The 115,343-nt window shown below is 37.7% G+C and carries 105 protein-coding genes, 16 tRNA genes, 3 rRNA genes and 1 riboswitch (2 of these 125 only partly in view); of the genes, 33 read left to right on the forward strand and 91 right to left on the reverse strand.

The window, feature by feature from the left end:
- The 6 genes from QNH24_RS22155 to QNH24_RS22180 form a co-directional block, all read right to left on the reverse strand.
- On the reverse strand, positions 1-320 hold the start of the coding sequence (locus QNH24_RS22155; RefSeq protein WP_283869575.1) for an ABC transporter ATP-binding protein. It extends 367 nt beyond the left edge of the window; only the first 320 of its 687 coding nucleotides appear in the window; the start codon lies at positions 318-320; its stop codon lies beyond the left edge, outside the window.
- 1 nt (position 321) lies between these two features.
- Positions 322-1,356: an ABC transporter permease gene (locus tag QNH24_RS22160; protein ID WP_283869576.1), complete on the reverse strand. Its 1,035-nt coding sequence runs from the start codon at positions 1,354-1,356 to the stop codon at positions 322-324.
- A gap of 121 nt (positions 1,357-1,477) precedes the next feature.
- Positions 1,478-2,053 carry an RNA 2',3'-cyclic phosphodiesterase gene (thpR, locus tag QNH24_RS22165; RefSeq protein WP_283869577.1) on the reverse strand — a complete coding sequence of 192 codons (576 nt, stop codon included), beginning with the start codon at positions 2,051-2,053 and terminating at the stop codon, positions 1,478-1,480.
- Between the two features lie 50 nt (positions 2,054-2,103).
- The gene (locus QNH24_RS22170; RefSeq protein ID WP_283869578.1) at positions 2,104-5,286 is read right to left on the reverse strand and encodes a bifunctional cytochrome P450/NADPH--P450 reductase; all 3,183 of its coding nucleotides are present in this window, start codon (positions 5,284-5,286) and stop codon (positions 2,104-2,106) included.
- A 113-nt stretch (positions 5,287-5,399) separates the two neighbouring features.
- Complete coding sequence (locus QNH24_RS22175; protein WP_283869579.1) at positions 5,400-5,966, reverse strand: TetR/AcrR family transcriptional regulator; 567 nt, start codon at positions 5,964-5,966, stop codon at positions 5,400-5,402.
- 697 nt (positions 5,967-6,663) lie between these two features.
- On the reverse strand, positions 6,664-7,443 hold the full coding sequence (locus QNH24_RS22180; protein ID WP_283869580.1) for a CPBP family intramembrane glutamic endopeptidase: 780 nt from the start codon (positions 7,441-7,443) through the stop codon (positions 6,664-6,666).
- A gap of 433 nt (positions 7,444-7,876) precedes the next feature.
- Here QNH24_RS22180 and QNH24_RS22185 point away from each other — a divergent pair, with 433 nt between their 5' ends.
- Positions 7,877-8,965: a serine hydrolase domain-containing protein gene (locus QNH24_RS22185; protein ID WP_283869581.1), complete on the forward strand. Its 1,089-nt coding sequence runs from the start codon at positions 7,877-7,879 to the stop codon at positions 8,963-8,965.
- Positions 8,966-9,224: 259 nt separating this feature from the next.
- On the opposite strand, the gene QNH24_RS22190 is transcribed toward QNH24_RS22185, so the two are convergent.
- Positions 9,225-9,803, reverse strand: coding sequence for a TetR/AcrR family transcriptional regulator (locus tag QNH24_RS22190; RefSeq protein WP_283869582.1), 579 nt, complete (start codon positions 9,801-9,803; stop codon positions 9,225-9,227).
- A 233-nt stretch (positions 9,804-10,036) separates the two neighbouring features.
- On the opposite strand from QNH24_RS22190, the gene QNH24_RS22195 reads away from it, so the two are divergent.
- The gene (locus QNH24_RS22195; protein WP_283869583.1) at positions 10,037-11,230 is read left to right on the forward strand and encodes an MFS transporter; all 1,194 of its coding nucleotides are present in this window, start codon (positions 10,037-10,039) and stop codon (positions 11,228-11,230) included.
- A gap of 227 nt (positions 11,231-11,457) precedes the next feature.
- On the opposite strand, the gene QNH24_RS22200 is transcribed toward QNH24_RS22195, so the two are convergent.
- The 21 genes from QNH24_RS22200 to QNH24_RS22300 form a co-directional block, all read right to left on the reverse strand.
- Positions 11,458-11,682 carry a hypothetical protein gene (locus QNH24_RS22200; RefSeq protein WP_283869584.1) on the reverse strand — a complete coding sequence of 75 codons (225 nt, stop codon included), beginning with the start codon at positions 11,680-11,682 and terminating at the stop codon, positions 11,458-11,460.
- A gap of 168 nt (positions 11,683-11,850) precedes the next feature.
- Positions 11,851-11,931 (reverse strand) — tRNA-Leu (locus QNH24_RS22205).
- Between the two features lie 47 nt (positions 11,932-11,978).
- Positions 11,979-12,052: transfer RNA gene (locus tag QNH24_RS22210), tRNA-Cys, on the reverse strand.
- An 8-nt stretch (positions 12,053-12,060) separates the two neighbouring features.
- Positions 12,061-12,135, reverse strand: a tRNA-Gly gene (locus tag QNH24_RS22215).
- A 5-nt stretch (positions 12,136-12,140) separates the two neighbouring features.
- Positions 12,141-12,216 (reverse strand) — tRNA-Gln (locus QNH24_RS22220).
- A 9-nt stretch (positions 12,217-12,225) separates the two neighbouring features.
- A tRNA-His gene (locus tag QNH24_RS22225) sits at positions 12,226-12,301 on the reverse strand.
- 42 nt (positions 12,302-12,343) lie between these two features.
- Positions 12,344-12,419 (reverse strand) — tRNA-His (locus tag QNH24_RS22230).
- Positions 12,420-12,431: 12 nt separating this feature from the next.
- Positions 12,432-12,505, reverse strand: a tRNA-Trp gene (locus QNH24_RS22235).
- A 13-nt stretch (positions 12,506-12,518) separates the two neighbouring features.
- A tRNA-Tyr gene (locus QNH24_RS22240) sits at positions 12,519-12,602 on the reverse strand.
- A gap of 7 nt (positions 12,603-12,609) precedes the next feature.
- A tRNA-Thr gene (locus QNH24_RS22245) sits at positions 12,610-12,685 on the reverse strand.
- A 6-nt stretch (positions 12,686-12,691) separates the two neighbouring features.
- Positions 12,692-12,767 (reverse strand) — tRNA-Phe (locus QNH24_RS22250).
- Between the two features lie 13 nt (positions 12,768-12,780).
- Positions 12,781-12,856 (reverse strand) — tRNA-Asp (locus tag QNH24_RS22255).
- A 4-nt stretch (positions 12,857-12,860) separates the two neighbouring features.
- Positions 12,861-12,935: transfer RNA gene (locus tag QNH24_RS22260), tRNA-Met, on the reverse strand.
- A gap of 27 nt (positions 12,936-12,962) precedes the next feature.
- Positions 12,963-13,038, reverse strand: a tRNA-Val gene (locus tag QNH24_RS22265).
- Positions 13,039-13,055: 17 nt separating this feature from the next.
- A tRNA-Glu gene (locus QNH24_RS22270) sits at positions 13,056-13,130 on the reverse strand.
- A 27-nt stretch (positions 13,131-13,157) separates the two neighbouring features.
- A tRNA-Ser gene (locus tag QNH24_RS22275) sits at positions 13,158-13,249 on the reverse strand.
- Between the two features lie 5 nt (positions 13,250-13,254).
- Positions 13,255-13,331, reverse strand: a tRNA-Asn gene (locus tag QNH24_RS22280).
- A gap of 16 nt (positions 13,332-13,347) precedes the next feature.
- Positions 13,348-13,463 (reverse strand): 5S ribosomal RNA (rrf, locus tag QNH24_RS22285).
- Positions 13,464-13,578: 115 nt separating this feature from the next.
- A 23S ribosomal RNA gene (locus QNH24_RS22290) occupies positions 13,579-16,506 on the reverse strand.
- A 216-nt stretch (positions 16,507-16,722) separates the two neighbouring features.
- A 16S ribosomal RNA gene (locus QNH24_RS22295) occupies positions 16,723-18,274 on the reverse strand.
- Together the 16S, 23S and 5S rRNA genes with 16 tRNA genes alongside form the textbook arrangement of a ribosomal RNA operon.
- A 349-nt stretch (positions 18,275-18,623) precedes the next feature.
- Complete coding sequence (locus QNH24_RS22300; protein WP_283869585.1) at positions 18,624-19,508, reverse strand: nucleotidyltransferase-like protein; 885 nt, start codon at positions 19,506-19,508, stop codon at positions 18,624-18,626.
- Positions 19,509-19,655: 147 nt separating this feature from the next.
- Between QNH24_RS22300 and QNH24_RS22305 the strand changes: the two genes are divergently transcribed.
- A complete protein-coding gene (locus QNH24_RS22305; RefSeq protein WP_054772457.1) occupies positions 19,656-20,006 on the forward strand; it encodes a YgzB family protein in 351 nt (116 codons plus the stop codon).
- Positions 20,007-20,029: 23 nt separating this feature from the next.
- On the opposite strand, the gene perR is transcribed toward QNH24_RS22305, so the two are convergent.
- The 3 genes from perR to bcp all read right to left on the reverse strand — a co-directional run bounded on the left by perR (position 20,030) and on the right by bcp (position 22,136).
- Complete coding sequence (gene perR, locus QNH24_RS22310) at positions 20,030-20,473, reverse strand: peroxide-responsive transcriptional repressor PerR (protein WP_283869586.1); 444 nt, start codon at positions 20,471-20,473, stop codon at positions 20,030-20,032.
- Positions 20,474-20,718: 245 nt separating this feature from the next.
- Positions 20,719-21,663, reverse strand: a complete 945-nt coding sequence (locus QNH24_RS22315; RefSeq protein WP_283869587.1) for a D-2-hydroxyacid dehydrogenase — start codon at positions 21,661-21,663, stop codon at positions 20,719-20,721.
- Positions 21,660-22,136 (reverse strand): thioredoxin-dependent thiol peroxidase, encoded by a 477-nt coding sequence (bcp, locus tag QNH24_RS22320; protein WP_283869588.1) that lies wholly within the window; start codon positions 22,134-22,136, stop codon positions 21,660-21,662. The genes QNH24_RS22315 and bcp overlap by 4 nt, the downstream gene beginning before the upstream one ends.
- A 130-nt stretch (positions 22,137-22,266) precedes the next feature.
- On the opposite strand from bcp, the gene QNH24_RS22325 reads away from it, so the two are divergent.
- From QNH24_RS22325 to QNH24_RS22335, 3 genes are all read left to right on the forward strand, one after another.
- Positions 22,267-23,553 (forward strand): glutamate-1-semialdehyde 2,1-aminomutase, encoded by a 1,287-nt coding sequence (locus QNH24_RS22325; protein WP_283869589.1) that lies wholly within the window; start codon positions 22,267-22,269, stop codon positions 23,551-23,553.
- 142 nt (positions 23,554-23,695) lie between these two features.
- Complete coding sequence (locus QNH24_RS22330; RefSeq protein ID WP_283869590.1) at positions 23,696-24,784, forward strand: FUSC family protein; 1,089 nt, start codon at positions 23,696-23,698, stop codon at positions 24,782-24,784.
- Positions 24,785-24,919: 135 nt separating this feature from the next.
- Complete coding sequence (locus tag QNH24_RS22335) at positions 24,920-25,552, forward strand: TerD family protein (RefSeq protein WP_283869591.1); 633 nt, start codon at positions 24,920-24,922, stop codon at positions 25,550-25,552.
- 150 nt (positions 25,553-25,702) lie between these two features.
- On the opposite strand, the gene QNH24_RS22340 is transcribed toward QNH24_RS22335, so the two are convergent.
- The 19 genes from QNH24_RS22340 to mutY all read right to left on the reverse strand — a co-directional run bounded on the left by QNH24_RS22340 (position 25,703) and on the right by mutY (position 46,436).
- Positions 25,703-26,737 carry a toxic anion resistance protein gene (locus tag QNH24_RS22340; protein ID WP_283869592.1) on the reverse strand — a complete coding sequence of 345 codons (1,035 nt, stop codon included), beginning with the start codon at positions 26,735-26,737 and terminating at the stop codon, positions 25,703-25,705.
- A gap of 22 nt (positions 26,738-26,759) precedes the next feature.
- On the reverse strand, positions 26,760-28,391 hold the full coding sequence (locus tag QNH24_RS22345) for a YceG family protein (protein ID WP_283869593.1): 1,632 nt from the start codon (positions 28,389-28,391) through the stop codon (positions 26,760-26,762).
- A 96-nt stretch (positions 28,392-28,487) separates the two neighbouring features.
- Entirely contained in the window at positions 28,488-29,300 is an 813-nt protein-coding gene (locus QNH24_RS22350; protein ID WP_283869594.1) for an HAD family hydrolase, read from the reverse strand.
- Between the two features lie 11 nt (positions 29,301-29,311).
- Positions 29,312-30,412: a cysteine protease StiP family protein gene (locus QNH24_RS22355; RefSeq protein WP_283869595.1), complete on the reverse strand. Its 1,101-nt coding sequence runs from the start codon at positions 30,410-30,412 to the stop codon at positions 29,312-29,314.
- Complete coding sequence (locus tag QNH24_RS22360) at positions 30,409-31,770, reverse strand: phosphoribosyltransferase family protein (RefSeq protein ID WP_283869596.1); 1,362 nt, start codon at positions 31,768-31,770, stop codon at positions 30,409-30,411. The genes QNH24_RS22355 and QNH24_RS22360 overlap by 4 nt, the downstream gene beginning before the upstream one ends.
- Positions 31,751-32,944, reverse strand: coding sequence for an HpcH/HpaI aldolase/citrate lyase family protein (locus QNH24_RS22365; protein ID WP_283869597.1), 1,194 nt, complete (start codon positions 32,942-32,944; stop codon positions 31,751-31,753). The genes QNH24_RS22360 and QNH24_RS22365 overlap by 20 nt, the downstream gene beginning before the upstream one ends.
- A gap of 85 nt (positions 32,945-33,029) precedes the next feature.
- On the reverse strand, positions 33,030-33,776 hold the full coding sequence (locus tag QNH24_RS22370; protein WP_283869598.1) for a TerC family protein: 747 nt from the start codon (positions 33,774-33,776) through the stop codon (positions 33,030-33,032).
- A gap of 29 nt (positions 33,777-33,805) precedes the next feature.
- The gene (locus QNH24_RS22375) at positions 33,806-34,381 is read right to left on the reverse strand and encodes a TerD family protein (protein WP_283869599.1); all 576 of its coding nucleotides are present in this window, start codon (positions 34,379-34,381) and stop codon (positions 33,806-33,808) included.
- 35 nt (positions 34,382-34,416) lie between these two features.
- The gene (locus QNH24_RS22380) at positions 34,417-34,998 is read right to left on the reverse strand and encodes a TerD family protein (RefSeq protein ID WP_283869600.1); all 582 of its coding nucleotides are present in this window, start codon (positions 34,996-34,998) and stop codon (positions 34,417-34,419) included.
- A gap of 24 nt (positions 34,999-35,022) precedes the next feature.
- Positions 35,023-35,640 carry a TerD family protein gene (locus QNH24_RS22385; protein ID WP_283869601.1) on the reverse strand — a complete coding sequence of 206 codons (618 nt, stop codon included), beginning with the start codon at positions 35,638-35,640 and terminating at the stop codon, positions 35,023-35,025.
- Between the two features lie 305 nt (positions 35,641-35,945).
- On the reverse strand, positions 35,946-36,842 hold the full coding sequence (nikC, locus tag QNH24_RS22390; RefSeq protein ID WP_283869602.1) for a nickel transporter permease: 897 nt from the start codon (positions 36,840-36,842) through the stop codon (positions 35,946-35,948).
- A gap of 12 nt (positions 36,843-36,854) precedes the next feature.
- The gene (locus QNH24_RS22395) at positions 36,855-37,859 is read right to left on the reverse strand and encodes an ABC transporter permease (protein ID WP_283869603.1); all 1,005 of its coding nucleotides are present in this window, start codon (positions 37,857-37,859) and stop codon (positions 36,855-36,857) included.
- A 228-nt stretch (positions 37,860-38,087) separates the two neighbouring features.
- On the reverse strand, positions 38,088-39,704 hold the full coding sequence (locus QNH24_RS22400; protein WP_283869604.1) for an ABC transporter substrate-binding protein: 1,617 nt from the start codon (positions 39,702-39,704) through the stop codon (positions 38,088-38,090).
- A gap of 21 nt (positions 39,705-39,725) precedes the next feature.
- Entirely contained in the window at positions 39,726-40,715 is a 990-nt protein-coding gene (locus QNH24_RS22405) for an ABC transporter ATP-binding protein (RefSeq protein WP_283869605.1), read from the reverse strand.
- A complete protein-coding gene (locus QNH24_RS22410) occupies positions 40,690-41,703 on the reverse strand; it encodes an ABC transporter ATP-binding protein (protein WP_283869606.1) in 1,014 nt (337 codons plus the stop codon). Before QNH24_RS22410 ends, QNH24_RS22405 begins: the two co-directional genes overlap by 26 nt.
- Positions 41,704-41,984: 281 nt before the next feature.
- Entirely contained in the window at positions 41,985-43,730 is a 1,746-nt protein-coding gene (locus QNH24_RS22415; RefSeq protein WP_283869607.1) for an ABC transporter ATP-binding protein, read from the reverse strand.
- 240 nt (positions 43,731-43,970) lie between these two features.
- A complete protein-coding gene (ntdP, locus tag QNH24_RS22420) occupies positions 43,971-44,519 on the reverse strand; it encodes a nucleoside tri-diphosphate phosphatase (protein WP_283869608.1) in 549 nt (182 codons plus the stop codon).
- Positions 44,520-45,155: 636 nt separating this feature from the next.
- A complete protein-coding gene (locus QNH24_RS22425; RefSeq protein WP_283869609.1) occupies positions 45,156-45,332 on the reverse strand; it encodes a gamma-type small acid-soluble spore protein in 177 nt (58 codons plus the stop codon).
- Positions 45,333-45,401: 69 nt separating this feature from the next.
- A complete protein-coding gene (mutY, locus tag QNH24_RS22430) occupies positions 45,402-46,436 on the reverse strand; it encodes an A/G-specific adenine glycosylase (protein WP_283869610.1) in 1,035 nt (344 codons plus the stop codon).
- 189 nt (positions 46,437-46,625) lie between these two features.
- Between mutY and QNH24_RS22435 the strand changes: the two genes are divergently transcribed.
- A complete protein-coding gene (locus QNH24_RS22435) occupies positions 46,626-47,612 on the forward strand; it encodes a metal-dependent hydrolase (RefSeq protein WP_283869611.1) in 987 nt (328 codons plus the stop codon).
- A 35-nt stretch (positions 47,613-47,647) separates the two neighbouring features.
- On the opposite strand, the gene QNH24_RS22440 is transcribed toward QNH24_RS22435, so the two are convergent.
- The 3 genes from QNH24_RS22440 to recX are packed head-to-tail and all read right to left on the reverse strand — an operon-like array spanning position 47,648 to position 49,047.
- Complete coding sequence (locus QNH24_RS22440; RefSeq protein WP_283869612.1) at positions 47,648-47,917, reverse strand: YfhJ family protein; 270 nt, start codon at positions 47,915-47,917, stop codon at positions 47,648-47,650.
- Positions 47,918-48,247, reverse strand: coding sequence for a YfhH family protein (locus QNH24_RS22445; RefSeq protein ID WP_283869613.1), 330 nt, complete (start codon positions 48,245-48,247; stop codon positions 47,918-47,920).
- A complete protein-coding gene (gene recX / locus QNH24_RS22450) occupies positions 48,244-49,047 on the reverse strand; it encodes a recombination regulator RecX (RefSeq protein WP_283869614.1) in 804 nt (267 codons plus the stop codon). The genes QNH24_RS22445 and recX overlap by 4 nt, the downstream gene beginning before the upstream one ends.
- A 143-nt stretch (positions 49,048-49,190) precedes the next feature.
- Here recX and QNH24_RS22455 point away from each other — a divergent pair, with 143 nt between their 5' ends.
- Genes QNH24_RS22455 through rlmD form a run of 3 tightly spaced genes read left to right on the forward strand, consistent with a single transcriptional unit; the run spans position 49,191 to position 52,393 of the window.
- Positions 49,191-50,087, forward strand: coding sequence for a TIGR01777 family oxidoreductase (locus tag QNH24_RS22455; RefSeq protein WP_283869615.1), 897 nt, complete (start codon positions 49,191-49,193; stop codon positions 50,085-50,087).
- A gap of 54 nt (positions 50,088-50,141) precedes the next feature.
- The gene (locus QNH24_RS22460) at positions 50,142-50,960 is read left to right on the forward strand and encodes a delta-lactam-biosynthetic de-N-acetylase (protein ID WP_283869616.1); all 819 of its coding nucleotides are present in this window, start codon (positions 50,142-50,144) and stop codon (positions 50,958-50,960) included.
- Positions 50,961-51,004: 44 nt separating this feature from the next.
- The gene (gene rlmD / locus QNH24_RS22465) at positions 51,005-52,393 is read left to right on the forward strand and encodes a 23S rRNA (uracil(1939)-C(5))-methyltransferase RlmD (RefSeq protein ID WP_283869617.1); all 1,389 of its coding nucleotides are present in this window, start codon (positions 51,005-51,007) and stop codon (positions 52,391-52,393) included.
- A gap of 74 nt (positions 52,394-52,467) precedes the next feature.
- Here the strand turns inward: rlmD and QNH24_RS22470 are convergent, their stop codons facing one another.
- The 5 genes from QNH24_RS22470 to QNH24_RS22490 form a co-directional block, all read right to left on the reverse strand.
- Positions 52,468-52,761 carry a YfzA family protein gene (locus tag QNH24_RS22470; protein ID WP_283869618.1) on the reverse strand — a complete coding sequence of 98 codons (294 nt, stop codon included), beginning with the start codon at positions 52,759-52,761 and terminating at the stop codon, positions 52,468-52,470.
- A 214-nt stretch (positions 52,762-52,975) separates the two neighbouring features.
- Entirely contained in the window at positions 52,976-53,281 is a 306-nt protein-coding gene (locus QNH24_RS22475) for a YfzA family protein (RefSeq protein ID WP_283869619.1), read from the reverse strand.
- A 535-nt stretch (positions 53,282-53,816) separates the two neighbouring features.
- Positions 53,817-53,957, reverse strand: a complete 141-nt coding sequence (locus tag QNH24_RS22480) for a hypothetical protein (protein ID WP_283869620.1) — start codon at positions 53,955-53,957, stop codon at positions 53,817-53,819.
- A gap of 397 nt (positions 53,958-54,354) precedes the next feature.
- Positions 54,355-54,990, reverse strand: a complete 636-nt coding sequence (locus QNH24_RS22485) for a hypothetical protein (protein WP_283869621.1) — start codon at positions 54,988-54,990, stop codon at positions 54,355-54,357.
- Between the two features lie 281 nt (positions 54,991-55,271).
- Complete coding sequence (locus QNH24_RS22490; RefSeq protein ID WP_283934516.1) at positions 55,272-56,453, reverse strand: MFS transporter; 1,182 nt, start codon at positions 56,451-56,453, stop codon at positions 55,272-55,274.
- Positions 56,454-56,820: 367 nt separating this feature from the next.
- Between QNH24_RS22490 and QNH24_RS22495 the strand changes: the two genes are divergently transcribed.
- Complete coding sequence (locus QNH24_RS22495) at positions 56,821-57,006, forward strand: SE1561 family protein (RefSeq protein ID WP_054771972.1); 186 nt, start codon at positions 56,821-56,823, stop codon at positions 57,004-57,006.
- Positions 57,007-57,069: 63 nt separating this feature from the next.
- On the opposite strand, the gene QNH24_RS22500 is transcribed toward QNH24_RS22495, so the two are convergent.
- Positions 57,070-57,867, reverse strand: a complete 798-nt coding sequence (locus QNH24_RS22500; RefSeq protein ID WP_283869623.1) for a YwqG family protein — start codon at positions 57,865-57,867, stop codon at positions 57,070-57,072.
- A 639-nt stretch (positions 57,868-58,506) separates the two neighbouring features.
- Here QNH24_RS22500 and QNH24_RS22505 point away from each other — a divergent pair.
- On the forward strand, positions 58,507-60,042 hold the full coding sequence (locus QNH24_RS22505; protein WP_283869625.1) for a fumarate hydratase: 1,536 nt from the start codon (positions 58,507-58,509) through the stop codon (positions 60,040-60,042).
- 294 nt (positions 60,043-60,336) lie between these two features.
- A complete protein-coding gene (locus QNH24_RS22510; protein WP_283869626.1) occupies positions 60,337-62,241 on the forward strand; it encodes a heavy metal translocating P-type ATPase in 1,905 nt (634 codons plus the stop codon).
- 46 nt (positions 62,242-62,287) lie between these two features.
- On the opposite strand, the gene QNH24_RS22515 is transcribed toward QNH24_RS22510, so the two are convergent.
- Both QNH24_RS22515 and QNH24_RS22520 read right to left on the reverse strand, forming a co-directional pair.
- Entirely contained in the window at positions 62,288-63,229 is a 942-nt protein-coding gene (locus QNH24_RS22515) for a YihY/virulence factor BrkB family protein (protein WP_054771973.1), read from the reverse strand.
- A gap of 24 nt (positions 63,230-63,253) precedes the next feature.
- On the reverse strand, positions 63,254-63,580 hold the full coding sequence (locus QNH24_RS22520; RefSeq protein ID WP_283869627.1) for a YtxH domain-containing protein: 327 nt from the start codon (positions 63,578-63,580) through the stop codon (positions 63,254-63,256).
- A gap of 294 nt (positions 63,581-63,874) precedes the next feature.
- Here QNH24_RS22520 and QNH24_RS22525 point away from each other — a divergent pair, with 294 nt between their 5' ends.
- Positions 63,875-64,096, forward strand: a complete 222-nt coding sequence (locus QNH24_RS22525; RefSeq protein ID WP_283869628.1) for a DUF1128 domain-containing protein — start codon at positions 63,875-63,877, stop codon at positions 64,094-64,096.
- 61 nt (positions 64,097-64,157) lie between these two features.
- On the opposite strand, the gene motB is transcribed toward QNH24_RS22525, so the two are convergent.
- Positions 64,158-64,931: a flagellar motor protein MotB gene (gene motB, locus QNH24_RS22530; protein ID WP_283869629.1), complete on the reverse strand. Its 774-nt coding sequence runs from the start codon at positions 64,929-64,931 to the stop codon at positions 64,158-64,160.
- A complete protein-coding gene (gene motA, locus QNH24_RS22535; RefSeq protein WP_283869630.1) occupies positions 64,915-65,718 on the reverse strand; it encodes a flagellar motor stator protein MotA in 804 nt (267 codons plus the stop codon). The genes motB and motA overlap by 17 nt, the downstream gene beginning before the upstream one ends.
- A gap of 194 nt (positions 65,719-65,912) precedes the next feature.
- On the opposite strand from motA, the gene QNH24_RS22540 reads away from it, so the two are divergent.
- From QNH24_RS22540 to QNH24_RS22550, 3 genes are all read left to right on the forward strand, one after another.
- A complete protein-coding gene (locus tag QNH24_RS22540; protein ID WP_283869631.1) occupies positions 65,913-67,148 on the forward strand; it encodes an aminopeptidase in 1,236 nt (411 codons plus the stop codon).
- 140 nt (positions 67,149-67,288) lie between these two features.
- Entirely contained in the window at positions 67,289-67,423 is a 135-nt protein-coding gene (locus QNH24_RS22545) for a hypothetical protein (protein WP_283869632.1), read from the forward strand.
- A gap of 178 nt (positions 67,424-67,601) precedes the next feature.
- The gene (locus tag QNH24_RS22550) at positions 67,602-68,171 is read left to right on the forward strand and encodes a beta-class carbonic anhydrase (protein ID WP_054771975.1); all 570 of its coding nucleotides are present in this window, start codon (positions 67,602-67,604) and stop codon (positions 68,169-68,171) included.
- Positions 68,172-68,259: 88 nt separating this feature from the next.
- Here the strand turns inward: QNH24_RS22550 and QNH24_RS22555 are convergent, their stop codons facing one another.
- Both QNH24_RS22555 and QNH24_RS22560 read right to left on the reverse strand, forming a co-directional pair.
- On the reverse strand, positions 68,260-68,847 hold the full coding sequence (locus QNH24_RS22555) for a GNAT family N-acetyltransferase (protein ID WP_283869633.1): 588 nt from the start codon (positions 68,845-68,847) through the stop codon (positions 68,260-68,262).
- Between the two features lie 140 nt (positions 68,848-68,987).
- The gene (locus QNH24_RS22560; protein WP_283869634.1) at positions 68,988-69,812 is read right to left on the reverse strand and encodes a polyphosphate kinase 2 family protein; all 825 of its coding nucleotides are present in this window, start codon (positions 69,810-69,812) and stop codon (positions 68,988-68,990) included.
- Between the two features lie 198 nt (positions 69,813-70,010).
- On the opposite strand from QNH24_RS22560, the gene QNH24_RS22565 reads away from it, so the two are divergent.
- The gene (locus QNH24_RS22565) at positions 70,011-70,724 is read left to right on the forward strand and encodes a TspO-related membrane protein (protein WP_283869635.1); all 714 of its coding nucleotides are present in this window, start codon (positions 70,011-70,013) and stop codon (positions 70,722-70,724) included.
- 19 nt (positions 70,725-70,743) lie between these two features.
- Here QNH24_RS22565 and map read toward each other — a convergent pair whose 3' ends face one another.
- Complete coding sequence (gene map / locus QNH24_RS22570) at positions 70,744-71,499, reverse strand: type I methionyl aminopeptidase (RefSeq protein ID WP_283869636.1); 756 nt, start codon at positions 71,497-71,499, stop codon at positions 70,744-70,746.
- Positions 71,500-71,704: 205 nt separating this feature from the next.
- On the reverse strand, positions 71,705-72,265 hold the full coding sequence (gene thiT / locus QNH24_RS22575; protein ID WP_283869637.1) for an energy-coupled thiamine transporter ThiT: 561 nt from the start codon (positions 72,263-72,265) through the stop codon (positions 71,705-71,707).
- 119 nt (positions 72,266-72,384) lie between these two features.
- Positions 72,385-72,492: riboswitch (TPP riboswitch) on the reverse strand.
- Between the two features lie 125 nt (positions 72,493-72,617).
- Here thiT and QNH24_RS22580 point away from each other — a divergent pair.
- The 7 genes from QNH24_RS22580 to QNH24_RS22610 all read left to right on the forward strand — a co-directional run bounded on the left by QNH24_RS22580 (position 72,618) and on the right by QNH24_RS22610 (position 79,474).
- The gene (locus QNH24_RS22580; protein WP_283869638.1) at positions 72,618-72,950 is read left to right on the forward strand and encodes a magnetosome magnetite crystal formation protein family; all 333 of its coding nucleotides are present in this window, start codon (positions 72,618-72,620) and stop codon (positions 72,948-72,950) included.
- 55 nt (positions 72,951-73,005) lie between these two features.
- On the forward strand, positions 73,006-73,131 hold the full coding sequence (locus tag QNH24_RS22585) for a hypothetical protein (protein ID WP_283869639.1): 126 nt from the start codon (positions 73,006-73,008) through the stop codon (positions 73,129-73,131).
- A 194-nt stretch (positions 73,132-73,325) separates the two neighbouring features.
- A complete protein-coding gene (locus QNH24_RS22590; RefSeq protein WP_283869640.1) occupies positions 73,326-75,122 on the forward strand; it encodes a helix-turn-helix domain-containing protein in 1,797 nt (598 codons plus the stop codon).
- A 111-nt stretch (positions 75,123-75,233) separates the two neighbouring features.
- On the forward strand, positions 75,234-76,547 hold the full coding sequence (locus QNH24_RS22595; RefSeq protein WP_283869641.1) for a GntP family permease: 1,314 nt from the start codon (positions 75,234-75,236) through the stop codon (positions 76,545-76,547).
- A gap of 45 nt (positions 76,548-76,592) precedes the next feature.
- Entirely contained in the window at positions 76,593-77,336 is a 744-nt protein-coding gene (locus QNH24_RS22600) for a (Fe-S)-binding protein (protein WP_283869642.1), read from the forward strand.
- Positions 77,327-78,751 carry a LutB/LldF family L-lactate oxidation iron-sulfur protein gene (locus QNH24_RS22605; protein WP_283869643.1) on the forward strand — a complete coding sequence of 475 codons (1,425 nt, stop codon included), beginning with the start codon at positions 77,327-77,329 and terminating at the stop codon, positions 78,749-78,751. The genes QNH24_RS22600 and QNH24_RS22605 overlap by 10 nt, the downstream gene beginning before the upstream one ends.
- Positions 78,752-78,754: 3 nt before the next feature.
- Positions 78,755-79,474, forward strand: a complete 720-nt coding sequence (locus tag QNH24_RS22610; RefSeq protein WP_283869644.1) for a LutC/YkgG family protein — start codon at positions 78,755-78,757, stop codon at positions 79,472-79,474.
- Positions 79,475-79,605: 131 nt separating this feature from the next.
- On the opposite strand, the gene QNH24_RS22615 is transcribed toward QNH24_RS22610, so the two are convergent.
- The 9 genes from QNH24_RS22615 to QNH24_RS22655 form a co-directional block, all read right to left on the reverse strand.
- The gene (locus QNH24_RS22615) at positions 79,606-82,686 is read right to left on the reverse strand and encodes an AAA family ATPase (protein WP_283869645.1); all 3,081 of its coding nucleotides are present in this window, start codon (positions 82,684-82,686) and stop codon (positions 79,606-79,608) included.
- Positions 82,683-83,840 (reverse strand): exonuclease SbcCD subunit D, encoded by a 1,158-nt coding sequence (locus QNH24_RS22620; RefSeq protein ID WP_283869646.1) that lies wholly within the window; start codon positions 83,838-83,840, stop codon positions 82,683-82,685. Before QNH24_RS22620 ends, QNH24_RS22615 begins: the two co-directional genes overlap by 4 nt.
- Before the next feature lie 172 nt (positions 83,841-84,012).
- Positions 84,013-84,912, reverse strand: a complete 900-nt coding sequence (locus tag QNH24_RS22625; RefSeq protein WP_283869647.1) for an SGNH/GDSL hydrolase family protein — start codon at positions 84,910-84,912, stop codon at positions 84,013-84,015.
- Positions 84,913-84,945: 33 nt separating this feature from the next.
- Positions 84,946-86,175, reverse strand: coding sequence for an aminopeptidase (locus QNH24_RS22630; RefSeq protein ID WP_283869648.1), 1,230 nt, complete (start codon positions 86,173-86,175; stop codon positions 84,946-84,948).
- A gap of 5 nt (positions 86,176-86,180) precedes the next feature.
- Positions 86,181-87,326 carry a DEAD/DEAH box helicase gene (locus tag QNH24_RS22635; protein ID WP_283869649.1) on the reverse strand — a complete coding sequence of 382 codons (1,146 nt, stop codon included), beginning with the start codon at positions 87,324-87,326 and terminating at the stop codon, positions 86,181-86,183.
- Positions 87,327-87,546: 220 nt separating this feature from the next.
- Positions 87,547-88,248, reverse strand: coding sequence for a cysteate racemase (cuyB, locus tag QNH24_RS22640; RefSeq protein ID WP_054772419.1), 702 nt, complete (start codon positions 88,246-88,248; stop codon positions 87,547-87,549).
- Positions 88,245-89,477, reverse strand: a complete 1,233-nt coding sequence (locus tag QNH24_RS22645) for a carboxylate--amine ligase (protein WP_283869650.1) — start codon at positions 89,475-89,477, stop codon at positions 88,245-88,247. Before QNH24_RS22645 ends, cuyB begins: the two co-directional genes overlap by 4 nt.
- Positions 89,478-89,545: 68 nt before the next feature.
- Positions 89,546-90,532 carry a C39 family peptidase gene (locus tag QNH24_RS22650; protein WP_283869651.1) on the reverse strand — a complete coding sequence of 329 codons (987 nt, stop codon included), beginning with the start codon at positions 90,530-90,532 and terminating at the stop codon, positions 89,546-89,548.
- A 263-nt stretch (positions 90,533-90,795) separates the two neighbouring features.
- Positions 90,796-92,292, reverse strand: coding sequence for a class I adenylate-forming enzyme family protein (locus QNH24_RS22655; protein ID WP_283869652.1), 1,497 nt, complete (start codon positions 92,290-92,292; stop codon positions 90,796-90,798).
- Positions 92,293-92,537: 245 nt separating this feature from the next.
- Here QNH24_RS22655 and QNH24_RS22660 point away from each other — a divergent pair, with 245 nt between their 5' ends.
- Positions 92,538-93,155 carry a metallophosphoesterase family protein gene (locus QNH24_RS22660; protein WP_283869653.1) on the forward strand — a complete coding sequence of 206 codons (618 nt, stop codon included), beginning with the start codon at positions 92,538-92,540 and terminating at the stop codon, positions 93,153-93,155.
- 37 nt (positions 93,156-93,192) lie between these two features.
- On the opposite strand, the gene QNH24_RS22665 is transcribed toward QNH24_RS22660, so the two are convergent.
- From QNH24_RS22665 to QNH24_RS22690, 6 genes are all read right to left on the reverse strand, one after another.
- Positions 93,193-94,944: a protoglobin domain-containing protein gene (locus QNH24_RS22665; protein WP_283869654.1), complete on the reverse strand. Its 1,752-nt coding sequence runs from the start codon at positions 94,942-94,944 to the stop codon at positions 93,193-93,195.
- Between the two features lie 318 nt (positions 94,945-95,262).
- Complete coding sequence (locus tag QNH24_RS22670) at positions 95,263-95,844, reverse strand: DUF305 domain-containing protein (protein ID WP_283869655.1); 582 nt, start codon at positions 95,842-95,844, stop codon at positions 95,263-95,265.
- Positions 95,845-96,014: 170 nt separating this feature from the next.
- Positions 96,015-96,200, reverse strand: coding sequence for a cysteine-rich CWC family protein (locus QNH24_RS22675; RefSeq protein ID WP_054772416.1), 186 nt, complete (start codon positions 96,198-96,200; stop codon positions 96,015-96,017).
- A 73-nt stretch (positions 96,201-96,273) separates the two neighbouring features.
- Entirely contained in the window at positions 96,274-96,471 is a 198-nt protein-coding gene (locus tag QNH24_RS22680; RefSeq protein WP_283869656.1) for a gamma-type small acid-soluble spore protein, read from the reverse strand.
- Between the two features lie 15 nt (positions 96,472-96,486).
- A complete protein-coding gene (locus QNH24_RS22685) occupies positions 96,487-96,696 on the reverse strand; it encodes a YczO family protein (RefSeq protein WP_283869657.1) in 210 nt (69 codons plus the stop codon).
- 43 nt (positions 96,697-96,739) lie between these two features.
- Entirely contained in the window at positions 96,740-96,973 is a 234-nt protein-coding gene (locus QNH24_RS22690) for a hypothetical protein (RefSeq protein WP_054772414.1), read from the reverse strand.
- A gap of 119 nt (positions 96,974-97,092) precedes the next feature.
- Between QNH24_RS22690 and QNH24_RS22695 the strand changes: the two genes are divergently transcribed.
- On the forward strand, positions 97,093-97,587 hold the full coding sequence (locus QNH24_RS22695; RefSeq protein WP_283869658.1) for a L,D-transpeptidase family protein: 495 nt from the start codon (positions 97,093-97,095) through the stop codon (positions 97,585-97,587).
- A 53-nt stretch (positions 97,588-97,640) separates the two neighbouring features.
- Here QNH24_RS22695 and QNH24_RS22700 read toward each other — a convergent pair whose 3' ends face one another.
- The gene (locus QNH24_RS22700; protein WP_430674393.1) at positions 97,641-98,408 is read right to left on the reverse strand and encodes a DUF2935 domain-containing protein; all 768 of its coding nucleotides are present in this window, start codon (positions 98,406-98,408) and stop codon (positions 97,641-97,643) included.
- A 165-nt stretch (positions 98,409-98,573) separates the two neighbouring features.
- On the opposite strand from QNH24_RS22700, the gene QNH24_RS22705 reads away from it, so the two are divergent.
- Positions 98,574-100,247, forward strand: a complete 1,674-nt coding sequence (locus QNH24_RS22705) for a ribonuclease J (RefSeq protein WP_283869660.1) — start codon at positions 98,574-98,576, stop codon at positions 100,245-100,247.
- Between the two features lie 48 nt (positions 100,248-100,295).
- Here QNH24_RS22705 and QNH24_RS22710 read toward each other — a convergent pair whose 3' ends face one another.
- Positions 100,296-100,976: a restriction endonuclease subunit S gene (locus tag QNH24_RS22710; protein WP_283869661.1), complete on the reverse strand. Its 681-nt coding sequence runs from the start codon at positions 100,974-100,976 to the stop codon at positions 100,296-100,298.
- 177 nt (positions 100,977-101,153) lie between these two features.
- On the opposite strand from QNH24_RS22710, the gene QNH24_RS22715 reads away from it, so the two are divergent.
- A complete protein-coding gene (locus tag QNH24_RS22715) occupies positions 101,154-101,543 on the forward strand; it encodes a helix-turn-helix domain-containing protein (protein ID WP_283869662.1) in 390 nt (129 codons plus the stop codon).
- Positions 101,544-101,569: 26 nt separating this feature from the next.
- On the opposite strand, the gene QNH24_RS22720 is transcribed toward QNH24_RS22715, so the two are convergent.
- Positions 101,570-102,367, reverse strand: coding sequence for a DUF7225 domain-containing protein (locus QNH24_RS22720; protein WP_283869663.1), 798 nt, complete (start codon positions 102,365-102,367; stop codon positions 101,570-101,572).
- A 382-nt stretch (positions 102,368-102,749) separates the two neighbouring features.
- Complete coding sequence (locus QNH24_RS22725; protein WP_054772409.1) at positions 102,750-103,628, reverse strand: radical SAM/SPASM domain-containing protein; 879 nt, start codon at positions 103,626-103,628, stop codon at positions 102,750-102,752.
- 190 nt (positions 103,629-103,818) lie between these two features.
- On the opposite strand from QNH24_RS22725, the gene QNH24_RS22730 reads away from it, so the two are divergent.
- Entirely contained in the window at positions 103,819-104,184 is a 366-nt protein-coding gene (locus QNH24_RS22730; protein ID WP_283869664.1) for a hypothetical protein, read from the forward strand.
- 859 nt (positions 104,185-105,043) lie between these two features.
- Here QNH24_RS22730 and QNH24_RS22735 read toward each other — a convergent pair.
- From QNH24_RS22735 to QNH24_RS22745, 3 genes are all read right to left on the reverse strand, one after another.
- Positions 105,044-106,447, reverse strand: coding sequence for a SpoVR family protein (locus QNH24_RS22735; protein WP_283869665.1), 1,404 nt, complete (start codon positions 106,445-106,447; stop codon positions 105,044-105,046).
- A gap of 47 nt (positions 106,448-106,494) precedes the next feature.
- Positions 106,495-107,652: a sporulation protein YhbH gene (gene yhbH, locus QNH24_RS22740; protein WP_283869666.1), complete on the reverse strand. Its 1,158-nt coding sequence runs from the start codon at positions 107,650-107,652 to the stop codon at positions 106,495-106,497.
- A gap of 164 nt (positions 107,653-107,816) precedes the next feature.
- A complete protein-coding gene (locus QNH24_RS22745; protein WP_353051150.1) occupies positions 107,817-109,712 on the reverse strand; it encodes a PrkA family serine protein kinase in 1,896 nt (631 codons plus the stop codon).
- Between the two features lie 241 nt (positions 109,713-109,953).
- On the opposite strand from QNH24_RS22745, the gene QNH24_RS22750 reads away from it, so the two are divergent.
- From QNH24_RS22750 to QNH24_RS22760, 3 genes are all read left to right on the forward strand, one after another.
- Positions 109,954-110,955: a M23 family metallopeptidase gene (locus tag QNH24_RS22750; protein WP_283869668.1), complete on the forward strand. Its 1,002-nt coding sequence runs from the start codon at positions 109,954-109,956 to the stop codon at positions 110,953-110,955.
- Positions 110,956-111,224: 269 nt separating this feature from the next.
- A complete protein-coding gene (locus tag QNH24_RS22755) occupies positions 111,225-112,919 on the forward strand; it encodes a methyl-accepting chemotaxis protein (RefSeq protein ID WP_283869669.1) in 1,695 nt (564 codons plus the stop codon).
- A gap of 51 nt (positions 112,920-112,970) precedes the next feature.
- Positions 112,971-113,234: a hypothetical protein gene (locus tag QNH24_RS22760; RefSeq protein WP_283869670.1), complete on the forward strand. Its 264-nt coding sequence runs from the start codon at positions 112,971-112,973 to the stop codon at positions 113,232-113,234.
- A 220-nt stretch (positions 113,235-113,454) separates the two neighbouring features.
- Here the strand turns inward: QNH24_RS22760 and QNH24_RS22765 are convergent, their stop codons facing one another.
- Complete coding sequence (locus QNH24_RS22765) at positions 113,455-114,141, reverse strand: hypothetical protein (RefSeq protein WP_283869671.1); 687 nt, start codon at positions 114,139-114,141, stop codon at positions 113,455-113,457.
- Between the two features lie 200 nt (positions 114,142-114,341).
- On the reverse strand, positions 114,342-115,343 hold the 3' portion of the coding sequence (locus QNH24_RS22770; RefSeq protein ID WP_283869672.1) for a sodium:solute symporter family protein. 486 nt of this gene lie beyond the right edge of the window; only the last 1,002 of its 1,488 coding nucleotides appear in the window; the start codon falls outside the window, past its right edge — the gene reads right to left on this strand; its stop codon occupies positions 114,342-114,344.

Raw genomic sequence — 115,343 nt, forward strand, 5'->3', positions numbered from 1 at the left:
TGTAGCTGCTCCTCAACTGTAAGAAATGGTACAAGATATGCAAACTGAAAAACAAACCCGAATTTGCTTGCCCGTACTTTTCGAACCTCTTCAGAACTCATGATGGACATATTTTCCCCCTCAAAGATAACTTGCCCATCTGATGTAGGTTGAAGTCCAGCAGCTATTGTTAGAAGCGTACTCTTACCAGATCCAGAAGCACCAACCATTGCCGTTACTTCTCCTTCTTTTAGAGAAAGATTTATTCCCTTAAGTATTTCTTCCTCTATCTCCCCATTTGTAAATGTTTTTCTAACTCCATTGATTTTTAATAAAGTCATATTAAGCCTCTCCTTGCTGTATCGCTTGTAATGGTTCAACTTTTTTAATTTGCATTCCTGAAATTGTAGCACCAATAAATCCAATAATTAGAAACACAATCGATAATTGAATGGTTGTAGTAATCGTTAAAGTAAATGGCATTTCTTTTGGCGATATTATATTAAATGCCTGACTTAAGCCCACAGACAAAATGAGTGAAATCACTGTAATGATAGCCATCTGTATCCATATCATTTTGAATAATTTGCTTGTTTTCAAACCAATGGCCTTTAAGATTCCATACAAGCCGATTTTTTGGACATTCATCATATAGAAAAAGATTGCAAATAGCATCCCACTAATGACTATTAAAAACCATACAATCATATTTAAAGACATTTGTTCCGCGTTATAGCTTGGAATTGTTTGAAGAAATTCTCTATTCGAGAACGAATGTAATCCAGTATATTCTTTTGAAGAATCTCCATTTGGTACGAAAATCAATTGCATTTCATCAACGCGATATATTTCCTGATAATCTTCTTTATTTATATAAGCGACTGGGGCATGACTATATTTTTTTTGCTCTACAAATTCCTTGACAACAAACTTGTCATTAAATTGATTATTTGTTAATGTATCTCCTACTTTAATTCCTTTGTCTTTTAAAGAACTATCTAAAATTACTTCCCCATGCTTCACATTAGCAAATAACGGTGATGCCGTAGCAGTAGTAAAGGCAACGCTTTGCTGCTTATTGTCCTTATCATTTAAAAAGCCCATTTGTATCGAAAAAGCTACAGCATTTTTTTCATTGCTCAATATTTCATTTTGAATGCTACGATCTATCTTTGAAAGATTATAAGTTTGATCTGCATCTTCATCCATATAAAATTGCCCCTGTGGTAAATCTTTAATTAAAGCGGCATTATCCTGTGATAATCCATTGGCCAAGCCAGAAATAATAAAAGTTAAAAAACTAACAAGAAAAACAATTGAGCCTAATATTAAAAACCTCCCTTTATTTTTCTTAATTTCTTTCCAGGCAAGATTCATATTAAACGCCTCCATTCTTTTAATACCCTAAGCTTAAAATTCTTAAATGAACGGAGGGTGAACTAAATATTAAAAAAGCTCATAAACCTTAAATTAAGGTTATGAGCAATGGGTATTGAATTTATTTCAACTGTGAAGACAGGTCATCTAAACGAATTACAGCCTTTCGATGATATTTTGGAATTTCCTCAAATTTTGTTTCATATAGCACCACTTCTTCTACTAGAAACTTTGGAAGCTCCAGCTCTTCAGTCATCACTAAGTCAATAGCCATTTTACCGTGAGTTTCATTCCATTTTCTTGCTACTGTTATGTGTGGAACAAAAGGTTTATTATCTAAATCAAATCCTGCCTTTACACATTCCTTGTATACAATGTCTCTCACATTATTTAATGGCTGAGATTCAAAAATACTAGCCCATAAAATTCTTGGATATTCTTTTCTACCAAAAATATCTAATCCTCGAATTTTTAACTCGAATGATGGAAGCTTCCTTAGGCTTTCCTTTATTTCATCTAATACTATTTGTAATTGCTCTAGATCTGCATTCCCTAAAAAAGCTAGTGTAATGTGATAATCCTCCAGATGAACCCACCGTTTAAAATGCAAATTGGTTTTTAGCATTTCACATTTTTCTTTAAGAGCAGTTTTAATAGATAACGGAAGTGGAACGGCAATAAAAAAATGTCGGTTCATATTATTTACCTCTCATTAGGATCATGTTTTTTTAATTTTACTATTAGCAGCTATTGGTTACTACCTGCCCATACATCCATTGCGTAACGCCCTTGTTCTTTAAGCCCAGCTAGCCATTGCTTCGCTGCAGACTCATTGACATCATGAACTACTTGGTAAGCCATAAGTAATGTGCGTTCAACATCTGGAGCCATTTTACTACCATCTCCACATATATAGAAATGCCCATTTTGATCTAGTACTTTAATGAGCTCCTGTGCACGTTCAGTCTGCCCCATTAGATGCTGCACATATTCCTTCGACTGCCCATCTTTTCGTGAATAAGCCTTATAAACCTTTACAATCCCTTCTTGCTCGTAATGCTCTAACTCTTCGACATAAATATCGTCTGATTCATTACGACAGCCAAAGTAAAGAATAGCTTCACCAAGCTGTTCGCCTTTATTCTTCAACATATGTCGTGCTTGTAAAAATCCTCGGAAGGGTGCAATTCCAACACCTGGTCCTACCATAATAATAGGGATGGCAGGATTAGTGGGCAACTGAAAATCTGATTGTTGTGCACGAATGAACATAACAATTGAATCTCCAACTGTTGTTTCAGCCAAAAAGTTAGATGCAACTCCTCGATACTCAGCTTTGCCGCTCCTCGCTGCCCCCCTTACTACACTAACTGTAATACTAGGCTGTTTTGGTTGTATTGTAGGTGAACTTGAAATTGAATAATACCTCACTTTAAGTGGTGGCAGGAGCTCTAAAAAACGTTCAAATGTCATTTCACAAGCTTCATATTGCTCTAACAAATCAAGCATCGATATCCGCTTCTTCAATATTTTTTGATGATAGACCTGTTCCTCCAGTAAAGCTTCTAGCTCCTTCTTATGAGGTGGACAGTCTGTCGTTGCAATCAGTTCTCGTAATTGTGCCCTTGTTGCCGCCTCTTGCAATTCAACATTAGTGCTTAGTAGCTCGAATAATTTAACTGGCTGATCTAGAGGCAGGTGAGCCATACTTAGACCAGTCTTAGTTAAAATTACATAATCATTACCATTCAATTGAAAACGTTGCAGTACTCGATTCACCAATGACTGACGATTTCGCGGAAGGACTCCTAAATGATCACCCTCACGATATGTGACACCCTCTGGCAATTTTATTTCTATATGACGCGTGCTTCCTTCTATACTACGTCGCAGCTCTTGATTTTTGGCAATTCTCGCATTAAAGGCATTGTAAGCTCTAGCAAGTGGTGCTTCTATCTGATGATCTACAACTTCCATGGATAGAGCAGGAGATATTTTATTCATCTCTGCATTTATCTTTAGCCCCATTGTCCGCATTACAGCCGGCCATAGCTCATACTGCCACTCCTCGACATTTGTTTCAAAATCCCCATTCATATCTCCTTCCCCAAGTGGTACTATACGCTGTGCTCCCTTAGATACCATTAGCTCATCAATTAGCATCGGCACCTTTTGATAAGTGCTCGCCCAATTGCGATCCCCGCAGCCAAAGATGCAATATCGAACCCCCGTTAAATCAATCTGTTCCTCCTTTAACCACTGAACAAATTGACTAGCATTCGTAGGTGGTAGCCCGTTGTACGATGCTGTCACAATATAAACAATTCCTTCTGTTGGAAGTTTAGCAGTATATTCATTCAAAGATGCGACCTTGCTTTGAAAGCCTTGAACACGTCCAGCATCAGCAAGCTCTCTTGCCAAACCCTCTGCTGTCCCTAGATCTGAGCCATATAACACTAATAGCGGTGTATTATGTTGAGCTTCGATTACTTTTTCCTCAATCTTTTTTATCCTAGACTCTGTGCTCAAAATATTTCCACTTGCTTCAGTAAAATGCCTCTTTTGTTTTTTACGAGCACGCACCTTTAACTTAAAATCATTCGGTTTCACCGTCAGTGACTCTTTCACATTTAGCTTATATTGCGTATGATCAATTAGCTCAAAATTTTTAAGGATTAATCCTAGCACAAGTGTTGCTTCTTGCAGAGCAAACTGTTGTCCAATACAAGCACGCTGGCCCAGACCAAATGGTTTATAGGCATCAAATGGAATTTTGCTTGGATCTTCAAAGCGCTCTGGTCGAAACAATTCTGCATCCTCTCCCCATGCAGTCACATCTCGATGGAGCTGAGGTATAAGCACTGTTAGCCGATCCCCTTTTTTCAAATCATATTTACCAGCTAATACTGTGTCCTCCTTCACTTCTAGATTGAATGCAGGAGCGGTAGGCCACAAACGTAAAGACTCGTCTAAAATCATTCGGATATATTTAAGCTGTTTAACTTGCTCATAGGTTGGGATTGGATCTGTAAGAATACTATCTATTTCTTCATATGCTTTTTGTAGTTTATCGGGATTGTTTAGTAAATAGTAAATCGCAAAAGAAAGAAGACCACTTGTCGTCTCATGCCCAGCAACTAAAAAAGTAATAATTTGATAACGGATATTTTCCTCTTCCAACGTTTCTCCTGTTTCAGAATCTTTGCCATGAAGCATATGAGACAATAAATCCTTCTCTCCTTGTGAGCCATTAGCTCTGCGTTCGGCAATGATTTTATCCACCTGCGAAAACATAAAATCGATATCCTGCTTGAACTGCTTTCTTGTCTTAACCATTAATTTATCCTGTATACCTAGTCGCTGAGCCTGATTCAGTGCTTCATCCAATGCTCTAACCATACTTGTTACAAATGGATGAGAATCCTCTCGATAAAAGCTATTGAAGCGATAATTAAATCCACATAAAGCAATTGTATCAAGTGTGAGCCTCGTCATATCCTCAGGAATATCGATCTCTTCGTCTGGATTTAATCGCTCCCATTTTTGTATAAGCTGCATTGCTAAATCTAGCATCATATCAAAATAACCACGCATCGCTGTCATACTAAAACTTGGAAGTAAAATATTATGAGCCTTGTGCCAGTTTGGATCATTTGTTTCTGAAGTGAATAGTCCATCTCCTCCTAAAGTACGTACCTTCTCCAATACTGTTTTTTCGACCACTTTACCAAAGCGCGGAGAGTTGGCCAATTCTTTCATTAATTCATAACCAGAGACAATGAGTAAATTACCAACCGGTAGCTTTAATCTAAAAATTTCACCATGTTTTTGAGCCATACTCATCAACGATTGGAACGGTGTATTGGCATTCATTTGTGGAATATTTCCCAATGGTCCATATGTTTTAGGTTGTGGAATCATTATTGTCATTACACTATACCTCCTTATTTTCAATAGGAATGAACGTTCATTCCGTATATTGCATCGTACGGTAATTGTGACTCTATTACCGTACTATTTTATAAGAACTACCTATTTAAAAGTCAATGAATTTTAAGGGCATTCCAGCAGCATTCCTCAATACCAGCAAACAAATCAGCAGATTCTTCCAAGTCGCTATCTCGTGTCACTTTAAACAGTTTAATAATCGTGCCATAAAAAATTGGAATTAAAGCATCCGGATGCAATTGTACGATAATTCCCTGCTGCTGCCCTTCTATGATAAATTTCTGTAAAAAACCCAAACACTCATAAAACTTGTTTTGGCTTTCTTCATCTAATATCCTTGGCTCCATATGTGAATCAATAAAAGTTAACTTCTCTCTATGTTCCTGACCAAAATGGATTAACCGCTGAAACAAATGATGAAACTGTTCGCGAACTGAGGCAGATACAGGAAAATCCCCCGTCAATGCTTGATATAGCTGTTCCACACATTCCCGATACAGCGAATTGAGCAGCACCTCTTTATTTTCAAAATAACGATATATTGTGCCAGCACCAACCTGTGCCTTGTCAGCAATCATTGGAACAGTTGTTGCATCAAAACCACGCTCAGTAAACAGCATCAAGGAAGCTTTCATTATATTCTCTCTCTTATTCGTAGTCACATTAATTTTCCTCCAAATCAATTTCGCCTTGGCGTAATTGCGTCCGGATTTTGAATTGTGCCTACACAATTCATTCCTTTGAAAATCCGCGACATCCGCCGGAGGCATTATCTTCATTCAGTAGGTGTTTGGACACCCCTGAAAAAAAACCAAAACCGTATTCATCTCAACACCTATAGTGGTGGGGGTATTCTGCTGAATGAAGATAAAGAATGAACGTTCATTCCTATTGTATAATACTACCAAACCCACTTCAATGACAGAGCTGTGACAAACATGTGGTAAGCTTTTACCTTGATTGACAGCTATATTTTAGAACTTCATTAACTTCCCGATTTGATGTTCTTGGAATAGAGATTCGATTGCAGAAATGGATCAATCCATTTAAGGAAATGATCCATTTCTGTCAGTTGTCTTAGTTGATTACCTAGGTTGCATAATAATACCTTTGAGCACAACCTATAAAACAACTAATATCCCTATCCAATACCATTACTTGCATTATTCATTAATGTTGATACTGATGATCGATATTTTAGTAGTTTTATAGCCTAAAAAATCGTTAAAACCTTTATTTCAAAAATTTTCCAAACACCTAACATTTAAGGACATTTAAAATATTTTGGATAATCCAAAAATATTATGGGGATGTTCCTTTACATTTTCTTTATCATGTTTTTTAGCTAAAGAAGATATCCTACTCTTGCTTCATTTCATTTAATGTTTCTGTTGTATTTATTATCCCGATTAAAAGTATTATCCACAGAGGAGCATTTCCAATGGCATGAACTGCAAATGAAGCCCATGTAGATTGAGTATATTGTGCTATTAAAGGGGCTATCAGCATACTAGGAATCATTCCAATAACATGCCATTTTAATGCTATATGTAACACCCAGGCCCATAGCAGCCCGTTAAATACCCAGGCCATATCTCCAAACATTACTTCTTGAATCGGTAAAAGATACCCCCGCCACATCATTTCCTCACTAAACATTGCAATTAAGTGAATGGGCATAAAAATCATTAGTAGTTTCCAGTTACCTTTTAGTGTGACACCAAAAAACTCTTTCGGGGGAATATTGAATTTTTTTAAGGGATTAAACGGTTCAGGTAAATAGCTGGGTGGTGAAAATAATTTATACTTTGCTAGTACTTTTCCTACGGGCTCTAAAAGTTGGTCAAAAACTATAGTTAATATAACCGCCAGGACAATCCATAACCAATCAACTCTACTTATTGGATTTAAGCGAAATCGTTGATTAATTGCTTCGATAGTCAGAACTCCATCTTCAAGAACACTGTACAAACCTATGGATAAAGGCAATAATAGCAGAGCTGGAATCCACAACCATAACCAGAAAGAATAAATTAAAGGGATACCTTTGCTGACCAGTTTGGGAGTACCATAAAACACGCCATAATATATCGTAATCCCTGGTATAGCAAATAACAAAATTTGTACCCATATTGACATCTAGAACACTCCATTATTAATTATTTTACAGAGACATTTGCATTTGGTTAACTTTTACAATAATACTAAATATTAAGTCACTTTTTTTATTATAAGGCAACTATACTTTTCATTCCACATGATAATCCTACTTTTATAAAACATTTTTATTCTTCGATTTAGATTCGTTTTGATCTTTCCTTAAATTCTTCAAACTTTTCCTTTATGGTTTTTTTCCTCAATTGATACCAGTTTCAGAGTCGAACATCCACCCTGCTAATTTTTCAGCTTAAACAATAGAAATAAATATCAGGGTAACATCCCCTAAAATTGTCGTGAAATTTAAAATCATAAGAAATTTGGTGATATTTCCATTATTTTTGTGTATTATGTCAAATTTCGTCTTATAATAGAAATGTTTAATAGGCTAAAGAAATAGATTGAGAGGTATAATATGAAAAAATTTTTAAAAGTTGTCTCTATTACTATTGTTGTTATAGTAATCGTGTCGATAGTAGCTTTGCTTTTATTTGGACGTAACAACCATAGTGATTTATCTGGAAGCGTTTCTGAAAAAATCGATCAATATTTGACAAATGAAAAATTTCAGGGAACGGTCCTCATTGCAAAGGAGGGTGAAGTTTTATTTACAAAAGGTTACGGATTGGCAGCTACTGATTTACCAAATAGCCCAAGCACGCTCTATCAGATTGCTTCATTATCAAAAACATTTACTGCTGTAGCAGTCATGCAACTAGCAGAAAAGGAACTTCTAAACTTAGATGATCCAATTTCGCAATACTTTCCTGATTTTCCGAATGGAGAGACTATTACAATAAGCCATCTACTAAGTCATAGCTCGGGAATTCCAGACTATCTAAAGGCGAATTTCGAATTCGACTACAGCAAAGAATGGAATCCAAATGATATTGTTAATACGGTTAGCGGTACTGAATTAGAGTTTGCCCCAGGTAAAAGCTTTAGTTATAGTAACACTGGTTATGTGATGTTAGGACTAATTATTGAAAAAGTCAGCGGACAGCCATATGGAAATTATATAGAAGAGCATATTTTTGAGCCAAGCAACATGTTTAGTTCCATGTTCACGGTTTCTGCTGGTATACCAAAAGCGGAAGGACATGTGGAAGGGAAAATAGGACCCTTAATGCATAATTCTGCAGCGTATGCAGCTGGGGATATCATTTCTACAGTTGAAGATTTAGAACTGTTTTACAGCGCTTTGCGTAATAATGTATTGATAAGCAAAGAAACATCAGAACTGATGAGTACAACCCATGCTAAAAAATTTCCGTTTGAATATGGATATGGATGGTATACTCAAGATATCATGGGGAAAAAAGCAGTTGGACACCCAGGAGGATATCCAAGTGGCTTCCGTCATTATGTTACACGCCTAAATGACGAAGAATTAACAGTGATCGTTCTGAGCAACGAGATGACAGTGAATTCGAAAAGAATCAACCGGCATCTTACATCCATCGTTCTTCAGAAGCCAATTTGGATATGGGAAGAGAAACTTTAATTATAAAAGCCTTTTCACAAAATTTAATAAAAGATAATATAGTAAACTCAAGCCCTTCTCCCTAGAAAGGGCTTTAATTATTTTTTGTATTTGTAATTTCTGATATGAAGTGGGGCATTGAGGAACCTCAGTGGAAGGCAATTTCATTATCACACTACTACAAATAAGTATAAGCCTAGCTTAGAATAGCCTTCAGCAAAGTCACATCATTTTATTTGGAATACTTCTTGAAAATGCGATGATTAAACCTATTTTACAACTAGGTAGAACGAATTCCTTCAAAAGCGTTTAATATTAGTTGTTGTACATATGGTTCGTCCAATGTTTCACCAGTCACAAGTAATCGATAGAAGATAGGACCATAAATTAAATCAATACAGATATCAATGTTGATACTTTTTTTCAATTCACCGCGTTGAATTCCTTTTTCAAAAAGACTCCTTGCTTCAAGTCGGCGGGGATGGAAATATCGAGCACGATAGGCATCTGCCAATCCTGCATCAAACTGTCCTTCACCTAATAACTGTGTAATGATAGTCCCCTCTCGACTCGTCAAAAACATGGTTAAGTTTGTGGCGTGAATTAGAATATCATTGTACGCCGAACCAGTATCAGGCACGGGCAATCTTTCAGAGGCAGCATATAGGAAACCATCCATCACTACTGCAGCCTTGTTTGGCCACCATTTATAAATAGTTGCTTTACTCACTTGGGCATAATCAGCGATTTTATCAACTGTGACAGCTTGAAATCCATTTTCCAACAATAATTCATAAGATGCGGAAAGGATTGACTTTTGTGCTTCTAAATTACGTGGTCTGCCTCTTTTTCCATTCATCATAGATACCACCTTTCTTCCAAAATTAATAAACTGTATGTTCAGTATATCAATTATTTAGAAAAACAGAAAGTTGAAATTACCTATTTACAAAACTATACGTTCAGTATATCATATGGTTAATTATTTAATATACTAAACGTTCAGTATTATAAAATAATCAACTATCTTATGGAGAAAACTACACGACGTTTTAATTATTAATTGTTAAACACTACAAGGAGTTGTATAAAATGGTGGATACTAAGAAACAAACAATTGAAAAAAACATTCCTTCGTGGTTAACCATTCTTTTGGCTACCGCATGTGGTATCATTGTTGCTAATTTGTATTACGCGCAACCCTTAGTTGGGGTAATTAGCTCATCAATCGGGTTGTCAGCAAACAGTTCTGGCTTAATCGTTACGTTAACACAAATCGGTTACGTTGCCGGTTTGCTATTTATCGTGCCTTTAGGAGATATTCTTGAAAATCGGAAGCTGATTGTCTCATCTTTACTTATCACCGCAGTCGCCCTTGCTACTACAGTAATGACGAAACAGATTTTGTTGTTCTTAGTCGCTTTGTTTGTCATAGGTTTAGGTTCGGTAGCTACGCAAGTACTCGTACCTTTTGCATCATATCTTGCTTCCGATTCCTCACGTGGCCGTGTTGTCGGCAATGTCATGAGCGGTTTGTTACTTGGAATTATGCTCTCACGCCCTTTATCAAGCTTAGTTGCTGACTTTCTTGGCTGGCATGCAATATTCATTTTGTCTGCCATAACTATTTTGGTTTTAGCTATTGTACTTTCTAAGGTGTTACCTACAAGAAAGCCTTCAGCGGATACACACTATATAGCGCTGCTCGGATCTATGTGGCATTTGTTACGAACAACCCCGATATTACGCCGTCGTGCAGCATATCATGCAGGTGTATTTGCATCTTTTAGTTTGTTTTGGACAACAGTTCCACAACTGCTAACTAGCCCTGCCTTTCATTTTTCTCAGAAAGAAGTTGCGATATTCGCGCTTGTTGGGGTCGCTGGTGCAGTAGCCGCGCCTATTGCAGGACGAATTGCTGATCGTGGCTTAACTAGACCTGCAACCGGAATAGCACTTCTTACAGTCGTTATTTCCCTTTTATTGCCACTTATTATTCAAACTAGCTCACCTATTGGAATAGCTGTTCTAGTAGTTTCATCCCTATTGTTAGATGCTGGGGTATCCGCAAATCTTGTGCTTAGCCAACGTGCGCTTTTCTCGTTGAACCCCGAAGTTCGTAGTCGTCTTAATGGACTATTCATGGCAATTTTCTTTTTTGGTGGTGCAATCGGGTCAGCAATCGGGGGATGGACCTATGCGATTGGAGGATGGAGTACTGCATTATGGCCTGGAATAATTTTCCCTATATTTTCTGTTTTTTATTTTGCCACAGAGAAGAAGTAATTCTAAGATAGTTTTAAAGAACCTTTATCATTACTTAAACAAAAAAAGCGAATTGGAATTACTATCTTCCAAAAACGCTTTTTTCTTATTCAAATCAAACTAATATTTTTTTATTTCTACTCCGAAAGTTGAAGCATTCGAAACCTTTACAGAAATGTATAATGAGTAGTGATTAACATCTCATATTGCATAAGTACAACTATTTCGTCATAAGCTAACCTGAGCTTTTAGTTTATTCTTTTTTTATATTTAATATATCTTTCAAGTGTAAGGAAATAATGATTTTTTGAATTTGGAAATTCTTTTTCAATAGCTTTTTTTAGAGTGTTAGTCATTTTATCTTCTCCATTATACAACCCTCTATTGATAATACCGTTAAAACGCCCTACATAGTCCTTTGCAGAACTTTCGCTAATGTTATACTCCTGCATCAAATAATCCTTAAACTCCATCTTCATCCCCCTTTAAAAGAATTCTACTCATAAAACCCTTTTTGGATAACAGCTTGTATAAAACAAAACCAATTCTTATCGTTTTCTAAGGAAATATAAAAAGCTCATAAACCCTATCATATCAAGGTTTATGAGCTTTCTTAACTTTTTTAATAATTAATCTAAAGATACCGGTGGTCGGGGTCGAACCGACACTCCAAAGGAACACGATTTTGAGTCGTGCGCGTCTGCCAATTCCGCCACACCGGCATAATGGAGATAAAAAAAATCGGATACACCGATTAACAAAAATAATATGGAGGCGGCAACCGGATTTGAACCGGTGATAAGGGTGTTGCAGACCCGTGCCTTACCACTTGGCTATGCCGCCATCATATTTGGAGCGGAAGACGAGGTTCGAACTCGCGACCCCCACCTTGGCAAGGTGGTGTTCTACCACTGAACTACTTCCGCAAAAATGGCTGGGGTACTAGGATTCGAACCTAGGGAATGACGGAATCAAAATCCGTTGCCTTACCACTTGGCTATACCCCAAAATTTTTATGGGGCGACTGATGGGAATCGAACCCACGAATGCCGGAACCACAATCCGGTGCGTTAACCACTTCGCCACAATCGCCATAATTATATTTTATTGGATTTTTATTAATTTTATAGAAAATGGGGCGACTGATGGGAATCGAACCCACGAATGCCGGAACCACAATCCGGTGCGTTAACCACTTCGCCACAATCGCCATAAAATTAATTGGCAGGGGCAGTAGGAATCGAACCCACACCAAAGGTTTTGGAGACCTCTATTCTACCGTTGAACTATGCCCCTATTACAATAAAACTGGTGGAGGGGGACGGATTCGAACCGCCGAACCCTAAGGAGCGGATTTACAGTCCGCCGCGTTTAGCCACTTCGCTACCCCTCCGGGAAAATGGTGCCGGCTATAGGAATCGAACCCACGACCTACTGATTACAAGTCAGTTGCTCTACCTGCTGAGCTAAACCGGCAAAATATGGTGGGTCAGGACGGAATCGAACCGCCGACACTTAGAGCTTCAATCTAATGCTCTACCAACTGAGCTACTGACCCATATTTTTAAAAATGGCGGTCCCGACCGGGATCGAACCGGCGATCTCCTGCGTGACAGGCAGGCATGTTAACCGCTACACCACGGGACCATTTTGGTTGCGGGGGCCGGATTTGAACCAACGACCTTCGGGTTATGAGCCCGACGAGCTACCACTGCTCCACCCCGCGATAATAATATACTATTTATAAATTTAATGGTGGAGGATGACGGGCTCGAACCGCCGACCCTCTGCTTGTAAGGCAGATGCTCTCCCAGCTGAGCTAATCCTCCGTTTCTGGGTATTAACATGGTGACCCCTACGGGATTCGAACCCGTGTTACCGCCGTGAAAGGGCGGTGTCTTAACCACTTGACCAAGGGGCCTTCGTTTGGAATAAAATCGTAAAGTGCTGGCGGAGAGTAAGGGATTTGAACCCTTGAGACAGTGTTAACCGCCTACACGATTTCCAATCGTGCTCCTTCGGCCACTCGGACAACTCTCCAAGAATGGCTCCGAAGGCAGGACTCGAACCTGCGACAACCTGATTAACAGTCAGGTGCTACTACCAACTGAGCTACTTCGGAATAATTTTAGTATATAGCCTAGCAACGTCCTACTCTCACAGGGGGAAGCCCCCAACTACCATCGGCGCTAAAGAGCTTAACTTCCGTGTTCGGTATGGGAACGGGTGTGACCTCTTTGCCATCATTACTAGACTATTTGAAAGACAATACCTATTATAACATATTTTATCATAATGACAAGTATCTTATAAATAGTTTTTATTCTTTCAAAACTGGATAAACGGCGCATTGAATGCTTCAAACTTTTTTGGTTAAGTCCTCGATCGATTAGTATTCGTCAGCTCCATGTGTCACCACACTTCCACCTCGAACCTATCTACCTCATCGTCTTTGAGGGATCTTACTTACTTGCGTAATGGGAAATCTCATCTTGAGGGGGGCTTCATGCTTAGATGCTTTCAGCACTTATCCCGTCCACACATAGCTACCCAGCGATGCCTTTGGCAAGACAACTGGTACACCAGCGGTGTGTCCATCCCGGTCCTCTCGTACTAAGGACAGCTCCTCTCAAATTTCCTACGCCCACGACGGATAGGGACCGAACTGTCTCACGACGTTCTGAACCCAGCTCGCGTACCGCTTTAATGGGCGAACAGCCCAACCCTTGGGACCGACTACAGCCCCAGGATGCGATGAGCCGACATCGAGGTGCCAAACCTCCCCGTCGATGTGGACTCTTGGGGGAGATAAGCCTGTTATCCCCGGGGTAGCTTTTATCCGTTGAGCGATGGCCCTTCCATGCGGAACCACCGGATCACTAAGCCCGTCTTTCGACCCTGCTCGACTTGTAGGTCTCGCAGTCAAGCTCCCTTGTGCCTTTACACTCTACGAATGATTTCCAACCATTCTGAGGGAACCTTTGGGCGCCTCCGTTACCTTTTAGGAGGCGACCGCCCCAGTCAAACTGTCCGCCTGACACTGTCTCCTGCCCCGCTAAGGGGCATGGGTTAGAATTTCAATACAACCAGGGTAGTATCCCACCGACGCCTCCTTCGAAGCTGGCGCTCCGAGATCTCTGGCTCCTACCTATCCTGTACAAGTTGTACCAAAATTCAATATCAGGCTACAGTAAAGCTCCACGGGGTCTTTCCGTCCTGTCGCGGGTAACCTGCATCTTCACAGGTACTATAATTTCACCGAGTCTCTCGTTGAGACAGTGCCCAGATCGTTACGCCTTTCGTGCGGGTCGGAACTTACCCGACAAGGAATTTCGCTACCTTAGGACCGTTATAGTTACGGCCGCCGTTTACTGGGGCTTCAATTCGCAGCTTCGCTTGCGCTAACCACTCCTCTTAACCTTCCAGCACCGGGCAGGCGTCAGCCCCTATACGTCACCTTACGGTTTTGCAGAGACCTGTGTTTTTGCTAAACAGTCGCCTGGGCCTATTCACTGCGGCTCTCATGCGCTTGCACGCTCAAGAGCACCCCTTCTCCCGAAGTTACGGGGTCATTTTGCCGAGTTCCTTAACGAGAGTTCTCTCGCACACCTTAGGATTCTCTCCTCGACTACCTGTGTCGGTTTGCGGTACGGGCACCTCTCACCTCGATAGAGGCTTTTCTTGGCAGTGTGAAATCAGGAACTTCGTCCATACGGACTCGCCATCACAGCTCAACGTTACAGTGTGCGGATTTGCCTACACACACGCCTTACTGCTTGGACGCGCACAACCAACGGCGCGCTTACCCTATCCTACTGCGTCCCCCCATTTCTCAAACGGTGAGGAGGTGGTACAGGAATATCAACCTGTTGTCCATCGCCTACGCCTATCGGCCTCGGCTTAGGTCCCGACTAACCCTGAGCGGACGAGCCTTCCTCAGGAAACCTTAGTCATACGGTGGACGGGATTCTCACCCGTCTTTCGCTACTCATACCGGCATTCTCACTTCTAAGCGCTCCACCAGTCCTTCCGGTCTGACTTCAACGCACTTAGAACGCTCTCCTACCACTGACATCGTAGATGTCAATCCACAGCTTCGGTGAATCGTTTAGCCCCGATACATTTTCGGCGCAGCGTCACTCGACCAGTGAGCTATTACGCACTCTTTAAATGATGGCTGCTTCTAAGCCAACATCCTGGTTGTCTGTGCAACGCCACATCCTTTTCCACTTAACGATTACTTTGGGACCTTAGCTGGTGGTCTGGGCTGTTTCCCTTTTGACTACGGATCTTATCACTCGCAGTCTGACTCCCGTGTATAAATATCTGGCATTCGGAGTTTGTCTGAATTCGGTAAACCGGGATGGCCCCCTAGTCCAAACAGTGCTCTACCTCCAGTATTCTCATCACGAGGCTAGCCCTAAAGCTATTTCGGAGAGAACCAGCTATCTCCAAGTTCGATTGGAATTTCTCCGCTACCCACACCTCATCCCCGCACTTTTCAACGTGCGTGGGTTCGGGCCTCCAGTAAGTGTTACCTTACCTTCACCCTGGACATGGGTAGATCACCTGGTTTCGGGTCTACGACCACGTACTATTTCGCCCTATTCAGACTCGCTTTCGCTGCGGCTCCGCCTTCTAAAGCTTAACCTCGCACGTAATCGTAACTCGCCGGTTCATTCTACAAAAGGCACGCTATCACCCATTAACGGGCTCTAACTACTTGTAGGCACACGGTTTCAGGATCTCTTTCACTCCCCTCCCGGGGTGCTTTTCACCTTTCCCTCACGGTACTGGTTCACTATCGGTCACTAGGTAGTATTTAGCCTTGGGAGATGGTCCTCCCGGATTCCGACGGAATTTCACGTGTTCCGCCGTACTCAGGATCCACTCTGGAGAGAACGAACTTTCGACTACAGGGCTTTTACCTGCTCTGGCGGACCTTTCCAAGTCGCTTCATCTAACTCGCTCTTTTGTAACTCCGTATAGAGTGTCCTACAACCCCAAGAGGCAAGCCTCTTGGTTTGGGCTCTTCCCGTTTCGCTCGCCGCTACTCAGGGAATCGATTTTTCTTTCTCTTCCTCCAGGTACTTAGATGTTTCAGTTCCCTGGGTCTGCCTTCAAGACGCTATGTATTCACGTCAAGATACTACGCGATTAAACGTAGTGGGTTCCCCCATTCGGAAATCTCCGGATCAAAGCTCACTTACAGCTCCCCGAAGCATATCGGTGTTAGTGCCGTCCTTCTTCGGCTCCTAGTGCCAAGGCATTCGCCGTGCGCCCTTAATAACTTAACCTGCAGCTTCCAATAAAAACTATCGAAACCTTTTTAATGTTATTAAGCCTATAAAAAACTTAAAAAATAAATGTGTTTGTTACAATTTCAATGTCGTTTTATCCAGTTTTCAAAGAACAAGTTTTGAAAGTATTTCATTCGGAAGAATGAACCTTCAAAACTGAACGCAAAACGTAATCTTACAAACCCAAGGTTTGTATTCCGAAAATATCCTTAGAAAGGAGGTGATCCAGCCGCACCTTCCGATACGGCTACCTTGTTACGACTTCACCCCAATCATCTATCCCACCTTCGGCGGCTGGCTCCAAAAGGTTACCTCACCGACTTCGGGTGTTACAAACTCTCGTGGTGTGACGGGCGGTGTGTACAAGGCCCGGGAACGTATTCACCGCGGCATGCTGATCCGCGATTACTAGCGATTCCGGCTTCATGTAGGCGAGTTGCAGCCTACAATCCGAACTGAGAACGACTTTATCGGATTAGCTCCCTCTCGCGAGTTGGCAACCGTTTGTATCGTCCATTGTAGCACGTGTGTAGCCCAGGTCATAAGGGGCATGATGATTTGACGTCATCCCCACCTTCCTCCGGTTTATCACCGGCAGTCACCTTAGAGTGCCCAACTAAATGATGGCAACTAAGATCAAGGGTTGCGCTCGTTGCGGGACTTAACCCAACATCTCACGACACGAGCTGACGACAACCATGCACCACCTGTCACCGTTGCCCCCGAAGGGGAAACTATATCTCTACAGTGGTCAACGGGATGTCAAGACCTGGTAAGGTTCTTCGCGTTGCTTCGAATTAAACCACATGCTCCACCGCTTGTGCGGGCCCCCGTCAATTCCTTTGAGTTTCAGTCTTGCGACCGTACTCCCCAGGCGGAGTGCTTAATGCGTTAGCTGCAGCACTAAGGGGCGGAAACCCCCTAACACTTAGCACTCATCGTTTACGGCGTGGACTACCAGGGTATCTAATCCTGTTTGCTCCCCACGCTTTCGCGCCTCAGCGTCAGTTACAGACCAGAAAGTCGCCTTCGCCACTGGTGTTCCTCCAAATCTCTACGCATTTCACCGCTACACTTGGAATTCCACTTTCCTCTTCTGCACTCAAGTCCCCCAGTTTCCAATGACCCTCCACGGTTGAGCCGTGGGCTTTCACATCAGACTTAAAGGACCGCCTGCGCGCGCTTTACGCCCAATAATTCCGGACAACGCTTGCCACCTACGTATTACCGCGGCTGCTGGCACGTAGTTAGCCGTGGCTTTCTAATAAGGTACCGTCAAGGTACAGCCAGTTACTACTGTACTTGTTCTTCCCTTACAACAGAGTTTTACGATCCGAAAACCTTCTTCACTCACGCGGCGTTGCTCCATCAGGCTTTCGCCCATTGTGGAAGATTCCCTACTGCTGCCTCCCGTAGGAGTCTGGGCCGTGTCTCAGTCCCAGTGTGGCCGATCACCCTCTCAGGTCGGCTACGCATCGTCGCCTTGGTGAGCCATTACCTCACCAACTAGCTAATGCGCCGCGGGCCCATCCTATAGCGACAGCCGAAACCGTCTTTCAGTATGTCACCATGAGGTGACATAGATTATTCGGTATTAGCCCCGGTTTCCCGGAGTTATCCCAAACTATAGGGTAGGTTGCCCACGTGTTACTCACCCGTCCGCCGCTAACGTCAAAGGAGCAAGCTCCTTCTCTGTTCGCTCGACTTGCATGTATTAGGCACGCCGCCAGCGTTCGTCCTGAGCCAGGATCAAACTCTCCATAAAAGAAATTTGATTAGCTCAAATTGTTTTGCTGGCATCAATTTTGATGTCCAAAATTTTTGTTTTGTTCACTAGCGAAAGCTAGCTACTAAAAACTTTATTGATTACGTTTTGCTTGTTCAGTTTTCAAGGTTCATTATTTAGTCGTTTTTTCAGCGACTTCTTTATATTAACATCACACTCGATCTCTGTCAATCACTTTTTAAAAAAGTTTTCTTGAAGCTATCAAGTTTTGTTATGTCTTAGCGACAATTAATATAATACAATATTATTATATTAGACGTCAATACTTTTTATAAAAAAAATATCGAGGTATTAATATATACCTCGATTACTAGCATACTACAAGTCCTTACTCCATTTCCAGAGCCTCTTTATTCACCTTGTAATGTCGATGAAATATCATTTCACTTTTTGCAGCGATCGGTTCGACAAGAATGTAGCCTTTGTCCACCAGATATTCAACAAACACCTCTAAATCAACCGAGTAATTCACAAGCTCATGATGATCATGCAACTCTTGAATGGTCCAAGTCTCTTTAGATTCCATTACTTCTAATATATGCTGGGCACCGTCTCTAGTACGAGAGTGTATCAAAAATTCACTTGCTAAAAACAATAGCTCTAAGCGTTTTTCTATCGGTTCATTACTCGAAACAAGCTCTTCATATAATTTATAAATCGCTGGCTCAATTTTTCTCACTTGTGCCCAAACAGTTACTTCAGGATAAAGCCCGCTATCGATAATGGACAAACGTCCCAGATGATGTAACGAATCTACAACATGATTATAAGCATCTAAGTAGCTTCCCTTATCAAAATATTCTTTACCTTCTAAATAACGTCGAATTAACTTGGAAAATTGAATGCCTGTTTTGATCTTTCGTCCACTAAACGGGAACTCCTGTAATTCAATTTTTAATTTATGAAGAAACTCATTTCGATCAAACAATACCCTGCCAAAGAAAATCCAATCAACCACTTTTCTATTTGAGCCAATTAGTAGCCATTTTCGTATTAGCTTTTCAGTAACAGTATGTAAAGCTACTTTATTTCCTTCATATAAGTAATGTTTCGTAAAGACTGGCTTTTCCGCTTCCTTTACAATAATAAGTAAGACTGTATCAAATGTATCTGTAACATTACTTTGTTCATCACGCTTTTCTACTAAAATAACACCTAATGTATTCGACTGACTCGCGCGTTCCTGGTATATTGGACGCAAAACTTGCTCCATGTTCAGCCCCCCTATTTATTTGTAGCCTTTTATTTCGTTAAAAATTCGACATACTCTAAAAGTATTCCTTCTTTCCATGTTCTCAAAGCTAAAATACTTTGTTCTTATATGTTATAGTAGATTTTAGATTGGGAGGCAAGATATTATATGAAACCTTATAAAAATAAAATTAATAAAATTCGTTCATTTGCATTAGCTCTTATTTTTATTGGCTTTATCGTTATGTATGGAGGAATTTTCTTTAAAAACAATCCTATTCTCGTCTTAATTTTTATGACTCTCGGTGTTCTGTGCATCATCGGCAGTACAGTTGTATATGCTTGGATTGGACTTCTTTCAACTCGAGCAGTTCAAGTAGAATGTCCTAATTGCCATAAACACACAAAAGTTTTAGGTCGTGTAGATATGTGTATGTACTGTAATGAGCCATTAACATTAGATCCAACTTTAGAAGGAAAAGAATTTGACCAATCTTATAATAGGACAAAAAAATCCTAGCCCTTTTAAGAGCTAGGATTTTTTTATTGTACTTTTGCAGATACACCTTTACATGATGGACAAGTGCCGTATATCTCTAAACGATGCGTATGCACATCAAAGCCTGTTACTTGTGATGCAAAATGTTCAATTTCATCGAGACCAGGATAATGGAAGTCGACTATTTTTCCACAACATTCACAAATCATGTGATAATGATCGTTTGTAACGAAATCAAAGCGACTCGAAGCATCACCATAGGTAAGTTCTTTCACTAAACCGACCTCACGAAATACACGAAGGTTATTATAAACAGTTGCTACACTCATATTGGGAAATCTTCCTTCAAGTGCTTTATAAATTTCATCGGCAGTTGGATGTGCCATTGATTGTATTAAATATTCCAAAATAGCATGACGCTGAGGAGTAATACGTACACCAGTTGTTTTTAACGTGTCAAGGGCATCCTGTAAATGCGTTGCAGACATCGCCATGCACCTCTTCCATAAATATTCTTAATTTATAATTGTTATAATTAGTGTAGCGAATTAGGCCTAGTTCTGTCAATCATACACCTTCTAAAACAACAACATTTTTCAATGTAATTTCTCCATCCTGAATGGTAGCTGTCTCTACTTTCTAAGTTAATGCCCGTTCAGCAAGAAGCTTTCTTATATAACCTAAATCTCATTATTGTAAATGTCACCCAAGCTTTAATAAATTCTTATTTGATTTAATAGCCTCTTGATAAATCCATCACATTTTCTAAATCCTTCTCACCACGTAACCATTTCTCTAAACTTGGTTTAAAAATTTCTAAGCTACGTTCAACATATCGTGAAGAATGACTTGAAATATGTGGAGATACAATAACATTTGGTAAGGACCATAATGGATGATCTGCCGCTAAAGGCTCCTGCTCAAATACGTCTAAAACAGCATAGCCAATTTCACCTGCTTGAATGGCTTGAATTAAAGTATCTTCCTCTACTAAGTTGCCACGACCAAAATTCATAAAGATAGCATTACTTTTCATTGCTTTAAAATGCTCTAGATTTAAGAGGTGCGTTGTCTCATCCGTTTTAGGTAATACAGAAATGACAATATCAGCCTTAGGTAAAGCTTCTATTAATTGGTCAAAACACACTATGTTATCCATATAAGCAGCTTCTTTCCCTGAACGGTTACAGCCAATAGTTGTTACACCAAAGGCCTGTAATAAACGACCTACCTCTGAGCCAATAGCACCTGGCCCTAGAATAAGAGCTGTACTGTCTCGTAATTCTGATTGCTTTGCTTTTTTTGACCATTCACTTTTCTTCTGCTGCTCATATATCCATGGTAGCGCACGTTTAATAGCTAAAATATGAGCAAGCATCGATTCTGCCATTGGCGTTTTATGAATACCACGCACATTTGAAACTAAAATATTTCGTTCCATAATAGCTTGAGCTGGCATTTTTTCAACTCCAGCCGAGGCTACAAAAATCCACTTCAGATTTGTGGTGTAATTCATATTTTCCTTATTTAAATCCTCACCATATGTAACAAGTACATCTGCTCTTTGCAACTCCTCAATGGATATGCCAGTCTCAAAAATAAAATCAACCTGTGGAAACTCGGCCACTAACGGCTCACGTAAATCAGTTCTTGGTTCAAATGTAAAATAAATTCTCATTTTGTCGCCTCCCATTCTGCTAAATAGGTATATACCTCTTCAATGTGATTTTTCACGCGTACCTTGCGCCAAGCCTTCATAAGATTCCCCTCTGTATCAATTAAAAATGTTGAGCGTTCTATTCCCATATACTCACGTCCATACATCTTCTTCAACACCCATACGCCATATGCCTCCGCAACTGCATGATCCTCATCCACAAGAAGGGAGAATGGGAGCCCATGCTTATCTATAAATTTGGTATGCTTTTTTGCATCGTCAGGACTGATACCGAGCACAACTGCATTTAGTTGGCTAAAATCCTCATGCTTATCACGAAAATCACATGCCTCAGTTGTGCATCCTGGTGTCATATCTTTAGGATAAAAATAGACTATTACATTTTGTCCTCTGAAATCTGCTAACCTTACCGTCTCTCCTTTTTCATTTATAAGAGAAAAATCTGGCGCTTTTTTTCCTTCTATTAAAGTCACAATAATCTCCTCCTCTGTAGGTTCTATTTTACTCCAAGTGATAAAACAAGTCATTTTCCTTAATTTCTTTGGATTTCTGGTACTGATAGGTCTACAATAGAGTACGTATAAAGACATAGGAGGCAATCATATGAATCATACAAAATCTGAAGCAATACACGCGGAAGCGCTACAGCATATCGTTGGTGGTGTAAATAGCCCTTCTCGTTCATATAAAGCAGTGGGCGGAGGCTCGCCTGTAGCAATGGCTCGTGGGAAAGGAGCTTACTTCTGGGATGTTGACGGCAATCGTTATATTGACTATCTAGCGGCATATGGACCTATCGTAACTGGACATGGTCACCCACATATTGCGAAGGCTATTACCCATGCCGCTGAAAATGGTACGTTGTTTGGAACCCCGACAGAATACGAGGTTACTTTTGCAAAAATGTTAAAAGAAGCAATACCGTCTATGGATAAAGTGCGTTTTAATAACTCTGGTACAGAAGCTGTAATGACAACTATTCGCGTTGCACGTGCCTATACTGGTCGTACGAAAATAATGAAATTTGCAGGTTGCTATCACGGCCACTTCGATTTAGTATTAGTAGCCGCTGGTTCAGGCCCTGCTACATTAGGAACACCAGACTCAGCAGGTGTAACAAATTCTACTGCTGAGGAAGTAATTACTGTACCTTTTAATAATCCTGATGCCTTTACTGAAGCAATGGATAAATGGGGCGAACAAATTGCCGCTATCTTAATCGAACCAATCGTAGGGAACTTCGGTATTGTTGAGCCAAATCCGGGCTTCCTAGAGCTAGTGCATGCTACTGCAAAAGAAAAAGGAGCATTAACGATTTACGATGAGGTTATCACAGCATTCCGCTTCCATTATGGTGGTGCTCAAAACTTACTTGGACTAACACCTGATCTAACAGCACTTGGGAAAGTTATTGGTGGTGGTTTGCCAATCGGCGCATACGGTGGTCGTAAAGAAATTATGGATACAGTTGCTCCTCTTGGCCCAGCCTACCAAGCAGGTACTATGGCCGGAAACCCTGCATCGATGCAAGCTGGTATTGCCTGCCTAGAAGTGCTACAAACACCAGGGATTTACGATGAAATGGATAGACTAGGTGGAATTTTAGAAAACGGTATTTTAGCCGCAGCTAAAAAGCATGGAGTGACAATTACATTAAATCGTCTTAAAGGGGCACTGACTATTTACTTTACAGATGTGAAAGTAGAAAACTATGAGCAAGCAGAAAACGCTGACGGAGAAATCTTCGGTCGCTTCTTCAAATTAATGCTTAATCAAGGCATCAATCTAGCTCCATCGAAATATGAAGCATGGTTCTTAACAACTGAACATACTGAAGCAGATATTTTGGAAACAATTAAAGCGGTAGACTATGCATTTTCACAACTTTAAACATCACAATACAAAGACGACTCGCTAGTAGGAGTCGTCTTTTTCTTATGTCAGCATACAAATTTATGTATTTTATGAGCACTTCCTTCTATAATGTAAAGAAGCTTAAAAATTTTAGACAGAAAGGACATCCAGATTTTCTATGAAATTAGGTGCCCGTGTATTCAAAACTGGTGTTGCCATCGTGCTAGCACTCTTTATTGCGGAGTTGCTAAATCTCTCTTCTCCAGTTTTTGCTGGAATTGCAGCGATTTTTGCCATTCAGCCATCGATTTATCGATCCTATCAAACGATTGTTGAGCAAGTACAAGCAAATATTATAGGAGCTACCATCGCAGTCATTTTTGGCTTGCTTTTTGGTCACCATGTAGTAGCTGTTGGCATTGCAGTTATCACTGCCATCGGTATAATGTTGAAATTTAAACTTGAAAAATCGTTGTCACTAGCGCTCGTAACAGTTGTTGCCATAATGGAAATTCAAGGAGATGACTTCCTGACGTTCGGTCTTTTTCGCTTTATTACCATATTAGTTGGGGTGTTAGCGGCCTTTGTTGTTAACCTAGTCTTTTTACCTCCAAAGTATGAGGTAAAGCTTTTCCGTAAGATTTACTTTTTACAAGACGATATTATTCGATGGACACGACTTGCTGTCCGTCAGGCTTCTGAACATACATCTACAAAGGGAGCATTAAGTAAATTTAAAAACCGTATGTTAAGAGTTGATACATTGTATGATTTCTATAAGGAAGAACGCAATTACCTCAAACATAAAAAGTATGTTAAAGTGCGTAAGCTAGTGGTCTATCGTCAAATGATTTTAACATCTAAAAAAAGTTTAGAATTGCTGCAACGTTTGCATAATCATGAAAACGAATTGGCCCAGCTACCAACACAATTTCACTTAATGATTCAGGAGCGACTGGACTTTTTACTTACGTATCATGAACAGCTGCTATTAAAATATACAGGAAAGTTAAAGCCCGAGCATTCTGAGTGGAGTAAAAACATCGACTATATTCAACGTAATGAACTGATGGAAATTTTTATCAAACAAATAACCTATGCACATGAGGAAGGCGATACGGAATTTTCGAGCTATCACCTACTTTATATTTTATCCCGTATACTAGACTACGAAGAAAACTTAGAGCATCTGGATACGCTTATTGTGTCCTATCAAAGCTATCATGGGCATGAGATTAATGTGGAGCTAGAAGATGAGTTTATATAACAAATGAAATAGGTAATTTTACGACAAATTGACTAATATCAATTTGTCGTTTTTAGATATTTTATATAGATCTGTAAATATTTTTAAACTTTGATACAATATAAATAAATGTAAAAATAAGGGGCGGTTCAATACATGGTAAATTTAAGTAAAATTGAATTAACTAAAAAAGGTCAATTCGTTAACTTAACAAAATCACAAAATCAAGAGATTGGTGAAATTTTAGTCAATTTAAACTGGAATCAGAGAACTGAAAGAAATTCAGGTGGCTTTTTATCTTCTTTATTCGGCACCAATTCTAAAGGAGGGATTGATTTAGATTTAGGATGCTTATATGAAATGACAGATGGTAGTAAAAGTTGTGTTCAGGCTCTTGGTAATGCTTTTGGTAGTTTGCATTCTGCCCCTTTTATTGAGCTAGATGGTGATGATCGCACTGGTATGTCAAGCAGCGGTGAGAATTTACGCATTAATGGAAACAAGGTAAGAGACATTAAACGAGTGCTAGTTTATACATTTATCTATGAGGGTGTAGCAAATTGGGCTGAAGCCGATGGGATTGCGACAATCAACTACGGAACAGGTCCTAGCATTGAAGTTCGTTTAAGCGAACATCGTAATGGTAAAAATATGTGTGCAATAGCTATGATTGAAAATGTGAACAATGAAACATTTAAAGTTGAACGACTTGTTGAATATTTTAAGGGACATCAAGATATGGACAAAGCCTACAATTGGGGGCTATCATGGCGTTCAGGTAGAAAATAAGCAGATGCTAAGACTCAACCTATACATATTAAGCAATCTTAAAATGCATTCATAGTTGCCTGTAAATTGGAGTCTCTTAGCAAACGTTAATTGAAATGAAGATAAAAAAGCTGACATCATCTCTTTTAAATGATGTCAGCTTTTAAAGGCTCACGTCCTTAATGCCATCAGCTGTGTCTCTGATACCTTACGCTGCGCTGTTAATTCTCCATGAAGCTTACGATAATTAGTAATACCTTCTATAATCGTATCCCATATTTCCTCAAGTGTTTGTGTTGTTTCAGATTGCTGAGCTAGAGCAGTGCTCAATTGAACTGCTTCATTACTGGCTCCTCCAAATTGCTTCACACGGTTTTCAAAAGCTAATGCTGACTGACTCTGTAATTGCTGCCGCCTTTCATTCACTGCATTCATTATCCCCATTTTGAATACAGGGATGGTCTTAACAAAAGCACCATTAATTTGTTCTATCAATTCACTATTTCCATTGCGCAGCATCTCAATTTGCGGGGCTGTTAAAATGGCAACCATACGTGATTTCTCTAACTCATCTATTTTCTGTTGAAGCAACTCGGCAATTGCTTGCAAACGATTAAGCTCCATTTTTGCCACTTGATTGCCCGCCTCACTTTGTTTTTCATACATAGGTATTAGGGTTGTTTGTACTTCATGTAATTTCATATCTGCTGCGACAATATATTTTTCTAGCTCCAGATAAAACATCAAATCCTCATTATATAACCGGGCCAGGACTCGATTATCTTTTGCTAATTCCTCCTCCATAAGCACAAATTGATAATGAATTTTTTCAATATCTCTACTGAGTACATTATATTTCGCAAATAAATCATCATCATTTTTCGCTTTACGTGCAAATAGTTTCTTGAAGAAGCCCTTTGGCTCAGCAAAATCTTTTTTATCAAATGTCAACATTAAGGCTTCAAGCCGCTTAAATAATTCATTTGACTCATAGGATGCTGATTGGGTGATTAAGTCTAAAATTTGATCTGCGAATTTTGCTAATTTTGTAGCTGGCTCTCTGCCCAACTCCATTAAGTCCTGCTGATTTTTTATATTAATCTGATTAGCAATTTGCTGTACCTCTGTATTTTCCCATAATTGTTGTTTGACGGCTTCTGCTGTTTCCACTGTCAATTGTTCAATTGTCGTAGGGTTATTTGACATTCTTGCCGCCTCCTTCCTGTCATCAGAAAAAACGATTAAAGAGCTTTTTAATGATTTTATCTGGTGCAGATTTTTGCTGCTTTGGTTCTTCATAGGGCAAGTCAAATAGCATATGCTCTAAACGGTGTACATCATATGAATCCTCTAGTAAGTGCCTTTCTAAATCTAGTTTGCCTGTCGGGTTATAAAATACAATATCCATACCAAAGCGATTTAAAAACGCCAGTAATGCAATGTCCTCACGTGATAAAGCAGGCTGCTGTGGCGCTTGATATAATACAAGTTTTGGTACCTCTTGAGAGTAGTCAAAGTTTTGTAGTAATCGCAGTATATCCTGAGGAATCATCGTCATCTGTTTAAATAAAAATAACTGTAAATCATATAAAGTCTCATTTGACTGTTGTTTTAACATGGGTTGCTCACATGAAGCTTTTATCGTATAAGAAATTGCACGCTGTAGCTCCAATGGTAATTCCCCGTACTGCCACCAATCACTTTGCATAATGCGTTCCACTGATAGCTCTCCATTTACTAAGCAATGTTTATAGTGAAAATGGAAGTTGGCCTTGCTCGTTTTTGAATAAGGGAACTCCTGCACAAAAACGGTTTGCGGACTTGCCAGTAATTGATGCATATAGTGCCAGTATTCTTCACGTCGGCTCGAAACCCCACTAATTTTTGCAAATATTACTGGAATGATTATCTCATCCCCAATAACTTCAAATTTCGGTCGAACCATGGCCTTCTCTTTCGAATAAATAAAAATATCATCATAGGTCATTCTTAGTGTTAAGGAGCGTGGCATAAGATCTTTAAATTGCCAAGGCTTAAAAATTCCTGATTGCTGATCATGCATTAATTGTTCAAAATGCTGACTCGAACGATAGCCTACAGTTGCCTGACGATCACGAAGCTTGTCAGGAAATGGCTGTAAAGTTGTTTCACTTGCATACAAATAACTGATTGAAAAAGAATCTGTAGGATCGATCTCTGCAAATTCATCTATTTTAGCTGGATGAAAAATTAATACGTCACAACCTAGCTCCATTAGCAATAATAGAAAATAACGCTGACTAACAGTCGTCTCCCCATACCACACAACCTTAGGAAAATCATCTGTCGGCTTCATTGCCTTTGTCCATTGAATCCAATGGTTTTTTAACCACTTCACCATATCAATTAAAAAACGGCGAAAATCATTAGCAAGTAGACCTAATGATTGTTGTTGCTGAAAAAGCTCGACAATTTTAATGGTTGCTAGCTGTAAATGTCGGTTCATTACACTATCATCATGCTTAGGTATTAATTGATACCCATACATCATTGCAACTAATCGATTAATAGACAGCCCTTTAGGTGTTTGCTGATGTTGTTCTAAAATCGTTTGTATAGCCTGAAAGTCTTTTTGTTCAATATTTTTATTTAATTCTTCACTTAAAATATGAATACTTTTGGTTTGTGACATGGTAAATAATGAATTGAAATAATCATCCTCTTCAATTGGCACTCCTAATACACGTACTGCAATTCGGCTAAACGTTATTTGTTGTGATGTTTCCTCATAAAATGCACGATTCTTCGGTGAATCTTGAAACGCCTGTAGCCAATCATCAGGATTTCGCTCCAACACTGATTGAATTGTGATTGTTTGCATACAAACGCACCTCCTAAAAATCATCCTTTAGCATAGGCTTAAGAATTCATTTGCCATAGGATAGTCTTACCTATGACAACAAATAAATATTTAAAACTAAACTACCGTTTGTTGTGTAGCAATTTGTAAAACGGCTTCTAGCAAATCTTTTGTAAATGCTTCACCATTATGAATTGAGTAGGTTGTATTTGGTAGAACATTTGGCTGTTTATCCTTTAAATCTCCATGATTCGGTGTAAATGCTAAATCAGCTATTGATAGCATTCCGTAATCCATAATAGAATCGCCTGCTGCTATATGCACATCGTATGTACAAAATTCCTTCATATAATCTATAGCCGCTTCCTTTGTCAGTACCTTGGGCATAAAATACAATTTTTTACCTTGTAGAAGAACGTACCAGCCATGAGCGTCAAACTCTTGAATTATTGCATTTAATTCATCTTGGCGTAAAACTTCAATATCTACATGATGTACATAAAAAAGATCATCTATATAGAAAGAACGTTGAAGCCATGCATCGGATTTTATTGTTTGAAATAGTTTTAACATATCCTCTCGTGGAATGGAGGATTCTTCAATTCGTCTACATAATGTTTTCGTCCATTTGTCATATGGCTGACCTTTTTCTAATATTGTACCCCCGTTGCTTGTAATTGCAAAAGTAGGGCACAAGTCATTAATAAAATGTATTCTCTGATATTCATGCAATGCTCTTGTCGTAACAGGTACAAATAGTGTTTGCTGATGCACCTGCTGCAATAAAGCTGCTGTTGCATTTGTCATCATGCTCATGTCTTTATCAGCCTTCCGCTCAACTACCATTGTCTCTGTATTTGGCGGAAACATCTCCATCATACGTTTAGAATAAATAAGTGTTCTATCTAAATCTGATGTAAATAGTATCATCTTATTCTCCTCTACAATTCTTTTATTAAGCCGCAACATGCATAGGACATATCCGAATATTCTTCTATCAATACATTTTTTTCACGAGCTAATAATAAAATGTGTTCCAGCTCATGAATGTACTGTGGATTAACTAGGATTTTCCAGGGGATTCGTCTTAGTAAAACTCTTGTCGTTTCTCCAACACCAGGTTTGATAAAATGAATATTGTCAATACCAAAATCCTGCTGAATCCTTTGTACGGATTTCATTCCCTCCCAAGTAATTGGGGAGTTGGGCAGCTCTTGAAGTTGCCGTATAATCTCACTCTGCACATTTTCAAAGCATGTGACAATGCTTTCTATGTACAAGTTTGACACATCTATCTTCTCTAATTCTTTGTAATATTTTGCACCATGAAAGTCTTCCTCATCCATAAACTGTAGATTTAATACTGTTCTACTCACCAATCCAGACACCGTCGAATTTAAACAAGCAGATGGAATTAAAAAATCTTCACGAGTTCCATAAATGGCGGCACAATGCCCTGGATCTGCCAAAACGGCTAAATTGGCATTCAATTGTACTTGATGTTGTGTATTAAACTTTTGACAGGAATGTAGTAATTCTTTGGTAATAGCACCCTTACCCGTCCAACCATCAATAAATTGAAGACAACCTTGAGGATGTTGTGCCAACATGTAACGAATTGCTGTTTCATCAAACCCACGACCACGCAAAATAGATATTGAGTAATGTGGTACATTCACCTTATAGCGCATTTGTATATACCGTTTAATTAAAATGCCAATTGGTGTACCTGCTCTTGCTAAGCTAACAAGAATTAAATTATCTAGCCCTCTATTTTGGATGATTTGCTCTGCTACCACACCAACAGCTATTGCTATTCTTTCAGCGTAAGTATCTAAAGTTTTATAAAATAAATCCATATATGTTTTAGATGGTTGATATTCCATTGGTAGCATTTCAGAATAATGCGTGCCCGTTTGAATAAGTTGTTCACGTTTTTCATTATCCATTTCAAGAAAAACATTACTAATATCACGCAATAAAAACATAACATCCTCTGGTGCATAGCTCCCCATTTTATCTGGCTGTAAAGTCGATATCATCGTTCTACCTCCATTTCATGCATACAAATCACATATATTTTTGCGCTACTGATGGATTGTAATGCCTCTACCAAGCGGGCAATTATCTCTTTACTTGCTATACGTTCCACAATAATGAAAAGTTCCGAATATGGCCGGTTTTGTATATTATATAAATAATTTTCAACCCCATTGTTCTCTGGGCTTTCAAAGACTATTTTTTCTGTAATCGTATAGTCTAGTTCATCTGTACAATAAATTGGACTACGGGTTGACGATTGAAAATAAACATTTTCCCCTAAATAAGAGGCAATTTGCATAGGGACATACATAAATTCCCCTGTTCCGATAACAAGTGCTGGTCCACCCGTTCGTAGCTCTTTTAATTGCTCGGCGATTGCCTGTAGCATTTTCTTTTGCTCGATATGCTGTTTGGATGTTAGCATAAATCTTCCTGTCGCTAGTATATAAGGCTGATTGTTTACAAGACCATTCTCTGCAATAGAACGATAGAATTTGCAATCAAGAGATTCTTTGATTGGTATTAGTGTGATGTCCTGTGGGGCACATGTTGTTATTTTAGGTTGCTCGCTTGTTAAATTTGGTGCTCCCTCACAGCTAAATTGACCACACATAATGGCGATGAACTCAATAGAGATCCCCCATTGCTCTTCTAATTGCTGAAACACCTTTTGTTGCTGTTCTGAACGCCAATCTAAAATAGATAGTACAGCATACTGCCTAACAAGCGGAAACTTCTGTCTCAGTGTTTGAATAATGTTAATAACCGTATTACCAGTAGTAATCTCGTCATCAATTAACACAATACGTTTAGCTTGCAGTAAAACATCAGGCTCTTCTGTATAAATTCTATGGCTTGTCGCATGGGAATGCTCTTCCTCGAATGTAACAAATGGTTCAAAATCTGGAAGTACTTCACGTGTGGTATGGATATACATGGCATTTGTTTGGAATGCATTAAATACAGCATGTCCAAGTGCAGTGGCTGTCTCAGCAAATCCAATAAACAATGTTTCCTCAGACAGTGGTATGGAACCCTCCATAGAATCCTGAATTCCATCCAACTCTGTACAATCTTTTAATGCTTTTACAACAGATGACATAGCAAGCACATTTTGACCAGTAAGATGCTGATTATACATACAGGCTAGAAGCGTTCCAGTCAGTAATGGGACTTGGGGACGAACAGCTAAATGCTTGCCAAGTACAGTGCTCACAAACAAAAACTGTCTCTTCTTATTAATACGTGCTGCCATTTTAAATAAATCTGTCAATGCAAAATTGTGAGGATTATGAGTGACTTCAATATCAATTGTATAATTTGGCAAAATGCTTAGTTTATTCATTTGTTGTCGCATAAACACTACCACCTATTTCAGAATTTAATAACAGTGAGGCAAAATCTAAAGATTCATGATAAACGCCATAGACTTGTGCTTGTTTTAAGATTCGTTGCGCCCATCTCAAATGTGGTTTGATTTCATTCATTTTATTAGCATAGTGACTTTTCATAACACCTTTGCGACCATCACTATTTTCTACAATGCTTAATGCATCTAAATACTCCTCATACGAAATCGCATAAAGTGCATGCACGACACGGACATGACTAGGATGAATGACCGTTTTACCGATAATGCCGTTTTGTTTATCCATTAAAACTTCCTTCATTAATCCATCTAAACAATCGTCTAACAATGCTTTCCTTGTATCAAGCGCACCTTTTTCACTAAATGGCGTCACTCTTAATGCAGGCTTTAATACACGTTGATTACTAAAATACTCCCAGACAGGCCCAGAAATAACAAAACCATCTTCCTCACGACCTAAGACATTGACTATATCTGCTATACAATCTCTAATCACACTGATATCATAAATGGTTGAGTCCATGCGGCGGCGAATTCCGTATATTCCACAAAAATCAGTTGCACCAATACGTACATTTAATACGCGTTCTCTGTGTTGATGTAGAACTTCTTTAATGCTTAATAATGCCTCCATGCGAGATTCCTTATATAATACCTCACGACTTTCTAAAATTGGCATACCATATAAGGTTAAATGATGTTCCAAAATGGTTTGTTCAAGTAACTCAAAATATCGGGCTCCTTGTGCTGCCGTAAATTTCGGAAATACATAACCAGTTAATATTTCCTGTTTCTTCCCTAACGAAGTTGTTAAATAATTAAATTGTTCAACATGACGTACACGAATAAAAAGGAGTGGTAGATCTTGTAATAGCAATTGTTTTTGGTTATATAGCTCATATAACTCACTAATATCCTCCATCAATTTTGCTTCACAATCTAGTAACTCTGTATCTCCTACTGCATCCTCTAAGTCAATGACAAGTGATGTAAGCTCTTTATATTTTTGCGATTGAATCAAACCCACAATATTAGGCATGGAAGCTGGCATATACAAAGTCGCACCTAAGGCATATGACAGAATATCTGGCGTATCCAATTTTGTAAAGGGCTGTGGCTTCTTATAAAAAATCGTCTCTGCTTCTGTTGCAAAGTGTTGCATTTAATCCTCTCCCCAGTAATAGTCTACCTTCTGTGAAAAAAGCACTGTATTAGCCTGTTCTCTACAGACCAATACAGTGCCTTGTTTACACGGCTGTTTTCTTATTCATCTTGTGTACAACAAATGTCAATAAGAATGCAACAATTAAAATAATAAAGAATAATTCATGTGAAAGATGGAATCCAAAAATACTTGCGAACATTTTCAGTGCAATAATCGCAATCAAAATATAGGCAGTTGTTTCAAGCTCAGGTACTCGCTCTATCAATGATAGGAATACTCCTGCGATAGTACGCATCATAATAATCCCTAAAACTCCACCTAATAATAGTACCCAAACTTGATCTGATATCGCAAACGCTGCTAGTATAGAGTCTACTGAAAAGGCGACATCCATTAATTCAACTGAAATAACAGTCGCCCAGAACGTTCCAAAAACGCGAACCATCCAACCCGTCTTTTTAAACTCATGTGCTTCTCCTTCATCATCGCTCTTATTTTTAAAATGCAGTATGACTAACCACATTAAATAAGTCGCACCAATTACTTTAACAATGGAGAACTTCACGAGGTAAACACCAATACCGATGAAGAGAAATCTGAAGAAATATGCTCCAAACATCCCATACATTAACGCTTTTTTTCGTTGATGCTTTGGAAGATGTTTAACAAGAACTGCTAAAACTAACGCATTGTCTGCAGACAATAGGCCTTCCATAATAATCAATGAAAAAATTAGGCCCCATGATACTGGATCTGTTAAAACCTGTCCCCACATGTGCCAGTTAAAAAACTGTGCATATGTATTTAATATCTCGTTGAAAACGTCCAAAAAAGATCCTCCGTCTTTACCTATCCAAATTATTGTAGGCCATATGCATTAACTAATGCTGCTAAGCCACCCTGATAGCCTGAGCCTACTGCGGCAAACTTCCACTCACCATTATGGCGGTAAAGCTCACAAAATACAACGGCAGTTTCAATGCTGAAATCTTCACCTAAATCATAACGCAATACTTCTGCCCCTGACTCTTCATTCGTTAAACGAACATAGGCATTCAGAACCTGACCGAAGTTTTGATGACGGCCCTCCGCGTCATAGATTGTAACCGTCACAACAATCTTTTCAATTTGGGGAGACACTTGCTTTAAGTTTACAAGAACTTTTTCATCATCCCCATCACCTTCTCCTGTACGGTTATCACCAGTATGCACAACAGATTGATCTGAGCTCGTTAAATTATTGTAAAAGATAAAGTCTTGTTCATTACGGCATTTACCTGACGCATCTAGTAAAAATACAGATGCATCAAGGTCAAAGTCTTGTCCACCATCAAATTGCTTTACATCCCAGCCTAAGCCGATTCCAATACTGTTTAGGCCTGGATCTTGTTTTGTTAAATCAATACGTTGTCCTTTGCTTAATTGAATAGCCATTGAAAATCTCCCTTTCCATCCAAAGTTGAAATTTTTTAGTTTACATTTAAGCCATAGTCATTACATAGTGCGGCTAAGCCACCCTGGTAACCGGCACCAATCGCATTAAATTTCCATTCTCCGTTATGGCGGTATAATTCCCCTACTACGACAGCTGTTTCAATACTGAAATCCTCGCCTAAATCATAACGAATAATTTCTTCGTTGGAAGCAGCATTGACAATACGAATATAGGCATTAGAAACCATACCAAAGTTCTGACTACGTGCCTCTGCATCATGAATTGTTACTGTAAATGCTAGTCGTTGTACATGTACAGGTACTTGTGTTAATGCAACTTTTACTACTTCATCGTCACCTTCACCAACACCAGTTAAATTATCCCCGGAATGTTCAACAGAGCCGTTGCCACCTGTTGTATTATTGTAGAAAATAAAATCATTTTGATCTGCTACTTTGCCAGTATCCGCAAGTAAAAATACAGATGAGTCTAAATCGAAATCATGTCCACCGTCATATTTATTTGTATCCCAGCCTAAACCAACAATTACATTTGTTAATCCTGGATTTGTTTTTGTTAAATCTACCTTTTGACCTTTTTGTAATGAAATACCCATTATCTTTCTCCTCCTAGTTATTATTTATTGATATCTTCGAACAACGTCGCCAAGTTTCACGTCATTTGTTCCTGTTCCAACTGCAGCAAATTTCCAATCATTGTTATGGCGGTAAATTTCACCACAGACAAGCGTCGTTAAGTTCGAATAGTTATCAGTTAAATTATAGCGAATTAGCTCACTACCTGTCCTGTCATCATACACACGAATATATGCATTTTGAATCATGCCAAAGTGTTGATTACGACCTGCTGCATCATAGATGTTTACAACAAACACCAGCTTATTATATTGTGACGGTACAGACGAAAGCTCAATTGTAATAACTTCATCATCACCATCGCCATCCCCAGTTAAATTATCACCTGAGTGTCGAATTGAACCACAATTACTTGTTAATTTTCCAAAATAAACAACATCGTCTCCCGCAACAACCTTATCATTTTGTAGCATTAATACGGAAGCATCACAGTCGATGTTTCTTCCACTGCCGCTATTTCTACTTGAAAATAAGCCTCCAAATAAACCGCCGCTTTTTTCTTGACCTACAGGGTCCCAGCCTAAACCTACTTTGATTTTATTTAAACCAGCATTCCCTTTTGTTAAATCAACCCGTTGCCCTTTTTGCAAATTAATTCCCAATTTAATCACCCTCCTAAACTAAGTGTTGCCAACTACAAGATTGTATGTAAAGAAATAATGTAAAGTCGAATCTTTATATATTTCATAAAAGATTGTCGTTTTTCACCATTATATTAAGTCTAAAATAACATTACAAAAAATTCAATTAATGGCTCCAAAAAGGTTTATTCACTTATTCTTGGTTTGATGCCGATATGAGCATTATTTTCGAAAATTCTTCTTAATCATGACGTTTCACTGTAAATGAGTTTCTTATAATGCAGTTAAAAAAACCTTCTAACTTGTAGAAGGCTAATGAGCATATACTAGCTTTTCATTTTTGGATCAAGTGCATCACGCAGTCCATCACCCATTAGGTTAAAGCCGAGAACTGTTAACATAATAGCCAAACCTGGGAATATCATTGTCCATGGAGCATTTAATAAAAACTTCCGAGCATCAGCTAGCATTTTTCCCCACTCGGGTGCTGGTGCTTGAGCTCCTAGTCCAAGGAAGCCTAGTGCCGCCGCTTCAATAATGGCTGTCGCAATAGCTAGTGTTCCTTGTACAATTATTGGTGTTATGGAATTCGGTAAAATATGAGAAAATAAAATTCGTGAATCACGCATGCCAATTGCTTTAGCCGCTACAATATATTCCTCTTCCTTGACACTCAATACTTTAGAGCGAATTAAACGACCAAAATTCGGAATGTTAATTATTGCTATGGCAATTAATGCATTTTGTAAAGATGGACCTAGCACTGACACTACTGCAATCGCTAACAGCATACTAGGGAAAGCAAGCATAATATCAAAAATACGTGAAATAATCGTATCGATCCATTTTCCATAATAGCCTGCAATAATACCAAGTAAACTACCAACGATTACGGATAAAATAACCGAGAAAAAGCCTACCCATAACGAAATCCGTGCACCATGAATGATTCTAGAAAAAATATCTCGTCCAAAATCATCCGTTCCAAACCAATGTTCACTGGATGGTGCCAATAAGCGCTTCGCAAAATTTTGTTCATTGATGCCCTGTGGTGCAAGGTAGGGACCAACTATAGCAAGTAAAATAAAAAATAGAACAATTCCTGCTCCTATAAGGGAGACTTTACTCTTTTTAAAGCTCCGCCAGCCTTCGAGCCACGGACCTACCGCACGTTCTCGAGTTGGTACTGCTTCTTTTTTGATATCCATTGCTCCAGTCATCATTGCAGCTCCCTTCTATTTGTATTTAATACGCGGATCAATCACTGTATACAGCAAATCCACAATTAAGTTAATCATGATGAAAATAAATGCAACGATTAGAATACCTGATTGAATAACAGGATAATCCCTGAAGCCAATCGCATCATAAATATAACGACCAATTCCTGGCCAACTAAAAATAGTCTCTGTTAGTATGGCACCACCTAGGAGTAATCCTGTTTGTAGACCAATTACCGTTAACACAGGAATCACAGCATTCTTTAGTGCATGCTTATAAACAACAATAAACATTTTTTGGCCTTTCGCTCTTGCTGTGCGTACGTAATCCGAGCGCATTACTTCTAGCATAGAAGACCTTGTGATTCTTGCAATAATAGCCATCGGAATGGTCGCAAGTGCTACTCCTGGTAATATTAATCTCTTTACAACTTCAATGAATTGATCAAAGCGTCCCTGAATAAGGGTATCAAGTAAATAGAAATGGGTTATGGCGGTTATTGGATTTCGAACATCCTCTCGACCAGAAGTAGGCAACCAGCCAAGCTTACTACTAAACGTCCATTGTTCCATCAAACCTAGCCAGAATACTGGTACAGATACACCGACTAATGCCACTATCATTGCAATATAGTCGAACCAAGAATTTTGGAACCATGCAGAAATAATGCCAGCATTCACACCAATAATGATAGCAATAATCATGGCAAAAAGTGCAAGCTCAGCTGTTGCTGCCAAGTATGGAAAAATTTCTTCTGATACAGGTAATTTAGTACGTAAGGAAACCCCCAGATCTCCCTGGAAAATACCTGACAAATAACTAAAATATTGTGTATACCAGGGTTTATCTAATCCTAAACTTGCGTTTAATGCCTCGACCGCCTCTTTTGTCGCCTGTTGTCCTAAAATAACCTTAGCTGGATTACCAGGTATTGCACGTATCAACATAAAGACGATAAAAGTCATTCCAAGCAAAACTGGGATTAGTTGAAGTAAACGTCTCCCCATATAGTGAAGCATTTTCATCACCTCTCTATGATTTTCATAATATACTTTGAAGTCTTTATATACTGTTGAAAGGTTGAGCCTTCACCAAACGGCTTTGAATGTTTAGATGAGTAACTTTCTAACAGGAGAAAATAATTTGATTTTCTTTTACTAGAAAAGAATCTGCGAGAATTCCACGGCTTACCCGCAGAAAAGCAAGCAGATTCTTTACATCCCTTTTTTTAATTAAAAATGGCTTTACTATTGAATATCTACTGCATCTAAACGATCAGAGCCAGTAGGATGCGCAATGTAATTTGTAACTTTCTTGTTAGCAGCTAAAATTGGTGTTGAGTGAGCAAGAGGAACCCATGGAGCATCCTCAGAGATAATGACTTGAGCTTGCTTATAAAGCTCGTTACGCTTGTCCTCATCAATTTCAGTTTGAGCAGCTGTTAATAGCTTGTGTAATTCTTGATTGTCATAGAATGTATAGTTGTTAGAATGGATATTATCCCCATCTAATAATGAATATAGGAAGTTATCCGCGTCACCATTGTCGCCTGTCCAGCCTAGTAAGAATGCATCTGCTTCACCCTTCTCAGCTTTATCTAAATAAGTAGCCCATTCGTATGACACAATTTTAGATTTAATGCCCACATCTTCTAAATTCTTTTGAATTGCTTCTGCTATTTTTTGTCCATCTGGCATGTATGGACGTGGTACTGGCATTGCCCAAAGCTCAATTTCCTTACCATCATAGCCTGCTTCAGCTAGTAATGCCTTCGCTTTTTCAGGATCATACGTATAGCCTGTAACCTCATCGTTATAACCAGAAATTACTGGCGGCATTGGGTTTTTCGCTGGCTCCGCTAATCCTTCATAAAAAGCATCCACTAATGCTTGTTTATCAATAGCATAGTTTACTGCCTGACGCACCTTTACATTATCGAACGGAGGTCGAGTCACTGTTAACCCTAGATACCCAATGTTCATAGAAGGACGTTCAATTAGCTGTAAGTTGGCATCTCCTTCGATTGTTCCTTTATCAGATGGACTTAAGCCATCAGCTACATCAATATTGCCGCTCGTTAATTCAGTTAAACGTGCAGTGTTTTCTGGAATTGAACGATAAATAACTTTATCTAATTTTGGATAGCCATCAATATAGTAATCTGGGTTTTTCTCAATCGTTATCGAAGCATTACGTTCCCAGCTAACAAACTTGAATGGACCTGTTCCTACAGGATTTGTTGATAATCCCTCTTCATCTGCTTCAAAAGCTTTCGGCGAAGCAATTGCAAATGGGGACATCGCTAAATTTTTAAGGAATGGTGCCTGTGGTTGGCTTAACTTAAAGACAACTGTATAGTCACCCTCAGCAGTAACTGATTCTATAATTTGCTTGTCACCAACGACAAATTGAGTTTTAAAATATGGATATTTATCATTACTTGATTTCCAACGTTCAATATTTTTGACAACTGCCTCAGCATTGAAATCAGTGCCATCATGGAATTTTACACCCTCTTGTAGTTGGAATGTATAAGTTAAACCATCCTCTGATGGCTCCCATGATTTTGCTAGACCTGGTTGAATCGTTACATCTTTTTCACCAAAGTTAACTAAAGTCTCATATATATTAGCTGTAACCGTAAAGGATTCACCGTCTGTTACAACAGCAGGGTCTAGTGCTACAGAATCTCCACCACGACCATAGACTAATATTTTTGGTTCGTTGCTATTAGCCTTATCGCCACCAGTTGAAGCATCCTTACTACCCGTATCCTTAGTATCAGAGCCACCACAAGCAGCTAAGATTGTCGAGAGAACAAGGATAAACATTATACCCAAAGTCCATAGCTTTTTTTTCTTCATTAAATTTCCCCCTATGTTTTTTTATATCATTGAATGTTGTATAGCATCATAGAGATGACAAGCAACATAATGACCCGGTTTTACTTCTTGCATTTTTGGAACTATTTGAGAACATTCTTCCTTTTTAAATGGACATCTTGTATGGAAAGTGCATCCACTAGGCGCATTTGAAGCACTCGGAATATCTCCAGTAATAATCAATTGTTCACGCTCAAACGTAGGATCTGGAACAGGAACCGAAGATAAGAGAGCCTGTGTATATGGATGAAGCGGCTCTGCATATAAATCCTCACTTGCTGTCAACTCTACTAATTTACCTAAATACATCACACCAACACGATTACTGATATGACGCACGACCCCTAAGTCATGTGAAATAAAAATATATGTCAGCTTTAAATCCTTTTGCAGCTTTTGCAATAAATTTAAAACCTGTGCCTGTATGGATACATCGAGTGCAGAAACTGGCTCATCTGCAATAATTAAACGTGGATTGGTCATCAAGGCTCGAGCAATGCCAATACGCTGTCTTTGACCACCACTAAACTGATGTGGATATCGCTTAATATGATATTCATTTAGACCAACCGTTTCTAGAAGCTCCAAAACCTTCTGCTTTCGATCTTTAGCATTCCCCATTCCATGTACAATAAGAGGCTCCTCTAATATCTTCCCAATATTGTGTCTTGGATTTAAAGAGGCATAGGGATCCTGGAAAATCATTTGAATATCTCTTCGTGCCTTACGCATCTCATTATTGGATAATTCTGAAATCGCTTTCCCTGCGAATTCTATATTTCCTTCCGTTGGTTCAATTAATCGCATTAACAATCGGCCAGTAGTTGATTTGCCACATCCCGATTCTCCTACAATGCCTAATGTTTCTCCTTCATAAACCTCAAAAGAAACATCATCCACTGCCTTCACATCCCCAACCTGTGTATTAAGAATGCCTTGTCGAATAGGAAAGTACTTTTTTAAGCCATCAACTTTCAATAAAACTTTCGACATGCTGCCCCACCTCCTGCTTCTCTAGTAAAAAACATCTCGATTTATGCTGCTCTGCTGCTTCATATAAAGGTGGTGTTTCCAGTTGACAACGATCCATTGCAAATTCACAGCGTGCTGCAAAACGGCAGCCAACCTTGATACTCCCTGGCTTTGGTACACTTCCTGGTATCGAATAAAGGTTATCCTTTTTATAACGCATATCAGGTACAGACTTAATAAGCCCTTGCGTATAAGGATGCTTAGGGTTAGCGAATATCTCCTGAATTGGAGCCTCTTCAACAATTTGGCCTGCATACATCACAATGACACGCTCACATGTCTCTGCTACGACGCCCAAATCATGGGTAATCAATAAAACGGCTGTATTTAAACGTTTATTCAAGTCTTTCATCAACTGCAAAATTTGTGCCTGAATCGTAACATCAAGAGCAGTAGTTGGTTCATCAGCTATCAAAACCTTTGGATCACAGAGAAGTGCCATCGCAATCATGACACGCTGTCGCATTCCTCCTGATAATTGATGTGGATAATCTTTTAATAATGACTCAGCACGTGGTAAACCCACCATCTTCATAATTTCAACCGCTCTTGCAAACGCTTCCTTTTTTGACCACTTTGGTTGATGTATTAAAATTGCCTCTTTTAACTGATCTCCAATTGTAAATAAAGGATTTAAGGAGGTCATTGGTTCCTGAAATATCATTGCAACATCTTTGCCACGAACTTTTTGCATTTGCTTATCAGATAATGCCGCCAGATTTTTGCCATCCAATAATATTTCGCCACCTGTTATTTTCCCAGGGGGTGATGGTATTAATCCCATAATGGACAGTGATGTGACACTTTTACCACTTCCTGATTCTCCAACAATCCCCAGTATTTCTCCTTCATGCACAGAAAAATCGATATCATCAACGGCAGGAATTTGCCCATCATCTGTAAAAAAGGTCGTTTTTAAACCTTTTATTTCTAGCAGCTTTTTCCTCATGCACAATCGCTCCATCCTACCTATATTTTACTTAATTGTATAATTCTATTAATATAATACACTAACTATCATTTAATTCCCTATTTTCAGATAATTCTAACTAAAAATATTCTCTCTTTCAATCATTATTATTCTACATAGAAATATATATTTTCTATCCAATTCGACTTACATACTAATTATTTCTTATCAAACGATAATATTTTACATAAACCGCAAAAAAATAGCCCTCCATTAAAAAATTAAACGGAAGACTATTTTTAAATTTTTTATTATAAATTTCAATTTAAATGCTGTACTTGGAATAAATTGTAATAAATTCCTTGCTTGTGCATAAGTTCTTCATGTGTACCACTTTCAATTAATTGTCCATGATCAATGACAATAATTTTATCAGCATGTGTAATTGTAGAAAGTCGGTGAGCGATAATTATCGTAGTACGCTCATGTGCAAGCAGCTCTAATGATTCCTGAATAAGTGCTTCACTTTCTAAATCCAATGCAGAGGTAGCTTCATCTAATATTAAAATAGGTGGATTTTTTAAAAATACACGAGCGATAGCGACACGCTGCTTTTGACCACCAGATAATTTCACACCGCGCTCCCCAACCTTGGTGTCATAGCCATTTGGCAAGCTCATGATAAAGTCATGTGCGTTGGCTGCCTTCGCTGCAGAAACGACCTCTTCATCCGTAGCATCTGGTTTGCCCATTAAAATATTCTCTTTTACGGAATCACTGAATAAAATATTATCCTGTAACACGATGCCTATTTGTGAACGTAATGAATGCAAGGTTACATCCTTCACATCATAGCCATCAATACGCACTATACCATTTGTTGTATCATAAAAGCGTGGGATCAAGCTGATAATCGTGGATTTTCCGCCACCACTCATGCCTACAAATGCCACTGTCTCTCCAGGGTTAATGGTAAAATGAATATTGGATAAAATTTTCGAGCCATCAGCCTCATATTGAAAATTCACGCTGTCAAAGTGGACCTCACCATTTACCCGTTTTAACTCTACGGCATCAGTCTTATTTTTCACCTCATAAGGTTCGTCCATTAATTCAAACATTCTGTCCATTGAAGCAATTGACTGCGTTAATGTAGTAGATGAACTAACTAAACGGCGAAGTGGACCATAAAGTCTTTCAATATAGGCAATAAAGGCAACCATCGTTCCTATGGACAGAGGCCCATTTATAACCTGATAGCCTGCATAGGCAATGACTAACAACGGAGCTACATCCGTAATGGTATTCACTACAGCAAAAGATTTCGCATTCCATTTTGTATGATCCAAAGCCTTCTCTAAAAATTCACCATTTGCTTGATTAAATAATTTTTGTTCATGCTTTTCGAGTGTAAAACTTTTAATTATGCTCATTCCAGCTACTCGTTCATGCAAATAACTTTGCACACCTGCAAGTGCCTTGGAGCGCTTTCTAGTTAAATCCCTTAGCTTACCAAAAAAGTACTTCACACTAAATGCATAGAATGGGAACGCAATCAATGCTACAAGTGTCAGCTTAACATCCATTGTCAGCATAATTATGACGGCAATAACAATTGTGGCAAGATCTAGCCAAACATTCATCAAACCAGTCATGATAAAGTTCTTTGTTTGTTCCACATCATTAATCACTCTTGAGATAACATCGCCGGCTCTTGTATTTGCATAGTATCTTAAACTTAGTCGCTGCAAATGGGCATAGATTTCCTTTCGAATATCAAAAAGCACCTTATTACTAACATGTTGAGCGAAATATTGACGGTAATACTCAATTGGCGGCCGAATGATAAAGAACACAATGATGGTACCACCTAACCAATAAAATAATTCTTTTGTTTTCTCTGCATCTGATAGATGATTCGCAGGAATAATATCATCTAACACAATTTTTATAAGCAAGGGGATAAATAGCGGAATAGCAAACTTCACTATACCAATTAATATCGTTAAAATAATTTCCCAAGTATATGGTTTTACAAAACGCATATACCGCTTTATACTACCCATTTCTAATCACATCCTTAACGGGTCAAAAAATCAATTTCGCCTTGGCGTAATTGTAGCTGCCTCTTTGCTTTCGCTACAGAAGATAAATGGACATTCCAAACTGAATGCCCAAACGTAATTATAGCAATATTTCGTTTTAAGTACATGTAATATGACTTTGCGCGGACTATTTTACAAACCTAATTACCCCATCTACTTAAAAGACAAAAACACCCATTAGTAAAAACTAATAGGTGCTACTTAACAATCATCTGCTTGCATATCGAGCTGAAACTTATAACGGTTTGTCCAGGCATCGATGAAATCAGGTGCAAAGGGTCCTCTTTTTTGTTGAATCCAGCTAATTAATTTATCGACATTGCGCTTTAGAATTTTATCAATGACATCTGGATAAGACATTTCTTTCCGGTGTAGCTCATATTCATCTTCATCTAAAAGTGAATAAGACATATCAGGGAATACTTTAATGTCTAAATCATAGTCAATATATTTAATGGCATTATTATCGAAAACAAATGGTGAGCTTAGATTACAATAATAATACACACCGTCCTCACGCAGCATACAGATGATGTTAAACCAGTGCTCCGCATGGAAATAACAAATAGAAGGCTCTCTCGTTAGCCAGGTACGACCATCGGATTCTGTCACAAGCGTCCGTTCATTCGCACCGATAATGATATTTTTCGTTCCTTTTAACACCATTGTTTCTTGCCAAACCCGGTGGATACGGCCATTGTGCTTATAACTATGTATTTGTATCGTTTCTCCTTCTACCGGTATTGCCATTTTTGAAGCCCACCTTTTCGTCTATGCTACCTAAATCTAGCAGTCTCTAGTATATTATAGCAATGTGTAGGCGAAAGGTGTAGTTAGAAAACCACAAATTTCCCTGCGTCCTTTTCAAATTCCACAAAAAATTTGAAGAGAATTTCTATTTTTCATGTGAGTCAATGATTTCTCTTCTACTTTGTAACTGTCTGGGCATAACATTGTTCTTGCGACCCGAGCTGTTTCTTCGATTACTTGAGCAATTTTTTTCTCGACCTGAGAGGCTTTTTCGACGACCTGAGCTGTTTTTCACGCGACCTGAGCGATTTCTTGACTACCTGAGCTGTTTTTCACGCGACCCGAGCGATTTCCTCAACTACCTGAGCAGTTTTTCACGCGAACCGAGCGATTTCCTCGACTACCTGAGCTGTTTTTTACGCGACCTGAGCGATTTCTTCGACTACCTGAGCAGTTTTTCACGCGACCCGAGCGATTTCCTCGGCTACCTGAGCATTTTTTCTCTCGACCCGAGCGATTTCTCTTTCTGGCCCAGCCCTTTTTGGACAATATTAATAATATAAAGGAGCTGTCTTTGTAATCTTTTTGATTTTGACAGCTCCTTAGAGGTAAATGCAAATATGCAATTACAAAGTGTTATTCACCAAGATCTTGGTTTGTTTTAGTGAAGTTTCCTGAAGATTGAGCTTTCTTTTGCTCTGCTTTAGCATTTTGCTTTTGCACTTCGTTCACATCAGTTTCAGCACCAAACTCTTGACTTTGACGTTGCATGTTTTTATTTGGTTGGAAATTTGCATTGTTTTGCTTTTTCATTTTTCATTCACCTCCACGGTAATTATTGTGTACCGAGGTGAATGCTTTTATGCTTATAAATTTCTTATTTTAATTTTCCATTTCCCTCCATATTTTAAGCATTGGTACTGGCATTGGTAATTGCTCTATTTGTTCCCGGGTCAGCCAAGCGCCTTTTTCTGTAGAATGACATATCATGAAATAGCTATTTAGGTGCCAAGTTAAATGTGAAAAAACATGTTTAAACGTAAGTAAATTCTTTTGTGATTGAACATCTAAAGAATATTCAATTTTAAAAGTATCAATGGAATCTTTACCGTGCTCTATCATTGGAAATTGCCATAGATTTGCTAATAACCCTTCTGCAGGTCGCTGTTCCATTAAAATTCGGCCATTTTGATCTTCACATACAAGGACATCGTATGTAATATGCTTCATCTTTACTTTTTTTGATTTAACAGGTAGCTTCTCTGGTTCACCTTCATTAAATGCAATGCAATATTCACGGACGGGACACAATAAACATTTTGGTGATGTTGGCGTACAAATTAGTGCACCCAGTTCCATTAAACCTTGATTAAAAGATGATGCATTTTCAGGGTCTATCAATTCTTCCACGGCTGCTTCAAAAATCTTTTTTGTTTTAGCTATGGCTATATCCTCATAAATATTGAGTACACGACTTAACACACGCATTACATTGCCATCTACCGCATGTTCTGGCTTATCATAGGCAATACTTAAGATAGCACCAGCTGTATATGGGCCTACACCTTTTAATGTCGAAATCTCATGTCGATTATTGGGCACTATTCCTCCGTAGTTCTCCAATACCTCTCTTACTCCAGCCTGTAGATTACGGGCGCGGGAATAATAACCAAGACCTTCCCAGTGTTTTAATAAATATTCTTGTGGTGCCTCTGCAAGTAATTCTAATGTTGGGAAACTTTCTATAAAACGATTGTAATAAGGAATAACAGTGTCGACCCGTGTTTGCTGTAGCATGACCTCAGATACCCAAATTTTATAAGGGTCCTTTGTATGTCTCCATGGTAAATCACGTTTCTCTACATTAAACCATTCGACTAATGATTGTCGAAATTCTGTTACATATGGATAATTCACAGTGACCTCCAGTGTTTTTACGATTTAAATTATGGTAAAAAGGGTATACAATTAAGAAAAGATTATTTAACTAACGATATAAATTGTTCTATCATGGATATTCTTTTGACTCGTTAATTAAGGATGATTATTGAAATATACATGTATGCCATTGTACTCTATTTACACGCATACTAGGAGTGGATATTTTTGGATTCAGGTACACATTTCGTTATGGGTATAGCCCTCGGTGGTCTTGCTTTAGCTGATCCCGTGGTAGCAAATCATTCAATGACATTTACTGCAGTAATGGCAGGCACGATTATTGGCTCACAGGCACCTGATGTCGATACTGTTTTAAAGCTGCGCAACAATGCAATTTACATTCGGCATCATCGAGGAATTACACATTCGCTCCCAGCAGTAGCTCTCTGGCCTATCTTAATTACAGCAGTTTTATCATTCATTATTCAAGACGCAAATGTGTTTCATTTATGGCTCTGGACATTTTTAGCTGTAACCCTTCATGTCTTTGTTGATATTTTCAATGCATATGGCACACAAGCCATTCGCCCATTCTCCAGGAAATGGGTAGCTTTAGGTGTAATCAATACCTTTGATCCTATTATTTTTTCTCTTCATTGCATCGGCATTTTATTATGGGCTTTCGGTGCAAATCCTGTTTTGACATTTAGCATCATGTACCTCATTATTATCATGTATTATATATTACGATTTGCAGTCCAAAAATCCGTTAAAAAGGCTGTACATCATACTATTCAAGATGAGGAATATGTTATTGTAGCACCAACAATGCGATTCTTTCACTGGCGTATTGCAGCAAAGTCAAAAACACATTATTACGTTGGCCGTGCCTATGGGCGAACAGTCAATATTTATGATAAATTTGAAATAAAGCCTTTACCGAAAACGCCACTTATAGAAAAAGCCATGAAGGACCGTAATCTCGATGCATTCGTGTCATTCTCGCCGTTGTATCGCTGGGAAATTTCTGAGCTAGAAAACGGCTTAACAGAAGTAAGGTTAATTGACCTTCGCTATCGTAGTGATAATCGCTATCCTTTTGTAGCTGTCGCTCATTTAAATGATGATAATGAGATAATTACCTCCTATACAGGCTGGATTTTTACTGAAGATAAACTTCAAAAAAAATTACAGATTGGCGCAAGTAATTGAACAGTAAACCCTGACCAGTGATGGTCAGGGTTTCATTATTGCATCATATCATCACTAGCATCCAATAAATGAGCGTATTTTGGATTACGACCAGCAAAGCTATGTAGCTTATCACCGTAACTTGTAATTAATTGACATACCAAATTTTCCGTATAATCAGCCCCGCGATAGTCGTAGCCAGCCTTTGCTGAAGTTGATTCAAAATCACTCCATAAAAGCTCAACCCAAACACGTGCCCGCCCTACCGACATTTGTGGATTTTTTTCAAGTAACTCCCTAGTCAATTTTTCAATCTTTTCTTCCACTTATTTTCCCACCTTTACAGGAGATAGCATCGAAACTGGTAAGGCTTCTTGATATTTGTCGCCCCCTAATCGATGTCCCCAAGCAAAGCGACCCTTTAAATAATCCACTTGGAAAAATTCATTGTCAGAGCCATCTATACGATACATTTCACCAGGTATAATCGTATCTAAATCCACTAAATAAGCAGCCGCCATTAAAGCTTTTCGTTCATATACTGCAAACTCATTAATAATTCCTAGCTGTTCTGCTTTACGTGCTTTTTCCTTTAGCATCGCAATTTCCTCGCGTAATTCATGCTCTGACATGACCGCGTAGTTTTTTTCACTCATTCCTCATTCTCCTTTTCTTCTATAAAACGGTCTATAACTTCAATAGGAAAGCCCTTTTGATAGAGCGCCTGTTTTATCTTCATTTTTCTTTCATAACCAGTATACTTTGATGCGTACTTTTTCCAAACCTTTTCGCCTTGAACATCAAGCAATTGCTGCCACTCATCTTCTTCTTGTTCAATAACAATTTGACTTAGCACCTCATCTACAACTGTAAAAGAATAACCTTTACGCAATAGAAAATCCTGAATTTTGACTTTGATTTGGGTTGGCGTTTTCTTTTTCTCGGATCGAACAACCTTTTCAGCCAACTGTGTCGCAAGCCTCACCTGTTCCTCATGACTAAAGGTAGCAAGTACCTCATCCTGTAAGTCCTTATCAATTCCTTTTTTTATAAGATCTTGTCTAATTGCCTTAGGTCCCTTTTTCATCGTAGCTTTTTTCGTATCGAGTAAAGCCTTAGAGTATGTTTCATCATTTAAAAAGCCATATGATTTCAGTTTTTGTATAGCTTCTAAAATTACCGCTTCTCCAAACTCTAATGTCAGAAGCTTTTTCTTAACTTCATGCTCACTTCGCATTTGATAAGATAAAAAATTTAATGCTTTATTAAAAGCCTTCCGAATTTCATCCTCATAGGCAATTTCTTGAATATCAAATTCTTCTAGCACTTTACCCTTTGTTAAACCAAATTGAATGAGAATAGCCTCGTCTATAGGAAAGGCATATTCCTCGTTCAAATAAATATTATAACGTTCTGGATTGTTTTTTTGGCGTGCAATTTTTGTAATAATACGCATATTAAACACCTCACTATTTACCATTATAACATTTTTCAAAGTACTACATTTTTACGGTATTTTGCTTTTATCAGATAGCCTATATCAAACCAATAGATGGTAAACTAGAAACTAACATTGCTTTTAAAAAGGAGGGAACTCATATGAAGATCGTTATTGCAGGTGGTACTGGCTTTGTAGGAAAAGTGCTATCTAGGCTGTTACAAGAAAATGGACATGAAATCATTATTTTAACTCGAAACAAAACCGTGAAAGAAAAAGATATTCAATATGTACAATGGCTTCAACAGGGAGCACGACCTGAGCAGTTGTTAGATACAGTGGATGCATTCGTTAATTTAGCAGGAATATCTTTAAATAATGGACGTTGGACAAAAAAACAGAAAAAAGCCATTTATACAAGTCGTATGGATGCCACACTTGAAATCGTAAGAATTATGGAGCATCTTTCCGCAAAGCCAAAAGTATTAATTAATGCGAGTGCAGTTGGGATTTATCCAACCTCTTCAACAGCAACCTATACAGAAGATTCCATGGACTATGCAACAGATTTTTTAGGTACGACAGTACAAGATTGGGAAAGACAGGCTAAACGTGCAGAAAAATTAGGTGTACGAGTTGCGCTTGCTCGATTTGGTGTAATTTTAGGGCGTGATCAAGGTGCTCTCCCCTCAATGTTACTACCATATAAAATGCATATTGGAGGCACTATCGGCTCTGGTGAGCAATGGCTTTCATGGGTTCATGTGGAGGATGTAGCTCGTGCTATTTATTTCGCGATTACAAATGAAAACATTAAAGGTCCCTTTAATATCACTGCCCCTCATGCAGTTCGTATGAAAGATTTCGGAAAATCAATTGCCATGATAATGGGAAGAAGTCATTGGATGCCTGTGCCTAGCATCGCCATGCGTTTGGCACTTGGTGAACAAAGTATACTTGTATTAGAAGGACAACACGTATTACCCGCTGTATTAGAAAAACATCATTTTACCTTTCATTTCCCACATTTAAAAGAAGCACTTTATGATTTGTACTAGGATAAATTTTAAAAAACAACGCATTCTAATGAAAAAGAAAGGATGCGTTTTTTTATGTGGAAACAACATATAGTTGGAGCAGTGATTGCTACTTTTATTATTGCCGCAGCAGTAAGCTTTAATCCGTATTTTGCTTCTGGCTCTGATGAACATAATTGGGGCTTTAAAAGGGCAAAAAATGGAGAACAGGCTGAGGCTGGTGCACAGCTTGATCAGCTTCTTGATAAATATGGTGCTATTTATAAAGGTAAGCCCGATAAAAAGGTTGCTTATTTAACCTTTGATAATGGATATGAGAATGGGTTTACAGAAAGTATTTTGGATACTTTGAAGAAAGAAAATGCACCAGCTACCTTCTTTTTAACTGGTCATTATCTAGAAAGTGCCCCCGATTTAGTGAAACGTATGGTTAAAGATGGGCATACCATTGGCAATCATTCATATGGACACCCAAATATGGCAAGAATAACACCAGAAGCTATGCGTTCGGAATGGAAAAAACTTGACGATAAGCTTCGTGAATTAACTGGTATTGAACGTACAACCTACGCTCGTCCCCCAGAAGGCACATTTAATGCAAAATTATTAGAGGTAGGGAATGCTGAGGGCTATCGCCATATTTTTTGGTCAGTTGCCTTTAAGGATTGGATGAGAGATGAACGCCGTGGCGCAGATTATGCGTATAATGCTTTGATGGAACAGCTACACCCTGGCGCTGTCATATTAATGCATACTGTGGCACAGGATAATGCAGAAGCGCTTCCTATGTTTATTGAGGAAGCGAAAAAACAAGGGTATACATTCTTATCACTGGACGATTTAGTTTTAGAATATGAAGATTTCCCTGTTGCTTTGCAATCGTCCACTCCTTAGTTATAATGAGTAGATGATATTAAACGAACAGGGACGTGGAATGCTTGACACAGCAAACAACAATGGAAGTGGGACAAAAATTCCCTTTAACAATAAAAAGACTCGGCATTAATGGCGAAGGTGTAGGCTTTTATAAGCGCAATGTCGTATTCGTAAAGGGTGCTATACCTGGTGAAGAAATTACTGCACAGGTAACAAAAACTCAGCGAAACTTTGCCGAAGCAGAAATATTAACGATTCGCAAAGCTTCAAAATACCGCCAGGAGGCACCTTGTCCAGTTTACAATAAATGTGGCGGCTGTCAGCTTCAACATATGACATATGACAAGCAGTTAATGGAAAAGCGTGATATTGTTATTCAAGCATTAGAGCGTTATGCAAAACCATTAGCTGCAACTGTTGAAGTACGAAAAACACTTGGAATGGATAACCCTTGGCATTACCGAAATAAAAGTCAATTCCAAGTACGAAAAGAAGGCAAACGTGTCTATGCAGGCCTATTTGCTGAAGGGAGCAACAAGCTACTCAATATTAATGATTGCCTTGTGCAGCACCCGATTACGTCTAAAATAACTGTTGCTACTCGTAAGATTTTACAAAAGCTGAATATTACCGTTTATGATGGTCGTACGCTTGATGGTTTAGTGCGTACGATTGTTGTACGTACAGGAATTCGTACTGGAGAAACGCAGGTTGTACTTGTTACAACGCGTAAAGAAATTCCACATTTAGCTGAGCTTATTTCTCGCATTAAAAAAATCGATCCAAGTATTGTGTCCATTGCACAAAATATTAATCGTGAGAAAACATCACTTATTTTCGGTGATGAAACGATTGTTCTTGATGGTAAGGAAACAATTCATGAGGAGCTTGGTGAGTTAGCCTTCGACTTATCTGCACGTGCCTTTTTCCAGTTGAATCCAACACAGACTGTTCATCTATACGATGAAATCAAAAAGGCCGCTGCATTAACCGGGAAAGAAACAGTGGTAGATGCTTATTGTGGCGTTGGGACAATCGGTTTATGGCTAGCAGACAAAGCTAAAGAAGTTCGTGGAATGGATGTTATCCCTGAAAGTATTCAGGACGCACGTAAAAATGCACGTAACCACGGCTTTAAGCATACAAAATATGCAGTCGGCACAGCAGAAAGCGTCTTAGCAAAATGGCGTAAGGAAGGCTTTACACCAGATGTAATTACAGTAGATCCACCCCGCACAGGTCTGGCACCGGAATTTATCCGTACTGTATTGAAATTAAAACCAAAACGCTTTATCTATACATCGTGCAATCCATCAACTTTGGCGAAGGATTTAAACGACTTATCGAAGTTTTATGACGTTGAGTATATTCAGCCCGTAGATATGTTTGCACAAACGGCACAGGTGGAATGTGTTTGCAACATGGTTTTAAAACCTGAATATGATAAATAAAATATTTATGTTTGGCGACAAATAAGAATAAGACCACCCATTATGAACTGCGCCCCAATTATTAGACACACCATCTAACTATTGGAGGTGCAGTTTTTTATCGCCCCAATTATTCCATACACAAGAAAGATGCCAAAACAGATAGTAAGTAAATTGAAATTTGGTGTTTCATAAAAAGTAAACCACTCTCTGAAAATTGAAGATTCCGTAATTCTTCCAAATAACGTTCCACCAATATCTCTATAATTAGGTATCCACCCTGTTGCTTCACATGTAATAAAGATTATCTGTGACAATAAAAATACACCGATAGAAGACACCCAAGTTTTTTTCAAAAATGGAGTTAATTTCTTTTGTTTATTAGCCAAGTTAAATCCCCCTCTCTATTTTACGCAAATTTTGCAATAATCCCCAAAACATCTTTTTCACTCTTCCAGCCAATTATCTAACGATGGTTCATTATGCACTATTGATTGGGGAAGATTATCCTCTTCTTGTGTAATGTGTACTTTGCTTTTCATAGATAATTACAAGCACAATAAGGCCACCCAATCATGGAGTGTCATTTCCTAATGTCTATATTTATTTTTTTGAAAACATACTTGAAATTATGTCCAATACTGCAGCAATCAGTATTGCAATGACATGAATTGTCATGAACATATTAAAAAAAGGAAAGGAATAAGGGGTAATCCATTCAGTAAAGAGCTTCGAGTCCAAAACCCATCTTCCTATCCTGGCAAATAATTTATCACTATCATTTATGTTTGGCTGTAAGGAAGTTCCATCAACAGCAATAAAGACCAATTGAACAATTAAAAATATACCAAGGGCGATTATCCAGCGTTTTGCTAGATTAATATTATGAGTTTTTTCCGTGTCAGTCATTTGAACACTCCTCCTTTCATGCTTCATCATTTTGAGTATTTACTAAACTTAAACCCTCTATAGAGGATAAGTGTAGTGGTTATACCCTGTCATTTGTTGTCCTTAAAGACTTCTTAAAATATAATTACTCAAAATTGTATATAATGTATATATAACATAATCACATTATATACATAGATAAAACATTGTGCAACCATTTTTATGCCCCCGTTAAAGTGCCTCAATAAATGCTTTTAAACCCACTAAGCTACTAACTGATTGGGTGCAAAATAAGACAACCCTTCATCGTAATTACCTGAACAATTTGTATTAAAAGATTTATACAATAATCGCCCTCCTTAAACTCAAACATTAATGAACACAGCCAATACGTGTATCAGCATAATCGAGACTGATAGTTGCGTTACTAAAACTAAACAAACTTCCATCAGTTCACTGAAACTGAAAACCTATATTTCTTAAATCGAACATAACAGACGCAGGTTCTTTACTGGATGCAACATTAGGTAATGTATCTGATGCACCAAACTTAGCTTTAAAAGCATCCAGCCCAGCCATTAACGGTTGGTTTATTCTCAGTAATTTGGACTTCAATAGCTGGAGAAGCTATTAGATAAAGGTAAGAATCTTCTAATTCTAGTACAATGGAATTAAGCCTTTTTTCATTCGATTCCAACCAGCCAAATCCCCAGACACTCTTCACTTCAGATTTTTCTGTTCTAAAACTTGAAGCAAAAATAACATGTTTAAGTCAAAAAGGACGTCTCAGAATTTGAGACGCCCTTTTTTCAATGATGCACAGCTCAAGCTGCCTGGTGGATGATGGACGGTCCAGAAAAATCAACACCTTAACCAAAAACCCAGGATTTAAAAGATTTTTATGCTTTAAATTTTTAACTTTGAGCTAAAAAGCTTTGAAACGTGAACTTTGTGTTTTTAATTTTAATCTTTGTGCTTTTAGATTGTTTAAAGTTCCTTTGTAATAAGACATGTTTAAGGTTTCAACTCGCACACATGCCTTGAAGCGCGAGCGATTTTTCGTTTTCCATTTTCGCTAGACCATGCATATTACATTAAGCTTGTACTTCAATAAAAGTTGTGGCATTTGATTCCGATAGCACAGCATCTACCTCTGATTCAAATTCCTCAATTCGACTATTTAATGCTTCAATTTTCTTTTTAACATTCATCGGATCAATTAACTCATATTCGTTTCTTTTCATAAATGTCTCTGTATGTAGTTTTACCTCTTCTGGAGATTGTTTATCTTTATTACCTAATATATTGATTAAATATGTTTCAAGCTTTGCAGGCAGCGCATCATTTTCTTTAGCGACCATATTGATTGCTGAACGGTATTGCTGCTGCATCACTTCTAATAATTTCTTTTCAAATTGAATAGACTGCTTGCGTTCTATTGCCTCTGCCACAGTCATTTCCTCTTTCCCTACAGTCACCTTTGTTTTAGCATTGGATTCTACCACTAAGGATTTAATACGGTTGCGGTAGTCAACTAAACCGACTACTTTATCGTATGAGGATTGCATCTGTTTTTCATATTCTTGAATCTCAACACCATTAATCTTGCTATTGCTTTTACGATTAGCTAAAACTGCACTAACTTCATTTGTTGCTGCTTCTATACGATGATTGAGCATCTTTAATTCTGTTAATGCCCGGTGAATGGATAACTTTTTATATTCAGTCATGTTTAAATTCTCCCTATAAATTGTAATCTAAGCGCAATATTCTTCTATTATATCCAGTTAGCGAATCAAAGTACAAATATTACCTTTATTTTAATATTTGATTTTATGATTCCTTATCTGTATAATATCAATCTAGGTGCCAAACCTAAGTGATAGGGACGGAACATCCTTATCACGCAAAAAACGCCAATACAGCACGGATTTGCTGGGCGTTTTTTGTTTTATGAGCGGGAAGATGAGCCCGCTCTTTTTCTTTGTAATTTCCTCTACCTGTTTTTTATCTATATTGGCGCAGATCGCTTATTTTTACTTCCACCAAATATCATTAACACGATGGCTACCACAAGTAATAGCATTGCCACTAATAATAAGAAGCTATAATTCTTCACATATTCTATATACACCCCGCCAAGAAACGGTCCTGTTAAACTTCCAATGCTTAGAGCAATACCACACAATAGATTTCCAGTAGGCAGTAATTCCTTCGGTGTTAAATCAGCCATATATGTAATCCCTAACGAGAACATCGAGCCTACCAATGTGCCTGTAAAGAAAAATGCGATGGCTACAGCAATTTGTGAATGCTCTAAAAAGCTTGCAATTCCAAAAATAACAGCTCCGCCAAAAGAGCCTATCATCAATACCCTCCTACGCCCAACCTTATCTCCTATTGCTCCCAGAGGCACCTGTGTTAAAATTCCTCCGAAAGTAAAGACGGATAAAATAATAGGAATCATACCAACCTCAAAACCTTTACGTAAAGCATAGACTGGGAACAAAGCATTTAAAGAAGATTCTAAAAACCCATAAACAAATGGACCTAAAAACGCAATCCATCCAAAAACAAAGGCCATTTTATAACGCTGCCAGCCTCTTGCATGTAAATCTCCCGTTAAACGCTCTGGTTTCTCATTTTTCAATAAAAATACAAACGACCATGCCAATAAGCACAGAATTGAGGAGACTATAAATGGCAATGCTTCTGTAATTTGAATAAGCTTTACCATTAACGGTCCGACTGCAAAACCTGTACTAAAGGACAAGCCGTAAATAGCCATGCCCTTTCCTAAGCTTTTATGATCTGCTGTGCTAGTAATCCACGTTTGTGTCGCATAATGCAATGCATGATCTCCTACCCCAATAAGTAATCGAAGGATAAACCAAAAGGTCACACTTTTCCATAGAGGAAATGCGAGGAGCGATAAAAACACCAATGCCCCACCTATTAAAATAATTGGTTTATAGCCCCATTTTCTTAGAGGCTGCTCAATAAACGGGGAGATTAATAAAGTTCCTATGTATAAACCTGTTGCATTCAATCCATTCAAAGCAGAGGATACACCATCCCGCTCGAAAATAATTGAAATTAGTGGTAATAGCATCCCTTGTGAAAAGCCCGATATTGAAACTATTAACACTAGAATGGCAAATCTTTTTTTGCTGTAATCTGAGAAGTACGTCATCATTTCCTCCAACATCAAGTCATTCTTCCAAAGAACAGCATACCAAAAAGCCTTAGCGCTCACCACATGTGATTTTACGCTAAGGCTTAACGAATACTAATTTTCATTTAATTGTATAAACACGAATTTCAGCATTTACTTTCGCCGAGAACTTGTTTAAACTCCCTCCTTTTCGAGTTAGAGTTCGAAAGATTGTGGTGATCACTCCTTTACGATTTCTTAATACAACTTTAACACAGGTATTCAATAATGTAAATATTCTGTCTATTGTTTTTTAAAATTAATCGTTAAGTCCTAGGTGTTTACCTAAACATTGAAATTCAGACCTAAATCAGCTACGATGAAGGGGATGAAATGAGGTGTACGAATGTCTAAGCCAATAACTGATAAAAAGCAGCAAGTGAATTACTTAAGAGAACGTCTTGAAATTTTTTTAGAAGTATTAGATGCAATTGATCCTGAAACAACTGAATTAGAGGACATTGATCGTTTAATACAAATGATGGATGATTTAGAAGACAAAATGGAGCAATTTAACGTTCGTGAACATTAGCCTGGGCATAAGAATAAGTTTAGCGCGAAAAATCATCGTTTGATTTCTCGCGCTTTTAGCCATCTAATGACAGTCCCAGTTATACAAAACCTTACTAAAATCCTTCTTTTGAAGCTCTTCCTCCGTGATAAAAAAATTCCCTACACCACAATCGCCCCACATTATATGATCACCGACACTGTCAATTTGTAGCAACAAAACCGTAGATTGTTGGTAATCCCCATATGCCCTTGGATCATCCTGTGTGAAAAATGGATACCCGCCAATTTTATGACCATCACCAGTTAATGTTTCGTAAAAGGCATCCTCTAGAGCATCATCTTCTATATTACCTAAAATACTTGCGTAATGGTCATCACTTCTAAAATCATCTATTGATAAAGGTTCATATGCGACCTCAAAGGTCAATGCCATCTCCTTTTCAACAGGAAAGTACATGTCATCCTTTTTCGCTTCAAGAAACGAAAAATCTTGAATTAATTGTGATGCATCATTGACAATCCGTTCATGATAAATAACACGAAAGCCTTTTTGGTTTTGACCATTACCAAAGTCCATTCCTAATACATCATCAAAGGAATCAATAAAAAACTGTAAAATTCCCTCCTCAGGGAATTTCGATAAATGATTAGGTACTTCTTCAAAATTAATTTGCGCTAATAATTTTAATGGCTGTCCATCAGAATTTTTAGGATATTCCATCGACAATGGAAAATATGGACTACCTGCAAACTTACTTTCAAATAACGATGTTTTTCGCATTGTTGTTTCAATATTTATAACCGGTTGTAATGTTTCTTCTATAGTTTTTCTATATACTTCAAATGCTTCAGGTAACATAAGAACACTCTTTTCAGACATAAAATTCCCTCCTAAAGTAGATTTATCCTTATTATAGAACAAATGTTCCTGTTTATCAATCTTATTCAAAGGGAAAAAATACTAGGTTAGTGCATTTCATATAAATAACCCGTTTCGTATGGTATTTGATTAGAGACTCAGATTTTTTGATCAGGTCCTCTAGGTTATTGATCACTTTAACCCCCTATTTGATCAGGTTCTCTTGAGATTTGATCACCTTCATCTTATTTTTGATCAGGTCTTCCTGAGTTTTGATCACCTTCACTCTTTTTTTGATCAGGTCCCCCTAATAATTGATCACCTTCATCTTATTTTTGATCAGGTTCCATAGATTGTCGATCACCTTCACCTTTTTTGATCAGGTTCCCAGATTGTTGATCACCTTCACCCTTTTTTGATCAGGTCCTCCTAATTGTTGTTCACCTTCACCCTCTTTTTTGATCAAATTCTCCAGGTTGTTAATCACATTCACCCTTTTCTTAATCAAATCCACCAGATTATTGATTACCTCCCCCTCCCTTTTTAATGACAACACCCTTTAATTCCTACCTCTAAAAGATGGGCTCTTTTTTTCATTAGTTGAAAAGAGTATAATGTAACGTGGAAATAATCAAATTTTCTATGGGGGGCAATACAAAAATGAATGTACAAACTTTGGAGAAAAGTCTATACAATTTAATTACTGAAACATCTACGAACCTACCGAAAGACGTGCGCCGTGCTATTAAAAAAGCCAAAGAAGCAGAGAATGCTGGCACACGTGCAGCAATGAGCTTAGACACAATTGCAAATAATATTATTATGGCTGAAGATAATGTATCACCTATCTGTCAGGATACAGGTCTACCAACATTTAAAGTCTACACTCCTGTAGGCGTTAATCAATTAGAAATTAAAGCTGCTATCAAAAAAGCAATCAATGATACATCAGCTGATGCAAAATTACGTCCGAATGCAGTTGATTCATTAACTGGTGCAAATAGTGGTAATAACCTTGGGGAAGGTTTACCTGTTATTAAATTTGAACAATGGGAAAATGACTACATTACGATTAAATTAATTCTTAAAGGTGGCGGCTGTGAAAACAAAAATATTCAATACAGCCTTCCTTGTGAACTAGATGGTCTTGGCCGTGCCGGTCGTGACTTAGATGGCATCCGTAAATGTATTTTACACTCTGTCTATCAAGCTCAAGGTCAGGGCTGTTCAGCTGGTTTCATCGGTGTAGGTATTGGTGGAGACCGTTCTTCTGGTTACGACTTAGCGAAAGAACAATTATTCCGTCATGTGGAAGATACAAATCCAAATGCTGATCTTGCCAAATTAGAAGAATATGTTGTAAAAACAGCTAACACATTTGGTATTGGCACAATGGGCTTTGGTGGAGAAGCAACATTACTTGGCTGTAAAATCGGGGTTATGCACCGTATCCCTGCATCATTCTACGTATCAGTCGCTTATAACTGCTGGGCTTATCGTCGTATGGCTGTGGACATTGACCCACAAACTGGTGAAATCATTAAATGGCACTATCAAGAAGGCGAAAAAATTACATTTAAAGATGAAGTTGCAGCAACGACAGAAGATACGACTACAGATGTAGTGGAACTTACTGCACCGATTACCGAGGAACAAATCCGTACTTTAAAGGTTGGAGATGTTGTATCTATTACTGGTCGTATGTATACAGGTCGCGATGCAATTCACCATCATTTAATGAGCCATGATGCACCTGTTGATTTAAATGGACAGGTCATTTACCACTGTGGTCCTGTTATGGCTAAAGACGAAGAAGGCAACTGGACAGTAAAAGCTGCTGGTCCAACTACTTCTATTCGTGAGGAGCCATATCAAGGTGACATCATGAAAAAATTCGGTATCCGTGCTGTTATTGGTAAGGGTGGTATGGGACCAAAAACACTTGCTGCATTACAAGAGCATGGCGGTGTATACTTAAACGCTATCGGTGGAGCGGCTCAATACTATGCTGACTGTATTAAAGGTGTAGACGGCGTTGATTTAATGGAATTTGGTGTACCAGAAGCTATGTGGCACTTAAATGTAGAGAACTTTACTGCTGTAGTTACAATGGACTCTCATGGTAACTCTTTACATGCTGATGTAGATAAATCATCTCTAGAAAAACTAGCTATGCATGCAGAAAGAGTATTCTAATAGTGAAGTGAAGCATCCGCTGCTGTAAAATTAACATCATATAATTCGAATGCAGTATTTCTCCAAAGGCGAGACATTTTACTGCACCAATTTGAAAGGCACAGAATATTCCTAGTGAATAGACTGTGCTTTTTTTTTTCTTAAAACTTCTGGCTTTCTTTTCCCAGAAACCTTTGTTATAATAATTCTAAATTAGAAAGGAGTTAAATGAAATTGTTTTTCATTTAAAAACTTTACTAAATCATTATATTATAAGGTTTTTGATATTGATTTTCATTATCAGGAGGGATCAGGATGGAATACTCTAATCGAGAAAATATAAATTTAATTGAGAAAATAAAGGAGCATGCTGAATTACTTGCTGCCCTTATAGCAGGCTTGTTTATCTTACTTGCATGGCGTTTAGATACTAGCGGGCAAACTACGGCATCTGTTATTTTATATATTGTTGCATTTTGTGTTGGGGGATTTGCTAAGGCAAAAGAGGGTATTGAAGAAACAATCGAAGATAAGAAATTAAATGTTGAATTACTAATGGTATTAGCAGCAATTGGTTCAGCAGCAATTGGTTATTGGACTGAAGGTGCCATCCTTATTTTCATATTCGCAGTAAGTGGTGCTCTCGAAACATATGCCATGAATAAAAGTAATCGAGAAATTTCGGCACTTATGAATTTACAACCTGAAGAGGCTTGGCTTGTACGTGGTGGCTTTGAACCGATGAAAGTCTCTGTCTCCACATTACAAATCGGAGATCATCTACTTATAAAACCTGGTGAACGAGTACCCGCAGATGGCTTCATATTTAAAGGGCAATCTTCTATCGATGAATCAGCAATTAGTGGCGAACCACTTCCAGTTGCAAAACGTGAAGGCGATGAAGTATTTGCAGGTACGGTTAACTTAAATGGCGCTATTACAATGGAAATGACAAAGCCAAATTCAGAAACATTGTTCCAAAAAATTATTCAGCTTGTACAAAGTGCTCAAAGTGAGAAATCTCCTTCCCAACAGTTTATTGAAAAATTTGAAGGGACTTACGTAAAATTCGTTTTACTTAGCGTTGCGTTAATGATGTTCTTACCTCACTTTTTACTAGATTGGGATTGGACAACAACATTCTACCGCGCAATGGTGCTATTAGTAGTTGCATCACCATGTGCTCTCGTAGCAGCTATTATGCCTGCTACTTTAGCTGCTATTTCAAATGGTGCCAAAAACGGCATCCTATTTAAAGGCGGCTTACATTTAGAGCACTTAAGTGTATTACGTGCAGTAGCAGTTGATAAAACAGGAACATTAACACAGGGGAAACCTGTTGTGACCGACTTTATTGTTCGTGAAGGCGTAGAACGAGAAGAGGCATTGTCTGTCCTAGCGGGAATCGAATCACAATCAAATCATCCGCTAGCACAAGCAATCACTTCCTTTGCTAAAGCCGAGGGAGTAACCATCTCCTCTCAAGTGACTATTAAGGATATTCCAGGTTGGGGTATAAAGGGTTATGTAAATGATATGGAGTATCTCGTTGGAAAACCTGATTTTGTGGGCACAGAAGAAGCAAATTCCTTTGCAGATGGAGCTACAGCAAAATTAGCCACAGAGGGTAAAACCGTTATTTTCATTCGTGATAAAGATGGTATTGTCGCATTAACAGCCCTTAAGGATACTGTTCGTGATGAAGCAAAAAAAGCTGTCGCATTACTTAAAGAGCTTGGTATTAATGTCATCATGCTAACAGGAGACAATGAGAAAACAGCCAAGGCAATTGCTAAAGAATCGGGTGTAACTGAATATGTTGCAGAATGCCTTCCTGAAACAAAAGTTACTGAGATGAAACGACTACTTTCGCAGCACCAATTTGTAGGAATGGTCGGGGATGGCATTAATGATGCACCAGCATTAGCAACAGCCACTACAGGTATCGCAATGGGAGAAGGCACGGATGTAGCCTTAGAAACCGCAGATGTCGTCCTTATGAAAAATGATTTATCGAAAATTGCTTATGCAGTACGCTTATCACGTAAAATGCAGCGTATCGTCAAACAAAATATCTTTTTCTCTATTGGCATTATCGTATTATTAATTGCCTCAAACTTTTTACAAGTTGTTGATTTACCATTAGGTGTAATTGGACATGAGGGTAGTACCATTTTAGTTATTCTAAATGGCTTACGCATGCTTAATAAAAATGTTTAAACGAATAGCCTCGTAATCACTTTTGTGATACGAGGCTGTTTTCATGCTAGCTATCCATTAGGGTATTTTGTTTGAGATATTCCTTTTGTAAAGCCTTTTTCTGCATTGTCGCATTGAGAACTCCACCAAAAATCAATATAATACCTGTGAAATATAACCAGAGCATTAAAATAATAACTCCACCAATACTTCCATATGTAGCAGAATAATTTGCAAAATTACTAATATAAAACGAGAAAGCATACGTAACAGCTAACCAAGCAAAGGTTGAAAACAAGGCTCCTGGCCAAACGCCCATTAACCTCAAGCGCGGACTTGTATTAGGAACAAATCTGTAGATTGCCATTAATACAAGAAAAATTAATAGAGGTGGCATCGACCATCGTAACCTATGCCATATTGTTTCAAACTGCTCCTCAATACCAACAATAGAAAATAGGAAATGTCCAATTTGCTGTCCAAATACAGGTAATAGAAGTGCTACAGCGAATACAAAAACAAGGGCTATCGTGAAAATAAGAGACAGTCCTCGATCCAGTATACTCCCCCTACTCTCTTCTGTCTCATAAGCCTTATTTAACGCTCGAATCAATGCATTAATGCCTTTGGAGGCAGACCATAATGTGCCCAATACCCCAATGGATAATAAACTACTATTACGATTGTTTAAAATTTCGTTTAATGTATTCTCGATCAGTCTATATACTTCATCTGGCATGACATTCACTAAAAATGAATACACCTGTGTCGTTTCTAAATTTAAATATGGTAGTAAAGTGACTAGGAAAATCAGTAGTGGGAAGAAAGATAGTAAAAAGAAATAAGCCAACTGGGCAGCAAGAGCTGATATATCAACCCGTTGTAAGCGTAGTAATAAATCTTGCAGAAAGCCCCTAGAGGTCGTCATATCTACACTATCCTCATCTGGCTTAACAAATGATTTCACCACACCAATTGCTGTATGTATGGATGTTTTATTCTTTTCCATACAATTCCCCTCCTATCAGACAAGCTATTCTTTATGAGGTAAAGAAAAGGCTGATTTTGTATCATTAATCATTTCCTGAATTGTGGAAGGTAGCTCCTTAAATTCATCCACTTTTTCAGCTATTGTGTTGACATTTTCTGATACACTTTCACAAAGTACTTTAGCTGCCAATACCTTTTCCTCAACTAAAACCTGTAATTCATCGCGATTAGCCGCATAATACGAAATCGCTTCCTTCATCTTTTGTGTAGTAGCTATTGTTTTTTCGCGAGTAGTACGATCAAGCATACTTAACGCAGCACCAACTACTGCACCTGCTACAACAGAAATTAATAATTTACTTTGACCCATAATAAAAACCCCCTGCGTTTGTGTAAATGTATATTCCCTAAAATTTCTTCAGTAAACAATAAACAAGCTTACAGCCATTATCTAGAATTGATTTTCATTCCCACTAAGCATTTTCCTTAGATGCATTCAGCTTCATAATCACCTTATCCTACTCCTTAGAGCCAATAAACGACTTACTGCCCTTATTCTACCCAATAACAGTCTATTTTTAAAGCAATGCCCAAATACAGTGTTGACATTTTTTTTATTCAATGAAATGATATGTGCGAGGATGACGAAAGGAAGGTTTCAAAAATGGATTTATCGGTACCGTCAAAAGAGAACGTTATTTATATGGTTGACCAAATGAAAGACAAGCTACGTATGGTAAATGTTGATGCCATGAAATCAGAAAACTTTGATGAAGCAAATTATGAAGACTTAGTTTATTTATACGAAATGGTGATGAAACGGGAATCCTTTAGCCCAAGTGAGATGCAGGCAATTGTTGCTGAATTAGGATCGTTACGCAAATAATAATTTTTAGAGAGAAAAAGCTATTAGCAAAGGACCAAAGCCTTTTGCCAATAGCTTTTTTCTAATGTGTACTTTTTGCTTCTGAACCATCCTCAGTAACAAATGGTAATATTAATACTTCAACTCGGCGGTTTTTCGCACGCCCTTCTGCAGTATCATTTGGCGCAATAGCTCTGTTTTCGCCGTAGCCTTTAAAACTGAAATTTGTAGGATCTAACTTCGAATTGCTGATCAGTAAAATATTAAGGAAGTTTATTGCTCGCATTCCCGATAATTCAAAGTTAGAGGAGAAGGCAGGTCCAGCTGGAACATTATCAGTATGACCAGTAATAACTATATTACGCGCTGGATCCGATACTAATACGTCCGCAAGCTCCTTAGCAATCGGTTTATATTCTGGTTTAATGGTTGCTTTACCTGAATCGAATAGTATACTATCACGAATTGTTACAAGCAGACCTTCATCCGTCATTTCTGTTGCAAATTGACCTTCCATCTCATGAACAGCAATAAAATTTTCAACACTATCTTTAATTTCCGCTAGCTCCTGCTGATCCTTTAAATAGGCAGAATTCTGTTGTATTTGTTGTGGCGTTTTATCACTTTCTGCATTCGGAGTTTCTACTGGCGAAGGCTGCTCTAAAAAGCTTGTACCGCCATCGAATACCTGATTAAAAACTGCTGACATTCTTTGCAATTTCTCTTGATCTACGGAACTTGATGCAAATAGTATGATAAACACAGCTAATAGCAGCGTTAAAATATCTGCATATGGTACTAACCAGGACTCATCAATATGATCCTCATGCTTTTTTTTCTTAGCTTTCTTTGCCAAGGCCACCCGCCCCGCTTTCACCCGAAATTTGACGACGTTCTTCCATCGTTAAATAAGAAGCAAGTTTTTGTTCAATAACACGTGGAGCCTCCCCTTCTAAAACCGAAAGAATCCCCTCAATCATCATTCTTTTTTGCTTAACTTCTACAGCAGATTTACGTTTAAGCTTATTTGCAAATGGATGCCATAAAACATAACCTGTAAAAATACCTAATAATGTAGCCATGAAGGCAGCGGAAATAGCGTGCCCCAGCTTTTCGATATCATTCATATCTGCGAGTGCGGCGATTAACCCTACTACCGCACCAAGTACCCCTAAAGTCGGGGCATATGTACCTGCTTGAGTAAAAATTGCAGAACCACTAGCATGACGTTCTTCCATTGCTTCAACCTCTTCCGTTAAAACATCACGGATATAGTCAGCATTTTGCCCATCAATTGCTAATGTAAGCCCATTTTTCAAAAATGGATCTTCAATCTCTGAAGCCTTACTTTCGAGTGCCAATAATCCTTCACGACGAGCTAAATCTGCCCATTGTGAAAACATCTTAATAATCTCTATATCATCCGCTAATTTAGTTTCTTTAAAAAGAATTTTAAATAGCTTTGGTACTCGCTTCAATTCCTTCATAGGGAAGGCGATTGTTACAGCGGAAATAGTACCGAAGATGATAATTAGAATGGCTGCTGGGTTATAAAACGCACTTAAGCTTACTCCCTTTAGCACCATCCCTGTTAATAGCGCTATAAACGCAAGTATTAACCCTACAATCGACGATATATCCATTCTAGAACCTCCAAATCTACTATTAATGTTATTTTCGTCTATTTTCCATATTTTTAAATATATAATATAGTATAAATGTATTTCACTAATTTTTCGATGTAATAAATGCTTTTTATTCACTTTAAAGTCATATTTGATTATATTGAATTAAGAATAGTACACTAAATTGTCTTTTTTAGGAAGGAGCTAAGAATTTGTTATCATCTTTTAACACAAAATTACTAAAATATGCCGAATTAGCTGTGAAAGTAGGAGTAAATATCCAAAAAAATCAGTACCTCTATATAAGCTGTTCGACCGATAATTTAAAACTAGCACAAATAATTACTAAATCAGCCTATGAAAATGGTGCAAAACAGGTATTTGTTGATTTATCTGACGATGAGCTTGTACGTACTCGCTACGAAAAGGCCCCAAAAGACTCATTTGATTTTTTCCCACCATGGAAAGTACAGGAGCGCGAATGGCTTGCAGAGAACGGGGCTGCCTTTTTAAGCATTACTTCTCATAATCCCGACTTATTAAAGGGTATCGAGCACAAAAGAATTATGAATTTCCAAAAAGCCTCAGGAAAAGCATTAGCTAATTATTATAGTTGGTTACAGGCAGATAAATTCAGTTGGACAGTTATTGCCGCTCCCTCAAAACAATGGGCAGCAAAGGTATTTCCTCATTTGTCAGAAGACCAACAAATGAATGCTCTATGGGAAGCGATTTTTGACGCTACACGTATCAATCTCGAAGATCCAGTTGCTGCTTGGTTAGAGCATGATCAGCAATTACATAGCAAAGCTGATTATCTAACTAGCAAACAATATAAAGCGTTGCACTATTTGGCGCCAGGCACAGATTTGACGATTGACTTACCGTCAAAGCATGTATGGACGGGCGGAAGTAGTGAAAACATACAAGGGCAAACTTTTATGGCAAATATGCCGACTGAGGAAATTTTTACTGCACCTCTTAAAACAGGTGTAAACGGTTATGTATCAAGTACAAAGCCTTTGAGCTATGGCGGAAATATTATTAATAATTTCAAGCTAACATTCAAGGATGGCCGAATTGTTGACATAGAAGCTGAACAGGGCAAGGAAATTTTAACCTCTCTTATCGAAACAGATGAGGGTGCACATTATCTTGGTGAAATAGCATTAGTGGCACATAAATCACCTATTTCACAATCTGGTTTATTATTTTACAATACATTATTCGATGAAAATGCCTCTAATCATTTAGCTATAGGTAATGCCTATGCCTTTTGCATTGAGGGCGGCAAAGAAATGTCCTCTGAAGAATTACTTGCAAAGGGACTTAATCATAGTTTGACACATGTGGACTTTATGATTGGCTCTGAGCAAATGAATATAGATGGTATCACTAAGGATGAACAAAAAGAACCTATTTTCCACAATGGTAACTGGGCAATTTAAGTAATTCATTCCTACTAATTTTTTTCTAGGCAAGGTATGTTATTGATGTCATAAATTATCCTTAGATTTTCCTAGTAACCTATTGTATAATTAATTTAGATAATATACTTGATTATTTCTAGTAAGGAGGAACTTTTATCATGTTTTTAACGACTGTACTAGGCTTTTCAGCCGTTTTATTAATTGCTACAGGATTCTTCATCCATTATCTACAAGTTGGTTTAGATTCTAAATCTTCAGTAACTGTAGATCCAAAACCAAAAGAAAAATATTAATATCATAAAAAACAGCTACATTCTAGTAGCTGTTTTTTTATGAACGTTTCTTTCGATTCGCTAAATAATTTACTAAACTTCTTTCTTTTTCGTAAAAATTGCGTGAATATTGTCATTATTATTTGCATATTTAAAGATTTGCTCTAAAATATTTTTGTAGGGAAGGGAGCAAACTTTCATGACAATGTTACAAGATATTCTAAAATTTAATGTAGATTTTGTTCAAGAAAAAAAATATGAGCCTTTTATTACAACTAAGTATCCTGATAAACGCATCGTTGTCTTATCTTGTATGGATACTCGTCTTGTAGAGCTATTACCTAAAGCGATGAATTTACGCAATGGTGATGTAAAAATCGTTAAAAGTGCAGGCGCATTAGTTAGTCATCCTTTTGGTGCAATTATGCGTAGTTTACTTGTAGCGGTTTATGAGCTACAAGCAGATGAGGTGTACGTTGTTGGGCATTATGACTGTGGTATGAGTGCAGTTGATCCTGAAGCAATGCTTAGCAAAATGGTGAATCGCGGAATTAGCCCAGAAACTATTAAGATGATGGAATACTCTGGTCTAGATTTAAAGGAATTTTTACGAGGCTTTGGCGACGTAGCGACAAGTGTAAAGAAAAGTGTTGATACTATTCGCAATCACCCTTTAATGGTGAAGGATGTTCCTGTCCATGGATTAGTCATTGATCCAAATACAGGTCGACTTGATTTAATCGAAGATGGTAGTCTTTATCAAGGCTAAACACCATTCTGACATCCAAGCAAAGAATCAATAGTCAATGCAGATAAAAAGAGTCTATCCTTCATTGTTTGAAAGATAGACTCTTCTCTTATTCATCCTCTAAACAGGCATACATGTAATGATCTACCCATTGACCATTAATATACAAAAGCTTCCTTAATAATCCCTCACGGTGAAATCCTGATTTTTCCAGCACTCGAATAGAAGCATTATTTTGTGTTGACACATAGGCCTCTACACGATGTAAGCCTATTTGGTCAAACGCAAAACGTACGACCATTTTAACAGCCTCTGTTACAATCCCTTTCCCAATATAAATCTCATCCATCGCATAGCCAACAAAAGCACTTGAGTAAGGTAATCGTTTGACTGCGTAAAGCGCAATATGCCCAATTAAATTATTAGTACCTAGCTCGTAAATACCAAAAGTAAATTCTCTTTTCGAATCCATTAAGTATAGGCTTTCTTGAATTTTTTTATATTGAGCATCAACTGTATAATATTCAGGTCGTTGTAACGGCTCGTATGTAGACCAAAAGTATTTATTACGACTTACGAGACCAGTTAAACTTTGTGCATCTTTTTCTTGGAATGTGCGAATGTAGCATTTCTCTCCTTGAATTGATACCACATTTCCACCCTTTTTCCTTAATAAATTCCAAATTTTAAGCACCATTTCTCCACACTAGCCTTCCGATAATTGTCTTACTTGGTACATGCTCTACTCAAAAATAAGTTAGTCACTTTATTGTATGTAAAAAAAGATGCTGCTACAACTAAAACAGCTCGTCTTGTTTGCACAGCATCTTACCATTATTATTTTGTTTTCTTCTTTTTCGATTTATCATTTAGTATTTCAAGGCTTGAAGATTCCTCATCTTCTAACTGAGCCTTGTCTAAAACATTTGTTAAATGAAGGCCCCGCTTTTGTGCTTCTCGTTCAATATGCGCGATTGTTTCTTGAAGCACCTGCACACGTGCATATTTTTTATCGTCTCCTGCAACTAAAATCCATGGCGCATTCTTTTTGTCTGTTTTCTCAAACATATCATTCGCTGCTTCTACATACTGAGGCGTCTTTTCGCGATTACGCCAATCTTCTTCTGTTAATTTCCAAGACTTATAAGGGTTTTGCTCACGTTCAGTAAAACGTTTGAGCTGCTCTTCATCTGAGACATGAAGCCAAAACTTAATAATTATGTAATCCCCTGCCGTTAAGATCTTTTCAAAGTTATTAATTTCCTCATAAGCTCGAGACCATTCATCCTTTGTTGCAAAGCCTTCAATTCGTTCCACTAAAACTCGTCCATACCAGGAACGATCAAAAATAGCGATTTGCCCATGCTGTGGAAGCTTTCTCCAAAATCGCTGTAAATAGTTGTAGCGTAGTTCATGGGGCTGAGGAGCAGAAATCGGATGTACCACATAGCCTCGCGGATCAACACGTTCAATTAGACGTTTGATGGCCCCTCCCTTACCTGCTGCATCCATACCTTCAAATACTAAAATTAGCCCAATTTTATTTTTTAATAAAAATTGTTGTGCATTTAACATTTCATATTGGAGTACTTTTAATTTCTTTTTATACATTTTTTTATCGAGTTCAATAGATAAATCTAAATCGGTTAAATTTTGAGCCATTAAATTTCACTCCTTCTATTTGGATTAATCCTATTGTACTAAAGAAACATTTAGATGCCTATACAAATGGTAAATTGTAGATAATTTTAGCAAAACAACGCGATACATTGTTGGGAATTTCCGTTATAATGGGAAGAGTGCAGTCCTATACTTATTTGTCTTTTCCCTATACAATTTAATATGAAGGGAGAGGAAAACATGCCTCAATTTTTTTTGATGACAATCACTTATATTGTCTCAGTCATCCTAACCTTTTCATCCTTTTTCATGAAAATAAATGGTCAATCTTCGTTAGACATCTCTAATCGTTTTCCTGTTGTATTTGCACCTTTTAATGTCAGTCATGTAATTTGGATCGTCATTTATATGTTACTTGGTTATTGGTTAGTCATGAATTTTAAAAAGACAACAATTAAACAGACTGTTCTTTTTAGCAGCATATGTATATTGCAGATTTCCACGGTAATCGTGTGGCATCAGGAGTTATTTATCGCATCTCTTGGCAGTACATTACTTTTAGTCTTCTGTTTGTTTTCGCTGTACAATACATATCCTCTTTGCGACAAGTCATTGACAGGACGCATCCCTTTCTCTATTTACTATGCATGGTCGACATTTATGTTGATGACAGATACAAGCTTTACATTAACAGCTTATGGATGGAACGGCTTTGGTCTTAGCAATCCTCTATGGGCAGTCATTTTATTGACAGTTGGTGTTGCCATCGCATTACATATGCGCTTCCATCATTTCGATATTATGTATCCATCTGTTTTTATTTGGGCTTATATTGGAATCGCGTTACATAATGGTTTTGAAGAGCTACTTGTAACAACAGCTGCTTTATTTTTATGTGGTGTACTATTAGTCGGTATACTTTTCATAAAAAAAAATCCTGCCCCCCAAAAATAATTGGGTAGCAGGATTTTTATTATGCCTCATCTAATGAAGTTAGAATAATTGGTTTGTCTTTTGTCACAATGATCGAATGTTCGATTTGGGCAACTAGTGATTTATCTGGTGTAACAAATGTCCAGCCATCACCAGCTTCAACAATATGCTCTGCCTTTGCCGAGATAAAAGGCTCAACCGCAAGTACCATGCCCTCTTTCATAATGGTAGAATCCCATGCATCATAATAGTTTAAAATATGATTTGGCTCATCATGTAAGGAACGACCTAAGCCATGACCTGTTAAGTTCATAATCACCGTTAAGTCATTGGCATATGCTTCTCGCTCAACAGCTTTTCCAATTTGATTTAATTTTGACCCAGCTTTTACTTTTGTCATTGCACGATCGAAGGCACTTTTTGCCACACGACATAGTTTTTCTTTATCCTCATAGCCTGCACCCACGACAAATGAAATTCCAGTATCTGCAAAGTAGCCATTTAATGAACCAGATACATCAATATTGACAATGTCTCCCTCTTGAATTACGCGTTTTCCGGGAATACCGTGAGCTACTTCCTCGTTGACACTGATACATGTATATCCTGGGAAGTCATATTCTCCTTTAGGTCCAGAAATTGCACCTGCCTCAGAAAACATACGACCGGCAATTTCATCGAGTTCAAGTGTTGTTACACCAGGTTTTGTCGCAGCCTTCATTGCTTCACGAATTTCGGCACAAATACGACCGATTTTTTTAAAGGCTTCAATCTCTTCTTGTGTTTTTACAATCATTTATAACGTCCCTTTCATCTAATATCTACACTTTAATATAACATAACTTGTTTGACATAAAACGCTAAACGCTTTAAATATTGTATGCCCTCATAAATTGCAAAGTGCTGAAATGTAACAATATTTCTACAGCGAGTAAAACTTATAATAGCCAAATCCTAAATACGATACAAAAAACCCTCCACTACTGTGAAGGGTAGAGTATTTATGATTTTCGTTGCATTAATTGTGGTGCTGCTGTAAATAATAGAACACCGACAATGGCAGTTAAAACTGTTGCTGGTAGCATATATGTTCCATTATAAATGATTGAATAAATCCATGCATTTTGATCGCCAGCATACTCTGAGAAAAATACTGCGCCAGCAACGGTATGTGCTGCATAGCGTAAAAAACCTGCCAATACAGTTCCTACAATAATATATAGCGCCATTTTCGTTTTGTTTAGATTATTTGCAGCCTCAAGCACTGGTCGACGTACAATTGCGACCAAGCCGACTACCGTAAAGGCAACGCCATAATCGAGTAAGCCCTGAAGCCAATGTACAATTGTAGGACCAAACATTGTTTGCATAACACCAATAAGAAAGCCCGTTGTCAGTCCAGGCAAAAGCCCCCAACGGAAGGCTATTAAAATTATTGGTACCATCACTAGACTAACAGAGCCACCTTGTGCCCATACTTTAAAGGAAATCTGATCTAGCACAAGACCAATTGCTGCAAATATCGCAATCTCCACAAGCATTAAAAGTCTTTTTTTGTCCATTTTATTCTCTCCTTTGTTCCGATGTAGGATACAAGAGCAGGAATAGAAATCAAATTACTTTTTGACTCTATCTGGCAAAAAAAAAACAATGCCAGGACAGAGCCTCACATCGTACAAGTGTCGGTTTCTATCCACATCCCTACGCAAGTGTTAACTTACAGGTTCAAAGAGTTAAGGCATTACGTGCCTAGTCTCAGCTGACATCATCAGCTCCCCTTGTGGTCGTTACATCTTTTTTATTTGAACAACCTCATTGTACGCAAATACGGATATGATTACAACTCTAATTTCACAATATTTTTTGAAACTTTGCTGTTTTTCATGCGTAAATATTAAAAAAGGAGGTACAACTATGGAGAACCAAAAAATTTTATCTGCCTTTAGTTATCTTAGCGTTTTTTTCGCACCCTTTATTGTGCCGTTAATTGTTTACTTTGTTTCTAAAGATAGTGACGTAAAAAGACACTCTATTCGAGCACTTATTTCGCATTTAATCCCAGTTGTATTTGGTATCATCTTCTTTGCTGTTTTTGTCTTCTCAACTATATCCTTTAACACTTTTGACCCAGAATCAGGTAGTAATACATTTATAATCGTTTGGTTTGCATCATTTGCCATTTACTTACTCGTCTCACTAGGGATTGTTATTTGGAATATCGTGCAAGCGGTTCGTGTTATTCGTTAATGTTTCATTTCTAACATAAAAAGGTAGAACTAATAGTAAAAGGAGCTGTTATTTTATGAAAGTATCTAAAGTTGTCAAAACCGCCGTAAAATTAGCACCTATCGTTATACCCATTGTAAAAAAGGTAATTGCTGCGAAGAAAGGAGCCCCTTATTCTTCCAAAGACAGCTATAAAAAATAATCTAAACTCATTTTAAGGTAAATATCTAAATTAAAAATCTGCTCTCTTTTACTGGTAAGCGTCAATCCAATCCCTTAGGATTTGAAACGCTTACTTTTTTTATTGCAGATTCTTTTTTTGCCTTCATAACTGTATTCTTATACTTGGTATAGCAGATTTATATTAAAATAGGGTTTAGCACTACAGATGAGGGGTTGTTTAAAATAAATAGCGAAAAACAATTAATGAGCTTGGTTAATGCAGCACAGGTCCTAACTTCAACACTCGATATTAACCAAGTATTAGAAAAACTGATGAGTGAGGTGCTGCATGTAATTGAAGGTGCTGATGCAGGGGTATTGTTTATGTTGAATACAGAAACTAATCGTCTTGTAGCCAAGCATGCCATTGGCTATGACCTGGCTTATTTAAAAAAGATTCACCTTGCCTCCAATGAAGGGATGACTGGAAAGGTATTTTCCCAAAAACAAGCGTTTAGATTCCACTCTAGCAGCGATGTTACAGAAAGCATGGCGGATTTATTTCCACAGTATGAAGAAAACTATACAAAAGCAGTTGGTAATTTTTCTTACCCCAAAAGTGCTGTTTGTGCTCCACTTCTTGATAAAAGTAACTCATGCATAGGGGTATTAACAATCGTCAATTTTTCAGGAGATACACAGTTTGAAAATAGCGATTTAACGATGTTACAAGCATTTGCAAACCAATCCTCAATTGCGATTGAAAATGCAAAATTATTTACTCAAAACGAACGCTCTAAACGTATTTATAATGCGTTAACACAGGTTTCCTTAACACGTGGTCGTCTAAGCGATATGATTGATACGCTTGCATCATTACTAGGTCAGTCTGTAGCTATTATGACAGATTTTTACGATTTACTTATCGCATCTTCTCCTACAGCTAAGTTTGCTACTGATATTTTAAAAGAACAAACATCAATGCATCTTGATAAAGTTGTACAGCACTGTATACGACATCAAGTATACATACCAATCAAAGATGAAACGTATGTAAGTTATTTGTTTCCTATTCATACAGAGCGGGGTGTTATAGGAGTACTATTAATCGTTATGAATCATCATTTACAGATGGACCCTTTAGATTTATTTGCAGTGGAGCAGGCAAGTGCACTATTTGCCTTACAGTTAGCAGAGGAGGAAAAGGAGCTAGAAAATTCCTTTAAATATGATGGATATTTGCTACAACAGCTTTTAAGCTCAAATTTCAATGCCTTTTATAAACGTCAAGAAATTCATCAAACTTCTCATTACTTATGTGCTACCCTACAACTTGATGGGAGTTCATATCATGTTGCTCAAACTAAAAAAATGCAGCACCAATTTAGTAAACTTCTATATCGTTTAACTCGCTTATTTTCCTTACCAGTTTTTATCTCGGAGCATGATTTGCACTATCATTTTTTATTTATGAACAATTTGCGAGTTTCAGTCGAACAGTTTAAAGAGCGTATTCAATATTTTTTTGTACTCCTCGAAAAGGACTCAACAAAGTACAATTCACTAGCGTTTATAGTTGGTCTCGGAAGACACTTTGACACAATTGAAAACATTTTCAGTTCATATCGGGACTCCACAAAGTGTATTGACTATTTGCAGACACTAGAACAGGCACCATTCATCATATCCTATGATAAGCTTGGACCTTATACACTTTTTTTAAATAATGACCCACAGGAAATGGCTGAGTATGTGGGACTGAAGCTTGGCCCAATTATTGAATATGATAATCAACATAAAACCGATTTATTATATACACTAAAGCTATTTTTTGAACATAATCAAAATCGGAAAAAAACAGCCGAGGCATGCTTTGTACACCTAAACACCATTAAATATAGACTCCAGACGATTTTTTCATTAATAGAGATTGACGAGCAAAATGGGAAAACTATGTTCGAATTAAATCTTGCAATTTATATGTTTTCTTACTTACAAAATATGAAATTAGCCAAAACAGACAAAGGATAGTTCTTATCTTTGTCTGTTTTTACATAGTATTTTCATAGTATTCATTGTTATACTAAACCCTACTTGTTGAATTTTCAGAATATTTTTATTAAGCAGGAGGGCTGTCTAAGTATGGAAATATGGAGTTTATTTACAATTATTGCGTCACTGGCTTTATTAATATTTTTAGCATTACGTGGCTTCAGTATCATTATTATTGCGCCAGTAGCCAGTTTAATCGTCATCATTTTAAATCAAATGCCTATTTTAGAGTCATTACAAGGCAACTATATGAGCGGGTTTATAAATTTTATGAAAAACTACTACCTCATCTTCTTATTTGCCGCAATTTTCGGAAAATTTATGGAAGAAAGTGGTGCTGCACGTTCAATAGCTGAAAAACTTTTAAATATTATGGGTCGTCATAGTAAATTTAACGCGCTAATGGCAGTCGTTATTATTTGTGCTTTTTTAACATTAGGTGGCATTAATACATACGTTGTAATTTTCGCCATTTTACCTATTGCTAAACCATTATTTAAGGCTATGAATATACCTTGGCATTTATTTACAGGAGCATTTTTCTTCGGAATGGCAACATTTACAATGACCATGCTACCTGGTTCACCATCTGTACAAAATATCATTCCAACAAAATATTTAGATACAACAGCTACTGCAGCACCTGTTGTTGGAATTGTTGCTACAATCACCATTATTCTTTTTAATTGCTTCTATTTAAAAAGACAATTATCTAAAACAGAGGCACGTGGTGAAACATATGAAAATATGAAAAATCCTGAAAAACAAGATTCAAAAGCATTTGAGGCAAGTGTGAAAAGATATCCGCCATTTATCTTAAGTATTTTGCCACCTATCTTCTTAATTGTTACGTTAAACGTTTTTAAGGTTGATATCCTTTATACATTGATGCTTACTGTGCTTCTTTCTATTATGATTTTTTGGAAATACATAGACAACAAGCTACAAGCAATTAATGTGGGTGCAACAAATACCGTTCTACCAATTGTCAATACAAGTGCTGATGTCGGGTACGGTACAGTTATTGCAGCAACTGCAGGCTTTGGTGTCATTACAGAAATGCTTGCCAACATACCTGGAAGTCCTTTAATTTCTCTTTATGTTGCTATTGCAGCACTTGCAGGGATTACAGGTACTGCCTCTGGTGGACTTGGAATTGCGATGGAAACACTTGCTCAGACCTATTTAGATTTAGGGGTTGATCCAGAGGCACTTCATCGCGTTGCGACAATTGCCTCCGGTAGTTTAGATTCATTACCGCACAATGGTGCCGTTATTACGGTATTGGCTGTTATAGGATTAACACATAAAGATGCCTACAAACATATATTTTTTGTTTCAGTACTTGGGCCCATTATTGCAGCAATACCTGCATTAATTACTGCGATCATACTTTATTCTTAGGTCAATACTCTCGATTATTAATTAAACCGTAGGAGATGAACAAACATGAAAGTCTCACTTTTCGCAACATGTTTAGTAGATATGTTTCAAACAAATGTGGGCAAAGCAACTGTAGAACTTCTAGAACATCTTGGCTGTGAAGTCATTTTTCCAAAGGAACAAATTTGCTGTGGACAACCTGCCTATAACTCAGGCTATGTTAATGAAGCAAAGGAAGCCATGAAAAATATGATAAAAGCATTTGATGGTGCTGAATATGTCGTCTGCCCTTCTGGTTCCTGTGCTTATATGTTCCGAGAATATGAAAAAGTTTTTGTGAATGATGTTGAATGGGCATCTCGTGCAAAACAATTAGCTGAAAAAACGTATGAGTTAACACAATTTATCGTAGAGGTTCTTGATATTACAGATGTGGGGGCTAGCTTCAACGGAAATGTGACCTATCACATGTCTTGCCATATGACACGTTTACTTGGTGTAAAAAGCGCACCTTTAATGTTACTAGAAAATGTTAAAGGCTTAACATATACTGAGCTTCCTAACAAAACAACTTGCTGTGGTTTTGGTGGAACTTTCTCTGTAAAAATGACACCAATTTCTGAGCAAATGGTTGATGAAAAGGTACAACATATCATTGAAACTGGTGCCACTTATTTAGTTGGTGCAGATGAAGGCTGTTTAATGAATATTCGTGGACGTGCAGAACGATTAGGTGCCCATATACAGGTACTTCATATAGCTGAAATTTTGAATTCTCGAAAAGCGGAGGTGCATACATCATGCCAATGAAGGTCGGTAATGAATCATTTAATAATCGTGTTGGTGAAGGCATTCAAAATACTTTTATGCGCAGTGCCGTTTCGGGTGCACAAGATCGTTTGGAAACAAATCGTCAATTAGCTACTGAGGAGCTTGGTCATTGGGAGGAGTGGCGTTCTCTTGGTGAAGAGATCCGTCAGCATGTACTTGCAAATCTTGATTATTATTTAACGGAGTTAAGTGAGCAGGTTGCTGCACGAGGTGGGCATGTTTTCTTTGCGACTACTGCAGAGGAAGCCCAAGCTTATATTGCTAATGTTGCAAAGGAAAAAGAGGCTAAAAAAATTGTCAAATCAAAATCGATGGTAACAGAGGAAATAGACTTAAATCATTATTTAGAAGAGCATGTTGGCTGTCAGGTTGTTGAAACTGATTTAGGGGAATATATTTTACAACTAGATAATGATTTACCCTCACATATCGTGGCACCCGCCTTACATCGAAAGAAAGAACAGGTGCGGGAAAGCTTCCAATTTCATCACCAATATGAAGGCTCTGAACGTCCTGAGGAGCTAACAAAGCATGCCCGTAAAATGCTGCGTGATGATTATTTATCAGCTGATATCGGCATTACGGGTTGTAACTTTGCGGTGGCTGAAACTGGTTCTGTTTGCATCGTAACAAATGAGGGAAATGCTGACTTATCAACAGCACTACCAAAAACACAAATTACCGTAATGGGGATGGAAAGACTTGTCCCAACATTTGAAGAGCTCGAAGTACTAGTCAATATGTTAACAAGAAGTGCAGTGGGCCAAAAGCTTCCTAGTTATGTAACTGTTTTAAGTGGACCTCGTCAAGATGGTGATGTGGATGGACCAGAAGAGTTTCATTTAGTTATTGTTGATAATGGACGGTCTGAAATTTTAGGTAGTGAATTTCAAGCAATCTTACAATGTATTCGCTGTGGTGCATGCGCTAATATTTGTCCTGTTTATCGACATGTAGGTGGTCATTCATACGGTTCAATATACTCCGGACCAGTTGGGGCAGTCTTATCACCTTTGCTGGGTGGCTATGATGACTATAAGGAGCTACCATTTGCTTCAACACTTTGCGGTGCTTGTACAGACGTTTGCCCAGTAAAAATTCCGTTACATGAATTACTGCATAAGCATCGACAAACGATTGTAGAAAAAGAAGGTCGTGCCCCTATATCAGAGCGCTTCCTTATGTCTATTTTCGGAATTGGTTCCTCATCAAGTGGTATGTATAAATTCGGATCTAAGGTTGCATCGAGTGTTTTAAAGCCATTAACAAAAAATGACCAATTATCTAAAGGCATCGGTCCATTAAAAAGTTGGACAACTATTCGTGAATTCCCTGCACCTAAAAAAGAGCGCTTCCGTGACTGGTTCGAAAATAGACAAAAAGGAGATGAGTAAGGAATGGTAGGCAAAATTCAAAATCGAGAGACATTTATTCGTCAATTATCCTCTAGACTTCAACGAATATCTACACCTGTGCATGTAGAGCGTCCTCAGTGGCGGTATTCACCACAAAATAAAACATTACAAAACTTATCTCAGGATGAGCTGTTGGTCACATTACAAAAACAATGCACACGTATCAATACGAACTGCGTCGTCACATCCTCTGCTGATTTAGCTATGACACTGGAAAAAGTCATTGACGATTATGATGGTGGACCAATTATGACATGGCAGGATGAACGATTTGACGCTTATGGTCTGACAGAGCTTTTTTCAGATACATTACCTAAAAAACAAATCGAACTACATACTTGGGACCCAACAATCGGCAGAGATAATATAGCACTAGTAGAGAAGGCCAATATAGGAATTACAATTAGTGATATTACACTAGCGGAATCCGGTACAGCTGTACTTTTTAGCAATCCACATCACGGTCGTACTGTGAGTTTCTTACCTACCAAGTCTATTATCCTAATACCAAAAAGCTCGATTGTGCCTCGAATGACACAGGCAGCTATACAAATTCGGGAGCGTCTACAAAATGGAGAAACTCTCGCCTCTTGTGTTAATTTTATTTCTGGTCCTAGTAATTCTGCTGATATTGAAATGATTTTAGTCGTTGGAGTACATGGTCCAATTTACATGACCTATATCATTATCGATGATTTATAGAATCCATTTCGCCTTGGCGTAATTGTAGCTGCCGCTACGCTTTCGCGCAAAAAAACATTTGCCGCTATGCTTTCGATATAAAAAACATTTGCTGAATGAAGATAAAAAAAGAGGCGTATCGTTTTACGCCTCTACTTCACTTCAAAATAAGTTTGACTATGACCATTCATTGTTTTTTCAACATGTAACACAGCTGGCATTGTAGCTTTTAACTCTGCAACGTGAGAAATAACGCCAATCATACGTCCAGAATCCTGTAAATCAATCAGTGTATCAATTGCTTTATTTAAGGCTTCTTCATCAAGTGATCCGAAGCCCTCATCGATAAACATTGTTTCAATATGAATATTCCCCTGAAAGCTTTGAATGACATCTGCCATACCAAGGGCAAGACTTAATGATGCATTGAACTTTTCTCCACCCGATAATGTTTTCACATCGCGTAATTGATCTGTATAGGCATCATAAACATCTAGCCCTAAACCACTTTGCTTAGCATGCTTTTCTAATCGATCAGAACGTCGAAGCTCAAATTGTCCATTGGATAAATGCTGTAAACGTATATTTGCTGCCTCTGTGATTTTATCTAAATAGTTGATTTGGATATAACGCTCAAAGGATAGCTTTTTCGTATTCTGACCATTTAACATGGCATAGAGTTCTTTCACTCGTCCTGCTTCCTTTTCAAGTAAACGAATCTCTTGTGCTGTTTCTTCGATTCTTTCAACAAAGTCTTCACATGCTTTTGCAAATCCTTTCATTTGCTGTAACACTTTAAATGCTTCCTCATATGTTACACGGTATATCTCTAGCTTTTCTTCCATTAACGCTAAATCTTGCTTCTCCTTTCCTTGAAGATGTTTAGCTCCTTCAGTAATTTGTACCTGCAATGTGTGCACTTGTAGCGTATAATCACTACAAGCCTTCCGTAAAGCCTCTACTTGAAACTCACTACGCTTCGCAGCAGCAAATTCTTCAAAATTTTCAAAGCCTGCGATTTTCATACTTTCTGAAAATTGCTCACGCCTTTCATCCATTTTCTGCTTGAATTCCTCGAAAGCCTGTTTGGTTATTTCAACAGCCTTTTTAGCACCATTTACCGCTTCCTTTGAAGTTTGTAGGCTTTGTTGGCTGGTATGCCAAGCAGTTTGTAATACAACCTTCTGTGAAGCGATAGCCGCAATTGCCTGCTTTAACGCCTGTAATGTCTTAATATTTTCAGGGATATGCTTTTGCTGTTCCTCCACAATTGCCCGTTGCTTTGTTAATTCCTGCATCTGGTCAGCTAAATATCGCTCTAACTTTATGTGCTTTTCTTGTAGCAACTCCAGACTTCCACGTTGTTGCTTTTGTTTCAAGCGTACATCAACTAATTGTTGATTGACTATTTTTAAAAAGGTAATTTGTTGCTCTACATATTGTAAGGAGGCTACTATTTGCGCTTGATTAGTTTGATCGATATGATTAGTCTCCAGCTGCGCTAGTGCCTCTTGTAAAAGCTGCTTAGTGGAGTTCAATAAAGCTTCTTTCTCCAAAAACTTACGCTCATTAGTTGTTGCCTTTACCCGTAAAGCTTCCACCTGGGCTAATTCAATACTCTCCAATTGTTCTAAATGTGTTTTGAGGTGTGTTGTACTACCGCAAACTGGGCAAGGCTCCCCATCTTTAAGCTGCCGAGCTAAGATACTTGCTTGGCTAGTAATCCATTGCTGTTCTAGCTTTTGAAGGGCTTGTTTACTTTTTTGGTTACGGACATTAGCAGTCATTACATCCTGCTCAATTGTCTCAACTGCCTTTGTATACTTTTCAACTTGCGCTAGTAATGATACTTGTTCCTTTAGCTTGGGCAGTTGCTCTAAATAACTTTCATATGGTTCTAGCTGTTTTTCATATTGCTCAATTGTTGTTGTTAATTGCTGTAATTGCAGTTGTTCTTTTTCGAGCAATGCAACATTATCTGCTAGTGACCGTTTGGCTGTAACGACATATTGCTCAGCTAGTTGCATTTGCTGAAGATTATGCTCATACGCTTCAAATTTCGGTAATAATGCTTGGAGCTGTATTTCTTGCTGTAGTATGCGCTGTCGTTCAGGCTCTTTTGCCTCTTCAGCGTTAAACTTTTCTTGTGCAACTATCAGCTGAGCCTCTGCATTTTGCTGTTCCATCAACGCTTGCTGATAGGATTGTTCTTTTCTATTTAGCTCATTGCGTAGATCGATACATTGTTGCTCAACTAACACTAGCCGTTCTGCTTTCTCTGCCAAAGCAATCTCACGTTCCTTAACAGTATATACATCCTGTTCTTGTAGCAATACTTGCAGTTGGTTTTGACGTTTGGATTGCTCTTCAAATTGTTCATTCAGCGTTTTTGCCATACTGTAATATTCTTGTTCTTTTTGATGATGAGCATAGGCTTCCTCATAGCGCTGTTGCTCTACTTGAATACATTCAATATAATAGGCATGTTCCTCTTCCAATGCCTTTTTCACTTGATGCATGTTTGCGGTATTATCATTTATACAAGTAAATAAAAAAGAAGGTCGCTGTGGTAAGGCTCCTGCAATTTGACCAAGTAAATGCTTCTTTAATTGTTGAGCTCGTAGTAAATCACTCTCTGCTTCTTTTCGTTTGGCATCTAGTTTTTTGGTCATTGCACCGAAGCGATCTGTTTTAAATATTTTACGTAATATAACCTCTTTGTTTGTAGAATCAGAGGTTAATAGCTTGCGAAACTCACCTTGTGGTAGCATGACAATTTGGCTAAATTGGTCCTTTGTCAGACCTATTATTTCCTGTAGCTTTTTATCTACCTCAAGTGTTTGTTGCTTTTCTACAATGCCAAAATCAAGTTTACCTTCTTTAACTTCAGCCAATTCAATTTTCTTACCTGTAATACTTTTATTTTTTGCTTTGATATGGCCAGGCTGACGTAAAGCATGATAAATCCTGCCATCCATTTCAAAAGTGAGCTCTACCGCAGTATAAATATCATCCTCTGCGAACCCACTTCGTAGCATTGCTGTATCCTGACGATCCTCACCGCTACCTGATCCATATAGCGCATAACAAATAGCATCGAAAATAGTCGTTTTCCCAGCCCCTGTTTTACCAGAAATCGCAAATAAACGATGGTCACCAAGCTGTTGAAAATCAATTATTTCTGTGTTTTTATATGGACCGAATGCAGTAATTGTTAACTTCAATGGCTTCATTTTACTGTTTCTCGCTCCTCATCTAATAATTCCTGAAGCATCTCTGTAAATAGACGCTCTGTATCCTGATCAGGCTGGACACCAATGATATCTGTAAAAAATGAACGGAATAAATCAATGTCATCTACCTTCTCTGACTCGACTGCTTGAATTTCATGTAGTATTTCTGGGCGCATGACTTTACGTTCGATATGCATTGCATGAGGAAATACTGTACGAATACGCTCCATCGGTGAAACCACTGGTGTCGTATCTGTTAAACGGACAAATACATAATCTTCATTTGGTGGTAATGCTAATAAATCATCCATCAAGCCCTCTACTATGCGTAAATCTCGTCTTGGTAGAAGCTTTCGTTTTGTCACAGTAATATCTCCCTGTGCATCTAGTTCAACGATTAAAAAGCCCTTCTCATGTAAATGCTCAGACAATGAATATTTCAATGGAGAGCCAGCATAGCGAATTTTTTCATTCAACACAAAATGTGCTTTATGTAAATGGCCAAGTGCCGTGTAATGAAAAGGCTTAAATAACGCCGCATCTATACAATCAGATCCACCTATTGAAAGTGGGCGCTCTGAATCACTCGTATTCGCTTCCTCCTCACCATACTTTGTTACAAAGGCATGTCCTACAAACACATGACGTTTTGTTGAATCTAAGCCCTGTCCAATGTGGTCAATAATTTTTTGCATCGCATCTTGGTGAGAACGAATTGTATCATCTTCTAAAATTGTACGAACTGACGAAGGCTCCACATATGGCACAAGATGAAAATGTACATCACCAAAGTCATCCGCTACAATAATTGGAGCATGATCCTTCGTAAATTGACCCTTCATATGTAATCCACTATCACGCATTAGACTACTGCCAAAATTCAATCGACCTGCACTATCATGGTTCCCGGCAACCGCTAACACCGGAATTTTTTTATCAAGCACAATCTCTGCTAAAATATCATTCAGTAAATTAACGGCCTCTATAGGGGGCATAGAACGGTCATATAAATCACCGGCTATAATGATAACATCAGGCTTTTCTTCATCAATGGCTTGCATAAATTGCTGTAAAATATAGCGCTGATCCTCCGTCATATAGACTCCCTGTACGAGCTTTCCCAAATGCCAATCTGCTGTATGAAATATTTTCATTCTTTGCGCCTCCAATCTATCTCCATTTTATCACGACTAATAGAATGATTGATTTACCTTTTATTAGTATTGTTTTATCCCTTATTTCTCCTCTTCCATTCATTGATTTGAAAGTTTTATCCGTTACCACATGAAAAAAAGAGCATCTCTATCGATACCCTTTTAATTTTTATTAAATTGCTCTCGCCTTTTCTATAAATGCTGCATAACCGATAAATCCTTGTATAATACGTGCAATAGAATCAGGTTCCTTCTCTTCTTTTATTGGCATAGACTTTGTTTGTTTTTCTAAAATCTCATCAAATGAAATAGGATGAGGCTTAGGCAACTCAATGACGGAAATCGTTAATGCATCGCCTCCACTATATTCATATAGAAATGCATTGGCCATTTGACGATAGCCCTCAAAATTTGGGTGTACATCAGAAATATTCGGTAAAAAGCTTGTAGCATTTAAGCCAAAAGCATCAAACACATTTACATAAACTGCTCCAGCCTGTTCAGCCTGCTGTTGTAAAATTGTATTTAGCTTTATAAGCTGTCTATTTGTGCCTTCTTTTTGCGTAGCATGCACATTAGGATATGCAAAATAATAGCCCATTACATAGACTTTTGCTTTAGGTGCCCGTACCTTCAATTCCTCTAAAATATCTATCATATTTTTTCTGGCGATATTTAATGCATAATCTGTTTGTAGCTGTGAAAAGGCTAATGTACCAGCAGTTGGATTGACCTGAACAAGACGCAGTAAATCATTGGCACCTGCCGAAATTGTAATGAGAGTAGCATCTGCTAAAAGGTCACTTGCTTCCTTAGATTTTATCCGTTTCAGTACATCTGTTGTTGTAAAGCCTGGGAAAGCAAGCTCCTTGGTAAAGTTGCTTAATTGCCCAGTCATACCCAACCTCATAGCAATTAAATCACTATAGCCGTGATCAATCTCTTGATAGGGTGTTTGACCGGCTGCCAAGGAATCTCCAATAGCCACGTAATTTTCACTTTGAGCAAAGGCAGATGAAGCAACAAAAACCATTGTAATTATAGCTATAACAAGACTTAGTAAACGCTTCATCTGCTCAACCCCTTTCCCTTATATCAACAGAATTTAAAAAGCCCAGCTACCTTTGCGGAAAATTGGCTCCACAGTACCATCTGGTAAAATACCGTCAATATCCATCTCACCACTGCCAATCATAAAATCCTCATGTGTGACAGAAATATTTGCACCTAAAGCCTCAAGCTGCCCATTTTCTAAATCTCTACCACCTTCTAGGCAAGTTGGATACGCCTCACCGATAGCTAAATGGTTGGATGCATTTTCATCAAATAAAGTATTAAAATATAAAATCTCAGAAGCTGAAATTGGAGACTCGTGTGGTACTAGCGCTACTTCACCTAAATAGCATGAACCCTCATCTACCTGAATAAGCTCCTGTAATAAATCATGACCTACCTGTGCCTCGGCCTTGATAATTTTTCCTTCTTCAAATGTTAGTTTAAAGCCATCAATAATATTACCTTGGTATACTAATGGCTTTGTATTGCTCACATAGCCATTTACCCCTTGTTTTAATGGTAACGTATATACCTCTTCTGTCGGCATATTTGCAATAAAGACTGTATCATTTGGTGTTTTACTACCTCCAGTAAGCCATTTATGCTGCGGAGCTAATGCAATTGTTAAATCAGTACCCGGTGCTGTATAGTGAAGCTTTGCATATTTTTTACGATTAAGTAAAACAGCACGAGACTCTAAATTGGCAACATGTTCACGCCAATTTTCAACTGCATTGCCCTCTCCAATATGAACTGTTTTAAAAATTGCCTCCCAAAGAGCTGGCACCTGTTTCTCAGTTGATAAATTCGGAAAAACCTTCGCCGCCCATTTCGGTGATGGAACTGCAACGATAGACCACGCGATTAAATCCTTCATAACAGCATTGCGATAATTTTTCAGGGCTGCTCCTGATACTTTTTGATGTGTTGCAAGACGTTCGGCTGGAATACCTGTTAATTTATCTGGATCTGCAGCATCAATCCATAATAAAGCACCCTTACGTTCAATTAGTTCATCACGCATCTTTACTACCCATTCTGGGAAACGATTGAATTCTTCCTCTGAGGCATGCTCGAAATAAGCTCGATCCATTACATCATCTGAAAAGTTTACATGAACACGTCCCGCACCAGCCTTGTAAGCCTCTTTCACTACTAAGCGTGCAAAATCGAGTGCTTCTACTGAAGTATTCACTAATAAATATTGCCCTGGCTGGATATTAACACCAACTTTTACTGCAAGCTCTGCATATGCTTGTAATTTTTCTTCAAACGTCATATTCGTTAACCTCGCTTTTGTCCAATTGTTTTTGAATTTCCTTCTACTAGCATGCCATTATGCCATACCTTTTGTACAGATTTGCCTGGAATTTCTCTTATCCATTTTTTATACGCTTTTTCATCTCGATAAGCTAATAACGTTAATACCTCGCCATCTGCTCCAGCACGTCCTGTACGTCCTGAGCGATGTAAGTATTGTTCAATCGTTCTTGGTACATCAACATGAATAACATGTGTTAAACCTGCAATATCTAAACCTCGTGCAGCAATATCTGTAGCGATTAAAATACGTGCCTCTCCTTTGCGGAATGCATCTAATGCCTTTTTACGCTCTTCTTTTTTCATGTCGGAATGTAATGTCACAATTGGTGCAGAACGATATTGTAGCTTCGTTTCTTTCATTAATAATTGATCGATATTGTTTACAAAAGCTAATGCACGTAGCCCTTCTGTATGTGCTAAGCGACGTAGGAAATCAGTTTTATCTCGCTCTTCAAGCTTGATAAAGGAATGCACAACCTTTCCTACCTTCACCATATCTTCAGGCTTTATTTTAAAGCGTATTGGTTCAAACATCATGCGACTAGCCACTAACTCAATCTCCTCAGTGATCGTTGCCGAAACCACAACTACTTGACGCCCGTATGCAGAGCCTTCGATAAAGGATTTTACAACCACACGATATTCTCGGCTAAGCAACTGATCGCATTCATCTAGAATTATTGTTTCTATTTCTTTAAGCTTTAATTTTCCTGCTCGTGCTAGTTCATTTAAACGACCAGGTGTTCCAACTACGATTGTCGGCTTTTTCTTTAGCTTTTCAATTTGACGTGCAGCATTTGCGCCACCAATTAATTGCTGAACTGTAATATCTGAGCCTGCTGTCCATTCACGGATAACCTCTACAATTTGCATAGCCAGCTCCTGTGATGGGGCTACAATAAGTCCTTGCGTTTGTTTTTTTGCACCATTTACTTTATTTAATAAAGGAAGAACATAAGCTAATGTCTTCCCCGATCCTGTTGGCGATTCTGCCACAATATCTTTCCCTTCAAGCATTGCTGGAATCATTTCCTCTTGAATTTTCATCGGTTCTTCAAATTTCCATTTTGCTTGTAATGCTTCATTTAATAAGTTTATAACTGACATGTTATTTCCCACCTTCTATCTGCTTGACACTAGTTTAACACACTAAGCATTTTCCTACTTCATATGTACGAAAACCAATTGCTAATCGTTTCACTAAATGAGTATGTAATACTTAATAACTAAAAAATCTGCACGCCTCATGCACGGAATGTAAGCCTCTTACACTTCATGGAAGGCTTGGGGCTTATCCGCGAAAAGCGAGCAGATTTTTTTTAGCTAGTTAATCTACTAATTCATAGCCACATGACAAAATCGCACATTCTGCCAGAACAATTAATGAATCAATATATTTATCATTTAGTTTTAAATCTCTATTTACAATCGATAATTCTGTACAGCCTAAAACAATACGATCACAATTAAGTGCTAGCATCGCCTCTTCTATCGGTTGCCATTCCTCTGATGGGACATCCTTTCCAGCCTTAACAAAGTCGTAAATAATTGACATCACTTTTTCCTTGATTTGCTCATCTGGAACAACAGGTGTTAGACCATATTCCTCTAACGCACTTTGATACATGCGCGACGTTAAAGTGCCAGTTGTTGCTAAAATACCAACACGTTTTGCGCCTAAATCATAGGCACGCTTCGCAGTTTCTCGTATCATATGGAGCACTGGCACTGGGGAGCCTTCCGCAATTTCATCATAAAAGGTATGCGCTGTATTACACGGAATAGCTATCATATTTGCCCCAATTGAAGCAAGCTTTCTTGCATCATCTATAATTACTGGAACAGGATTTTCTTTTGTTTGATCTAAAATAAAAGCCGTACGATCAGGAATATTTGTATCATTATCAATAAGTGTATGCAGATGCTCCTGATCCTTCGTTGCCTTTGTACGTCTTACAATCATTTCACCGATAAACATTGTTGCAAGTGGACCAACGCCACCTATAATACCTAAAGTTTGTTTTTTCATGAGTTAGACAGACCTTTGTTGTTAAAATATTTCTTATATTTTCGATAAAAGCTTAGATTATCGAGCGTTATGTTCAACCAACGCCTAGCATTCATATCCTTATAATTGAAAATGGAGTCAGTTGCTAGTCCTTGTCGAATCAAGCTCTTTGCTTCAATCACAAGTTGCTCATTTTGAACATATTTAAAAAGTACACCGTTTGGCACAATTGTCCAAAGATGCTTGTTTTGCACATAAGTGAGCTGTAGCTTGCTACCACGGATAAAATCATCCGCAACGTATTGCATTAAATTATAGCCACTTGCTGTCACATAATAATTTGAAAGCTCATTATGTAATTCAATACTCAAAAGCTTATATTGCCCGTCACGTTCATCATACTTCATATCAAACGTGGCAAAGCCCTGAAATTGGATTTGCTCCAAAAATACTTTGACTTGATTCATTAAATCCCTATCATATATCGTCATAATCGCTACATAACGACCTATTCCATCAGGAGAATGCTCCTCTAAAATAGGATTTCCGATAGCTAGTAGCTTCGCTTGTCTGTCTTGCCCAACATAGGCATTAACGACACGCATATTGGCATCCTCACCTGGAATATATTGCTGTACCATCAAATCATCTCTGTAGGCAGATTCCTTGTAAATAGCCTTGAAAATTGCATCCTTTTCCTCAGTATCATATGCAATATATACCTTTTTCTTACCTGGAAAAATACATGTAGCATACTTTGTCATATTCATTGGTTTAATGACAACTGGATACTCGAAGGGAATTTCAAATTCTTCATAGTCATTGACCGTACAAACATGCATAGCAGGATATTGAAAGCCAAATTTTGCTGAAAGCTCATACATACTCTCACGCGTTAATAGCTGGTTAGCTAGTGGCGCATCTACATAAGGTATGATAAAAAGCTCTGCTAGCTCCTCTTTATGTTGCACTATTTTTTTTACATAAAACTCATCACAGGCCAACAACAATAGTTTTTTATCAGCAAATTCCTCTGCGATTGCCTGTAAAGCAACTACAAAACGTTCTTCAATATTCAATCTTGGTATTTCACGAAATGTTAATAAATCACTCTGTTGTATTTTCGCCATATTTGTATGATTTACTGCAAGTGGTTTTACACCATAGGATTCGTAAAATGCCCTAGCCATGCCATAAGCATTCATTTCATCTCCTAATAAAACTGGTAAAAAAGCATGGGTAATAGCCATTCTACTCAACTCACTTTAGCTTTTTTTCTAAGTGTAACATACTGCTACTTTATGATGCCTCTAAGAAACTATTTATGCAATGCTACAGCTTGTTCTCCTAGCTCTTTATAGCTTTTGAAAAATTGATCGACATTATATGTAACATAGCCTTTTAATGGGTCCATGACAACTACTTTATTGCCTAAATGTCCTGTTAAGACAACAGCATGCAAGTTCATATATGCTACATGCGGCGTTGTTTCACCTTTATAGATCCAGCCCTTAGCTGCTTTTTTGTTGGGCTTCGATAAATCCAATGTAACCCAAGTCACAACGGGTACACCCTCCCGAACAAGTTGTAAAATTTCGTCCTGCGAGGCTTTACTCATATTTGTGACACGTAAATTTGCCTGTTTATCAGCTATTACTGCCTCTGCCGCTTTGACAATTGGAGCTGCAAAGACATACATACCGTTTGCTTTATCTCTAGGATCACCTGCAAAAGCCTGATTTGGATTTGGACCAAATCGTTGCCCGTCTACAGTAGAAATTTTTTGCTTCGGTAAATACGTATCAGCCATTTCAAGCTTTGTAACATTCACACCATAATAATTTAAGACGGCTGTTAACGATGTAATTTCACAGCCATGTGGTAGCTCAGGATTTTGCATAACAACTGGTACATCCAATTCCTGCTCATCTCTTGAAAAATGTGTTTGGAGTCGATAGTATGGCTTTGTTGAATCGTACGTAAAATTTTCAATTGTTGTATAGCCATTATTTTCAGTACTATTTTCAAGTGTAGTTGCAGCAATGGCATACTCCTGTCCCTCTATTAACTTTGAAAAGGTTGCCTCTCCCTCATCAGAGCCAATTACATCCTCTACTATTTTTCCCGTCTTCACATCAGTAACCGTTATATAAAGATTCGGGATGGGTGCACCACTATTAAACTCTACCGTTAAAACTGTTAATTCACTTTTTTGTTTTTCCTGCTGCGAAAATTGATTACAGCCTGAAAGTAACATAATGATGATAATACCTATTAGTAAAAAGCGTTTAAACCCCGTCCACAAGACAAATTCCGCTCCTATTCTATTTTGAAGACCACCACTTCAAATCTATATTTCAATTTGTCGTAGACTCTATTATACGCTAATTTCATAGTCGTTCCTATTCTATCTTTCTTTAATGAACCTGCGTCAAAATGATCAAGGAAATCTGTGACCAACTCGCTTTTCTACACAAGGTGACGAAAGCTAAAGGCTACAATAGCTATGTGTTTTAAAGCACCGTCATTCACAGAGATTTCCTTTGTCCATTTTAACAATCATATTATTTAATGCGTACTGACCTTAGGGCGCAAAGTATGTTTTAATACTTTCCCCGAGGCATTACGAGGTAGCTCTGCTAGAAATTCAATCTCATAAGGTACTTTATATTTTGCAAGCTGCTTTCGGCAATAGGCCACTATGGACTCCTCGTCAAGAGCTTTGCCTTCCTTTAATACGACAAATGCCTTTGGTACTTCTCCATATACCTCATGTGGTAGTCCAACAACCGCTGCCTCTAAAATTTCTGGTAACTGATATAAAACCTCTTCTATTTCAATTGGATAAATATTTTCACCACCACGAATAATCATATCTTTTTTACGATCAACAATGTAAAGATAGCCATCTTCGTCAAAACGGCCTAAATCCCCTGATAGGAGCCAGCCATCTCTAATCGTTCTAGCTGTTTCTTCCTCGTTTCGAAGATAGCCTTTCATTACCTGTGGGCCTCTTACACAAATTTCTCCTACCTCACCCGACGGAACAGACTCTCCAAAGCTATCTACTACACGTACCTCTGTTTGAGTCAATGGTTTTCCTACTGATCCAATTTTTGTTAATGCATCCATATCTAAAAGAGAAGTAGCTGCAGGTGAGTTTTCAGTTTGACCATAAAGATTTTGTACCTTGACATTTGGAAATGCCTCTTTCACTTGCTTCACAAGCTCATATGGCATTGGAGCTGCCCCATAACATAATAAACGTAAACGCTTAAATGTATGTTCCATAAAGCTAGGTGTATTTAATATTATTGTATACATTGACGGAACACCGAAAAAGATTGTCGCCTCAGTCGTGGCAAGCTGCTTTAATGTATTTGCTGGCGAAAAGGCTTCTTCAATGATAACATTACCGCCCTGATAAAACATCGGCATTGCAAATACATGAAGTCCTGCACAGTGAAATAAAGGCGTGCAAATAAACATTCTATCTTCCTTCGTCATATTCATTGAGGATGACCATATCTCTGCCGTTGAGACAATATTTTGATGCGTTAGCATTACTCCCTTTGGCTTACCTGTCGTCCCAGATGTATACATAACAACTGCAGTATCACCATTCACCAATTTGACAGAACGTAGCTGTCCTGTGTATGTCTCTATAATTTTTTCCATTTCCTTAAACCCAACAGCATGCGAAAAGGAATATGGAATATCTGCTAGTATTTCACTTAATCGCTCATCATAAATGAGTCCTTTTGCTTCTGAATGATTAAAAATAAATTCCACTTCTGGAGCCGCTAATTTAGTATTAATGGGCATAGCTACAAAACCCGCTAATTGAACTCCGATATACGCGATTAAAAATAAATCAGAATTTAATGTGTATAAGGCAATGACATCATCTTTCTTAAAACCCTGCTCTTGTAAATAAGCTGCAAAGGTTTCTGCACATTTGAAAAATTCTTTATAGGTAAGCCTTTTTCCATCATATAACGTTGCAATTCCTTCAGGTTGTTGCACAGCATAGTTTTGTAAAATATCTGTCATTAGCATTGTCATTATAAGCCCCCTGAAATTTTATTTTTAACTTCAAAAACGAACTACCTTTAATAGATCTTGGTACCGCATAATTTTCAGAAAATTATGATTACATTCTATCAGGCTATTAAAAATGTGGCAATTTTTCTACCTATTCGAAAATATGAACAACATGCTTCAAAATATACTTAGACATTTTACTTTTCTATCAATTTCTGTTAGGTGTATGATATTTATACAAAGTTTTTAAGAAAGGCTTGGTTAAAATGCAGTACGCACTTTTAGGAGATTTACATTCTAATATAGAAGATACAAGAGCGGTATTAGCCCATATCCAGGAAACTGCCAAAGATGCCATAATTATAGGTTTAGGGGACTTATATGAATGTACTGTAAGTAAGAAAAAGGCACAAATAGTATCTGGTTTATCCCTTCAAAAAGCTGCCATTGTCAATAATGACTTTGAAAATTTACTAACATTTCCTTCGATTCGTGGCAACCAAGAGGAACGAATTACACGTGTAACGGGCATTGAACGATTTACAAAACTACCTGAAACAATGGAAATTGAAGGGGCTGTACTAATGCATGGACATCAATTTAAATGGAGCGTGTCATGGCAGCCGACATTCCCTTCATTTAAAAAATCACTCCTTTTCTTTGGACATAGCCATGAATCTGGTCTTTATCATGGCAATAAAAAACTACCTATTCGAATTCGCTTTGGTCAACCTATCGTGTTACAGGATAAGCAATATGGCATCAATGTTGGCTCTGTTGTTGATCATCGTGAGTGGTGTCTCTATGACAGCGAAAAACGAACAGTAACATTTATGTGTGCATCCGTACTTGAAAATGTAAGGTTTCATCATCGTGTTAGATAATAGAAAGGGCTCTCCCGTATAGGAAGGCCCTTTTGTATTAATGAATATATTGCTTTTTCTCGTTCATTAAAATTTCCTTTAGCTCTTTAAGTTTGTCGATGACTATATACGATTCATTGGTAATTTCAGTTAAGTAAGTTTCAGCCGCTGCTTTATTACCTCGATTGTACTCTTGAACTGCCTTTTTTGCTAATTCATGAACATGGATAAATGGACGCTCTAATACAATGTATGCCTGCTCATTACTCAACAACTTTTTCCCTGTACCGTAGTACCATTCTCCAAGTCGAGATTCCTTTGGGGAACCAACATCCTGCTCCGTCATTTGTTCAAAGCCTAGCAATAAATTATAAATTTTCCAGCGCCATAATAAATGGTCTGTAATTGCCAGTTCAATAATATCCTCTTGGCTGATGATAAAGTTTTTCGAAATAGTAGATGAACGATAGCCATCAATCATTTTACTTAGCTTATAAATCGCAGAACCCATATCAAACACAATTACCTTACTTTTTTGCATGCTCTCCGTTATATTACGATTGCGCTCTGAAATTTCTGATGATGATTCTGCTTGTGCTCTAGTCGTTGTCGCAATTTCCTCAAAGCGTATTCCTTGGTGCTGAAGATTTTTATTTAATTCAGTAAGTGTATGTGAAATTTGCAGTGTATCTGTAACACCCTGATGTAAATCCTGTGAGAATTGATTTGTTAAGGTGTTAATATTATTCGTAATAAGTAATAGCTCCTGAATATCAGTATGAATGGATTTTACTGATGTACTTGTATCATCTGCCAGCTTTCGTACCTCTTCAGCTACTACAGCAAAGCCTTTACCAGCCTCACCTGCACGTGCTGCCTCAATCGAAGCATTAAGTGCCAATAAATTTGTTTGATCCGCGATTCTTTTAATTAGCTCCATTAGCTTAGCTACACTGTTAACCCGTTCAACTAAGCGAACAATATCGTCTTGCATGGACTTATGACCTTCATCTGTTGACTGTAAAATGGTAGAAACTTGTTGCAGTGACTCTAAATCTCCATTTAATTTTTCCAATGCCTGCTTTGTATGAGTGGAGATATCCCCTACTGAAGCTGCTATTTCCTCAATACTCGCATCTAAATCATGCATGGAGTTGTCCACCGCAATGATTTCCTTTTGTTGGGTTTCTTGAAATTCAATAAGCTCTTTAATGGAGTCTAATTGTGTATTATATGTAATAATCTCGCCTAAGCCATTGACAACTGAGCCTCCTTGGATTTCAATGTATGTTTCAAGAATAATTTGCTGGTCAATCGTCACTAAACTATCATAAGACAGTAATACATCCAGCATTTTATCCTGATCACGGGATAATTCCTTCACAATCAACGGGATAATTAGTTGATTTATAAGCGTGTAGGCCGAAATCATCCAGTTTGGCAAAACACCAATTCGTGCATGAACATAAGCAATTTTCCGTCTTTTAAAGACATAGTCTAAGTCTAATTCATCATCAAACAAGCTGATAAAATGAGAGTCGAATAAGCCTTTTAAGCGCTCCACAGTTGAATGCGTATTGATAACATGATTAAATTCAGGAATTTCTAATAAACGATCATAAAAATTATCTAATATTTCCTTCCTATTATTTTCGTAAATTTTTCTTAAAAAGCTTACTGATTCTCTTCTAATTCTAGATAATGCGAGGAAATCTAGTTTTTCTTTAAAACGCTCATTTGCCTCAATGTCTGAATTTTTTTCAGCTGAAAAATAATCATAGTCTAGATTAATTTTCTTCCTTTTGAACATAGTAGTCCACTCCCCTAAATTTTAAATACAAGCATTCAAATCTATAATTCGTTAAGCTATTTTTTCAATTCTTATCCATAACTTGGTTCTTTTCATCCATTATTAACTACCATAATTATGAATGAAAATTAGCATATAATATTTTACCAATAATACAAAAACTAGCATAGAATCTCTTTAAATTCTTTACACTTTCTTATTTTTTTGTACACCTTATTGACAATTTTCATTTTGTTATATCTATTTATTCAACAAAAAACGCCAAAATCATCTTTTGATTTTAGCGTTTTTTTCGATAGGGCTTTTTTTGCGATAAAGCTAGCAATTTTCACAATCCTGCAATGCATCTAGCAGTTTTTCCATATCACAAATCTGCTGACACATTGTATCAATCATACATCGTAGAATAGGTATTAACTCTTGGCAAATACAGAATCTCAATACATTCTGTGCCAATCGTACCCCACCCTGATGATGAACAATCATTTCCCTTAGATAGTTGATATTAATATTATTAGAGACTGGTGGTGCACACATCGCCTGGAACATCGCTTGGGTAATTTCTTTGTAGGCACACATATATTCATACAATTCATACTCCGAATTTTGGACGATACAGCATCTATTTTGTATCGCTTCCAAGCATTCTAGCGTCTCTGTACTTGTTTTAATAATTTCTAATGCGAGATTTTGAACAGCTATATTTGTTGTATAGCGTAAAACATTTTCTGACATCTTAATGGCAGCGACTTGATGCGGGATAATTTGTTTAATAAAATTTTCAGAGATACTACATGTAATGGTCACATAGGTCATACCCTGTATCATTTTATCGAGGATTCGTTGATATTCCTCTAAATATGCCTTTGTAACATTACTGAGTTCAATTGATTTAGCCATTAGACACACTCCTTTCAGAGTAATGTATGCCTGAAAGGTTGATGTGTGGTAGACAAATGTACCAATGAATAATCATTAGTTCCCTTAAGTGCTTTTATTATTTTAGCGTGCCAGGAGTATAGTATGGCTCACCAAATGTTTTTGCTACACCCTATGCATTACGCGCAAACCTATTTTGTATTTTTATATGTATCCAAGCACTTTTGACAAATACATTTGCGTAATTCCTGTGGCACTGCTTGAAAGATTTCTTCAGGAAAATACACTGTCATGCACCAACAGTCTTTTTGCCCATTGGCTATACCGCAGTGATTTCCTTTTCCACATAATGGACAATTATTTTCTTCAACGGTCATTGGGCTAATCACCTCCTTAATTACTCTACATAATAACAAAAGAGGAGTACATACATACCCCTCCTAAATTTACTTATTGATTTTTCCCCTGAATCTGTTGCTTTACCTCTGTAACGTCTGTATCACTATACATCTCCGTACCGTGCCCACCATTCTGTGCCAAAAGCTTTTTTACCTCATTGTAAGATAAGCCTGCCTCTGCATTTTTTCTTTTGACATCATTAATATCGGTACCAGCAACAGTATACTTGGCATCATTTTGATTATTCATGGCTTCTATGACCTCCTATAATTCATCTGGCTGCAATTCAATTAGTTCGTCACCTTCACGTTCCACTCTTTTATTTAGTTCTTCAATCGGTATAGCATCTACTGTTTGCATATCTTCGTGCAAATCAAAAATGCTAATCCTATCTGAATCAACCATATCAGGCTTATCCTTACTTGCTAAATTCATAAACATCTTTTTTTCATGTGGTATATTGTCTTTATCCATTATTCTCACTCCTTTAACACTAATGTGTGTAGTGGTGAGTATTTTATGTGTTTTTCATTTTTATACTTTTATCAACACGATGATATTCAGAAATTTGTATAACTCTCACATGCTTTGTATGCAGTTCATGATATATTCCCCTACTATCTGTAAAGGATATATATTGATCTCGTTCACTCCGAACCAACGCTTCTGCCTTTTCCTGAGACTCAATATGAATAAATCTTCTTACATAATGCACTTCATCAAAGAAATATGTTATTTTATACTCTTTCATTTGGCTATAGCTCCTTGACTACTGAATTTACTGCTTATCATGTCCCATTATGTAATTCTTTATCGGATTTTTTCATACCGTTAGCATATCTTATAGAAAAACATGAGGAGGTGATGGCATTGGTCCATACAGTGAAAACGGGAGAAACATTGCCTCAAATAGCCAGAGATTATCGTACATCCCTTTCATCTATCATTGCAGCCAATCCAGGAATCAATCCAAATGCACTTTATATAGGACAACAAATAATCATACCTGGAATTCCTAGTGCCAATACAATTCCCTATAAAATTGAAATATCCACAGATAATCGCTGGCTTCGATTATATAAAAATGATGTTCTGCAAAAACAGTATCCGATTGCGGTTGGTAGAATGCTACATGTTACACCGGTCGGTAATTTTATTATCATAAATAAAGCTCCAAACCCTGGTGGTCCCTTCGGCACAATGTGGATGAGTCTTTCGAAGGAGCATTACGGCATTCATGGAACTAATGATCCTAGCTCTATCGGGCATGCCGTATCACGTGGCTGTATTCGCATGCATAATCAGGATGTTGAGGAGCTAGCGAGCATTGTTCCAATCGGTACGAGTGTATTTATTCATCCTTAAAAATTTAAAAAGGCTATCTCTTCTTTCCATAGTCAGATAGCCTCTTGCCTTAGTTATTCTACTTCTCTAGATTGAGCTAGCTTCGATAAATAGTATTGCTCCTCTCTCAGCATATGATCCGCCATAAGTGCTGTAAACGTTCCTAATACTTCTGCACTTAATTCCATTTCCTCTAACTCACGTAAAAAAGTTTTAAATAAAGTCATTTCTAGCTCTACTTCTTTATTAAAGCGGTTTAATGCGGGAAATGTTTCTATATTAGAACGTAAATAACCAGTAAGCTCTACTGCTTTTAAATAAAATTGATCAAAATGCTGTGTAAATTCGTGGCTTTTTTGCTTCAGCCTTTGTTCCACCCCATCCAAATCATCATGAATGGCTCCTGCATGTCCTGATGCATCTAAAAGCCAGAGTAAATGATGATGCAGTTCATGAAAAATAGGTGGAACTTCTCCTTTCTTAAGATAGCTTAGTACAATTTGATATTCCTCTAATTCATTGACCATATGATTAATAAAGGTTGGTGGTAGATGAATATTAATATTTCCTACTAATTGCTTTCTGAGGATATGAAATTTAAATTGCTTTAGTTGCTCTACTGCTTCATCAACAGTTACTGAAAAGGATACCGCATTATTGGCATCTATTGAATTCACATAAGCAAGCAGTTGTGTAAATTGTTGGATAAATGAACTCGCCTTTTTAATTTCCTCTGTTTCTGATGGATATAATGAATCATGAATGAATTGAGAATGATCTTTCAGTATTCTCAGCCAAAATCGATGCTCAAATACTGCATGCTGTAAGTAATTCGACAACATTACATCTCCTTTATTCTGTTCGTTGCTCTATTCTATTCTTCTTAAAAATCTAATATTAATGATTGGATGAAAGTTAATCCCTCTAATTGTCTTTTCGTATAGGATGAAACGCTTATAGCTATACTACATAATGCTGAAGCAACAAAAAGAATTGGAGGGATACGCTTGTCCACAAAAAACAATTTATTATCTATTTTTGCTTTAGGTGGCATTAATGAGATTGGCAAAAATATGTATGTAGTACAGTATGGAAACGATATGCTAATCATTGACTGTGGTGCAAAGTTTCCAGATGAAAGCTTGCTGGGAATTGATTTAATCATCCCTGATATTACGTATTTACAGGAAAATAAAGAAAAAATTAAAGCATTAATTGTGACACATGGGCATGAGGATCATATTGGTGGAATCCCCTACCTTTTAAAAAAGTTGAATGTTCCTATTTATGCCACACGATTTACGCTTGGATTAATCGAATTAAAACTAAAAGAGCATAAGCTTTTACGAGAAACCGATTTAGTAGAAATTCATTCTGATTCATCATTAAACTTTGGACAAGTGGATGTTAGTTTCTTCCGAACAAATCATAGTATACCTGATTGTCTAGGAATCGTTTTCCATACTCCTGAAGGAAATGTAGTACACACTGGTGATTTTAAATTTGATTTAACACCTGTTAATCATCAGTTTGCAGATATTCATAAGATGGCTGAAATCGGCACAAATGGTGTATTAGCCCTTATCTCTGAAAGTACCAATGCCGAAAGACCCGGGTTAACACCATCAGAAATGCTTGTCGGGGATCATATTGAAGAAGCATTTTTACATGCCCAGCGTAAAATTATTATTTCTACATTTGCCTCAAATGTGAATCGTATTCAACAAATTGTCAATGCTACTATCGCTACGAATAGAAAGCTTGCATTGTTAGGTCGCAGTATGGTGAATGTGGTAGATGTAGCTCTTGAACGAGGATATTTAAATATGCCAGAGGATATGTTAATTGACGCACGTGAAGTAAAATATCTCCCACCTGAGGAAGTAGTCGTTCTATGTACAGGTAGTCAAGGGGAGCCATTAGCAGCTCTATCACGGCTAGCAAGTGGTAGTCATCGTGAGGTAAAAATCTTACCTGATGACACCGTTATTTTAGCTTCATCCCCTATTCCAGGAAATGAAAAGGGTGTTTCACGCATTGTCGATAATTTATTTCAGCTTGGGGCAAAGGTTATTTATGGCTCCTCTAGCCACACAGGTATGCATGTTTCAGGACATGGCTATCAGGAGGATTTAAAACTAATGCTCACTTTAATGAAGCCTAAATTTTTCATTCCCATTCATGGAGAGTTCCGAATGTTACACCAGCATCGCTTGCTAGCAGAATCTGTTGGTGTCAAAAGAGGACATACCTTTATTATGAAGAATGGGGATGTTGTTGATATTGAAAATGCAAAGGCTAGACAAACCCGAAAAATTCCGTCCGGAGACACATATGTAGATGGCATTGGTATCGGTGAGGTAGAAGGTATTGTCCTACGTGATCGTAAACAGCTTTCTGAGGATGGAATGCTAGTCATCGTTTTAACACTTAGTAAGGCTGATGGAACATTTATTTCAGAGCCAGATACAATTTCACGAGGTTTTGTTTATGCAAAAGATTTTGAGGAGCTTTTAACAAAAGTTAATTTTCTTGTGAAAGAAACAGTCAATGAGCTACAAGAGGAAGGTAGACAGCAAATTCATGTCTTAAAGAGAGAAATTAAACGCGCTGTGGGTCAATATCTTTTTACACAAACAAAAAGAAAACCAATGATACTGCCAATTATTATTGATATATAAAAGTCGGTGCGAGGGTTCAACTTCTCTCGCTCGCACCACTTATTTACGCTACTGAATGCTGAATGTTTTAAAAAAGTCTGTTCCCTGTATGTCCTTGACTAATTCGCCCTTAAAAATTCTATATAGCAAAAGATTGTAAAGGTGCTGAACCTGATTAAACCCATGACATACATTTTTGGCGTGCCCTTCTATCGGTACAGAGAAATGGTGGAAATACTGTGGTAACCCATCTATTTGGGTCAATAAAAAATCTTTATTGTTTATTAAATGCTGCACTTTATTTAAAATTTGTACCATACTATATTGAATCTCAATAGTTGGAATTTTAAGGGAAATATGATGTAGATGGTACCATTCTTTATTAACACGATACCAGTTCAAAAAATGGTATAAATAATCGCTTAAAATAATCGATTCATCTGGAATAATCGCTACGAGATCCTTGGCAATCCATACTTCTTCTTCACACTGATACACTTGCTTATTGGTAGCATTTAAGTTAGTTTTCGTAAGTATGATAGTTTTCGCGGGGACTGTTGTACACTTAAAATATTTTTCATATGTACGATCAATTTTCGGTAATTCAGCAATTTTACCATTTGGTATTAGCTGCTTTAAGTATTTTGCTGAAATGAAGGGAGATCCTCTTTTTGAGAAATATTTTTTCTTCGGTACTATTTCACCAGTCTCTATTATAGCTACCTCATCTAATCGATAACATTTAACCATGCTTGAATCCTCCAATCTAACATACATGGAAACTCATTTTTCACCTGCACTTGCCATAATAAAAGCTTCCTTTTATTAATTGTACCATTTTAATGCAACATAATCTCTATTATACCAACATAATAGTATATGCATTTTTAAGGTTTTTCACTAGCTTTTTACATAGAGGTGATTCATATGTCAGACTTTTTAAAGCTAGTAGGTGAACAACTCCGTATTATCAGAGTATCCAAGGGACTTAGTCAGGAAGAAGTGGCAGAAAGAACGGGAAAATTAGGTTTTAGCAAAGGTAGAGTTTCAAATATTGAACATGGGCAATCAAATATTACTTTGAGTACTCTAGAAACACTAATGAAAGCGTTAGATATTGCCCCTGAGGAGCTTTTTAATTTCCAAAAATTATCTGGCGTTACTGATATTGAAGAAAAGAACCTCATGCTTGATATCCATCGTTCATTATTAAGGGAGCGTAATTTAGACGAAGTAAAATACGTAGTACGCATTACGAAGGATTTTTTAGATACGATTGATTTACAATCAAAGAAAAACAGCTCCAATGGTCAATAACATTGGGGCTGTTTTTAACAATAAGGTTAAAAATTCTTTTTTGAAATTTCTTGATACACTGCCTTAATTCGATTAATATCTACCTCATACTTATTTTCATACTTTCTAGCAATATTTTGTATTGGCTCCTTAGGTCCATAATAAATAGTATTAAAATCTTCATTACTGTATTGTACAACAAAAATTTCATCAAATGCGTTAAATGTATTCTGATTTAAGGTAATAAAACCTGTGCTTTGTGCTGTGGTTTTTACACTAATTTTTTTTCCATTACTGATGACATCAAACCCATGTTGATTCGTCTGTTTAGAGAGACTGCCCATCGTAACGATTGCACATAAAAATTCACCAATTCGTCCAATTAAATGACGTAATTCTGTAGGTTTACAGCCAAGGAGACTCATTTCATACTTTAGTATCTCGTTATAATCCTCATATAATTTAACGATTTGACTGGTACTAATAATATTTAATGACTCAGGTGTAGTATTAATGTTAATAGGTTTATCATATAGAACCTTTACACCGTTTCGCCACTCTCCAACGATTAATTCACCATTCTGTTTTTGTGGCTTATGAAATATAAGGCCAGTATATGCAAAATTTTCTCCTATGTATTTGTATGTGCTTTTTGTAATGTATTGAAATAAATGCTTTTGGAAAAGGATTCCCTTGTTATACCGATTGTAACAATAGTCCGATAAAATAACACTTCCTGGATTTGTATTGAATTTTCGTTGTAACTCTTCTTTTACTTGTGCAGTTGTTACGATTTGATTCACTTTATCCGCCAATAATTCTTTAATTTGCTCATAGATGGTCATAGCGAAGATTGCCTCCTTTTTTCTAAATCCTCTTTATTTTATCAAAAGGCATACCCTTATTTTGTCCATATAAAAAAATCCATTTAGCTAAAGCCAAATGAATTTAATGCTGTAAAAAAACTATAATGTCTATGAAGTAACGAAGCCTAAATAATAAATGTTTATATAAAATTGGAATAGCAGAGGCTCATCGCACACCCCTAGGAAAGAAAGCTATAACGAATATTCTATTAAATACAAAAAGCCTTCTATCTAGCACAAATACAAGTCAATCATGCACATATTCTTATTAATTCAGCAATCTTCCCCCTCAAAACAAAGATTTCCTTATGCATTCGACAAAACAAACACCAAGTCCTGAATGGGAATTATATTGTAGTTTTTATTCCATACCGAATTTTTGGCGGTATCCGCATTTTCTACAAAGCTCCTCGACCGCTTCTCTCCGTGAAAATCCATCGACAATATTATTTGCACGTTCTCCTTCCACAATTTCACCAAAGGATTTCTCATGCACATTCCCTAAATTAATGACACCCTCACCATCTAGACAGCATGGCACAACAGTACCATCCACTAAAATAGCAGCCTGGCTTCGAAGTGCATGGCAAAAACCCTTGCCTTCATCCTCAGGAGCAAGTAAGCTTGGCCATCTAAATTCATGATCCTGATTTAAATAAATATTAGGAGCAATTTTTACACCTTTACCAGGCTGCACTTTTTCTTCTATGTGATAGTCTAGATGGTATTCATTCTCTAGAACTTCCAATGTTTCACGGTTTCTACGGGCAGCGATTTCAGAGACATGGTCCTTTTGTAAATTCCATAAACGATAGGAAATAATTGTATTGTATTCTCGCGCAGCACGAACAAAATCCAATATATCTCCTAAATATTTTTCCCGATTTTCTGATCCCTCATGTCCATCAAAGCTATGTAAAGAGAAATTGATTTGACGTAAGGCTGGTTTTCCTAGTAGCTTTTCACGATTCTTTTTAATCAGCGTCCCATTTGTTGTAATATTCACTTTAAAACCCTTTGCATGTGCAGCATCAAGCAGCTGGTCAATTCGAGGATGTAACAGTGGCTCTCCCTTTACATGTAAATAAATATATTTTGTGTGCGGACGTATTTCATCCAGTATGTGATTAAATTGTTCTACTTTTATCAGACCCTTTGCACGGGCAGTTGGCGGACAAAAGCTACAGGCTAAATTACAGACACTTGTTATCTCTATATAAACCTTTTTAAATGTTCTCAATGTTGATTCACCGTTCCAGTTCTTTAAATATTCAAATCCTTTTTATTTTAACAAATTTATATGATAAGGGGCAGCTTTCAGTGTTGCCTTATTCTCTGTATTATTTATTCATTGTAAGGCTACATGAACAAGACAGTTCGAAAAATATCAATATTTTAATAATGATACTAAAATGAAGGGAGTGAAAACTATGTCTGATCATAAACGTGATAATGAACACTCAAAGGATCCAGCCAAAAATCATATTACCATCAATTTTACTTTTAACATCGGTAATACGGATATCCACTTTGAACAAAGGGCTGAGGGTGGTGGGCAAATCAATAAAGATGTAGGTACTAATGCCAACCAAGGCGGTCAAAATGCAATTAACGGCAGCACTAGAAACGTAAACTCTCAATTCGCCGATGGAAATGGTCGCAGCGGTATAGCTGGGAATGATAATGATGAAGCTGGAGGACAACAAGGAATAAAAGTAAGGGATAGTCTCGTTATTGATAGCGATATCCATTCATCCTCTAACCATAGTGAAAGTAATGAAGAGGAGAATGAATAAGTAGAAGCTTTTATTGTTGTTGAAATACTATTATGTCAATGAAATCAAGATGACAAATTAAAAGTAAAGTCCTTTTTCAAAACGAGGGGTTGATCTCCGTTCCGACTGAGTGCTTTGTAGCTGTCGCTTTGCTTTCGCTACAGAAAACATTTGCCGCTGACGCTTCGCTTTCGCGCAGAGCAGAGCTTCCTGGGGGCGTCCGATGAGCCGCTTCACTACTCGCTCCAGGGTCTCATCTGTGACGCTGAATGTCCGAGGAGTCACTCAGTCTACACTCCAATCAACCACTGCTCATAGTATTTTCTTCTGGCATTTCACACAAATTAATAGTGATAAATTTGAAGTCTTAGCCATCACTATATTGTGCAAAAATGGAGCTTTGATAACATTTTTCTATGTGAATGCAGAGCGACAGTAATAAGTGGCTTTTTATGTAAAATGAAAAAGTAGTTTTATGCATAGAATGTAGGTTAACAGCTATAGAATTGTACCACTATTCTATCCATTTAATGATGGTGAGTAACATGTTTTTATTTTACTTTTGAGGGAAGAAAATATTTAAAGTTCTACACTATTGCAGATTGGAGTGCAAGGCTACTCGACTCCCGTGGGATAGCGAGACAGACGAGACCCTGCACGGAGCGTCAGCGCAGGAAGCGGCTCGTCGCTCGCCCACAGGAAGCTTTGCTCTGTGCGAAAGCGAAGCGACAGCAACAAAGCGAGTAGCCTGGAACGGAAATCATCTTCATTTTGACTAAATATTCACAAAGGTATCCTTGACCATTTAGTTTTTAAACACTATGAAAAGCTTCTATTTGTAGTATCAACAAATAGAAGCTTTTGGTTTGAAAGAGCCTGCTCATACATTTCGTTTATAATTCTTTGTGCCATCATAAGAATATAATACAGGCTTACCATCAACATATGTTTCTAAATGAACAGGACGCCCCCAAAGCTGGTAAATATATGGTAGGACATTTTCTAAATAGTGTGGATCTAGCTCCATTCCCTCATAGCCATGTACTAAATAAAGCTCCCCATTTCGAAGATAATCTCCATTTTTGACGACAATATAAGGAAATCCTCCATTAACACGCATAGAAACGAGCTGATCCCTTACCATCTCATATTCCTTATCTGTAATACGGTATTCATTTCCCTTTTTCTGGAACAAATAGAGATCCTCTTGTTTTGCTAAATCCTTTGTTAAATAGTTGCGAATAAAGGAGATATCCGATTCTATCTCCCTTACCTCAAACATTTTCTCCCTACCTGAATTCGGTTGAATACCTAGCTTTTTCATATCTTCTGTTGGATGATTATAACGATTTTCAATATCCTCAAATATTTTCACACCTAGATAATAAGGATTTATAGACGTCTTTGAGGGCTGCACTACGCCTGCATTTAATTTTGCATATTCGATTGTTTCCGCTGTTGTGAGTTTAAGCTCTCGCATTATACGCTGATGCCAATAGGAAGCCCAGCCCTCATTCATAATTTTTGTTTCTAACTGTGGCCAGAAATAGAGCATCTCTTCTCTCATCATCGTCAACACATCTCGCTGCCAATTTTCTAGCTCACGGCTATGCTCCTCTAAAAATAATAATAGATCCTTTTCCGGCTTTGGCGGAAATTGCTTTATTTTCCGACGAATTGGACTTGATTGTTTTTCCTTATTGTCTAAATTCCACAAATCATCATAAGGCGATTTTGTGGGGATAATTTCCTCTTCAAATACTTCCTCTGTATCCCAGGATAGCTTTGGACGTAAAATAGATGGATCGATATGCTCCTGAATTGCTAAAACTGCATCCAAGAACTTTTCAACCTCATCCTTGCCATAGTCTCTTTCATAGCCAGCAATCCGTTCAGCTGTGGCCGTCATACTCTCCACCATATCTCTTCTAGTATTAGAGAAGCGTACATTATTTTTAAAGAAATCGCAATGTGCCAACACATGAGCAATAATTAGTTTATTCTGCGTTAAGGTATTTGTATCAAGTAAAAATGCATAGCAAGGATTCGAATTAATCACTAGCTCATATATTTGACTTAGTCCTAAATCATATTGGAGCTTCATTTTATGAAACTGTTTCCCAAAGCTCCAATGTGAAAACCGTGTAGGCATACCATATGCGCCGAAGGTATAGATTATATCTGCTGGACAAATTTCATAACGCATTGGAAAAAAATCTAAGCCAAAGCCTGAGGCAATTTCCGTAATTTCATCAATCGCTCGATGCAGCTCATTCATCTCCATTTTTTCTGCCCCCTCCTTTGAACATATATGCTTGAAACGTTTCTGATTTATTCCTCATCTTTTTTGAAAAAGCTCTTTAAGGCATCATACACATCGCCTTTCTTTTTCAAAATATGATACCTAAATTTCGGATCATCTATCTTTTTGTAGGTGTACATTAGTGTAGAAAAACGATTATGCTGATTCACTTCACCATATCCAAACATACTCGAAACTTCCATTAACTCGTTAACCAGCTTCAAGCATTTTTCATTATCCATTGAAATGTTCTCACCATCTGAAAAATGCACTGGATAAATATTGTAGCGAGAAGGGTTATACTTTTCTCGAATTAGCTCCAGCGCTTTTATATAGGCTGACGAACATATAGTGCCACCACTTTCTCCCTTTGTGAAAAATTCTTCCTCCGTAACCACTTTTGCCTCTGTATGATGGGCAATAAACTCAATTTCCACTGTTTCATACTTAGAACGTAGAAATTTCGTCATCCAGAAGAAGAAGCTTCTCGCACAATATTTTTCAAAGGAACCCATCGATCCACTCGTATCCATCATCGCCAGGACAACTGCCTTGGATTCGGGCTTCTCTACTTCATCCCATGTTTTAAAACGTAAATCATCATTATGAATTGGCGTTATTTCTGGTTTTCCTTGCATCGCATTACGCTTAAGTGCATTTAGAATTGTGCGTTTTTTATCAACATTTCCCATAAGACCTTTTTTCCGAATATCGTTAAATTCGATTTTTTCAGTTTTAATATCTGCTTTTTCTTTTTGTTGTAGATTAGGTAGCTCTAGCTCATTAAATAAGACTTTTTGGACCTCTTCAATGCTTACTTCAGCCTCATAATAGTCTTGGCCCGGCTTATCACCGGCTTCCTTCCCTTTACCGGCAGCTTGATTGCCTCTGCCAGGCTCGCGAGCAACTAGATCCCCTACATTACTGTCTCCTTGTCCTTGCCCAACATGCTTTGAATTATCATAGTTATATCGAATTTTATATTCATCCAGTGAACGGATAGGAATTTTTATAACATCACGGCCATTGGACATGACTATACTTTCCTCACTAACTAAATCAGGCAAATTATTCTTGATTGCATCTTTTACCTTTTCCATATGACGTTGCTGGTCCTGGTGCCCTTTACGATGGAGGGACCAATTTTCCTGAGAGATGACAAAGCGTTTGTTTTCGTGTTCAGTCATTTTTATCCTCACCCATCTGCTCAAATTCGCTTTTTCTATACTATGCTAGAAATCCTCTTTCTTGAACATTTTTCGAGAAATCAATTATGTTCGTTTTTTTTAGTATGAAGATAAAAGGAGTGGCCCTTAAATTGGGACACTCCTATTACTCCTATCAAACTTGTTTATCGATTTAACAGACTACCTACATATTGCAGCAATTCATTAGCAGATGCTGTATTATAGCCATGCTCATCGACTAATCTTGCAACAACCTCATTAATTTTCTTAAGCTGTGATTCATCCGGCATTTTTGAAGATGTTGTAATTTTCACGACATCCTTTAAGTCTGCAAATAATTTTTTCTGAATCGCCTCTCGTAATCTTTCATGAGAATTGTAATCAAAACGCTTACCCTTTCGAGCATAAGCAGAAATCCGAATTAATATTTCCTCACGGAATGCTTTTTTTGCATTTTCTGAAATGCCAATTTGCTCTTCAATTGAGCGCATTAATTTTTCGTCAGGATTCATTTCCTCCCCAGTCAAAGGGTCTAAAATTTTATTTTTATTACAAAACGCCTCTACATTATCAAGATAGTTGTTCATCAATGTTTTTGCCGATTCCTCATACGAATAGACAAAGGCCTTTTGTACTTCATTTTTAGCAATTTCATCGTACTCACGACGAGCAACCGCAATGTAATTCATATATTTTTCGCGATCCTCTTGTGAAATGGAAGCATGTTGATCCAATCCATCTTTTAGTGCCCGTAAGACATCTAATGCATTAATAGATGGTATCTCTTTGCGAATAATAGCCGAAGAAATACGATTAATGATATAGCGTGGATCAATACCGTTCATGCCTTCATTTGGGAACTCTTTTTTAAGCTCCTCCAAGTCAACGGAATTAAATCCCTCCACATTTTCTCCGTCGTACAGGCGCATTTTTTTTATAAGATCCACACCTTGCTTTTTCGGTATTTCTAGTCTTGTGAGAACCGAAAAGATTGCTGCGGCCTTTAATGCATGTGGCGCAATATGCACATGGGACATATCACTTTCTTTTATCATCTTTTCATAAATATGCTCTTCCTGGCTAACTTTCAAGTTATACGGAATTGGCATAACAATAATACGTGAATGTAGTGCCTCATTTTTTTTATTGGAAATAAATGAACGATATTCCGTTTCATTTGTATGCGCTACGATTAATTCATCAGCACTAATTAATGCAAATCGACCTGCTTTGAAATTCCCTTCCTGGGTTAAAGATAATAAATTCCATAAGAATTTCTCATCAAGCTTTAACATTTCCTGAAATTCCATCATACCTCTATTTGCCTTATTTAGTTCCCCGTCAAAGCGGTAAGCTCGAGGGTCCGATTCTGAACCAAACTCTCCAATTGTGGAGAAATCAATACTACCTGTTAAATCTGCAATATCCTGTGATTTAGGATCTGATGGTGTAAATGTACCAATGCCTACACGTTTGTCTTCTGAAAAAGTTATACGTTCAATCATCACATTTTCAATACGCCCATCGTATTCCTTTTCTAGACGCATCGTATTTAAAGGTGATAAGCTTCCTTCAATTCTTATGCCATACTCCTCAAAAAATTCATTACGCAAATGATGAGGAATCAAATGTAGTGGATCCTCATGCATTGGACATCCCTTAATTGCGTAAACTGCGCCTTCTTCTGTTCGCGAAAATTGCTCAAGCCCGCGTTTTAACAAGGTCACGATTGTTGATTTTCCTCCACTTACGGGTCCCATTAATAACAAAATACGCTTCCTCACATCTAATCTTCGCGCTGCTGGATGGAAATATTCTTCCACCAGTCTTTCAATTGCTGTCTCAAGCCCAAAAATTTCTTGCCCAAAAAATTTGTACATTTTTTGCCCATCGCGTTCCTCTACACCAGCACTTTTTATCATATTGTAGACGCGTGAATGGGCTGTTTGTGCAACTTCAGGTCTTTCCTTAATGATGCTTAAATAATCTGCAAATGTACCTTCCCACTTCAGCCGATTTTCTTCTTCGCGATAGCTTTTCACTTTATCTAAAATGTTGATAGCCTTCCCTCCATTCAGGGCTTGATTTATAACATAGTATGAAGTAAATGACATTATGATACCCAATACTTTTTCTTTGCCAAAGTTTCTTCTTATTGTTCTATTTACCGATGAAAATATTGGCTGTACGATATTAATTTATTTTAGTAACGTACTACAGCAATCCACTTCTTTTCCCACAAAAAGTACTGAATGAAGAAAAAAAATTCGGTTATTCTAACGTTAGAAAGGAGGTCCATTATTGAATCGCCATTTTATTTTTCTTTTATCATGCATATTATTATGGAGTTATACTAGCCCCGCCATTGCTTTGGCAAATGATAAACCCTCAGAAGAAGAAATTATACAGCAACGTATGACCTATTTTGTCCAATTTGATGAATTACTCATTCCTTGGCATTTTTTAGCAGCCATTGACCAATATGAGCGTAATCTGCAATCCGTTCGTAAGGATATACCAAAAAGAGATGGTATTATTGCCATTCAATTTTCCGATGAATATTGGTCAGGCGCTTTAAATCCTATAAAAGAGGATACCTCTCCCGAAACGATAAGCTATTTCGGAGGAATGGGTCTCGATGGTAATGGTGATGGTGTTGCCAGTCCAGCAGACGATGCTGATGTCATATTTTCCATGGCGAATTTTTTAAGCAAATTTGGAACAACTGATGAGGATTTTAAATTAGCTTTATGGAATTATTATGGAAATGAGGAAGCTGTTAATCAAATCTTCACCATCTCCACTATGTATAGACATTTTAAAACAACCGAACTTGATGCTCATACCTTTCCAATCCCTACAAATTACGATTACAGTTATCGAGGTACTTGGGGAGATAACAGAGGCTGGGGTGGACGACGCATCCATGAAGGAACAGATATTTTCGCTAATTATGGAACTCCTATAGTTTCTACTTCATATGGCGTAGTGGAAATAAAAGGTTGGAACCAATTTGGTGGTTGGCGAATAGGCATTCGCGATAATCATAATTCATATCACTATTATGCCCATCTTGGTAGCTATCATAAGGATATTGAAGTAGGTGACATTGTCGAGCCTGGCACTGTTCTTGGTTATGTAGGAAGCTCTGGCTATGGCAAGGAAGGTACATCGGGTAAATTTCCACCTCATCTGCATTATGGTATCTATAAATTCAATGGACGCACAGAATGGGCATTCGATCCATATCCTTCATTATTACAATGGGAACGACTAGCCAAAAAGGCAAAGGCAAAACAATAATTGAGTAGCACTTGATGTTTTTGCAGCAAGTGCTTTTTTTATTTAGGTAGAAATACTTAACAAGCAGCGAATTTTTTTAGGAATATTTGGGAGGTATATACATTTCACTACTAACGATATTTTTCGCCATTTATTATTGTACTAAAAAACTATTTTAAATTTTCCCACTAAAAGGACTTATTTATACACTGATTTAGTTATAAAATAATATTTGTAATATAACAATTTGCATCTATGCGGATTATTAAACACGAAAAAGGATGGGAAAGATGAAAGGGATATTTCAGTTTAAAACACTTAAAGCAAGGATTTTAGGTGCATTTCTTCTATTGTTGGTTTTTGTTTTTTGCTTCATAACCTATACTTACCTTTCTAATATTCGGATGGAGAAGCAGGCAAAGGGCCTAGTAAACGAAGATTTAATTGTGATGACAGCCAGTAAAAATTTAGCTATGTCTATGAGTGTTCGATTATCATCGGCTTTAAGCTATGTTTTATCAGGCGATGAAAAATACATAGAGACGTTCAATCAATACCGGCAAATTGCAGAGGAAAGCAATAGTATTGTAGAAAAATTTGAAAATACACCGGAGCGTGAAAAACTAGTAGCAATGGCACGGGAATGGAGTAATCGTGTAAATACTCAAGTATTTGATGTCTATAAAAGAGGTGACAAAGAATTAGCGTTACAAAATTTAACAGCTATTAATGATCTTGTAACGGAAGTTCGCATCGGTTATGAGGAATTAGCCAATAATCGTTCTGAATCTATTACAAACGTAGGGAATGAAGTTGTCTCTACAAGCTCCAGTAATAAAACAATTGGCACAATAGCTAGTATTATCTTGACGATTGCTGGCATTGTTATTGCCATTATAACTGCAAGTAAAATTTCAAAGCCCATTACGATTGTTTCAGAACGTATGGGAGAATTAGCAAATGGTAATCTTCGCCATGAGCCGCTATTTATAGATCAACGGGATGAAATAGGTCAATTAATGCTGGCCGCAAATGAAATGAATCAAAAATTAAAGCAAACAATTAGCTCGATTCATACTGTTTCAGAAACTGTAGCAGCAAGTAGCGAAGAGCTTGCTCAATCTGCCAATGAGGTCCAAACGGGAACAGAGCAAATAACCGTAACAATGCAGGAGCTTGCCTCTGGTACTGAAACACAGGCATCTACTGCAAGTGATTTAGCGGAAACAATGACTTCATTCCAACACAGTATTCATGATACGACAAAAGAGGGTATTGAATTGAACAAACATTCAGGTCATGTTCAAAGCTTAACTTCGACAGGTAAAAATTTAATGATCCAATCTACACATCAAATGAACGCGATAAATGAAATTGTTTTAAATTCAGTAAGAAAAGTCGAAAGTTTAAACGAGCAATCGGCGGAAATTTCCAAGCTAGTGTCGGTTATTGATGATATCTCAAACCAAACAAACTTACTTGCTTTAAATGCCGCCATTGAAGCAGCTCGCGCAGGAGAACATGGAAAGGGCTTCGCAGTAGTAGCCGACGAGGTGCGTAAGCTGGCTGAACAAGTCCAATTCTCTGTGACAGATATTTCAACAATCGTTAACCGCATCCAAGGGGAGACTGGCAATGTAACAACGACACTCCAATCAGGCTATGAGGAAGTAAAAAAGGGTTCAGCCCAATTAAATCAGACAAATGAAACCTTTGAACAGATATCAGGTGCTGTTGAGGATATGATTCTCAATATTAACGCCATATCGGAAAATTTAAATAAGCTAGCTCAAAACTCTGAGTCCGTCAATACCTCTGTCGATGAAATGGCCTCGATTTCCCAAGAATCTGCAGCAGGTGTGGAGCAAACAACAGCAACAATAGAGGAAACCGCAAGTACTATGGATGAAATTTCAAGAAGCGCAAGCCAGCTCGCCGGTTTGTCCGAAGAGCTAAACAGTCAGTTGCAACAATTTAAAATCTAAAAATTCAGCGCTTCTCGATAGCTGTTTTGGACTGCTTAGCTGTTTCTTGCGATGCCCAAGCAGTTTTGGGGTATACCTGAGCAAATTCTTGCCATACCCGAGCAGTTTTGGGGTATACCTGAGCATGTTCTTGCCATGCCCGAGCAGTTTTGGGGTACAACTGAGCAAGTTCTTACCATACCCGAGCATTTCCCGGGAACACCTGAGCAAGTTCTTACCATACCCGAGCATTTCCCGGGAACACCTGAGCATGTTCTTGCCATACCCGAGCAGTTTTGGGGTACACCTGAGCATGTTCTTGCCATACCCGAGTAGTTTTGGGGTACACCTGAGCATGTTCTTGCCATACCTGAGCAATTCCCAGGAAAACCTGAGCAAGTTTTTACCCTACCCGAGCAGTTTGCGGGGGTGCCTGAGCAATTTTTCAAACTCACCGAGCAATTCCTTTGCCCCTCAATTACTTGTTGCTAAATCAAACTTTTATGAGAAAAAGCTATCCCGATTTATGTTAATGAATCGAGATAGCTTCTAAATTTTATTGCCAATGGCGAATGGGCACTCTTTCAAGTTCATAACGCTTGATAATCACACTTATCTTCTGATACCATTTTTCACATAACTCTAAGGACTCTAGGTACTCGTCCTCCTCCCTAGAAATGGGCTCCTCTTCATCTAAAAAAACATACTCTAAAATAGGGTCTGATAAATTATCAGCTACAATTTTCAAAACTAATTGAGAGACTGTATTATACGCAGGATCATCTTCATCAATCTCCTCTACTTCAACATCCTGTTCACCCTCTAATAAAGAACCGCTTATTAAATGATTACTTGTTCTTGCAATAAATATTTCATCCTCCACTATTGCTACTTCATATATTTTATCAAAATGGATGACCTTTTTTATCAATTCCTCCTCTAAATCTTCCCTACTTGCGAAATAAAGTGTATTCGTTGGTTCGTCTAACAATAAAGCACTTAAGCTATCCTCTGAAAGGATACACTGTGTATGGGGAATTGCCAGCAGCTCTCGTTCACTTGCCTCTCTCAAATCTTCTAACCATCTTAAATAACTATTACGCTCTTTCAAGTAATGTATACTTCCGACAATTATTAGAACTATGCCTATAAGAAAATACAGCCTATTAAATAGAATTGATTCAACTGCATTTGCTAGTAATAAATAGATAATTCCTAGAAAAAAGACAAAAAAGGTTTTCACCTATATCCCACCCTCAAGAAGAAAATGATAGAACAATTACAACCATATATAGTAGAAATTCTATTCTACTCATGACCTTTTCATTCTTAAATATCAAGGGTATTTTAAGATAGAAGTAATAAAAATAGCGAACCTAAAAAAGATGATGGCTGCACAATACAGACATCATCTTCTTATAAAGTTGCCTAAAATTTTTAAAATTACTCCATTAACTCTTCCTTGCTTCCGACATCATCTAGGCTCTTATCTTGTTCTATCCTGTGCATTTCAAGTACATGCTGTGTAGGAGGAATAAGTAAACTCACTACAACAATGGTGATGCCTGTAATCACAACACCTGAGAAAACAGGAGCCTGCCATAACTCATTCAATAAGCCTAAGAAACCTTCAGATTGGATATTGAGGCTGGGGACATGTGTCAATGATGTAACGATATAGTATACCAGCCCTACTGAAATACTTGCCCAAACTGCTGGCGTACTTACTCGTTTCCAGAATGGTCCTAAAACAATTGGCCAGAAAATTGTTACGAATATAATGTCCCACGCTAAATACGCTAAATCAATTACTTTTTGGAAGCTCAATGCGAGCACTAAGCCTAGTAAAGCACTTGCAAGAATAATAGCACGGGAAAATCTTAATAGCTTTTTAGGATCAGGATTACGGTTAATAAAATCTAAATAAATATTTTTTGTCACAATTCCTGAAGTGGCAACATAGCATGCAGCTACCGTTGACATCCCCATAGCAGCCATTGCCGTTAGGAAAATTGCCGCTAATAATGGAGGGAAATACCCTTGTGCAAATGTAAGCATTAATGTTTCTGGATTTGAACTATCAGGATAAATGGTCTTGAATGCCTCTCCTAACATTCCTGGAATCCAACTAATTGCAATAATAATTGATCCTGCAATAATCATACTACGCTGTGCTACTTTCGGGCTTTTGGCAGCAGCTACCCTTTGTCCTAAATCCACTGCTGGAATGTCGCCAAGTGCTAGTACAAGATAAAGGGTCCAAAACTCTGCCCCAGCCTTTTCGAATAATGTACTGATATTCCACCATTCAGGATTGAATGTAACATCTGGATAATAGAACAAAATGAAAATCGTTATTCCTAAGATTCCTGCTACTGCAAGAGCACCCTGTACAATTTCCGTATAGGCTACTGCCCACAGCCCACCAATCACTGAATAAAGAGC

Source organism: Lysinibacillus pakistanensis, assembly GCF_030123245.1.
Classification (GTDB): Bacteria; Bacillota; Bacilli; order Bacillales_A; family Planococcaceae; genus Lysinibacillus; species Lysinibacillus pakistanensis.

Excerpts from the sequence above, each read along its gene's own strand:
- thpR (WP_283869577.1), bottom strand. The coding sequence starts at position 2,053 with ATGAACCGACATTTTTTTATTGCCGTTCCACTTCCGTTATCTATTAAA.
- yhbH (WP_283869666.1), bottom strand. The coding sequence starts at position 107,652 with ATGACTGAACACGAAAACAAACGCTTTGTCATCTCTCAGGAAAATTGG.
- QNH24_RS22670 (WP_283869655.1), bottom strand. The coding sequence starts at position 95,844 with ATGGCTAAATCAATTGAACTCAGTAATGTTACAAAGGCATATTTAGAG.
- QNH24_RS22330 (WP_283869590.1), top strand. The coding sequence starts at position 23,696 with ATGAAATTAGGTGCCCGTGTATTCAAAACTGGTGTTGCCATCGTGCTA.
- recX (WP_283869614.1), bottom strand. The coding sequence starts at position 49,047 with ATGCGTATTATTACAAAAATTGCACGCCAAAAAAACAATCCAGAACGT.
- QNH24_RS22180 (WP_283869580.1), bottom strand. The coding sequence starts at position 7,443 with ATGTCAATATGGGTACAAATTTTGTTATTTGCTATACCAGGGATTACG.
- QNH24_RS22720 (WP_283869663.1), bottom strand. The coding sequence starts at position 102,367 with ATGACCATCTATGAGCAAATTAAAGAATTATTGGCGGATAAAGTGAAT.
- QNH24_RS22605 (WP_283869643.1), top strand. The coding sequence starts at position 77,327 with ATGCCAATGAAGGTCGGTAATGAATCATTTAATAATCGTGTTGGTGAA.
- QNH24_RS22460 (WP_283869616.1), top strand. The coding sequence starts at position 50,142 with ATGTGGAAACAACATATAGTTGGAGCAGTGATTGCTACTTTTATTATT.
- QNH24_RS22620 (WP_283869646.1), bottom strand. The coding sequence starts at position 83,840 with ATGAAAATATTTCATACAGCAGATTGGCATTTGGGAAAGCTCGTACAG.
- perR (WP_283869586.1), bottom strand. The coding sequence starts at position 20,473 with ATGTCTGCAACGCATTTACAGGATGCCCTTGACACGTTAAAAACAACT.
- thiT (WP_283869637.1), bottom strand. The coding sequence starts at position 72,265 with ATGGACAAAAAAAGACTTTTAATGCTTGTGGAGATTGCGATATTTGCA.
- QNH24_RS22360 (WP_283869596.1), bottom strand. The coding sequence starts at position 31,770 with ATGCGACAACAAATGAATAAACTAAGCATTTTGCCAAATTATACAATT.
- QNH24_RS22490 (WP_283934516.1), bottom strand. The coding sequence starts at position 56,453 with ATGACGTACTTCTCAGATTACAGCAAAAAAAGATTTGCCATTCTAGTG.
- QNH24_RS22375 (WP_283869599.1), bottom strand. The coding sequence starts at position 34,381 with ATGGCTATTCAATTAAGCAAAGGACAACGTATTGATTTAACAAAACAA.
- QNH24_RS22455 (WP_283869615.1), top strand. The coding sequence starts at position 49,191 with ATGAAGATCGTTATTGCAGGTGGTACTGGCTTTGTAGGAAAAGTGCTA.
- QNH24_RS22580 (WP_283869638.1), top strand. The coding sequence starts at position 72,618 with ATGGAGAACCAAAAAATTTTATCTGCCTTTAGTTATCTTAGCGTTTTT.
- QNH24_RS22405 (WP_283869605.1), bottom strand. The coding sequence starts at position 40,715 with ATGTCGAAAGTTTTATTGAAAGTTGATGGCTTAAAAAAGTACTTTCCT.
- QNH24_RS22565 (WP_283869635.1), top strand. The coding sequence starts at position 70,011 with ATGCCTCAATTTTTTTTGATGACAATCACTTATATTGTCTCAGTCATC.
- QNH24_RS22730 (WP_283869664.1), top strand. The coding sequence starts at position 103,819 with ATGTCTGATCATAAACGTGATAATGAACACTCAAAGGATCCAGCCAAA.
- QNH24_RS22690 (WP_054772414.1), bottom strand. The coding sequence starts at position 96,973 with ATGAAAGAGTATAAAATAACATATTTCTTTGATGAAGTGCATTATGTA.
- cuyB (WP_054772419.1), bottom strand. The coding sequence starts at position 88,248 with ATGAAAAAACAAACTTTAGGTATTATAGGTGGCGTTGGTCCACTTGCA.
- QNH24_RS22685 (WP_283869657.1), bottom strand. The coding sequence starts at position 96,696 with ATGGATAAAGACAATATACCACATGAAAAAAAGATGTTTATGAATTTA.
- QNH24_RS22600 (WP_283869642.1), top strand. The coding sequence starts at position 76,593 with ATGAAAGTCTCACTTTTCGCAACATGTTTAGTAGATATGTTTCAAACA.
- QNH24_RS22735 (WP_283869665.1), bottom strand. The coding sequence starts at position 106,447 with ATGGAGATGAATGAGCTGCATCGAGCGATTGATGAAATTACGGAAATT.
- QNH24_RS22545 (WP_283869632.1), top strand. The coding sequence starts at position 67,289 with ATGTTTTTAACGACTGTACTAGGCTTTTCAGCCGTTTTATTAATTGCT.
- QNH24_RS22425 (WP_283869609.1), bottom strand. The coding sequence starts at position 45,332 with ATGAAAAAGCAAAACAATGCAAATTTCCAACCAAATAAAAACATGCAA.
- QNH24_RS22300 (WP_283869585.1), bottom strand. The coding sequence starts at position 19,508 with ATGGAGCAAGTTTTGCGTCCAATATACCAGGAACGCGCGAGTCAGTCG.
- QNH24_RS22505 (WP_283869625.1), top strand. The coding sequence starts at position 58,507 with ATGAATGTACAAACTTTGGAGAAAAGTCTATACAATTTAATTACTGAA.
- QNH24_RS22755 (WP_283869669.1), top strand. The coding sequence starts at position 111,225 with ATGAAAGGGATATTTCAGTTTAAAACACTTAAAGCAAGGATTTTAGGT.
- QNH24_RS22635 (WP_283869649.1), bottom strand. The coding sequence starts at position 87,326 with ATGTCAGTTATAAACTTATTAAATGAAGCATTACAAGCAAAATGGAAA.
- QNH24_RS22550 (WP_054771975.1), top strand. The coding sequence starts at position 67,602 with ATGACAATGTTACAAGATATTCTAAAATTTAATGTAGATTTTGTTCAA.
- QNH24_RS22625 (WP_283869647.1), bottom strand. The coding sequence starts at position 84,912 with ATGAAGCGTTTACTAAGTCTTGTTATAGCTATAATTACAATGGTTTTT.
- QNH24_RS22400 (WP_283869604.1), bottom strand. The coding sequence starts at position 39,704 with ATGAAGAAAAAAAAGCTATGGACTTTGGGTATAATGTTTATCCTTGTT.
- QNH24_RS22610 (WP_283869644.1), top strand. The coding sequence starts at position 78,755 with ATGGTAGGCAAAATTCAAAATCGAGAGACATTTATTCGTCAATTATCC.
- QNH24_RS22525 (WP_283869628.1), top strand. The coding sequence starts at position 63,875 with ATGGATTTATCGGTACCGTCAAAAGAGAACGTTATTTATATGGTTGAC.
- QNH24_RS22495 (WP_054771972.1), top strand. The coding sequence starts at position 56,821 with ATGTCTAAGCCAATAACTGATAAAAAGCAGCAAGTGAATTACTTAAGA.
- QNH24_RS22675 (WP_054772416.1), bottom strand. The coding sequence starts at position 96,200 with ATGACCGTTGAAGAAAATAATTGTCCATTATGTGGAAAAGGAAATCAC.
- QNH24_RS22340 (WP_283869592.1), bottom strand. The coding sequence starts at position 26,737 with ATGTCAAATAACCCTACGACAATTGAACAATTGACAGTGGAAACAGCA.
- QNH24_RS22315 (WP_283869587.1), bottom strand. The coding sequence starts at position 21,663 with ATGAGAATTTATTTTACATTTGAACCAAGAACTGATTTACGTGAGCCG.
- QNH24_RS22355 (WP_283869595.1), bottom strand. The coding sequence starts at position 30,412 with ATGATATCGACTTTACAGCCAGATAAAATGGGGAGCTATGCACCAGAG.
- QNH24_RS22665 (WP_283869654.1), bottom strand. The coding sequence starts at position 94,944 with ATGTTCAAAAGGAAGAAAATTAATCTAGACTATGATTATTTTTCAGCT.
- QNH24_RS22305 (WP_054772457.1), top strand. The coding sequence starts at position 19,656 with ATGAAACCTTATAAAAATAAAATTAATAAAATTCGTTCATTTGCATTA.
- QNH24_RS22160 (WP_283869576.1), bottom strand. The coding sequence starts at position 1,356 with ATGAATCTTGCCTGGAAAGAAATTAAGAAAAATAAAGGGAGGTTTTTA.
- QNH24_RS22325 (WP_283869589.1), top strand. The coding sequence starts at position 22,267 with ATGAATCATACAAAATCTGAAGCAATACACGCGGAAGCGCTACAGCAT.
- QNH24_RS22410 (WP_283869606.1), bottom strand. The coding sequence starts at position 41,703 with ATGAGGAAAAAGCTGCTAGAAATAAAAGGTTTAAAAACGACCTTTTTT.
- QNH24_RS22185 (WP_283869581.1), top strand. The coding sequence starts at position 7,877 with ATGAAAAAATTTTTAAAAGTTGTCTCTATTACTATTGTTGTTATAGTA.
- QNH24_RS22350 (WP_283869594.1), bottom strand. The coding sequence starts at position 29,300 with ATGATACTATTTACATCAGATTTAGATAGAACACTTATTTATTCTAAA.
- QNH24_RS22715 (WP_283869662.1), top strand. The coding sequence starts at position 101,154 with ATGTCAGACTTTTTAAAGCTAGTAGGTGAACAACTCCGTATTATCAGA.
- QNH24_RS22200 (WP_283869584.1), bottom strand. The coding sequence starts at position 11,682 with ATGGAGTTTAAGGATTATTTGATGCAGGAGTATAACATTAGCGAAAGT.
- QNH24_RS22760 (WP_283869670.1), top strand. The coding sequence starts at position 112,971 with ATGCCCAAGCAGTTTTGGGGTATACCTGAGCAAATTCTTGCCATACCC.
- QNH24_RS22630 (WP_283869648.1), bottom strand. The coding sequence starts at position 86,175 with ATGACGTTTGAAGAAAAATTACAAGCATATGCAGAGCTTGCAGTAAAA.
- QNH24_RS22445 (WP_283869613.1), bottom strand. The coding sequence starts at position 48,247 with ATGAGTGAAAAAAACTACGCGGTCATGTCAGAGCATGAATTACGCGAG.
- QNH24_RS22395 (WP_283869603.1), bottom strand. The coding sequence starts at position 37,859 with ATGCTTCACTATATGGGGAGACGTTTACTTCAACTAATCCCAGTTTTG.
- QNH24_RS22595 (WP_283869641.1), top strand. The coding sequence starts at position 75,234 with ATGGAAATATGGAGTTTATTTACAATTATTGCGTCACTGGCTTTATTA.
- nikC (WP_283869602.1), bottom strand. The coding sequence starts at position 36,842 with ATGATGACTGGAGCAATGGATATCAAAAAAGAAGCAGTACCAACTCGA.
- motA (WP_283869630.1), bottom strand. The coding sequence starts at position 65,718 with ATGGATATATCGTCGATTGTAGGGTTAATACTTGCGTTTATAGCGCTA.
- QNH24_RS22365 (WP_283869597.1), bottom strand. The coding sequence starts at position 32,944 with ATGCAACACTTTGCAACAGAAGCAGAGACGATTTTTTATAAGAAGCCA.
- ntdP (WP_283869608.1), bottom strand. The coding sequence starts at position 44,519 with ATGGCAATACCGGTAGAAGGAGAAACGATACAAATACATAGTTATAAG.
- QNH24_RS22560 (WP_283869634.1), bottom strand. The coding sequence starts at position 69,812 with ATGGCTCAAAATTTAACCGATTTAGATTTATCTATTGAACTCGATAAA.
- QNH24_RS22655 (WP_283869652.1), bottom strand. The coding sequence starts at position 92,292 with ATGACAATGCTAATGACAGATATTTTACAAAACTATGCTGTGCAACAA.
- QNH24_RS22680 (WP_283869656.1), bottom strand. The coding sequence starts at position 96,471 with ATGAATAATCAAAATGATGCCAAGTATACTGTTGCTGGTACCGATATT.
- QNH24_RS22585 (WP_283869639.1), top strand. The coding sequence starts at position 73,006 with ATGAAAGTATCTAAAGTTGTCAAAACCGCCGTAAAATTAGCACCTATC.
- QNH24_RS22190 (WP_283869582.1), bottom strand. The coding sequence starts at position 9,803 with ATGAATGGAAAAAGAGGCAGACCACGTAATTTAGAAGCACAAAAGTCA.
- QNH24_RS22380 (WP_283869600.1), bottom strand. The coding sequence starts at position 34,998 with ATGGGTATTTCATTACAAAAAGGTCAAAAGGTAGATTTAACAAAAACA.
- QNH24_RS22335 (WP_283869591.1), top strand. The coding sequence starts at position 24,920 with ATGGTAAATTTAAGTAAAATTGAATTAACTAAAAAAGGTCAATTCGTT.
- QNH24_RS22475 (WP_283869619.1), bottom strand. The coding sequence starts at position 53,281 with ATGACTGACACGGAAAAAACTCATAATATTAATCTAGCAAAACGCTGG.
- QNH24_RS22485 (WP_283869621.1), bottom strand. The coding sequence starts at position 54,990 with ATGACTGAATATAAAAAGTTATCCATTCACCGGGCATTAACAGAATTA.
- QNH24_RS22345 (WP_283869593.1), bottom strand. The coding sequence starts at position 28,391 with ATGCAAACAATCACAATTCAATCAGTGTTGGAGCGAAATCCTGATGAT.
- map (WP_283869636.1), bottom strand. The coding sequence starts at position 71,499 with ATGATTGTAAAAACACAAGAAGAGATTGAAGCCTTTAAAAAAATCGGT.
- QNH24_RS22700 (WP_430674393.1), bottom strand. The coding sequence starts at position 98,408 with ATGTTGTCGAATTACTTACAGCATGCAGTATTTGAGCATCGATTTTGG.
- QNH24_RS22555 (WP_283869633.1), bottom strand. The coding sequence starts at position 68,847 with ATGGTGCTTAAAATTTGGAATTTATTAAGGAAAAAGGGTGGAAATGTG.
- QNH24_RS22520 (WP_283869627.1), bottom strand. The coding sequence starts at position 63,580 with ATGGGTCAAAGTAAATTATTAATTTCTGTTGTAGCAGGTGCAGTAGTT.
- QNH24_RS22645 (WP_283869650.1), bottom strand. The coding sequence starts at position 89,477 with ATGGCTATTACCCATGCTTTTTTACCAGTTTTATTAGGAGATGAAATG.
- QNH24_RS22415 (WP_283869607.1), bottom strand. The coding sequence starts at position 43,730 with ATGGGTAGTATAAAGCGGTATATGCGTTTTGTAAAACCATATACTTGG.
- QNH24_RS22660 (WP_283869653.1), top strand. The coding sequence starts at position 92,538 with ATGCAGTACGCACTTTTAGGAGATTTACATTCTAATATAGAAGATACA.
- QNH24_RS22170 (WP_283869578.1), bottom strand. The coding sequence starts at position 5,286 with ATGACAATAATGATTCCACAACCTAAAACATATGGACCATTGGGAAAT.
- QNH24_RS22195 (WP_283869583.1), top strand. The coding sequence starts at position 10,037 with ATGGTGGATACTAAGAAACAAACAATTGAAAAAAACATTCCTTCGTGG.
- QNH24_RS22515 (WP_054771973.1), bottom strand. The coding sequence starts at position 63,229 with ATGGAAAAGAATAAAACATCCATACATACAGCAATTGGTGTGGTGAAA.
- QNH24_RS22710 (WP_283869661.1), bottom strand. The coding sequence starts at position 100,976 with ATGGTTAAATGTTATCGATTAGATGAGGTAGCTATAATAGAGACTGGT.
- QNH24_RS22510 (WP_283869626.1), top strand. The coding sequence starts at position 60,337 with ATGGAATACTCTAATCGAGAAAATATAAATTTAATTGAGAAAATAAAG.
- QNH24_RS22500 (WP_283869623.1), bottom strand. The coding sequence starts at position 57,867 with ATGTCTGAAAAGAGTGTTCTTATGTTACCTGAAGCATTTGAAGTATAT.
- QNH24_RS22615 (WP_283869645.1), bottom strand. The coding sequence starts at position 82,686 with ATGAAGCCATTGAAGTTAACAATTACTGCATTCGGTCCATATAAAAAC.